The sequence below is a fragment of the Stappia stellulata genome (assembly GCF_020176715.1).
Classification (GTDB): domain Bacteria; phylum Pseudomonadota; class Alphaproteobacteria; order Rhizobiales; family Stappiaceae; genus Stappia.
This window is the reverse complement of the sequence record NZ_JAIVMF010000003.1, coordinates 227,362-342,704: the sequence shown is the minus strand read 5'-3', so window position 1 is coordinate 342,704 and position 115,343 is coordinate 227,362. Positions and strand designations below refer to the sequence as shown.

The 115,343-nt window shown below is 64.9% G+C and carries 101 protein-coding genes and 3 tRNA genes (2 of these 104 only partly in view); 69 read left to right on the top strand and 35 right to left on the bottom strand.

The features are described from left to right. Positions 1-1,122, top strand: the 3' portion of a protein-coding gene (locus LC092_RS06295) for a hypothetical protein (RefSeq protein WP_224805587.1). Its footprint begins 879 nt before the window's first position; only the last 1,122 of its 2,001 coding nucleotides appear in the window; the start codon falls outside the window, past its left edge; the stop codon is at positions 1,120-1,122. Positions 1,123-1,159: 37 nt separating this feature from the next. Here LC092_RS06295 and LC092_RS06290 read toward each other — a convergent pair whose 3' ends face one another. The 3 genes from LC092_RS06290 to LC092_RS06280 all read right to left on the bottom strand — a co-directional run bounded on the left by LC092_RS06290 (position 1,160) and on the right by LC092_RS06280 (position 3,970). Beyond that, positions 1,160-2,683 (bottom strand): alpha/beta hydrolase, encoded by a 1,524-nt coding sequence (locus LC092_RS06290; RefSeq protein ID WP_224805586.1) that lies wholly within the window; start codon positions 2,681-2,683, stop codon positions 1,160-1,162. Positions 2,684-2,807: 124 nt separating this feature from the next. Beyond that, positions 2,808-3,074 carry a cupin domain-containing protein gene (locus LC092_RS06285; protein WP_224805585.1) on the bottom strand — a complete coding sequence of 89 codons (267 nt, stop codon included), beginning with the start codon at positions 3,072-3,074 and terminating at the stop codon, positions 2,808-2,810. An 83-nt stretch (positions 3,075-3,157) separates the two neighbouring features. Further along, complete coding sequence (locus LC092_RS06280; RefSeq protein WP_224805584.1) at positions 3,158-3,970, bottom strand: class II aldolase/adducin family protein; 813 nt, start codon at positions 3,968-3,970, stop codon at positions 3,158-3,160. Between the two features lie 158 nt (positions 3,971-4,128). On the opposite strand from LC092_RS06280, the gene LC092_RS06275 reads away from it, so the two are divergent. Further along, positions 4,129-5,067 (top strand): LysR family transcriptional regulator, encoded by a 939-nt coding sequence (locus LC092_RS06275; RefSeq protein WP_224805583.1) that lies wholly within the window; start codon positions 4,129-4,131, stop codon positions 5,065-5,067. An 89-nt stretch (positions 5,068-5,156) separates the two neighbouring features. On the opposite strand, the gene LC092_RS06270 is transcribed toward LC092_RS06275, so the two are convergent. Then, positions 5,157-5,230, bottom strand: a tRNA-Gln gene (locus tag LC092_RS06270). 854 nt (positions 5,231-6,084) lie between these two features. Here LC092_RS06270 and LC092_RS06265 point away from each other — a divergent pair. The 3 genes from LC092_RS06265 (at position 6,085) to guaB (ending at position 9,621) form a co-directional block, all read left to right on the top strand. Next, the gene (locus LC092_RS06265) at positions 6,085-7,242 is read left to right on the top strand and encodes a Ppx/GppA phosphatase family protein (protein ID WP_412103530.1); all 1,158 of its coding nucleotides are present in this window, start codon (positions 6,085-6,087) and stop codon (positions 7,240-7,242) included. Next, positions 7,239-7,937, top strand: coding sequence for an RlmE family RNA methyltransferase (locus LC092_RS06260; protein WP_224805581.1), 699 nt, complete (start codon positions 7,239-7,241; stop codon positions 7,935-7,937). The genes LC092_RS06265 and LC092_RS06260 overlap by 4 nt, the downstream gene beginning before the upstream one ends. Before the next feature lie 181 nt (positions 7,938-8,118). After that, positions 8,119-9,621 carry an IMP dehydrogenase gene (guaB, locus tag LC092_RS06255; protein WP_224805580.1) on the top strand — a complete coding sequence of 501 codons (1,503 nt, stop codon included), beginning with the start codon at positions 8,119-8,121 and terminating at the stop codon, positions 9,619-9,621. 131 nt (positions 9,622-9,752) lie between these two features. Here guaB and LC092_RS06250 read toward each other — a convergent pair whose 3' ends face one another. Continuing rightward, complete coding sequence (locus LC092_RS06250; protein WP_224805579.1) at positions 9,753-9,953, bottom strand: hypothetical protein; 201 nt, start codon at positions 9,951-9,953, stop codon at positions 9,753-9,755. Between the two features lie 369 nt (positions 9,954-10,322). Here LC092_RS06250 and LC092_RS06245 point away from each other — a divergent pair, with 369 nt between their 5' ends. Beyond that, the gene (locus LC092_RS06245) at positions 10,323-11,615 is read left to right on the top strand and encodes an RsmB/NOP family class I SAM-dependent RNA methyltransferase (protein WP_224805578.1); all 1,293 of its coding nucleotides are present in this window, start codon (positions 10,323-10,325) and stop codon (positions 11,613-11,615) included. Between the two features lie 31 nt (positions 11,616-11,646). On the opposite strand, the gene LC092_RS06240 is transcribed toward LC092_RS06245, so the two are convergent. After that, positions 11,647-13,158, bottom strand: a complete 1,512-nt coding sequence (locus LC092_RS06240; protein ID WP_224805577.1) for a LysM peptidoglycan-binding domain-containing protein — start codon at positions 13,156-13,158, stop codon at positions 11,647-11,649. Positions 13,159-13,337: 179 nt separating this feature from the next. Between LC092_RS06240 and LC092_RS06235 the strand changes: the two genes are divergently transcribed. Continuing rightward, complete coding sequence (locus LC092_RS06235; RefSeq protein WP_224805576.1) at positions 13,338-13,940, top strand: TIGR00730 family Rossman fold protein; 603 nt, start codon at positions 13,338-13,340, stop codon at positions 13,938-13,940. 86 nt (positions 13,941-14,026) lie between these two features. Here the strand turns inward: LC092_RS06235 and LC092_RS06230 are convergent, their stop codons facing one another. The 7 genes from LC092_RS06230 to LC092_RS06200 form a co-directional block, all read right to left on the bottom strand. Further along, positions 14,027-14,770, bottom strand: a complete 744-nt coding sequence (locus LC092_RS06230; RefSeq protein ID WP_224805575.1) for an SDR family NAD(P)-dependent oxidoreductase — start codon at positions 14,768-14,770, stop codon at positions 14,027-14,029. A gap of 6 nt (positions 14,771-14,776) precedes the next feature. Continuing rightward, positions 14,777-16,252 carry an amidophosphoribosyltransferase gene (purF, locus tag LC092_RS06225; RefSeq protein ID WP_224805574.1) on the bottom strand — a complete coding sequence of 492 codons (1,476 nt, stop codon included), beginning with the start codon at positions 16,250-16,252 and terminating at the stop codon, positions 14,777-14,779. Positions 16,253-16,410: 158 nt separating this feature from the next. Continuing rightward, on the bottom strand, positions 16,411-17,049 hold the full coding sequence (locus LC092_RS06220) for a CvpA family protein (protein ID WP_224805573.1): 639 nt from the start codon (positions 17,047-17,049) through the stop codon (positions 16,411-16,413). Between the two features lie 219 nt (positions 17,050-17,268). Further along, complete coding sequence (gene radA / locus LC092_RS06215; RefSeq protein ID WP_224805572.1) at positions 17,269-18,666, bottom strand: DNA repair protein RadA; 1,398 nt, start codon at positions 18,664-18,666, stop codon at positions 17,269-17,271. Continuing rightward, a complete protein-coding gene (alr, locus tag LC092_RS06210) occupies positions 18,666-19,835 on the bottom strand; it encodes an alanine racemase (protein WP_224805571.1) in 1,170 nt (389 codons plus the stop codon). Before alr ends, radA begins: the two co-directional genes overlap by 1 nt. Before the next feature lie 185 nt (positions 19,836-20,020). Then, positions 20,021-21,499 (bottom strand): replicative DNA helicase, encoded by a 1,479-nt coding sequence (locus tag LC092_RS06205; RefSeq protein WP_224805570.1) that lies wholly within the window; start codon positions 21,497-21,499, stop codon positions 20,021-20,023. A gap of 199 nt (positions 21,500-21,698) precedes the next feature. Next, positions 21,699-23,711 (bottom strand): PhoX family protein, encoded by a 2,013-nt coding sequence (locus LC092_RS06200; RefSeq protein WP_224805569.1) that lies wholly within the window; start codon positions 23,709-23,711, stop codon positions 21,699-21,701. A gap of 405 nt (positions 23,712-24,116) precedes the next feature. On the opposite strand from LC092_RS06200, the gene ugpB reads away from it, so the two are divergent. The 4 genes from ugpB to LC092_RS06180 all read left to right on the top strand — a co-directional run bounded on the left by ugpB (position 24,117) and on the right by LC092_RS06180 (position 28,350). After that, entirely contained in the window at positions 24,117-25,436 is a 1,320-nt protein-coding gene (ugpB, locus tag LC092_RS06195; RefSeq protein ID WP_224805568.1) for a sn-glycerol-3-phosphate ABC transporter substrate-binding protein UgpB, read from the top strand. Between the two features lie 128 nt (positions 25,437-25,564). Beyond that, complete coding sequence (ugpA, locus tag LC092_RS06190) at positions 25,565-26,446, top strand: sn-glycerol-3-phosphate ABC transporter permease UgpA (RefSeq protein WP_224805567.1); 882 nt, start codon at positions 25,565-25,567, stop codon at positions 26,444-26,446. Between the two features lie 8 nt (positions 26,447-26,454). Further along, complete coding sequence (gene ugpE / locus LC092_RS06185; RefSeq protein ID WP_224805615.1) at positions 26,455-27,291, top strand: sn-glycerol-3-phosphate ABC transporter permease UgpE; 837 nt, start codon at positions 26,455-26,457, stop codon at positions 27,289-27,291. Between the two features lie 6 nt (positions 27,292-27,297). Then, on the top strand, positions 27,298-28,350 hold the full coding sequence (locus LC092_RS06180) for a sn-glycerol-3-phosphate import ATP-binding protein UgpC (protein WP_224805566.1): 1,053 nt from the start codon (positions 27,298-27,300) through the stop codon (positions 28,348-28,350). Positions 28,351-28,630: 280 nt separating this feature from the next. Here LC092_RS06180 and LC092_RS06175 read toward each other — a convergent pair whose 3' ends face one another. Continuing rightward, on the bottom strand, positions 28,631-29,752 hold the full coding sequence (locus LC092_RS06175; protein WP_224805565.1) for a M20 family metallopeptidase: 1,122 nt from the start codon (positions 29,750-29,752) through the stop codon (positions 28,631-28,633). 362 nt (positions 29,753-30,114) lie between these two features. Here LC092_RS06175 and LC092_RS06170 point away from each other — a divergent pair, with 362 nt between their 5' ends. The 3 genes from LC092_RS06170 to LC092_RS06160 all read left to right on the top strand — a co-directional run bounded on the left by LC092_RS06170 (position 30,115) and on the right by LC092_RS06160 (position 33,667). Next, the gene (locus LC092_RS06170; protein WP_224805564.1) at positions 30,115-30,807 is read left to right on the top strand and encodes a glutathione S-transferase family protein; all 693 of its coding nucleotides are present in this window, start codon (positions 30,115-30,117) and stop codon (positions 30,805-30,807) included. Positions 30,808-31,014: 207 nt separating this feature from the next. Continuing rightward, the gene (ndk, locus tag LC092_RS06165; protein WP_224805563.1) at positions 31,015-31,437 is read left to right on the top strand and encodes a nucleoside-diphosphate kinase; all 423 of its coding nucleotides are present in this window, start codon (positions 31,015-31,017) and stop codon (positions 31,435-31,437) included. Positions 31,438-31,585: 148 nt separating this feature from the next. Then, positions 31,586-33,667 carry a molybdopterin-dependent oxidoreductase gene (locus LC092_RS06160; protein WP_224805562.1) on the top strand — a complete coding sequence of 694 codons (2,082 nt, stop codon included), beginning with the start codon at positions 31,586-31,588 and terminating at the stop codon, positions 33,665-33,667. A gap of 7 nt (positions 33,668-33,674) precedes the next feature. Here LC092_RS06160 and LC092_RS06155 read toward each other — a convergent pair whose 3' ends face one another. Next, positions 33,675-34,418 (bottom strand): glutathione S-transferase family protein, encoded by a 744-nt coding sequence (locus tag LC092_RS06155; protein WP_224805561.1) that lies wholly within the window; start codon positions 34,416-34,418, stop codon positions 33,675-33,677. A 90-nt stretch (positions 34,419-34,508) separates the two neighbouring features. On the opposite strand from LC092_RS06155, the gene LC092_RS06150 reads away from it, so the two are divergent. After that, the gene (locus LC092_RS06150) at positions 34,509-35,243 is read left to right on the top strand and encodes a helix-turn-helix transcriptional regulator (RefSeq protein ID WP_224805560.1); all 735 of its coding nucleotides are present in this window, start codon (positions 34,509-34,511) and stop codon (positions 35,241-35,243) included. Positions 35,244-35,251: 8 nt separating this feature from the next. Here LC092_RS06150 and purN read toward each other — a convergent pair whose 3' ends face one another. Both purN and purM read right to left on the bottom strand, forming a co-directional pair. Next, positions 35,252-35,917, bottom strand: a complete 666-nt coding sequence (gene purN / locus LC092_RS06145; RefSeq protein ID WP_224805559.1) for a phosphoribosylglycinamide formyltransferase — start codon at positions 35,915-35,917, stop codon at positions 35,252-35,254. Continuing rightward, positions 35,914-36,996, bottom strand: coding sequence for a phosphoribosylformylglycinamidine cyclo-ligase (gene purM, locus LC092_RS06140; protein ID WP_224805558.1), 1,083 nt, complete (start codon positions 36,994-36,996; stop codon positions 35,914-35,916). Before purM ends, purN begins: the two co-directional genes overlap by 4 nt. Before the next feature lie 105 nt (positions 36,997-37,101). On the opposite strand from purM, the gene LC092_RS06135 reads away from it, so the two are divergent. From LC092_RS06135 to LC092_RS06115, 5 genes are all read left to right on the top strand, one after another. After that, entirely contained in the window at positions 37,102-37,647 is a 546-nt protein-coding gene (locus LC092_RS06135) for a CDP-alcohol phosphatidyltransferase family protein (protein ID WP_224805557.1), read from the top strand. Positions 37,648-37,711: 64 nt separating this feature from the next. After that, a complete protein-coding gene (locus LC092_RS06130) occupies positions 37,712-38,800 on the top strand; it encodes an AI-2E family transporter (protein ID WP_224805556.1) in 1,089 nt (362 codons plus the stop codon). Beyond that, a complete protein-coding gene (locus LC092_RS06125) occupies positions 38,784-39,476 on the top strand; it encodes an HdaA/DnaA family protein (RefSeq protein ID WP_412103529.1) in 693 nt (230 codons plus the stop codon). Before LC092_RS06130 ends, LC092_RS06125 begins: the two co-directional genes overlap by 17 nt. A gap of 99 nt (positions 39,477-39,575) precedes the next feature. Further along, the gene (locus LC092_RS06120) at positions 39,576-41,801 is read left to right on the top strand and encodes an RNA degradosome polyphosphate kinase (protein ID WP_224805554.1); all 2,226 of its coding nucleotides are present in this window, start codon (positions 39,576-39,578) and stop codon (positions 41,799-41,801) included. Continuing rightward, the gene (locus tag LC092_RS06115; RefSeq protein ID WP_224805553.1) at positions 41,794-43,326 is read left to right on the top strand and encodes a Ppx/GppA phosphatase family protein; all 1,533 of its coding nucleotides are present in this window, start codon (positions 41,794-41,796) and stop codon (positions 43,324-43,326) included. Before LC092_RS06120 ends, LC092_RS06115 begins: the two co-directional genes overlap by 8 nt. A gap of 13 nt (positions 43,327-43,339) precedes the next feature. On the opposite strand, the gene rnd is transcribed toward LC092_RS06115, so the two are convergent. Continuing rightward, positions 43,340-44,566, bottom strand: a complete 1,227-nt coding sequence (gene rnd / locus LC092_RS06110; RefSeq protein WP_224805552.1) for a ribonuclease D — start codon at positions 44,564-44,566, stop codon at positions 43,340-43,342. Positions 44,567-44,851: 285 nt separating this feature from the next. On the opposite strand from rnd, the gene aspS reads away from it, so the two are divergent. Then, a complete protein-coding gene (gene aspS, locus LC092_RS06105) occupies positions 44,852-46,636 on the top strand; it encodes an aspartate--tRNA ligase (protein ID WP_224805551.1) in 1,785 nt (594 codons plus the stop codon). A 60-nt stretch (positions 46,637-46,696) separates the two neighbouring features. After that, complete coding sequence (locus LC092_RS06100; protein ID WP_224805550.1) at positions 46,697-48,511, top strand: ABC transporter ATP-binding protein; 1,815 nt, start codon at positions 46,697-46,699, stop codon at positions 48,509-48,511. A gap of 102 nt (positions 48,512-48,613) precedes the next feature. On the opposite strand, the gene LC092_RS06095 is transcribed toward LC092_RS06100, so the two are convergent. The 3 genes from LC092_RS06095 to LC092_RS06085 form a co-directional block, all read right to left on the bottom strand. After that, a complete protein-coding gene (locus LC092_RS06095) occupies positions 48,614-50,662 on the bottom strand; it encodes a hypothetical protein (RefSeq protein WP_224805549.1) in 2,049 nt (682 codons plus the stop codon). A gap of 69 nt (positions 50,663-50,731) precedes the next feature. Continuing rightward, entirely contained in the window at positions 50,732-51,922 is a 1,191-nt protein-coding gene (locus LC092_RS06090; protein ID WP_224805548.1) for a hypothetical protein, read from the bottom strand. Between the two features lie 119 nt (positions 51,923-52,041). Further along, positions 52,042-52,950 (bottom strand): sugar kinase, encoded by a 909-nt coding sequence (locus tag LC092_RS06085; protein ID WP_224805547.1) that lies wholly within the window; start codon positions 52,948-52,950, stop codon positions 52,042-52,044. Positions 52,951-53,100: 150 nt separating this feature from the next. Here LC092_RS06085 and LC092_RS06080 point away from each other — a divergent pair, with 150 nt between their 5' ends. From LC092_RS06080 to LC092_RS06065, 4 genes are all read left to right on the top strand, one after another. Beyond that, positions 53,101-54,717, top strand: coding sequence for an EAL domain-containing protein (locus LC092_RS06080; protein WP_224805546.1), 1,617 nt, complete (start codon positions 53,101-53,103; stop codon positions 54,715-54,717). Positions 54,718-54,906: 189 nt separating this feature from the next. Beyond that, the gene (locus LC092_RS06075; protein WP_224805545.1) at positions 54,907-55,845 is read left to right on the top strand and encodes a D-alanyl-D-alanine carboxypeptidase family protein; all 939 of its coding nucleotides are present in this window, start codon (positions 54,907-54,909) and stop codon (positions 55,843-55,845) included. A gap of 53 nt (positions 55,846-55,898) precedes the next feature. Beyond that, positions 55,899-56,534 (top strand): class I SAM-dependent DNA methyltransferase, encoded by a 636-nt coding sequence (locus LC092_RS06070; protein WP_224805544.1) that lies wholly within the window; start codon positions 55,899-55,901, stop codon positions 56,532-56,534. A gap of 247 nt (positions 56,535-56,781) precedes the next feature. Beyond that, positions 56,782-57,210, top strand: a complete 429-nt coding sequence (locus LC092_RS06065) for an FKBP-type peptidyl-prolyl cis-trans isomerase (protein WP_224805543.1) — start codon at positions 56,782-56,784, stop codon at positions 57,208-57,210. Positions 57,211-57,336: 126 nt separating this feature from the next. Here LC092_RS06065 and LC092_RS06060 read toward each other — a convergent pair whose 3' ends face one another. Next, positions 57,337-57,894 (bottom strand): hypothetical protein, encoded by a 558-nt coding sequence (locus LC092_RS06060; protein WP_224805542.1) that lies wholly within the window; start codon positions 57,892-57,894, stop codon positions 57,337-57,339. A gap of 112 nt (positions 57,895-58,006) precedes the next feature. After that, entirely contained in the window at positions 58,007-58,240 is a 234-nt protein-coding gene (locus tag LC092_RS21340; protein ID WP_412103528.1) for a colicin Z C-terminal domain-related protein, read from the bottom strand. Between the two features lie 433 nt (positions 58,241-58,673). Between LC092_RS21340 and LC092_RS06055 the strand changes: the two genes are divergently transcribed. Then, positions 58,674-60,077 (top strand): metal-dependent hydrolase family protein, encoded by a 1,404-nt coding sequence (locus LC092_RS06055; protein WP_224805541.1) that lies wholly within the window; start codon positions 58,674-58,676, stop codon positions 60,075-60,077. A 407-nt stretch (positions 60,078-60,484) separates the two neighbouring features. On the opposite strand, the gene LC092_RS06050 is transcribed toward LC092_RS06055, so the two are convergent. Continuing rightward, positions 60,485-64,213, bottom strand: coding sequence for a vitamin B12-dependent ribonucleotide reductase (locus LC092_RS06050; protein ID WP_224805540.1), 3,729 nt, complete (start codon positions 64,211-64,213; stop codon positions 60,485-60,487). A gap of 770 nt (positions 64,214-64,983) precedes the next feature. Here LC092_RS06050 and LC092_RS06045 point away from each other — a divergent pair. Next, the gene (locus LC092_RS06045; RefSeq protein WP_224805614.1) at positions 64,984-65,709 is read left to right on the top strand and encodes a response regulator; all 726 of its coding nucleotides are present in this window, start codon (positions 64,984-64,986) and stop codon (positions 65,707-65,709) included. Positions 65,710-65,861: 152 nt separating this feature from the next. Then, positions 65,862-66,248: an NADH:ubiquinone oxidoreductase subunit NDUFA12 gene (locus LC092_RS06040; protein ID WP_224805539.1), complete on the top strand. Its 387-nt coding sequence runs from the start codon at positions 65,862-65,864 to the stop codon at positions 66,246-66,248. Between the two features lie 116 nt (positions 66,249-66,364). Here the strand turns inward: LC092_RS06040 and LC092_RS06035 are convergent, their stop codons facing one another. Beyond that, entirely contained in the window at positions 66,365-67,021 is a 657-nt protein-coding gene (locus tag LC092_RS06035; protein WP_224805538.1) for an alpha/beta hydrolase, read from the bottom strand. A 353-nt stretch (positions 67,022-67,374) separates the two neighbouring features. On the opposite strand from LC092_RS06035, the gene LC092_RS06030 reads away from it, so the two are divergent. From LC092_RS06030 to sufA, 8 genes are all read left to right on the top strand, one after another. After that, positions 67,375-68,553: a cysteine desulfurase family protein gene (locus LC092_RS06030; RefSeq protein WP_224805537.1), complete on the top strand. Its 1,179-nt coding sequence runs from the start codon at positions 67,375-67,377 to the stop codon at positions 68,551-68,553. A 101-nt stretch (positions 68,554-68,654) separates the two neighbouring features. Further along, positions 68,655-70,127 carry a Fe-S cluster assembly protein SufB gene (gene sufB / locus LC092_RS06025; RefSeq protein ID WP_224805536.1) on the top strand — a complete coding sequence of 491 codons (1,473 nt, stop codon included), beginning with the start codon at positions 68,655-68,657 and terminating at the stop codon, positions 70,125-70,127. Beyond that, complete coding sequence (locus LC092_RS06020) at positions 70,127-70,300, top strand: hypothetical protein (protein WP_224805535.1); 174 nt, start codon at positions 70,127-70,129, stop codon at positions 70,298-70,300. Before sufB ends, LC092_RS06020 begins: the two co-directional genes overlap by 1 nt. A gap of 111 nt (positions 70,301-70,411) precedes the next feature. Next, positions 70,412-71,167 (top strand): Fe-S cluster assembly ATPase SufC, encoded by a 756-nt coding sequence (gene sufC / locus LC092_RS06015; RefSeq protein ID WP_224805613.1) that lies wholly within the window; start codon positions 70,412-70,414, stop codon positions 71,165-71,167. 17 nt (positions 71,168-71,184) lie between these two features. Then, positions 71,185-72,510 (top strand): Fe-S cluster assembly protein SufD, encoded by a 1,326-nt coding sequence (sufD, locus tag LC092_RS06010; protein ID WP_224805534.1) that lies wholly within the window; start codon positions 71,185-71,187, stop codon positions 72,508-72,510. A 3-nt stretch (positions 72,511-72,513) separates the two neighbouring features. Beyond that, a complete protein-coding gene (locus tag LC092_RS06005; protein WP_224805533.1) occupies positions 72,514-73,770 on the top strand; it encodes a cysteine desulfurase in 1,257 nt (418 codons plus the stop codon). Positions 73,771-73,777: 7 nt separating this feature from the next. After that, positions 73,778-74,176 carry an SUF system Fe-S cluster assembly protein gene (locus LC092_RS06000; protein ID WP_412103527.1) on the top strand — a complete coding sequence of 133 codons (399 nt, stop codon included), beginning with the start codon at positions 73,778-73,780 and terminating at the stop codon, positions 74,174-74,176. Positions 74,177-74,339: 163 nt separating this feature from the next. Next, positions 74,340-74,726 carry a Fe-S cluster assembly scaffold SufA gene (gene sufA / locus LC092_RS05995; RefSeq protein ID WP_224805532.1) on the top strand — a complete coding sequence of 129 codons (387 nt, stop codon included), beginning with the start codon at positions 74,340-74,342 and terminating at the stop codon, positions 74,724-74,726. Positions 74,727-74,917: 191 nt separating this feature from the next. Here sufA and LC092_RS05990 read toward each other — a convergent pair whose 3' ends face one another. The 6 genes from LC092_RS05990 to parE form a co-directional block, all read right to left on the bottom strand. Then, positions 74,918-75,976 carry a diguanylate cyclase gene (locus LC092_RS05990; protein ID WP_224805531.1) on the bottom strand — a complete coding sequence of 353 codons (1,059 nt, stop codon included), beginning with the start codon at positions 75,974-75,976 and terminating at the stop codon, positions 74,918-74,920. A 176-nt stretch (positions 75,977-76,152) separates the two neighbouring features. Then, positions 76,153-77,694, bottom strand: a complete 1,542-nt coding sequence (locus LC092_RS05985) for a DEAD/DEAH box helicase (protein ID WP_224805530.1) — start codon at positions 77,692-77,694, stop codon at positions 76,153-76,155. Positions 77,695-77,859: 165 nt separating this feature from the next. After that, a complete protein-coding gene (locus LC092_RS05980; protein WP_224805529.1) occupies positions 77,860-78,300 on the bottom strand; it encodes a hypothetical protein in 441 nt (146 codons plus the stop codon). Between the two features lie 110 nt (positions 78,301-78,410). Continuing rightward, positions 78,411-78,827: a YqaA family protein gene (locus LC092_RS05975; protein WP_224805528.1), complete on the bottom strand. Its 417-nt coding sequence runs from the start codon at positions 78,825-78,827 to the stop codon at positions 78,411-78,413. 46 nt (positions 78,828-78,873) lie between these two features. Continuing rightward, entirely contained in the window at positions 78,874-79,566 is a 693-nt protein-coding gene (locus tag LC092_RS05970; protein ID WP_224805527.1) for a sulfotransferase family 2 domain-containing protein, read from the bottom strand. Positions 79,567-79,672: 106 nt separating this feature from the next. Further along, positions 79,673-81,760, bottom strand: a complete 2,088-nt coding sequence (parE, locus tag LC092_RS05965) for a DNA topoisomerase IV subunit B (RefSeq protein WP_224805526.1) — start codon at positions 81,758-81,760, stop codon at positions 79,673-79,675. A gap of 765 nt (positions 81,761-82,525) precedes the next feature. Here parE and LC092_RS05960 point away from each other — a divergent pair. Next, positions 82,526-83,275 (top strand): tetratricopeptide repeat protein, encoded by a 750-nt coding sequence (locus LC092_RS05960; protein ID WP_224805525.1) that lies wholly within the window; start codon positions 82,526-82,528, stop codon positions 83,273-83,275. A 74-nt stretch (positions 83,276-83,349) separates the two neighbouring features. Here LC092_RS05960 and LC092_RS05955 read toward each other — a convergent pair whose 3' ends face one another. From LC092_RS05955 to LC092_RS05945, 3 genes are all read right to left on the bottom strand, one after another. Then, entirely contained in the window at positions 83,350-83,676 is a 327-nt protein-coding gene (locus LC092_RS05955) for a hypothetical protein (RefSeq protein WP_224805524.1), read from the bottom strand. A 95-nt stretch (positions 83,677-83,771) separates the two neighbouring features. Further along, positions 83,772-84,554 (bottom strand): exodeoxyribonuclease III, encoded by a 783-nt coding sequence (xth, locus tag LC092_RS05950; protein ID WP_224805523.1) that lies wholly within the window; start codon positions 84,552-84,554, stop codon positions 83,772-83,774. 52 nt (positions 84,555-84,606) lie between these two features. Further along, the gene (locus LC092_RS05945; protein WP_224805522.1) at positions 84,607-84,999 is read right to left on the bottom strand and encodes a HesB/IscA family protein; all 393 of its coding nucleotides are present in this window, start codon (positions 84,997-84,999) and stop codon (positions 84,607-84,609) included. 238 nt (positions 85,000-85,237) lie between these two features. Here LC092_RS05945 and LC092_RS05940 point away from each other — a divergent pair, with 238 nt between their 5' ends. From LC092_RS05940 to LC092_RS05880, 13 genes are all read left to right on the top strand, one after another. After that, positions 85,238-86,455, top strand: coding sequence for a deoxyguanosinetriphosphate triphosphohydrolase (locus LC092_RS05940; RefSeq protein WP_224805521.1), 1,218 nt, complete (start codon positions 85,238-85,240; stop codon positions 86,453-86,455). 88 nt (positions 86,456-86,543) lie between these two features. After that, complete coding sequence (gene argS, locus LC092_RS05935; RefSeq protein ID WP_224805520.1) at positions 86,544-88,310, top strand: arginine--tRNA ligase; 1,767 nt, start codon at positions 86,544-86,546, stop codon at positions 88,308-88,310. A gap of 63 nt (positions 88,311-88,373) precedes the next feature. Then, entirely contained in the window at positions 88,374-90,530 is a 2,157-nt protein-coding gene (locus LC092_RS05930; RefSeq protein WP_224805519.1) for an SPOR domain-containing protein, read from the top strand. A gap of 66 nt (positions 90,531-90,596) precedes the next feature. Then, positions 90,597-91,610, top strand: coding sequence for a beta-N-acetylhexosaminidase (nagZ, locus tag LC092_RS05925; protein WP_224805518.1), 1,014 nt, complete (start codon positions 90,597-90,599; stop codon positions 91,608-91,610). A 52-nt stretch (positions 91,611-91,662) separates the two neighbouring features. Next, positions 91,663-92,514: a segregation and condensation protein A gene (locus LC092_RS05920; RefSeq protein WP_224805517.1), complete on the top strand. Its 852-nt coding sequence runs from the start codon at positions 91,663-91,665 to the stop codon at positions 92,512-92,514. Continuing rightward, the gene (scpB, locus tag LC092_RS05915; RefSeq protein WP_224805516.1) at positions 92,514-93,251 is read left to right on the top strand and encodes an SMC-Scp complex subunit ScpB; all 738 of its coding nucleotides are present in this window, start codon (positions 92,514-92,516) and stop codon (positions 93,249-93,251) included. Before LC092_RS05920 ends, scpB begins: the two co-directional genes overlap by 1 nt. Further along, positions 93,235-94,362 carry an ABC transporter ATP-binding protein gene (locus LC092_RS05910; RefSeq protein WP_224805515.1) on the top strand — a complete coding sequence of 376 codons (1,128 nt, stop codon included), beginning with the start codon at positions 93,235-93,237 and terminating at the stop codon, positions 94,360-94,362. The genes scpB and LC092_RS05910 overlap by 17 nt, the downstream gene beginning before the upstream one ends. Positions 94,363-94,467: 105 nt before the next feature. Beyond that, the gene (locus LC092_RS05905; protein ID WP_224805514.1) at positions 94,468-94,701 is read left to right on the top strand and encodes a twin-arginine translocase TatA/TatE family subunit; all 234 of its coding nucleotides are present in this window, start codon (positions 94,468-94,470) and stop codon (positions 94,699-94,701) included. Between the two features lie 112 nt (positions 94,702-94,813). Beyond that, on the top strand, positions 94,814-95,269 hold the full coding sequence (gene tatB / locus LC092_RS05900) for a Sec-independent protein translocase protein TatB (protein WP_224805513.1): 456 nt from the start codon (positions 94,814-94,816) through the stop codon (positions 95,267-95,269). Beyond that, complete coding sequence (gene tatC / locus LC092_RS05895) at positions 95,266-96,048, top strand: twin-arginine translocase subunit TatC (RefSeq protein WP_224805512.1); 783 nt, start codon at positions 95,266-95,268, stop codon at positions 96,046-96,048. Before tatB ends, tatC begins: the two co-directional genes overlap by 4 nt. 70 nt (positions 96,049-96,118) lie before the next feature. Further along, entirely contained in the window at positions 96,119-97,399 is a 1,281-nt protein-coding gene (gene serS / locus LC092_RS05890) for a serine--tRNA ligase (RefSeq protein WP_224805511.1), read from the top strand. Continuing rightward, complete coding sequence (gene surE, locus LC092_RS05885; protein WP_224805510.1) at positions 97,399-98,157, top strand: 5'/3'-nucleotidase SurE; 759 nt, start codon at positions 97,399-97,401, stop codon at positions 98,155-98,157. The genes serS and surE overlap by 1 nt, the downstream gene beginning before the upstream one ends. A gap of 62 nt (positions 98,158-98,219) precedes the next feature. Beyond that, entirely contained in the window at positions 98,220-98,936 is a 717-nt protein-coding gene (locus LC092_RS05880) for a protein-L-isoaspartate(D-aspartate) O-methyltransferase (protein WP_224805509.1), read from the top strand. A gap of 264 nt (positions 98,937-99,200) precedes the next feature. Here LC092_RS05880 and LC092_RS05875 read toward each other — a convergent pair whose 3' ends face one another. Beyond that, positions 99,201-99,581, bottom strand: a complete 381-nt coding sequence (locus LC092_RS05875) for a hypothetical protein (protein WP_224805618.1) — start codon at positions 99,579-99,581, stop codon at positions 99,201-99,203. Here LC092_RS05875 and LC092_RS05870 point away from each other — a divergent pair. The 18 genes from LC092_RS05870 to LC092_RS05785 form a co-directional block, all read left to right on the top strand. Beyond that, a complete protein-coding gene (locus tag LC092_RS05870) occupies positions 99,580-100,428 on the top strand; it encodes a murein hydrolase activator EnvC family protein (protein WP_263627017.1) in 849 nt (282 codons plus the stop codon). The two genes, LC092_RS05875 and LC092_RS05870, sit on opposite strands and share 2 nt — an antisense overlap. Before the next feature lie 253 nt (positions 100,429-100,681). Beyond that, positions 100,682-100,758 (top strand) — tRNA-Asp (locus LC092_RS05865). A gap of 47 nt (positions 100,759-100,805) precedes the next feature. Next, positions 100,806-100,882 (top strand) — tRNA-Asp (locus LC092_RS05860). Positions 100,883-101,065: 183 nt separating this feature from the next. Beyond that, positions 101,066-101,884 (top strand): class D beta-lactamase, encoded by an 819-nt coding sequence (gene blaOXA, locus LC092_RS05855; protein ID WP_224805508.1) that lies wholly within the window; start codon positions 101,066-101,068, stop codon positions 101,882-101,884. A gap of 241 nt (positions 101,885-102,125) precedes the next feature. After that, a complete protein-coding gene (locus tag LC092_RS05850; protein ID WP_224805507.1) occupies positions 102,126-102,491 on the top strand; it encodes an NADH-quinone oxidoreductase subunit A in 366 nt (121 codons plus the stop codon). Beyond that, the gene (locus LC092_RS05845) at positions 102,482-103,060 is read left to right on the top strand and encodes a NuoB/complex I 20 kDa subunit family protein (protein ID WP_224805506.1); all 579 of its coding nucleotides are present in this window, start codon (positions 102,482-102,484) and stop codon (positions 103,058-103,060) included. The genes LC092_RS05850 and LC092_RS05845 overlap by 10 nt, the downstream gene beginning before the upstream one ends. 46 nt (positions 103,061-103,106) lie before the next feature. Next, a complete protein-coding gene (locus tag LC092_RS05840) occupies positions 103,107-103,712 on the top strand; it encodes an NADH-quinone oxidoreductase subunit C (RefSeq protein WP_224805505.1) in 606 nt (201 codons plus the stop codon). 8 nt (positions 103,713-103,720) lie between these two features. Beyond that, on the top strand, positions 103,721-104,905 hold the full coding sequence (locus tag LC092_RS05835; RefSeq protein WP_224805504.1) for an NADH-quinone oxidoreductase subunit D: 1,185 nt from the start codon (positions 103,721-103,723) through the stop codon (positions 104,903-104,905). Further along, complete coding sequence (gene nuoE, locus LC092_RS05830) at positions 104,905-106,065, top strand: NADH-quinone oxidoreductase subunit NuoE (protein ID WP_224805503.1); 1,161 nt, start codon at positions 104,905-104,907, stop codon at positions 106,063-106,065. The genes LC092_RS05835 and nuoE overlap by 1 nt, the downstream gene beginning before the upstream one ends. A gap of 15 nt (positions 106,066-106,080) precedes the next feature. Further along, the gene (nuoF, locus tag LC092_RS05825) at positions 106,081-107,385 is read left to right on the top strand and encodes an NADH-quinone oxidoreductase subunit NuoF (protein WP_224805502.1); all 1,305 of its coding nucleotides are present in this window, start codon (positions 106,081-106,083) and stop codon (positions 107,383-107,385) included. An 83-nt stretch (positions 107,386-107,468) separates the two neighbouring features. Next, entirely contained in the window at positions 107,469-109,535 is a 2,067-nt protein-coding gene (gene nuoG, locus LC092_RS05820; protein WP_224805501.1) for an NADH-quinone oxidoreductase subunit NuoG, read from the top strand. 12 nt (positions 109,536-109,547) lie between these two features. Then, the gene (nuoH, locus tag LC092_RS05815) at positions 109,548-110,606 is read left to right on the top strand and encodes an NADH-quinone oxidoreductase subunit NuoH (RefSeq protein WP_224805500.1); all 1,059 of its coding nucleotides are present in this window, start codon (positions 109,548-109,550) and stop codon (positions 110,604-110,606) included. A 19-nt stretch (positions 110,607-110,625) separates the two neighbouring features. Beyond that, positions 110,626-110,862 (top strand): hypothetical protein, encoded by a 237-nt coding sequence (locus tag LC092_RS05810; protein WP_224805499.1) that lies wholly within the window; start codon positions 110,626-110,628, stop codon positions 110,860-110,862. A 104-nt stretch (positions 110,863-110,966) separates the two neighbouring features. Then, positions 110,967-111,455, top strand: a complete 489-nt coding sequence (gene nuoI / locus LC092_RS05805; RefSeq protein ID WP_029057160.1) for an NADH-quinone oxidoreductase subunit NuoI — start codon at positions 110,967-110,969, stop codon at positions 111,453-111,455. A 98-nt stretch (positions 111,456-111,553) separates the two neighbouring features. Next, positions 111,554-112,168 carry an NADH-quinone oxidoreductase subunit J gene (locus tag LC092_RS05800; RefSeq protein ID WP_224805498.1) on the top strand — a complete coding sequence of 205 codons (615 nt, stop codon included), beginning with the start codon at positions 111,554-111,556 and terminating at the stop codon, positions 112,166-112,168. 88 nt (positions 112,169-112,256) lie between these two features. Then, positions 112,257-112,565: an NADH-quinone oxidoreductase subunit NuoK gene (nuoK, locus tag LC092_RS05795; RefSeq protein ID WP_029057158.1), complete on the top strand. Its 309-nt coding sequence runs from the start codon at positions 112,257-112,259 to the stop codon at positions 112,563-112,565. A gap of 7 nt (positions 112,566-112,572) precedes the next feature. After that, positions 112,573-114,534 carry an NADH-quinone oxidoreductase subunit L gene (nuoL, locus tag LC092_RS05790; RefSeq protein ID WP_224805497.1) on the top strand — a complete coding sequence of 654 codons (1,962 nt, stop codon included), beginning with the start codon at positions 112,573-112,575 and terminating at the stop codon, positions 114,532-114,534. Beyond that, on the top strand, positions 114,534-115,343 hold the 5' portion of the coding sequence (locus LC092_RS05785) for an NADH-quinone oxidoreductase subunit M (RefSeq protein ID WP_224805496.1). Its footprint extends 702 nt past the window's final position; 810 of the gene's 1,512 nt are visible here — the first part of the coding sequence; it begins with the start codon at positions 114,534-114,536; the stop codon falls past the right edge of the window. The genes nuoL and LC092_RS05785 overlap by 1 nt, the downstream gene beginning before the upstream one ends.

Below are 115,343 nucleotides of genomic sequence, written 5' to 3'. Positions count from 1 at the left end.
ACGCTCGGGCTTGGCGGAACCGGCATCGATTGCTGCCATAAGTTCAAGTCGCTGGTCACCCGGCTGATCGCCGAAGCCGTCCATCCGCAGACGCCGCAAGCGGTTTATGGGCTGTCCATGCTGCTGGAACGCGGGGTGCTGCACAGCTCCCCCATCGCGCCTGCGCTGGAGCGGCAGATGTCGATGAGCCTCAGGCCGGATGTGGCGGGGCGGATCGAACTCGCTTTCGGCAATGCCGTCTCCGCCCATGCCCGCGTCCTTGCCGGCACGCTCGAGGTGCTCGGCCAGCCGCTCGGCGTGGGGCAGGGCGCCAATCCGACCTGCCAGTCCGCCCGGGCGATCGCCATGTGGGCGCTGAACGATCCCGACTTTCTGCTCCACCTCATCTGCCAGGTGGGCGAATTCGATTCGCTGCTGATGCATTTCGAAGGCAAGGCGATTGCCTCCGGCGACCTGCCGGCGGGACTTGCGGCCGGCGCGGTCATCGACGCCGATCCGGTCTCCGTGCTGCTGGTGCCCCATCTCGACCGCGTCTATGCGGAAATGGGGCGTATCTGCGCGCCGCGCGGCGGCGACCCGCACCGCTGGATCAACCCCGAGTTTCACGGCTGGTGGGTGGCGCGCGACTGTGTCGTCGCCGTCGATGTGCTGACCGGGCAACTGGACGATTACGACGGCTTCGTCACGCGGTTCTGCCAGGGCTGTCACCCGGCGTATAACGGCGGTCGTCCCGTGATCCATCCGCAGCCCGCCGGTATCGCCGTGACCGATGCCAGCGCGCGCTTCGTCGGCTGGCATGCGATCTCTATCCTGCGGGTGGCGCAGGACACTGAAGGGCGCACGCGGATCTATTTCTACAATCCCAACAACGACAGCGGGCAGGACTGGGGCGGCGGCGTGACCGTTTCCACCCAAGGAAACGGCGAGCGCCACGGCGAGGCGTCGCTGGTGTTCGAGCAGTTCGTCTCGCGGCTCTACCTGTTCCACGACGATCTCATCCGCCCGGCCGGCGCCGGAGCCCCGGTCCCGGCGGAGCTGATCGCCGATATTCGCACCATGGCAGTAGAAAGCTGGGCGGCGGAGCGCATCCCGCGGGACCTGGCACTCGCCGGCGCGCAGTAGCGCCGGCCGGTGGCGTGCGTGTCCCGAAGACTGCCGGCTAGGGCGCGCTGAACAGCGGGAAGCTGACGCCGAGGGCCCAGGCGAGGCAAAGGCCCAGCCCGAGGCCGGCCGAGAGCGGGCCTGAGCGGCGGGCGACCCATCGTCCCATCAACCCGTGCACCAGGTAGAAGAGCACCAGCACCGGCAGGATGAGAAACAGGAACATCAGCCGCTCCGGGTCCTGTGCGGCCGCTCCTGCCAGCGACAGCATCACGGCAACGCGGGCCGCGATCCGTCGCCACCAGGACCCGCGCCCGGCACCCGACACGAAGCTGTCGGCGATCATGACGGGAACGGTTCCAACTGCAAGGGCTGCGATGATCGCGAGCCGTTCGGCGTTGGGCAGGAAGCTTGCGGCGTAGCGGTCCATCGCAAGGCCGAAGACGGCCGTCCCCCAGATCGCAAGCAGGAGAACCGCCGGCACCGACACGGCCAGTCCTTTCGCCGTCCAGACGCGCAAGAGCGTCAGTTGAGCAAGGCCATAGAGCGCCAGATGGATCACCAGGTAGTCGGCCACAAGAACCGGCAGGAACGGCACATAAAGCGCGACCGCGACGAGCGGTACTGCAACGGCCGGCAGAAGGATCGAGACCCAGAACCGGCGTGCGGATACCTGAGCCGGCACGGTTGCCGCCTCGGGCAACAGGGCGACGAGCGGGCGGAAAAGCCCGACGATCCCGGCCATCAGGAGCAGGATCCAGAGGCCGGGTAGCACCGGCGCGGCGGCGCTTTGGCGCTCGAAGGCGGCATCCAGCCAGTCGCGCGTCTCACTGAGTGCGGTGGCGCTGAAAAGCACCCCGACGTGCTCGACCCCGGGCGCGACGACGACGCGGCGCGTCACATCGCCTGCGGTCGCGGTCTCGCCTTCGGTCGCGTCGGGCTGAACCATCCGGAGATCGGCAAGGGCGACCTCCCGCAGGCGCGTCTCCCATTCGCCGCTGACCGCAAGCAGGCGCCTGGGCAGCGTGGCGGTCACGGCCTCGGAAAACATCGATATCGCGACCACCGCCTCGACCGGCGTGCCGGCGTCGCGCTCGGCGATCGCCGCGCGGACCAGAATGTCGGTTGCCATGGAATGCCCCAGCAGCGCGACGCCGCCGGCATCCGGCGCAAGTTCGCGCCCGGCTGAGATTACGCGGCGCGTTTCCGCCACCAGGAGCGCGGTGGTGCCGTCGATGGAGGTCACGTCGCCCGACATCGGCACCGGGTTGCGCCCGTGCCCCTCGAAGTCGAAGGCGAGAACCGTGTAGCCAGAGCGCGCGAGCGTCAGCGAATAGGCCTGCATCAGCTGGCGCGATCCGGCGAAGCCATGGGCGATGACGACGAGCGGGCCGGCCTCGCCGGGCTTTCGATAAAGTGTCGCGGGGGTCGTGCCGACCGAGACGTCCGAGATGTCCAGACCGGCACGGCCGCGTTCGAGCGTGACACTCGAGGCCGCGATGGCAATGAGCGCGACAAGCGCGACGAGCCATCCAAGCCAGCCTCCGCGTGACGGGCGGTCGTGTCGGAGTTGCGCGCTCATGTCTTTAGGAAACACCGCGCGAGTGTGGCGGACGGGCTGACCATTGCGCCATCAAACCCCGAATTTCGAGGGGTGTCCACGCTGGCGAACAGTGAAACCTGTCAATTTTATCGTGTTTCGACGGCTATTTGCGTGCGACCAGGATGGTGGCACCGTTTGCGCCGGCCTCCTCGGCGTGTTCGACATTGGCGGCAAGCAGGCAGGTTTCGCCGGGCAGGTGGCGGGCGGCACCCTCGGCGGTGTTGAGGATGAACTCTCCCTCAACCACATAGACGAATGAGATCTTGTCGTGGGTGTGCGTTTCGCTGCGCGACAGGGCCGCGAACTCCACGCGTTTTGTCGCGCCGTAGCCCTCATTCCGTGCCTGGCGCTCGAACTCCTCGGGCGTCATTCTTCCCTCCTGACGGACACGCCGCCCCCCGCAAAAGCGGGGCGCGGCGTGGTCTCCTCCCGGTTTTCCCCTCTGGATATGTGTCAGTCGAACATGTCCGGCTGATCGACGACGAGCTGGTTCCAGATCGTCTGGAAGTGCAGCCAGCCGATATAGTCGCTGCCGACATGTTCGCGGCTGTAGCGGGCGCGGTCCGCCGGAACGTGGATCGGGTCGATGCCGGAGGCGGCGATGTCGAGCTGCTGCTTGCAGCAGCGCTCCAGCGCGATGAACCAGAAGGCGGCGCTGTCGATGCTGTGCCGGCTCGCCGTCAGCAGTCCGTGGTTCTGGTGCAGCGCGGCCTTCACGCCCTTGAACGCCTTGGCGACATTGGAGCCGGCGTGGTTTTCCACCGCGACCGCTCCGGCCTCGTCGCCGATGATCACGTGATCCTCGAAGAAGGCGCAGGCATCCTGGGTGATCGGCTCGATCGGGCGGCCGGTGGCGCACCACGCGGTGCCGTAGAGCGTATGGGCATGGCACATGGCGATGATGTCGGGGTGTTCCTCATGAACGTTGGCATGCAGCACGAAACCGGCACGATTCACCGCGTGCTTGCCCTCGATCACCTTGCCCGCGTGATCGACGAGGATCAGGTTCGACATCTTCACCTTGTCGAAATGCACGCACATCGGGTTGGTCCAGTAAAGCTCCGGGCGTTCCGGATCGCGCACCGTGAGGTGGCCGGCGAAACCGTAGTCGAAGCCCTGCTGGGCGAAGGCGCGGCAGGCGGCGACGAGGTGCTCCTTGCGGTGGCGGCGTTCATCCTCCACCCGGTCGAACTCGGGAAGATCGGGGAAGATCAGCCCCGCCTGCTCGGGCTGATAGATCGAGACGCGATTTCCAAGGTCGAGCATGGGTTTCTCTCCGATAGCGATGCGCACGCGAAACCGGTCGCGTGTGGTGTCCGGCACCAGTTTCGCAACAAGCGGCGGGACGCGACAACGCAAGATCGGCAATAATAGTTATCGTCGACGCGAGGGCAGCGTGGCGGACAGACGGGCGACGTGGGGCGATGCGGGACGACAGATTGCTGGAAATGCGGGTGTTTCAGGCGGTCGTCGACACCGGAGCCTTCACCGCGGCCGCCCACAGCCTTGGCGTCAGCCAGCCGTTCATCAGCCAGACCGTGCAGCGGCTCGAGCAGCGGCTTGAAACCAAACTGCTGCATCGCACGACGCGGGGGCACCGGCTCACGACCGAGGGCGAGCGGTTTCTGGCGGTGGCGCGGCGGGTGATCGAGGCGGTGGAACAGGCCGAGGCCGACTGGCAGACGAATGATTCCCAGGTCGAGGGGCATTTGCGGGTGTCGGCGCCGATCGCCTTCGGTCTCGACCGGGTGACGCCCTTGATGCCGGCGTTTCTGGCGCGCCATCCGGGTCTGTCGCTCGATCTGCGGTTGACCGATGATACGGAAAACCTGATCGACGACCAGATCGACGTGGCGATCCGCATGGGCCGGCTGCCGGCCTCCAGCCTGATGCACCGGCGGCTGTGCCGGCTGCAGAGGATCGTGGTGGCCGCGCCCGCGCTGCTGGAGCGGTTCGGTGTGCCCGAAACCCCGGCGGAGCTGGAGCGCATGCCCTGCGTCGCCTGGGACGGAAGCCGCGAGCACCTGAACCGCTGGCGGTTCGTCGTCGCGGGCGCGCCGGTCACCTTTCGCGCGGAGAGCCGGTTCAAGAGCAATCAGGGCATGTCGCTCTACCAGATGTGTCTGGCGGGCTTCGGCGTCATGCGCATTGCCGAGCATCTGGCCCGTCCGGCGATTGCCGACGGCCGGCTGGTGCAGGTGCTTGCCGACTGCACGGACGTCGACGACGGCGCGATCTATGCCGTCTTCCTGCCGGATCGCCACATGGTGCCCCGCATCCGCAATTTCATCGATTTCCTCGTGGAGGCCTTCAAGGCGCCGCCCTGGGAAGAGGCGGCGCCAATTGCTGATGTCAGTAGCTGACGTGGCAAACACGTCGGGCCGAGTTTGCGCAATCGCACGGATCGGGCGTTTGCCGAAGTGCTTCAGATGGAAATGAGGGAAGGAAGAGTTGGCTGGGGAACCTGGATTCGAACCAGGACTAACAGAGTCAGAGTCTGCGGGTCTACCGTTAACCTATTCCCCAAGACCAGGAGCGGAAGGCACCTTGCGGCGCGACGCTCGTCTTGTGCGGCGTTGTATGAATCTCGGCCCGCGCTGTCAAGGGTCGATCTTTCACGCTGTGCCGGCTGTGGACTGTTGAGGAGGGGAGCGGGCGCGCGGTCGTGCATGCGAAGCTGCCGCGGGACTTTGTCCTTTGCCCAACGCATTGCGAGGCGCCGAAACGATGGTAAACTGTCGTCAACAAGAGACCAGCTCAGACCCATGACATTTGCGGTCTGACCAGCCGAGGCGCGCGAGAGCCGCCGGCGAGGACGAACAGTGAGCGAATCGGGAAAGATCGGGCCGGATTCCGACCGGCCTCATCCCGACGCGGAAACGGATGCAGAGGCGCGCGCCGCAGGGCGGCGTCGTGGATCCGGCAGGAAACGCAGGCGACGGGGCAAGAAAGGCCCGGTTGCCCAAGGTTCCGCGGAGGGACTGTCAGCGGGAGCGCCCGACCATCACGGTGCGCCGAGCATGATGGCCGCGCCGGATCGTGCCTCGACCCACGGCACGAACAGCGGCGGGGACCGGGTGCAGTCCGGCGAGTCGGAGCGGGAGCGGCCGGCCGTTACAGGTGCGCCCCTCGACGGCGACGCGCAACCGGGGTCGGCTGAAGCCGCCACGACCGGCGGAAAGAAACGGCGCGGCAAGCGGCGGCGACGGCCGAATCGAGCGGAGCGCCGGGCGGAAAAGCCGTTTTCGCCATCGCAGCCGGAGCGGGCCGGCGACGTGTCCCCGCATCAGCAGGCCCCTCCTTTCGGACAGGCCGCGACGGCAGAGCCGGTGCGCGATCCCGTGCGGTCCCTGCGGGCTGCGGCCGACGGTCAGACATGGATGACGCGGCCGAAAGACGTCGCGCGGAAGCGGGACGAGGGCGCGCGTGAAGCTCCGGGCCGGGCTCATCGCCCGGGGCAGGGCGCGCGCCGTATCGCCGCGCCGGTGGTGCTCGATCCGGCCGGCGCACAGCGGCTTTATGCGGCGCTCGATCTTGGCACAAACAATTGCAGGCTTCTGGTGGCGCGCCCGGAAACCCGGGGATTTCGCGTCGTCGATGCGTTTTCGAAGATCGTGCGGCTGGGCGAGGGGCTCGGGCACCACAACCGGCTGAGCGAAGCGGCGATGGACCGGGCAATCGAGGCGCTCGGCTGTTGCCGGGACAAGATGCGCGACCGCGGCGTGGACCGTGTGCGGTTGATCGCGACGGAGGCCTGCCGGGCGGCGGAAAACGGACCGCTGTTCATCGAACGGGTCTTTGAGGAAACCGGGCTGGCGCTGGAGATCGCGACGCGGGAAACCGAGGCACGGCTTGCCGTTGCCGGCTGCGCCTCGCTGGTGGACCCGGATGCCAATGGCGTCGTTCTCTTCGATATCGGCGGCGGATCATCGGAAATCGTCTGGCTCGACCTGCGCAACCGCTGCGGCGCGCGCGGCGTCGCGCTGACGCGCTTCATCCGCGACTGGACATCGCTGCCGGTCGGGGTGGTCAATCTTGCGGAACGGCACGGCGGTCGCCATGTCACGGCGGATATCTTCGAGGCGATGGTCCAGGACGCCCGCCAGCACCTTGAGGCGTTCTCGCTCGGGCGCGAACTCACCGAGGCGATCTGCGACGGCAAGGTGCATATGCTCGGCACGTCGGGAACGGTGACGACGCTTGCCGGCGTGCATTTCGGGCTGAAGCGCTACGACCGGCGGCGGGTCGACGGCGCATGGATGGATGCCGACGATGTGACGGCAATGATTGAGCGCCTGCGCGCGATGCCCTATGAGGAGCGCGTGGGCAACCCTTGCATCGGCGCGGACCGCGCGGATCTGGTGCTCGCCGGCTGCGCGATCCTGGAAGCGATCCGCAGGCGCTGGCCGTGCCAGAGGCTGCGCGTGGCCGACCGGGGCCTGCGCGAAGGCATTTTGATGGAACTCATGTCCGCCGACCGGGTCTGGCGGCGCAAGGACCCGCCGAAGTATCGCGGCCGGGGAAGGAAGCACAAATGAGCGGATCGGGCCGCGGCCGCGGCGATCGCGGCATGTTCGAGCGGGTGAAGACCGCGAAACGGCGCACCAACTCTTCGGCGCGCTGGCTGCAGCGGCAGCTGAACGACCCTTATGTGCGGGCGGCGAAGATCGACGGCTATCGCTCGCGCGCGGCCTACAAGATCCTCGAGATCGACGACAAGCATCATATCCTCAAGCCCGGCCAGCGGATCGTCGACCTTGGTGCGGCGCCAGGCGGCTGGTGCCAGGTGGCGGCGGCCAAGACCGGCTCGACCGATCAGGACCCGCGCATCGTCGGCATCGACTATCTCGAGGTCGAACCGCTGCCGGGGGTCACGCTCCTGCTCAAGGACTTTCTGGAAGATGATGCGCCCGAAGCCCTGCGGGCGGCGCTCGGCGGGCATGCGCCCAACCTGGTGATGTCCGACATGGCGGCGCCGACCACCGGACACCGGCAGACCGACCATCTGCGCACGACTCACCTGTTCGAGGTCGCGGAGGAATTCGCCCGCGAGAATCTGGCGCCCGGCGGGGCGTTCCTGTCGAAGGTGTTTCGCGGCGGCGCAGAGAACGAGGCGCTCGCCCGGCTCAAGCGGGATTATCAGTCGGTGCATCACATCAAGCCGCCGGCAAGCCGCAAGGAAAGCCCGGAACTCTACGTTCTGGCCAAAGGGTTTCGCGGCGGCGAAGGCTGAGCCGGTCCGGGCGGCAGGGAGCCCTCCGCCCGCATCCGCATCGGCGGGGCGTTATGCCGCTTTCCTTCCGGTCACACCCGTGTTAATGACCCGCGCCAACCTCTCTTATTCGTGACGCTTCGTCCCGGGCGAATTCTTGCTTCCGGCGGCCGGGCGGTATTTCCTGAAAGGGGATTGGCATATGGCTGAATTCTACCAGTCGATTCATGGCGCGGAAGCGCTCACCTTCGACGATGTTCTCCTGATGCCCGGGCACTCCGAAGTGCTCCCGTCCGAGACAGACCTGCGGACCCGCGTCACCCGGGGCATCGAGCTCAACTTCCCCCTGCTTTCAAGTGCCATGGACACGGTTACCGAAGGGCGTCTGGCCATCGCCATGGCGCAGGCCGGCGGCATCGGCGTCGTCCATCGCAATCTCACCATGGACCAGCAGGCCGAAGAGGTTCGCCGGGTCAAGAAGTTCGAGTCCGGAATGGTCGTCAACCCGCTGGTGATCGGACCGGACGCGACGCTTCAGGACGCTCTCGACCTGATGGAGCGGCATCGCATTTCCGGTATTCCGGTGGTGGAGAACGGCGGCGCGGGCGGACAGCATGTCGGCCGCCTCGTCGGCATCCTGACCAACCGCGATGTCCGCTTCGCCTCCGACCCCAGCCAGCGCGTTTACGAACTGATGACCCGCGAGGGACTGGTGAGCGTGCGCGATACGGTGAGCCAGGCGGAGGCCAAGCGTCTCCTGCACAAGCATCGCATCGAGAAGCTCCTGGTGGTCGACGACGCGCAGAACTGCGTCGGGCTGATCACCGTCAAGGACATGGAAAAGGCGCAGCTCAATCCCAACGCATCGAAGGACGACCAGGGCCGGCTGCGCGTTGCCGCCGCCACCAGCGTCGGTCCCGAGGGGTTCGAGCGCGCGGAACGCCTTATCGACGCGGGCGTCGACCTTCTCGTCGTCGACACCGCCCACGGCCATTCCGAACGCGTGCTGGAGATGGTGCGCCGGGTGAAGACGAAGTCGAACGCGGTGCAGGTGCTGGCCGGCAACGTCGCGACTCGCGACGGCACGCGGGCCTTGATCGATGCGGGTGCGGACGCCGTCAAGGTCGGTATCGGACCGGGCTCGATCTGCACGACCCGCATCGTCGCCGGTGTCGGCGTTCCGCAGCTCACCGCCATCATGGAAGCCTGCGAGGCGGCCGCGAAGGACGACGTGCCGGTCATCGCCGACGGCGGCATCAAATATTCGGGCGATCTTGCCAAGGCCCTGGCGGGCGGTGCTTCGGCCGCGATGATCGGGTCGCTGTTTGCCGGAACCGACGAAAGCCCGGGCGAGGTCTATCTCTACCAGGGACGCTCCTACAAGGCCTATCGCGGCATGGGATCGGTCGGCGCCATGGCCCGCGGCTCGGCGGACCGCTATTTCCAGGCGGAGGTGCGCGACGCGCTGAAGCTGGTGCCGGAAGGGATCGAGGGGCAGGTGCCCTACAAGGGGCCGCTGGAAAGCGTCCTGCATCAACTGGCCGGCGGCCTGCGCGCCGCCATGGGCTATGTCGGGGCCTGCACGCTTGCGGAGCTTCAGGAAAAAGCCCGCTTCGTGCGGATCTCCGGCGCCGCGCTGCGCGAAAGCCACGCTCATGACGTGACGATCACGCGGGAAAGCCCGAACTACCCGTCCAACGTCTAGGGCCAACAAAAAACTCCGGGACATGGTCCCGGAGTTCTTGCTTGAAACAGTGAAAGGCGGAGTGTCGGGTCTGATGCACTTCAGGTCTGACGCGCGCGATCAACGCGCCTCAGTGGCCGGAAGACGCGGGATCAGGCGCCGGCGTCGGAATCGTCGGACTTGGTGTTGCGCCCCTTGCGTTTCACCTGTGACATCTCCAGAAGGCGATGGGCACAGGCAACGAGGAGTTCCGGGGATTCTCCGCGCATGTCCTCTGCGGCATATTCGAAGTATGCCTTCCAGGCCTTGATTTCCTTGCTTGGGTCAACTGTTCCGTCGGTTTTATCGGTCATCGCTTCCACCTCCAATTTGCACCAGAAGACGTGATAGAACGTTATCGAAGCGTTATTCCTTTCGGGTGTAAAGACACGCTTTAGTTGATTGGAAGTTGTAAACTGATATTATTCACGAGGCGTTCCTACTTTGGGTTGTTGAGCTCGCCTCTATTCGCGCTGATATTATTTTTGACTGCGTTGGGTCGGGCTGAGGTGCAAACGTTGGCAAGCATCAATGGATCGGCTAAAGCAGCAAACGCCGACGTCGGAAACCGGACACCAAGCGCAGAATGACACTCGTGTCACCGTGCCGGAAACGGTTGCAGAGGATGACGCGGAAGCGGTGGCGTTGTCGTCGACAGAAACACGTAACTTCGGGGATTGGGCATGAAAGACGGGGGCCGGCTGGCCGCGGCAATCGAGATTCTGGACGATGTCGATACCCATCGACGGCCCGTGCAGGACTCCCTGAAGGACTGGGGGCGCCGCCATCGCTTCGCCGGGTCGGGTGACCGTCTGGTGATCGCCAATCTTGTGTTCGATGCTCTTCGCAAGCGCTTGTCGCTGGCCCATGTGATGGGGTCTTCCAGCGCGCGCGCGCTGGTGCTGGCCACCTATGCGCGCAGTTGGGGCTTTGGCACGGAGGGGCTGGCGACGGTTCTGCAGGACGACCGGTTTGCGCCGGAGCCGCTCGAGCCGGATGAAGTTGCGCTTCTGGAAAAACCCCTCGATGCGGACGCGCCCGATCACGTGCGCGCGGATGTGCCGCTTTGGCTCTGGCCGCATTTTGAAGAGGCCTTCGCCGAAGAGGCGGTGGAGGAAGGAGCGGCGCTGGCCGCACGCGCGCCCATCGACATGCGCGTCAACCTCTTGAAGGGGGACCGGGAGCGGCTCCACAAGCGGCTCGCGCATCTTGGCGTCATTGACACGCCGATTTCGCCGGTGGGCCTCAGGCTGCCACCGCCACCGGGCAAGGAGCGGGTGCCCCACGTTCAGGCGGAAGAGGGGTTTCGCAAGGGCTGGTTCGAGCTGCAGGACGAGGCGAGCCAGGTCGCGGCGCTGCTCGCAGCCTCCGTCGAGCCGGCTCAGGTTCTCGACTATTGCGCGGGCGGCGGCGGCAAGACCCTGGCGCTTGCCGGCGCGCTGGGAAACCGCGGGCAGATCTATGCCCATGACGTCAGCAAGCTGCGGCTGGCGCCGATTTTCGAGCGGCTGCAGCGGGCCGGCGCGCGCAACGTGCAGACCCGCGATCCGGAAACCGGGAAACTCGACGATCTGGAAGGCCGGATGGACCTGGTGTTCCTCGATGTGCCCTGTTCGGGGACGGGCGTCTGGCGCCGCCGGCCGGACTCCAAGTGGCGGATCACGGCGAATGCGCTCTCGGGGCGGTTGCGGGAACAGCGCGAGGTGCTGGCCCAAGCGAGCCGATACGTGCGTCCGGGCGGCTACCTGGCCTATGCCACCTGTTCGCTGCTTCCCTGCGAGAACCAGACCCAGGTGCGGGCTTTCCTGTCGGACAATCCGGTGTTTCAGGCCGAGCCGCTGGTGTCGCGCTGGGAACAGGTCTTTGGCGAAACCGCCACCAAGCCGAGATTCACGGAAGAGGGCTTTGCGACCCTCAGTCCCGCACGCACGAACACTGACGGCTTTTTCGTCGCGCTGTTGAAGCGCGCCGACTGACGGGCCGGCGAACCGCTTTTCTGCCTAACTCCTAATTCGCGACGGGCCAGTTCCGGTCGCCTTCCGGCATCATGAACACCTGACCCGGATAGATCAGGTCCGGATTGCGGATCTGGTCCTTGTTGGCCTGATAGATCGTGGTGTAGCGCAGGCCCTCGCCATAGCGCCGCTGCGAGATGGTCCACAGGTTGTCGCCGCTGCGGATGATGATGCTCGGGATCTGGCGCGCGCCGGTGCTGGCGCTTGCGCCGTCGCCCTCGCCGGCGGTACCGGTGGCGCTCACCGGGCGCAGCACGATGGCGTCTTCCGCCCTCTCGAAGGTCACCTGCGCGCGCGCGACCACGGTCCCGCTGTCCGGGACGATCTGGTCCGCCCGCACGTCGACCTCGCCGGGGGCGATCTCGTTTTCGGTTTCCATCAGCCAGCGGCCCTTGCTGTCGGTCCTGGCTTCGCCGATCAGCGTATTGTCGAAATAGACGCGGACGTCGGAATTCGGCTCGCCGGCACCGGCGACGAAGACTTTGCTGTCCTCCGTCTCCACCGCTTCGACCGTCACCCGGGGCGTGGCGGGCGTGTCCGGTGCCGGGCCTGCGGTCTCGCCGGCAGGGGTCTCAGTGGCCGCGGGGCTATCCGTGGCGGGGGCCGCCGCGACCTCTGTCGAAGGCGTCGTCGAGGGGGCGGGCGATGCATCGAGCGTGGCGTCTGCCGCGCGCTGCTCCGCCGGCTGCGCGGAGGAGGGCGTTGCAGGTGCTTCCGAAGCGGCAGGCGTCGTGTCGAACTGTGCGGGCGGCTGAGCGGTGTCCTTTGCGGTTTCCGCAGCCGTCTCCGTCCGTGCCGCGACGTCCCGGGAGGTGTCGTCCGCCTGGCCGCTTTGGGGCGTTTCACCTGCCGTCGTCGTTTCTGTTTCCGGCTTTTGCAGGATCTGCGACGGTGCGCCCGGCTCGTTCAGCATCACCAGAACCTCGCCGGTCTCGGGATCGTCGGGAACGGAAACGGCAATCGACTGTCGCGAGGCGCTCTTCACGGTACCGGCGTCGTCCCGGGTTTCGAGCGTGACGGCATGAGCCCCCGGATCGAGCGGGGTGTCCAGCACGATGGCGAATTCGCCGGCGGCATTGGCGATGCCCTTGCCGACCACCTTGCCGTTGGACAGAAGCGCGACGATCGCGCCGGCCTCGGAGCGCCCGGCGACGACGGTCGAGCCGTCGGGCTCCACGCGCATCAGGTCGAATGTCGGTTCGCTGCCCTCGGTCGTCGTCGCGGCGGTGTCGACCGGTGCGGGGGCGTCCGCGCTTTCGTCGCGCGGCTCGATGGCAGCGGTGCCGCCTTGCGCGGTGTCGCCATCGGGTGCGGTTGATGGTGTCCCGCCATCCGGCGCGGCGGCCGTTCGTTCGCCATCCGTCGCAGCCGGAGCATCCGTCGGCGTGGTCGCAACGCGTTCATCGCCAGGCTGCTGCCGAAGCTGCCAGAGCCCGATGCCGAACGCGCCGGCGCCGACGATCCCGGCGAGAATGAGCAATTGAACGACGACTTTCCGCGACATGCCAGATCCGTTCCCTGAGTTTTCCAGGTCGTCGGGATCGGTTTCAGCGCCTCGTGGCCCGTGAATCCTGTCGATCCCCTCCCGTTCCTAGATGGTTATATGCTTATTCCTGGGGCGGCAAGCAACCGCTCCGCTCGAGCCGTATTGACCGGCGTGCGCCACGGTGCAAAACAGGGCGCATGAGCGATATGAAAACGATTTGCGTCTATTGCGGCACCGGAGAGGGCGCGACGCCCGCCTATCTTGCCGCTGCCACCGAGCTTGGACGCCGCATCGCGGCCGACGGTCTCTCCCTCGTCTACGGGGGCGGATCCATCGGGCTGATGGGGGCGGTGGCCCGCGCCACGCTGGACAACGGCGGCCATGTCACCGGGGTCATTCCGCGCTTCCTGGAGGAACGCGAGGTGATGATGCAGACGGTCAGCGATCTTGTGGTCACCGACGACATGCATGAGCGCAAGCGCATCATGTTCGACCGCGCCGACGCCTTCGTCGCGTTGCCCGGCGGCATCGGCACCCTGGAGGAACTGGTCGAAGTCCTGACCTGGGGGCAGCTCGGCCGTCACCGCAAGCCCGTCGCCCTTGCCGACATCAACGGGTTTTGGCGGCCGCTGGTGACCCTTCTGGAGCACATGCGGGAGGAGGCCTTCATCCGTCCGGGCTTCGAGATCGCCTATCACGTCTGCCCGACGGTGGACGACATCCTGCCGACCCTGCGCGCGGCCTGCGCAGCCCCGGGCGACGAAGCCGGCGCCAATGTCGCCGACCTGGCTCGGCTGTAGATCCCGTCCGGGCACCGCCCTCGTGAAACATCCGTATAATTGACAGAAAGGCCCTGATGCATTTCGCTGCGTCAGGGCCTTTGCTGTTATGACGTTACTTGAAAGAAGCTTCGTAACTCCTTCGACGGAAAGTCATAAAGGAGGCCGCTATCCTTGTTTTCCGGCGCCGCCAGATCAAGCAGGCAAGGAGCCAGTTCGCTTGGGTGGGCGAGGGAGGCGGCGTCTTCGCCGGGCATTGCCTCGGCACGCAAGGCGGTGCGCATGGGGCCCGGATTGACCAGCATGCCCGTAATCGGCGTCTGGCGGGTTTCGGCGACATAGGTGCGCAACAGCGTTTCCACGGCAGCCTTTGAGACGGCATAGGGCCCCCAATAGGCCTTGCAGCTATGCGCGGCGTCCGAGGTGAGGACAACGACGCGGCCGGCGTCCGACTGGCGCAGCAGCGGGTCGAGCGAGCGCAGCAGCCGCCAGTTTGCCGTGACGTTCACCGCCATCACCTTGTCCCAGGTCTTGGGCTTCACGTGTCCGAGCGGCGAGAGACCGCCAAGAATGCCGGCATTGGCGATCAGCACGTCGAGCTTTTTCCAGCGCTCGTAAATGGCAGCGCCGAGACGGTCGATCGCGTCGAAGTCGGTCAGGTCGACCGGCACCAGCGTTGCCTGGCCGCCGGCGCTGCGGATCTCGTCGTCGAGTTCCTCCAGGCCGCCGACCGTGCGGGCGATGGCGATCACATGCGCGCCTTCGGCGGCCAGCGCCTTGGCGGCATGATAGCCGATGCCGCGCGAGGCGCCGGTGACGACGGCGACGCGTCCCTCAAATCGTTTCTGCATGCGTGATTATCCCACTTCGACCAGGCGCGGCATGTGCGACACGTCATCGTCTTCGGCCATGTCGGTCAGCGGCGTCGGATAGTCGCCGGTGAAGCAATGATCCGTGAACTGCGGGTTTTCCGCGTCGCGTCCCTCGTAGCCGATGGCCTTGTAGATCCCCTCCACGGAGAGGAAGGCGAGGCTGTCGGCGCCGATGTAATTGCGCATTTCCTCAAGGCTGTATTTGGCGGCGAGGAGCTTTTCGCGCACCGGCGTGTCGATGCCGTAGTAGTCGGAATAGCGGATCGGCGGCGAGGCGAGGCGGAAGTGCACCTCGCGGGCGCCGGCCTCGCGGATCATCTGCACGATCTTCACCGAGGTGGTGCCGCGCACCAGACTGTCGTCGATCAGCACCACGCGCTTGCCCTCGATCTGGGCGCGGTTGGCGGAGTGCTTGAGCTTGACGCCCAGGGTGCGGATCTGCTGGGTCGGCTCGATGAAGGTGCGGCCGACATAGTGGTTGCGGATGATCCCGAGCTCGAAGGGAACGCCCGAGGCTTCTGCGTAGCCGAGCGCGGCCGGAACGCCGGAGTCCGGCACGGGCACGACCACATCGGCATCCACGGCCGATTCAAGCGCGAGCTGGCGGCCGAAGTCCTTGCGCACATTGTAGACGCTGCGCCCGCCGAGGATCGAGTCGGGGCGCGAGAAATAGACGTATTCGAAGATGCAGGGCCGGGCCGGGCGCCGGCCGAAGGGGAAGTGGCTCTCGATGCCGCTCGGCGTGCAGACCACCACTTCGCCGTTCTCGACCTCGCGGATGAACTTGGCGCCGATGATGTCGAGGGCGCAGGTCTCGGACGCCAGGATCGGGGCGCCGTTGAGATCGCCGAGCACCAGCGGCCGGATGCCGAAGGGATCGCGCGCGCCGATCAGCTTCTTGCGGGTGAGGGCGACCAGCGAATAGGCACCTTCCATCTGCAGGATCGCGTCGATGAAGCGGTCGACGATCTTGCCCTTGCGCGAGCGTGCGACGAGCTGCAGCACGACCTCGGAATCCGATGTCGACTGGCAGATCGCGCCGTCCTTGATCAGGGCGCGGCGCAACGTCATGGCGTTGGTGAAATGGCCGTTGTGGCAAACGGCGATGCCGCCGCCGTCGAGTTCGGCGAAGAGCGGCTGCACGTTGCGCAGGATCGTCTCGCCGGAGGTGGAGTAGCGCACGTGGCCGATCGCATAGGGGCCGGTCAGGCGCCCGATCGTCTCGGCGTCGGAGAAATGGTCGCCGACGAGGCCCTGATGGCGCTCCGAGCGGAACTGGCTGCCGTCGAAGGTGACGATGCCGGCGGCTTCCTGCCCCCGGTGCTGCAGCGCATGAAGGCCGAGAGCGGTGATCGCGGCCGCATCGTCATGCCCAAGAATGCCGAAGACGCCGCACTCTTCGCGCAGCGTATCGCCGTCCAGCTCTTCGCGAGTAAATTCCAGCGTGGTGTTGCCGGCCATCGTCCTGCTCCTGATTGTCACGCCCGCGCCGGAACGTCAGCGCCCGGCAGCGTGAACCCTTTGCCGGCGCCACGCAAGCGGGCGCCCGGATGTCTGTTGATCCCGTTCAATCGCAAACGGCGACTTGGCGGCGCCTGCGCGGCGGCCGCTCTTGCCCCTCAGTTGGTGGACGAGCCGGAGGTCGTCAACTGCTCGAGCCCGCGCCGTTCGGTGTCGGAATATCCCTGCTCCTCGGCCGGGGCTGTCTGGCTCTGCGGTGCGACCCCGTCCCCGGAGGCTCCCCCGCCGTTGCGGATGCGGTTGAGGATCGCTTCTTCCGGGTCATCGGGAAGGGCCGCTACGAGACGGTTGCCGATCGAATCGAGCATCGGCTTCGACTTGGCGCCGGCGATCCAGCCCGGCTGTTCCTGCGCCGGGACGAACCAGTTGAAGAACAGCATGGCGACGACAACAAGCAACAGCCCGCGCAGGGCGCCGAAGACGAAGCCGAGCGACCGGTCCAGCGCGCCGATGCGGCTGTCGAGAACGAAATCCGAAATGCGCATGGTGATGTAGCTCACCACGATCAGCGTGATCAGGAAGACGCCAGCGACCGAGACGCCGAGGGCGACGCTTTCCTGCGCGATATATTGCTGCACGAAGGGCAGCACCTGCTTGTAGAGCAGGAACGCGGCGACAGCGGCCGCGACCCAGGACGCGATCGACAGCACCTCGCGCACGAAGCCGCGGATCATCGCGAGGATCGCGGACAAGAACATGATGACGAGAAGAATTCCGTCAAGAATGGTGATCGGCATTGCTCGGCACTGTCCCTGATCGCAGCCCATATGGCATGTTGGACCCAGTCGTCCGCGTGGGTCCTGCGCGGAAAGTCTACTCCAAAGATCGCGATTCGCGCGGCTCGGCGGGGAGCCGCCATACGTTCGCTTTCCTGTCACGGCGCCTGCATCCGCGCAAGGACGGATACGCGCGTCACCCCGGTCTTCTCGCGCCCGTTACAGGCGCTTGCGCTCCGGTTACCCGTCGCTGTCGCTCGAACCGGCACCGGAGGCAACGCGTGCCACCAGATCGGCGAGTTCCGACAGTCCGGTGACCTCGCCGGTCTCGCCCTTGCCGTCCGCCAGATTGGCGTCCGGAACGAAGGCTGCGGTAAAGCCGAGTTTCTGGGCTTCCTTGAGGCGATTTTGCGCCTGGGAGACGGCCCGTACGGCACCCGACAGACTGATCTCGCCGAAATAGACGCAATCGGCGGGCAGGGCAACCCCGCTGAGCGAGGAGACAAGTGCTGCGGCAACCGCGAGATCGGCGCCGGTCTCGGTGACGCGCAGTCCGCCCGCGACATTCAGATAGACGTCGTTTTGCGCGAAACGCACGCCGCAGCGCGCCTCGAGCACCGCCAGGATCATCGACAGCCGCGCGCTGTCCCAGCCGATCACGGCCCGGCGCGGGGTGCCGAGCGGCGAGGGGGCGACCAGCGCCTGGATCTCGATCAACAGCGGGCGGGTGCCCTCGAGCCCCGCGAAGACCGCCGAGCCTGGCGTGCGGCCGGAGCGTTCTCCGATGAAGAGCGCGGAGGGGTTGGCGACCTCGCTCAGGCCCTTGTCGGTCATCTCGAAGACGCCGATCTCGTCGGTGGCGCCGAAGCGGTTCTTGACCGAGCGAAGGATGCGGTACTGATGCGCGCCGTCGCCCTCGAAATAGAGCACCGCGTCGACCATGTGCTCGACGACGCGGGGACCCGCGATCTGCCCGTCCTTGGTGACATGGCCGACGAGAATGACGGTGGCGCCGCTCGATTTGGCGTAGCGCACCAGCGCCTGCGCCGAGGCGCGCACCTGCGTCACCGTTCCAGGCGTCGATTCCACCGTTTCCGTCCAGAGCGTCTGGATGGAATCGATGATCACCAGCGCCGGCGCGGGGCCGTCGGTCAGTGTTGCCAGAATGTCCTCGACGCTGGTTTCGGCGGCCAGACCGACCGGCGCGTCGGTCAGCCCGAGGCGCGCCGCGCGCAGGCGCACCTGATCAATCGCCTCCTCGCCGGAAATATAGACCGCGCGATGACCGCCGCGGGCAACGGCTGCCGCCGCCTGGATAAGCAGCGTCGACTTGCCGATACCCGGATCGCCGCCGACCAGAAGCGCGGAACCGCGCACGAAGCCGCCGCCGGTGACGCGGTCGAGTTCGCCGACCCGCGTCTCGATCCTCGGCGGCGCCTCGCTTTCTCCCGAAAGGCCGACCAGCGGCACGACCCGGCCCTTGCGCCGGTTCACAGGCGCCGGAGAGCCGCCGACGCCGGCGCCGGTGCGTTCCTCCACCAGACTGTTCCAGTCGCCGCAACTGTCGCAGCGCCCGGCCCATTTGGCGGCAACCGCTCCGCAGGACTGGCAGACGAAGGATGTCGAGCGCTTGGCCATCAGCCGGTGCCTCTTGCGGATCGAACCGGGAGATAGCGCCGCGAAAACCGCCGGCCGAGGCCCGTCAAAAGCTCATATCCGATGGTACCGGCGCAGGCGGCGGTCTCGTCGATCGGGATGTTGGCCCCGAACAGCTCCACGAAATCGCCGCGCTGCGCCACGTCCGGCGGGACGGCGCTGACGTCGAAGGCGGACATGTCCATGGAGACCCGGCCGAGGATCGGCAGGCGGTAGCCGGCAATCCAGGCATCGGCGCCGCGTTTTTCGTCCGTGGAGCCGGAGGCGCGCAGGTAGCCGTCGGCATAGCCGGCAGCGACCATGGCGACGCGCATGTCGGCGGGGGCGGTAAAGGTCGCGCCGTAGCCGATGGTCTCGCCGCGCTTCAGCTCGTGGATCTGCAGGATGCGGCTTTCCAGCGTCACCACCGGGCGCAGGCGCGCCTGCGGCAGTTGCGAGGCCCTGGCGCCGTAGAGCGTGATGCCGGGCCGGGCGAGATCGAAATGATAGTCGCGATCCAGAAAGATGGAGGCGGAGTTCGCCAGCGACCGACGGGCATCGGGAAAGAGCGCGCATGCCTCGCGGAAGCGGCCGAGCTGTTGCCCGTTCATCGGATGGTCCGGCATATCGGCACAGGCCATGTGCGACATCACCATGTCGGGCGCGAAACCGCACGACGGGTCCGCCGCGATTGCCCGCGCCTCGTCGAGCGACAGGCCGAGCCGGCTGATCCCGGTGTCGACATGGAGGCCGGCCGGCGGGGGAGCGCTCTGGCCGGCGATGAAGCCGCGCCATTCCGCGACCTCTTCCGGGGAGCCGAGCACCGGACGAAGTCCGTGGCCGGCGTAGAAGTCCGCCGCGCCCGGATAGAGGCCGTTGAGAATGTAGATCGTAGCGTCGGGAAGCCGCGCGCGCGTTGCCTGGCCTTCCTGGGGCGTCGCGACGAAGAACGTCCGGCAGCCGGCCGTCCACAGTGCGGCGAGGCCTTCATCCGAGCCAAGGCCGTAGCAATCGGCCTTCACGGCCGCGCCGCATTCCGCATCGTCGCTCAGCCGTGCATCGAGCGCCTGCCAGTTGGCGGCGAGCGCGTCGAGATCGATGGTGATGCGTCCGCCGTCGCCGGGGAGATCGGCGCTGTTTGCTGCATCTTCGGGGGAGGGGTGTTCGGTCAAATCCGTCCTGGTCCATCGCGCGTGTTTGAGAGGCGGCGAGCCTCTGTCTCGGCTCTCGCCGCGGCGGTCATGGATCGCCTGCGGGGCGGTGAGCGGCGAGCCTGCGGCCTGTTCCGGCGCACATGCACCGCATTTGCACGCGCGCCGGCGTGCAGGTCAAGCGTGCGCGGCCAGGATGCCCCGTGCTAGTCGTGCGGTTCGGGGAAGCGGTCCGGGTCGGCGAGGTCGGAGAAGCGGGTGAATTCGCCCTGGAAATGCAGGTGCGCGGTGCCGGTCGGGCCGTGACGCTGCTTGGCGATGATCACCTCGGCGCGGTTTCGCACCCGGTCGAGCTTTTCCATGTCCTCCGGCGTCGCCTCCTGGCCGATGGCCTTGGCGAGATAATATTCCTCGCGGAACACGAACATCACAACGTCGGCGTCCTGCTCGATGGAGCCGGATTCGCGAAGGTCGGAGAGGATCGGGCGCTTGTCGTCGCGCGATTCGACCTGTCGAGAGAGCTGGGAGAGCGCGATGATCGGGACGTTGAGTTCCTTGGCGAGCGCCTTCAGGCCCGTGGTGATCTCGGTGATTTCCTGAACGCGGTTGCCCTGGTTCTTGCTCGAACCGGTCAGCAGCTGGATGTAGTCGACGATCAGCAGGTCGAGGCCGCGCTGGCGCTTCAGCCGCCGGGCGCGCGCGACAAGCTGCGAGATCGAGATACCGCCGGTCTGGTCGACATGCAGCGGCACGCTCTGCATCGTCTGGGCGGCGGCCGCGAGCTTTTCGAAGTCATGTTCGGAGATGTCGCCGCGCCGGATCTTGGACGAGGAAATCTCGGTCTGCTCGGAAATGATACGCGTGGCGAGCTGTTCCGCCGACATCTCAAGAGAGAAGAAGCCGACGACGCCGCCGTTGATCGTCTTCATCGTGCCGTCGGGCTGCTCCTCGGCCTGATAGGCCTCAGCCACGTTGTAGGCGATGTTGGTGGCAAGCGAGGTCTTGCCCATGGCCGGGCGGCCTGCGAGCACGATCAGGTCCGAATGCTGAAGGCCGCCCATCAGGCTGTCGAGATCGCGCAAGCCGCTGGCAAGGCCCGAAAGCGCGCCCTCGCGCTGATAGGCGGCGGCCGCCATTTCGATGGTCGATGTCAGCGCGTCGCCGAAGGAGACGAAGCCGGCGTTGGAGCTGCCCTTTTCCGCCAGTTCGAACAGCCGGCGCTCGGCGTCGTCGATCTGGGCCCCGGGCGGCATGTCGATCGGCGCGTCGAAGGCGATGTTGACCATGTCCTCGCCGATGCGGATCAGGTTCCGCCGGATCGCCAGATCGTAGATCGCGCGGCCATAGTCCTCGGCGTTGATGATGGAGGCGGCGTCGGCGGCGAGGCGGAGAATGTATTGCGCGGCCGACATGTCGGCGATCTTCGCGTCCTGGGCGAAGAAGGTCTTCAGCGTGATCGGCGAGGCGACCTTGCCGGCGCGGATGAGCTGGCCGGCCTTCTCGTAGACCTCCCGGTGCGGCGCGATGAAGAAATGGCCGGGCTCGAGAAAGTCGGAGACGCGATAGTAGGTCTCGTTGTTGACGATGATGGCGCCGAGAAGCTGGCGTTCGGCCTCCGCGTTGTGCGGCGCCACGCGCATCTGTACCGCGGCGTTCGTATCGTTCGCCGGTGCCGTGCCCTTCATGTCTCATCCCCTCGCAAGGCCTTTGTCGTACCGGGCGAGGGCAGGAGAGACAAGGGGAGCGCCAAGGAATCGCGCCGATGATTCACGGTCCGTGAATCATCGGGATAAGTCGTGAATCCGCTTGACGCTGATGGTGCTGGTTAACTTGCCGGCAAATGACGGACCCGCCGGCAAACCGGCGGGTCCATCGGGCGTAAGACTATACGGCGATCCTGCCGCCGCCCTGTTTGGTCACCACGACCACGGAGGGGCGCGGCGGCATGCCGTCCTGGAAGTCCGGCCAGCGGGTCGCGGGGTCCTCGAAGGTCGAGTTGCGCTCGAAGCCGGCGAAATTCTTCGTCCCGTCCGTTCCAGGATGCTGAACGGCGAGGAAGAGCGTCGTCTGGTCCGGCGTGAAATAGGGCCCGCAGAGCTCGCCGCCGACGGGGCAGCGGAAGAAGAGCTTCGACGAGCCGCGCAGCGCGCCCTCCGTCTCCAGCGCATAGAGGCCGTCGGACTTGCCGGTCTTGGCCCAGTTCGATCCCTGGTCGGTGGAAATCCACAGCCGGCCGTCCGCGTCGATGGCGCAATTGTCGGGGGAGGCGAACCAGCCGTGCTCGGAGGTCTCCGGCCCCCATTGCGCACCGACCTCGGCAACCGCCGGGTCGCCGCATTTCACCAGAATGTTCCAGGCGTAGGTCGTCGCGGCATGGTCGCCGTCGGGCGCGATCATTTCGACGATATGGCCGAAGGCATTGTCCGCGCGCGGATTGGCCGCGTCCTCCTGGCCTTCCTTGCGGCGGGTGTTGTTGGTCAGCATCATGTAGACCTTGCCGTCCGGTCCGGGCTGCACGTCCTCCGGACGGTCCATCGGCGTTGCCCCGAGCGCGTCGGCGGCAAGACGGGCATCGATGAGAACGTCGGCCTGGCTCTCAAAGCCGTTTTCCGCCGTCAGCGGTCCCGCGCCATGCACGAGCGGCAGCCAGTCGAGCGAGCCGTCCTCGTTGAACCGGCCGACATAAAGCGTTCCCTCCGACAGCAGTTTCATGTTGGCGGCGCGGTCGTCGGAGACGGTGCCGGCGGACACGAACTTGTAGACATAGTCGAAGCGGGCATCGTCGCCGGTGTAGACCACCACGCGGCCGTCCGCGTTGACGATCGATTCCGAGCCTTCATGACGGAAGCGGCCGAGCGCGGTGTGCTTCACGGGCGTGGAGGCCGGGTCCATCGGGTCGACCTCGACGATCCAGCCGAAGCGGTTCACCTCGTTCGGCTCCACATCGATGTTGAAGCGTTCGTGATGCTGGCCCCAGTTGTACCAACGGCCCGGCGCGCCGTAGCGCTTCAGGCTTTCGGCATCGGCGCGGTCGAGCACCGGCTTGCCGTCGGCGTCGAGAGTGTCGGTCCAGAAATAGCCATGGAAGTTTTCCTCGGCCATCAGATAGGTGCCCCAGGGGGTGATGCCGCCCGCGCAATTGTTGAGCGTGCCGATCACCCGGGTGCCGTCCGGATCGGCCGCGGTCTTCATGCGGTCGTGACCGGCGGCCGGACCGTCGACGATCATCTCGGTTTCAAGCGCGGTGATCCGACGGTTGTAGGGGCTGTCGAGGACAACGGACCATTTGCCGTCGGCGCCGCGCGCGATCTCGAACACCGATCCGCCGTGCGCGGCCATCTCGATGTCGACCAGCTCCCGCGTCATGTCGGCGAAGTCTTTCTTGTCCTGCCGGCCGATGCCGGGGAACATGACTTCCTCGTTGGTGTACTCGTGGTTCACGCAAAGCAGGCCGTGCGATCCGTCTTCGGCGAGCGGCACGAAGCCGACGTAATCATTGTTGTAGCCGAAGCGCTTGAGCTGGTCGTCCGCCGACTGGGCTTGCGGATCGAACGGGCCGACATCGGGGAAGATCGGGTCGCCCCAGCGGATGAGGACATCCGCGTCATAGCCCTCGGCGATGTGATGCCGCGTGTCGTTGCCGCTCTCCAGTTCGGGGAAGGCGAAGGCCGGCGTGGCGGCGCGGGCCTGTGTTGCGGCGGTGAGGGCCGTGGTGCCGAAGAGTGCCGTCACTGCGGTGACGCCGAGCGCGCCGCGCAGCACGTCGCGCCGGCCGTAACGCCGGTTGACGATGTCGCCGAAGGTGCGCGCGGTTTTCGGGCTCAACACGGCATTGTCGGCCTCTTCGAAGGCTTCCGCCTTGTTTCCGAAGCCATCGTTGAACTTGTTGGTGGTCATCAGCGGAAGTCTCCCTCATTTCAGCCGGATGCGCGCTGCGGCGTCTGAAAATCCCGACGAATGCGCCGGAACTGCAGCGCGCCGGCAACGGCCAAATAGATTCAAAAAGATCAGTCGCTTGTGCCGGCTATCGCGCGACACGTGCTCAAATCCTATCGCCGCCATGCAGCGGTTTCATGACAATCGGGGCGAGGCCGTCGCAATTTGGAAAGACAGTTGGGCACGGATTGCGCTCAGGGCTTGCACCCGTCATGGAACTGTCGCTTAATGTTCATGTGAGCGACATTTATCGTTCATATGAAAACAATACGAAAAGCGGACGTTTCGTTCGGTGTGGCCATCGCGGCCCGCCTGCCGTTCCTCAACCGCACGTCGGGCCAAGGCCCGGCTAAGGGAGCAAACACAATGGCTTATCGCAAGACACTCGCCGGGCTTGTCGCCGCGACGATCCTGGCCGGAAGCACGACGGCGTCCTTCGCCGCGACCGAAATCCAGTGGTGGCATGCCTTCACCGGCCGCCTGGGCGAGCTGCTCGCCGAACAGGTCGAGAAGTTCAACGCCTCGCAGGACAATTATGTCGTCGTGGCGTCGCACAAGGGCAACTACTCCGAGACGCTGAACGCCGGCATCGCCGCCTTCCGCGCCGGCGAGCAGCCGCATATCCTCCAGGTCTTCGAAGTCGGCACGGCGACCATGATGTCCGCCAAGGGCGCCATCGTGCCGGTCTACGAGCTGATGGAAAACACCGGCAAGCCGTTCGATGCGGATGCCTATCTGGCCGCGGTGAAGGGCTATTACACCACGACCGACGGCGAGATGCTGTCGCTGCCGTACAATTCCTCCACGCCGGTGCTCTATGTGAACCGCGACGCACTGGAGGCCGCCGGCCTCGATCCGGACATGGATCTCTCCACCTGGGAGCAGGTCGGCACCGCGCTCGACGCCCTGAAGGAGAACGGCTCGTCCTGTCCGCTGACGACCGCCTGGCAGAGCTGGGTGCATCTGGAGAACCTCTCCGCCTATCACAACGTTCCCTTCGCCACGAAGGAGAACGGCTTTGCCGGCACCGACACTGAGCTTGCCTTCAACGGCCCGGTCCAGGTCGCGCATATCTCCGCGATGGGTGAATGGGCGAAGGACGGAAAGTTCATCTACGCCGGCCGTCGCAACGAGGGTGGTGCACGGTTCCGCTCTGGCGAATGCGCGTTCTTCACCGAATCCTCCGCCGGCTATGCCGGTGTGAAGGCCGAGGCCGAGTTCGCCTTCGACATCCGCGCGCTGCCCTATTGGTCCGGCGTCGAGGGCGCGCCGCAGAACACCATCATCGGCGGTGCGTCGCTGTGGGTGATGAGCGGTCATGAAGACGAGGAATATGCCGGCGTCGCCGAGTTCCTGAACTTCCTGTCCTCCGCCGACATCCAGGCCAACTGGCACCAGAACACCGGCTATCTGCCGATCACCGCGGCTGCCTACGAGCAGACCAAGGCATCGGGCTTCTACACGGAAAACCCGGGCACCGACATCGCCATCATCCAGATGACCGGCAAGGCGCCGACGGGGAACTCCAAGGGCCTGCGTCTCGGCAACTTCGACCAGATCCGCGGCATCATCGACGAAGAGCTGGAAGCCGTGTGGGCCGGCGACAAGGACGCCAAGACCGCCCTCGACAGCGCCGTCGAGCGTGGCAACCAGCTTCTGCGCCGCTTCGAGCAGGCCAACCGCTGACGCTGTCTGCCGCCGGTGGTGTCACCGGCGGCACCGCAGTCTGACCCTTGCGGGTGGTCTGGAGAAACTCCGGGCCACCCGCACAGCTGTTCCAGTTCCCCAGAACCGCCGAAACGGTACCTCGCCAGATGCAAAAACGCGTCGTCTTCAACAACCGGCTGCTGCCCTATCTGCTGCTCGCGCCGCAGATCGTGGTCACCATGCTGTTCTTCTTCTGGCCGGCGGGTCAGGCGATCTATCAGTCGGCCTTCATTCCCGATCCCTTCGGACTGAGCTCGCAGTTCGTCGGCTGGGGCAATTTCGAGTTCCTGCTGAGCGATCCCTATTATCTCGCGTCCTTTAAAACGACGGTAGTGTTCTCCACGCTGGTGACGGTCACCTCCATGGGCGCTGCGCTCTGGCTTGCGGTGATGGCCGACCGGGTGATCAAGGGGTCCAGCGCCTACAAGACGTTGCTCGTCTGGCCCTATGCGGTCGCACCCGCGGTCGCCGGCGTGTTGTGGCTCTTCATGTTCAATCCGAATGTCGGGCTCGTCGCCTGGTACCTGGGGGCGGCCGGCTACGACTGGAACCACGTCCTCAACGACGGCGAGGCGATGGGGCTTGTCGTCGCGGCCTCCTCCTGGCGCCAGATCAGCTACAATTTCCTGTTCTTCCTCGCGGGCCTCCAGGCGATCCCGAAAAGCGTGATCGAGGCGGCGGCCATCGACGGGGCGAGCTTCGCGCGCCGGTTCTGGACCATCGTGTTTCCGCTGCTGTCGCCGACGACCTTCTTCCTGCTCGTCGTCAACATCGTCTACGCCTTCTTCGAGACCTTCGGCGTGATCCACACGATCACGGCGGGCGGGCCGCAGCAGGCGACGACGATCCTTGTCTACAAGGTGTTTTCGGACGGCTTTGTCGGGCAGGACCTCGGCTCCTCCGCCGCGCAGTCGGTGATCCTGCTCGTGCTCGTCGGGCTGCTCACGGTCGTGCAGTTCCGCTATATCGAACGCAAGGTGCACTACTGATGAGCGGAATGGTCGAAAAACGCGGGCTCGGAACTTGGGCGACCCATATCGGACTGCTGATCGGCATCGCGATCATCTGCTTCCCGATCTACATGGCCTTCGTCGCGTCCACGGTGACGCAGCCGGAAATCGCTCGGCCGCCGATGCCGCTGCTGCCGGGGTCGCATTTCATCGAGAACTACACCGCGGCGCTGACCCAGGGCATCAACGCCCCGGTCTGGCAGATGCTGCTGAACTCCAGCATCATGGCGATGGGCATCGCGGTGGGGAAGATCGTGATTTCGATCATCTCCGCCTATGCCATCGTCTATTTCCGCTTCCCGTTCCGCATGATGTTCTTCTGGCTCATCTTCCTGACGCTGATGTTGCCGGTGGAAGTGCGCATCGTGCCGACCTATGAGGTCGTTGCCGGCTTCGGGATGCTGAATTCCTACACGGGCCTGATCCTGCCGCTGGTCGCCTCGGCAACGGCGACCTTCCTGTTCCGGCAATTCTTTCTCACCGTTCCCGACGAACTGGCGGAAGCCGCGCGCGTCGACGGGGCCGGGCCGATCCGCTTCTTCCTCGACATCCTGCTGCCGATGTCGCGGACCAATATCGCCGCGCTTTTCGTGATCCTCTTCATCTACGGATGGAACCAGTACCTCTGGCCGCTGCTGATCACCACCAAGCCGGAGATGAACACCATCGTGATGGGCATCAAGCAGATGTTTCCCTCCGGCGACGACATCGCCGACTGGCCCGTCATCATGGCGACCACGCTGATGGCCATGCTGCCGCCCGTGGCCGTCGTCGTCTTCATGCAGAGGCTGTTCGTGAAGGGCCTCGTGGAAAGCGAGAAATAGGATCCGATGGCGCAAATCGCGTTTTCAAACGTCCGCAAGTCCTACGGGACGACCGAGGTCATCCACGGGGTCGATGCCGAGATCGCCGATGGCGAGCTGATCGTCATCGTCGGCCCGTCGGGCTGCGGCAAGTCCACGCTGCTGCGCATGGTGGCCGGGCTCGAGACGATCACCTCCGGCGAGATCTCCATCGGCGGGCGCGTGGTCAACACCCTGGAACCGCGCGAACGCGACATCGCCATGGTGTTCCAGAACTACGCGCTCTATCCGCATATGAGCGTCTACGACAACATGGCCTACGGGCTGAAGATCGCCGGCGTGCCCAAGGCGGAGATTGCCGAGCGCGTCGAGGCGGCGGCCAAGATCCTGGAAATCGGCGAGTATCTCACCCGCAAGCCGCGCCAGCTCTCCGGCGGCCAGCGCCAGCGCGTCGCCATGGGGCGCGCCATCGTGCGCGAGCCGGCCGTCTTCCTGTTCGACGAGCCGCTGTCCAACCTCGACGCCAAGCTCAGGGTGCAGATGCGGGTCGAGATCAAGACGCTGCAGCGCCGCCTCGGGGTCACGTCGCTCTATGTCACGCACGATCAGGTCGAGGCCATGACCATGGCCGACCGGATCATCGTGATGAACGGCGGCGTCGCCGAGCAGGTCGGTTCGCCGCTCGACGTCTATCGCACCCCGGCCTCGACCTTCGTCGGCGGCTTCATCGGCTCCCCGCCGATGAACTTCCTCTCTGTCGAGCGGCTGCGCGAGAGCGGGCTGCTCGGCCAGATCGGAACGAAGAACGCCCCGCCCGAAGCCGCCGTGACCGTCGGCGTGCGTCCGGAGCATCTGGCGTTCTGCGGCGAGGCTGAGGCGGTGATGACCGGCGAGTTGGTGATCGCCGAGGCGCTCGGGGCCGAAACGCTCGCGCATGTGCGCCTGATCGACGGCGAGACCATGATCGTGCGCGTCGAGGGATCCGCGCAGGCGCCGGAAACGGGCGCGCGCGTGCACATCACCTGCGCGGCGCCGGACCTGCATTTCTTCGGCGCCGACGGCAAGCGGATTGCGGACTGAAGTCTTTCGGGATCTTCTGTGAAATCAGGGCGCCCGGCGCTTGCCGGGTGTTCGTCAGGCTGATGGCGAAGGATACGAATGCTCTCCCGCGTCATACCGGGCAAGCGCCAGCGCGACCCGGTATCGGAGAGCCTAAAACCTATCTTTTTTAAGGAGTTGCGAGCCGCGAGGCCGTACCTCTCCGATCCCGGGTCTCCGCTCACGCTGCGCCCGGGATGACACCTTTTCGAGCTGTGTCATCAGCCACTGCCGGGCGCAGAGCGCGCCCGGCTTTTTCGTGTCACGTCAGCGTTTCGATCAGGCGCTTCATCAGCCGCATGCGTGGTTCCAGCGACGAGATGAAGATGCGTTCTTTCAGCGTGTGCACATCGTCGCCGTCCGGGCCGAGGCCGTCCAGCGTCGCGACGTGCGATGCGATGAAGTTGCCGTCCGATCCACCGCCAGTGGTCTCGCCGATCAGTTCGAAGCCGATCTCCGCCGCCAGTTCCGCCGCATGGTCGAACAGTGCCTTGCTCGCCGCCGACTGTTCGAAGGGCGGGCGGTTCATACCGCCGGTGATCGTCAGCTTCGTGTCGGGCGTCTTCGGTGTCAGCCCCTTGATCTTCGCGACCATCTCCTCGGCCGCCTCAGCCGTCGGTACGCGCAGGTCGATTTCCGCGCTGGCATGCTGGGGCACCACATTGGTGCCCGTGCCGCCGGTGATCTGGCCGACGTTCACGGTGATTTCGCGGTCGTAATCGGTCATCGCCTCAAGCGCGATGATCTGATGCGCAAGCTCGGTGACGGCGCTGCGCCCCTGCCAGTGGCGCGCGCCGGCGTGCGACGGACGTCCCTCGACCTTGAGCGTGAAGCGGCCGACGCCCTTGCGCGCGGTGACGACATGGCCGCCGTTGCGGGCAGGCTCCGTCACCAGCGCGTATTTTGCCCATTTCCCCTGTTCCTCGATCAGCGCGCGCGAGGTCGGGCTGCCGACTTCTTCGTCGGAGGTGTAGAGGATGCGCACGGGCAGGGGCGGGGTGATGCCGGATTCGGCGACCGCGCGCAGGGCGGCCAGCGCATTGTAGGCACCACCCTTCATGTCGCAGATGCCGGGGCCATAGGCCTCGTCGCCCTCGATGCGGATCGGAAGGTCCGCCTCGATGGTGCCTTTCGGGTGGACGGTGTCGAGATGGCTCATCAGCAGGACGCCGGGCGTCTCGCGGTCGCCCCAGGGCGAATAAACGATCAGATGATCGCCATGACCGTCCCGGCCCGGAATGCGCTCGCTGGTCGCGCCGAAGGCGGCGGCCTGCGCGACGACAAGGTCCATCAGGCTGTTGAGGCCGGCCGTGTCCGGGGTATGCGTCTCGATGCGCACCCAGTCGAGCAGGCCATTCAGCAGCGTGTCGGTCGTCGAAGTCATGGAGATCCTCTTCGGGCGTGCGGACCCTTTCGACTTGCGCGGAATTGTCGAGTCGCGCGAAGGGGTTGGTCCGGGTTTTTCATGTGAAGGCGACGGGCCGCATCGGTCCGTTTCGCCGAAAGCGAGGGGTCAATTGATAGCGCGTCCGGCGTTTGGCTGCGAGCAAAACCTGCGCGTTCTCAGTGTCGTGGGGCTGAGCGTTGGCAAAATGATTCCGCGCGTTCACAAAGTGAGTCAATGCGTCCGTCCCGCGATACCGACCGTGTCGGGCGGTCCCGGGAGTGCTATTTCGCGATTGGATCCTCGCGGTGCCGCGGCTAGGGTCCGCTCCACGAAAACCCATCATGACCGGGGAGGTCGCCTTGACCCGAATTCTCTACGAGCTGTGCGGAACGGATACCTCGCGGCCCTTCAGCCCGTTTTGCTGGCGCAGCAGAATGGCGCTTCTGCACAAGGGGCTGGAGTTCGAGACCGCGCCGCGCCCCTTCACCGAGATCGCCGCGATCGCTCCCGATGCCGGCAAGACGGTGCCGTTGCTCGTCGATGGCGCGCGCACGATTTGCGACAGCTGGGCCATCGCGGAATATCTCGAGGACACCTATCCCGACCAGCCGAGCCTGTTCGGCGGCGCGGGCGGACGGGCGGCGGCGAAGTTCATCGACAGTTGGGCCAACGCCTCGGTGAGCGCCTTGATCGTGCGGCTGATCGTCAAGGACATCCACGACATTCTGGCGCCTGCCGATCAGGCCTATTTCCGCAAAACGCGGGAAAGCCGGTTCGGGCAGACGCTGGAAGAGGTGCAACGCGACCGCGAGGCGCGGGTGGCGGAAGTCGCAAAGGCGCTGATGCCGATGAACATCATGCTGCGGTCGCAGCCGTTCATCGGCGGCAACACTCCGCTTTACGGCGACTACAGCCTGTTCGGAACCCTGCAGTGGGCCCGCGTCAGCAGCCCGCTGACGCTTTTGGAGGCGGATACGCCGGTGGCCGAATGGTTCGAGCGCTGCCTCGATCTCTTCAACGGTGCGGCGCGCAAGACACCGGCCGCCGGGTAACCGGGAAACCGGCCTTTCCGGGGGTGTCATTCGGGTGCGGGCGCAGCCATGCGAACCCTTGGGAAATGCTCGCGTGGTCCGGCCTTGCGGCGGCCGATTTCCCCGGCTATACGACTGCGGCATCCGAAAACACGGATACGGAAATTCAATCGGCTGGCGGACCCGCGAGACGGGCTGCCGGCGTCAACAACACAGGATCTGAACACGATGGCGATCGAGCGTACCTTTTCGATGATCAAGCCCGACGCAACGCGTCGCAACCTCACCGGCGCGATTACCGCAATGCTGGAAGAAGCCGGCCTGCGCGTCGTCGCTTCCAAGCGGGTGTGGATGTCGCAGCGTGAGGCCGAGGGCTTCTACGCGGTGCACAAGGAGCGTCCGTTCTTCGGCGAGCTCGTCGAGTTCATGTCCTCCGCGCCGACCGTCGTTCAGGTGCTGGAAGGCGAGAACGCCATTGCCAAGAACCGCGAAGTGATGGGCGCGACCAACCCGGCCGATGCGGCCGAGGGTACGATCCGCAAGTCCTACGCGCTGTCGATCGGCGAGAACTCCGTGCATGGTTCGGATGCGCCCGAGACGGCTGCCCAGGAGATCGCCTACTGGTTCTCCGAGACCGAGATCGTCGGCTGAGGCTAGCCTCTTGTCGATTTGACCTGCGTCAGGACCGGCCAATTGGCCGGTCCTTTCGTTTGTGCGAGACGCGAGCGCGCTTGACAGGTCGGCGTGCGACAGAAACCCTGCAGTCCCGTCTTCCCGGCAACCGGAACAGTCCGATCCCATGAACGCTCCCGTCCTCAAGGCCTCCGCCTGTCCGCACGACTGCCCCTCGACCTGCGCGCTCGAAGTGGAGTTGCTGCAGGACGGCATGATCGGGCGGGTGCGCGGCGCGCGCGACAACGCCTATACCGCCGGCGTGATCTGCGCCAAGGTCGCGCGCTATGCGGAGCGGCTCTATCACCCCGACCGGCTGACGAAGCCCTTGCGCCGGGTCGGCGCCAAGGGCGAGGGGCGGTTCGAGGAGATCTCCTGGGACGAGGCGCTCGACGCCGTGGCGGAGGCGTTTCTGAAAGCGGAAGCCGAGCACGGCGCGGAAAGCGTCTGGCCCTATCACTACGCCGGCACGATGGGGCTGGTGCAGCGCGACAGCATCCACCGGCTGCGCCACGCCAAGGGCTATTCGCTCCAGTTCGACACGATCTGCACCAATATGGCCTGGACCGGCTATATCGCCGGCACGGGCAAGCTTGCCGGTCCCGATCCGCGCGAGATGGCCGTCTCCGATCAGGTGGTGATCTGGGGCACCAACCCGGTTTCGACCCAGGTCAACGTGATGACCCACGCGGTGACCGCCCGCAAGACGCGCGGCGCGAAGATCATCGCGGTCGACGTCTATCCGACGCAGACGGTGAGGCAGGCTGACCTCGGGCTTGTCCTGAAGCCCGGAACGGATGCGGCGCTTGCCTGCGCCGCGATGCATGTGCTGTTCCGCGACGGCCATGCCGACCGCGCCTATCTGGAGCGCTTCACCGACTGCCCGGCGGAGCTGGAGGCGCATGTCGCCACCCGCACGCCGGAGTGGGCGTCGGCGATCACCGGGCTATCGGTCGAGGAAATCGAGACCTTCGCGCGCATGGTCGGCGAGACGAAGCGGACCTACTTCCGCCTCGGCTACGGTTTCACCCGCTCGCGCAACGGTGCGGTCTCCATGCATGCGGCCTCCTGCATCGCGGCGGTGACCGGCGCCTGGCAGCTTGAGGGCGGCGGAGCGTTTCACAACAACGGCGCGATCTACACGCTCGACAAGTCGATGATCGAGGCGAGCGACTTGCGCGATTCCTCTGTGCGCCAACTCGACCAGAGCCAGATCGGTCGGGTGCTGACCGGCGACCCTGAGGCACTGCGCGGCGGGCCGCCGGTGCATGCCATGCTGATCCAGAACACCAATCCCGTCTCGGTCGCACCCGAGCAGGAACTGGTGAAACAGGGGTTCGCCCGCGAGGATCTTTTCGTCTGCGTGCATGAGCAGTTCATGACGGAAACGGCGCAAATGGCTGATATCGTCCTGCCGGCCACGCAGTTTCTGGAACATGACGACATCTACAAGGGCGGCGGGCACCAGTATCTGATGCTGGGGGCAAAGCTCGTCGAGGGCCCCGGCGAGACGCGCGAAAACCTCGTCGTGCTGAACGACCTGGCGCGCAGGCTTGGCGCGAAGGACCACCCGGGCTTTTCGATGAGCGCGCGCGAGCATATCGACTGGATGCTGAAGGCATCGAATTTCGGCTCGCTGGAGGAAATCGAGCGCGACCGCTGGGTCGACTGCCAGCCGGAGTTCGAGACCGCGCACTACCTCAAGGGCTTCGCCTGGCCGGACGGCAAGTTCCGCTTCCGTCCCGAGTGGCCGACCGTGCCTGCGCCGAACAACGGGCCGATGGGTCCCTGGACGGAGATGCCGGCGCTTCCAGATTTCTGGCCCGTGGTCGAGGCGTCGGACGCGGTCCACCCGTTCCGCCTGGTGACCGCACCGGCACGGTCCTTCCTGAATTCGACCTTCAACGAGACGGCTGGGTCGCGCGACAAGGAAGGCCGGCCGGACCTGATGATGCGGCCCGAGGATGCGGCACCGCTCGGGCTTCGGGACGGCGATGCGATCCGCATCGGCAACGCGCGCGGCGCGGTCTTGCTGCATCTGCGCGTGACCGAGGGGCTGAAGCCCGGCGTGGTGATCGCGGAAGGCATCTGGCCGAACGAGGCCTATCCCGACCGCAAGGGCATCAACACGCTCACCGGCGCGGACGCGGTCGCGCCTTACGGCGGCGCCGCGTTCCACGATATCGCGGTGTGGGTGCGTAAGGCCTAAAGCAGCCTCAGGCGGCCGCGGCCTCCGCCAGATGTGCGGGAAGCATCGCGCGCGGTCCGAACACCTCGCGCTCGATGCGCACGACATAGTCCGCGAAGGCGGGGATCGCCTGGGCATGATGCGTCAGGGGCGTGTCGATGCGGCTTGTCAGCATGTTGATCAGCAGTCCCGCGAGGAAGGCGTCGACGCTTGTCGGGCGATCTCCCATGAAGAAGGGCTTGTCGTCGAGAAAGGTTGCGATGGCGTCGAGGTCCTTGCAGCCGAAGGCGTAGATCTCTTCCGGTGCATGCCGCCCGATCCCCTGCATGTGAAGCGACTGGCGCACCTGTTCGCGCACCTCGAGGAAAACGGACCGGCGCGCGGCTTCCGGCACGTCGGAAAAGGCGGCGGCAACGATCTCGTCCTCGCCGGCGGGGTCGACCCAGCGGGCGTAAACCATCGTCCAACGCAGGTGCTCCTCGGCCATACGGCGGAAGGCTTCCGCCATGGCTCGCTCGAGATCCGTCAGTTGCGCATCAATGGCAAGGCCGTGATGCTGTTCCAGATGGCGCTGGATCAGGGAACTGTCGGGAATGACGAGATCGCCGTCCCTGAGCACGGGCACCTTGCCATGGGGCAGCAGCGAGAGATCGGCGACCGCTTCCTTGCGATAGTCGCAGCCGCAGAGCGCCAGAAGCGCTTCGGCCTTGTAGACAAAGGGGGACAGGCTGCGGATTTCGGCCCGCACCGGAAAATCGAGAAGTTCAAGCATCGAAAGTACCTCCGTTTGTTGTCACGACGGTGCTTGTAGCAAGGCGCTGCTGACAGCATATTGTCAGCATGTGAGACGGGAGAAACAGCGATGCGCAGGGCAGACAGACTGCTGCAGATCATCCAGGTGATGCGCCGGGCGCGCGGGCCGGTGAGCGGCGGCGCCATTGCCAGCGAACTGGAGGTGTCGCTGCGCACTGTCTACCGCGACATCGTCGCGTTGCAGGCCTCCGGCGTGCCGGTGCGGGGCGAAGCCGGCATCGGCTATGTGCTTGAGGATGGCTACGACCTGCCGCCGCTGATGTTCAACGCGGAGGAACTGGAGATCGTCATGCTCGGCCTGCGCATGGCGGAGGGGCGGGGCGATGCGGCAATCGTTCGCACCGCGCGCGACGCGGTGGCCAAGATCGCCAGCGTGCTGCCGGGTGGATTGCGCGACGGCTTTCTCGATGCGCCGCTTTATGCACCGCCGCCGGGCGTTCTGCCGGCCGACCGGATCGAACTCGTTCGCCTGCGCGAGGCGTTGCGCTCGGGATACAAGGTCGAGATCCTGTATCAGGTTCCCGGACGCGCGCCGGAGCGCCGGGTGATCTGGCCGATTGTTCTGGCGTTCTTCGAGCGCGCCCGCGTGCTGGCGGCCTGGTGCGAGCTGAGAAACGATTTTCGCAATTTCCGGACCGATCGCATGCTGGAAATGATCGTGCTTGAGGCCCGCCCGCCGCGCGGGCGCAAGCGTCTCTACGCCGAGTGGCAGGCCGCTCTCATGGCGGAGCCGGACTGCCGGCCGCTGGATCACGCGGAAACCGAGGTTCAGGCGGCGGAATAGCGCGTGTCTCAGCCGGCCGGCACGATCAGCGCCGCCGGGAAGAGGGTGGCGGCAGAGGTGGCGCGCACGCGCATTCCGTCGATCTCATAGGCGCCGGATGCCACAAGCTTCAACGCCTGCGGATAGATCGCATGTTCGACCTCAAGCACCCGTGCGCCGAGCATCTCGGGCGTGTCGTCGTCGCCGACCGCGACGGCGCCTTGCGCGATCACCGGGCCGGTGTCCATCTCCGAGCGCACGAAATGCACCGTGGCGCCGTGGATCTTGCAGCCCTCAGCAAGCGCACGGGCGTGGGTGTCGAGACCCTTGAAGGCCGGCAGCAGCGCCGGATGGATGTTGATCAGCCGGTCGTTCCAGCGGTCCACGAACCACGGCGTGAGAATGCGCATGAAGCCGGCGAGGCAGACGAGCTCGATGTCGCGGGCCCGCAATTCGGCGTCCAGACGCTCCTCGAACGCCTGACGCCCGCCCGCGCCGCGATGATCGACCGTGAGCGCCTCGACGCCGGCTTCCGCTGCCTTGTCCAGCGCCGGTGCGCCGGGAACATTGGCGATCACCACGTCGATGCGGGCCGGAAAGGCCGGATCGGCAGCGGCCGCGAGCAGGGCCGTCATGTTGGAACCGCGCCCGGAGACCAGAATGGCCGTGCGGCGGCGCGTGGAGGTCTTGCTCAAAGTGCCAGGGCCCCGTCGAAGATCACGGCGTCGCCCCCGGCGGCGCGGGGCTCGAGCGTGCCGATGCGACTGACCGTCTCGCCTTCGGCGCGAAGCACCTCGGCGACCGCCTCGGCGGTGTCGGCAGAGACGGCGACGACCATGCCGACGCCGCAGTTGAAGGTGCGCAGCATTTCCGACTGGGCGACGCCGCCGGTCGATGCGAGCCAGCCGAAGACGGGCGGCACGGAGAGGGCGGTGAGGTCGATGCGCGCGGCAAGCGTGTCGGGCAGCACACGGGGCAGGTTTTCCGGCAGGCCGCCGCCGGTGATATGCGCCAGCGCCTTGATGCCCGGGCCGGCCTTCAGGGCGGCAAGCAGCGGCTTCACGTAAATCCGCGTCGGCGTCATCAGCGCTGCGCCGAGGCTCGTGCCGGGCGCAAAGGGCGCATTGGCGCTCCAGTCGAGGCCGGAGCGCTCGACGATCTTGCGCACCAGCGAATAGCCGTTGGAGTGGACGCCGGAGGACCCGAGCGCAAGAAGCACGTCGCCGGCAGCGGCATCGCCGCGCGGCAGCAGGTTGCCGCGTTCGGCAGCACCCACCGCGAAACCGGCGAGGTCATAGTCCTTGTCGCCATACATGCCGGGCATTTCGGCGGTCTCGCCGCCGATCAGCGCGCAGCCCGCGCGGCGGCAGCCTTCGGCGATACCCGCGACCACGGCGGCGGCGGTCTCGATGTCGAGCGCGCCGCAGGCGTAATAGTCGAGGAAGAACAAGGGCTCCGCGCCCTGGACGACCAGATCGTTGACGCACATCGCCACGAGATCGATGCCGACCGTGTCGTGCTGCGCGCTGTCGATAGCAATCTTGAGTTTGGTGCCGACGCCGTCGTTCGCGGCGACGAGCACGGGATCGGTGAAGCCGGCCGCCTTGAGGTCGAACACGCCGCCGAAGCCGCCGATCTCTCCGTCCGCGCCGGGGCGGGCGGTTGCCTTCACAAGGGGCTTGATCCGCTTGACGAGGGCGTTGCCCGCATCGATATCCACACCTGCATCGGCGTAGCTCAGGCCGTTGCCACCCGAGGGGCTTGCCTCGCTCATGCTATTGTCTCCGAAACCCTGATCAGGGCGCGCATACAAACACAGAAAGTCGCGAATGCAAGAAAAACCCGGGTGCCTGTTCACAAGCTCCGTCGAGGGCCGACGGTGACATTGCCCAATCTCATCACGATTGCCCGTCTGCTCGGGGTTCCGGTCGTCGTCTGGCTGATCGCGGACGGCTTCTTCGCGGCTGCGTTCTGGCTGTTCGTGCTGTCCGGCATTTCCGACGGGATTGACGGCTACATCGCCCGGCGGTTCGACATGCAAAGCGAGCTTGGCGCCTATCTCGATCCGATTGCCGACAAGGCGCTGATGGTCGCGGTGTATCTGTCGCTGCTCTTTGCCGGCCTGATGCCCTTGTGGCTGGTGATCGCGGTGACGGCGCGCGACCTGCTTATCGTCGGGGCGGTCAACCTGTCGTGGATCATGGGCCGGCCGGTCGAGATCCGGCCGTTTTTCATCAGCAAGGCGACCACCGTCTTTCAGATCGTCACCGCCGCGACCCTGCTCGGCAAGGCGGCCTACGGGGTTCGTGTGGTCTGGCTGGAAAACGGCATGATCGTCGCCACCGCCATCTTGACGCTGCTGTCTGCGGCTGCCTATCTGCTGGCTTGGCTCCGCCACATGGCGGCGGCGGATCGCGCATCCTGACCGCCGCGGGCCGACGCATCGTGACGCACCGCCGCTAGACCCGGCGAAGACGGGACGAACCATCTTGACCTTGAAACGGCAAATCTACTTTTGGCTCGGCTCCTTCGCGGCATTCGCCGCGTTCGTCTATCTTTTCAGCCCCATCCTGCTGCCGTTCGTCGCCGGCATGGCGCTTGCCTATCTGCTCGATCCGATCGCCGACCGGCTCGAGCGCCTCGGCCTGCACCGGCTCGCCGCGACCATCGCCATTCTTGCGGTCTTCGTGATCGCCTTCGTGCTCACCCTGCTGCTTCTGTTGCCGGTTCTCGGCAATCAGCTCTCCGCGTTCCTGTCCGAGCTTCCCAAGCTCGTCGGTGCCTTGCAGACGCTGATGACGGAAAACCTCGGCCAGCGCGTCTTCGAAGTGCTCGGGATCGGAAGTGACGAACTGAAATCGAACGTCGGCGGATTGCTCGGCGAGGGCGCCGGCTGGATCGCAGGGGTTGCCAAGTCGCTGTGGAACGGCGGGCAGGCGCTGCTTTCGGTGCTGTCGCTCTTCGTGGTGACGCCGGTGGTCGCCTTCTATCTGCTGCTCGACTGGGACCATATGGTCGAGCGGGTCGACGGATGGCTGCCGCGCCAGCATCGCGACACCATCGAGCGGCTGGCCAAGGAGATGGACACGGCCGTTGCGGGTTTCCTGCGGGGGCAGCTCAGCGTCTGCATCCTGCTCGGCGCCTTCTATGCCATCGGCCTTGCCGCCGTGGGGCTGAACTTCGGGCTGCTGATCGGGATCGGCGCCGGCCTTGTCAGCTTCATTCCCTACGTCGGTGCGACGCTCGGCCTCGTGGTGTCGCTGGGGGTGGCGCTGGTGCAGTTCTGGCCGGACTGGGTGATGATCGGCGCTGTGCTCGTCGTCTTCGCCATCGGCCAGTTCCTGGAGGGCAACGTCCTGCAGCCGAAGCTTGTCGGCAAGACGGTCGGCCTGCATCCCGTCTGGCTGATGTTCGCGCTTTTCGCCTTCGGTTACCTCTTCGGTTTCGTCGGCATGCTGATCGCGGTGCCGGCGGCGGCGATGATCGGTGTGCTGGCGCGGTTTGTGCTCTCTCAGTATCTGGCGAGTTCGCTTTATTCCGGTCCGGGGCACGCGCGGGCGGATGAGCACCATGATTGATCGCAGCGGGCACGCCGATGGCCAGTTGCCCCTGGTGCTTCCGCATCAGGCGGCACAGGGACGCGACGATTTTCTCATCGGCGCCTCGAACGAGGCGGCCTTCGGCCTGATCGATGCCTGGCCCGCCTGGCCGGCACCGGTAACGCTGCTTGCCGGACCGGTCGGCTCGGGCAAGAGCCATCTGACGCAAATCTGGCTTTCCGAAAGCGGCGGCGCGCTCGTCGAGGCACCGCAACTGGCGAGCGCCGACATGGAAGCGCTCGTGGCTCCGGGCGCGGTGGCCGTCGAGGATGCCCATCGCGGCTTCGATGAGACGGCGCTCTTTCACCTGCTCAACCTTGCGCGCGACCGGGGCGCGGCGGTGCTGATCACGTCGCGCACCTGGCCCGTGAGCTGGGGGCTGAAATTGCCGGATCTCGCATCGCGATTGCGTGCGGCGACGCCGGTGGAAATCCTCGAGCCCGACGACGGGCTGTTGCGGCAGGTGCTGGTCAAGCTGTTCTCGGATCGGCAGATCGATATTGATCCGACGGTCGTTGACTATCTGGTGGTGCGCATGGAACGCTCGGTGGCGGCGGCACAGGCGCTGGTCGAGGCCCTTGACCGGGCGTCGCTCGCCGCCGGGCGCAGGATCACGCGGCCGCTTGCCGCGCGCATCCTCGCAGCCGCAGGATAAGCTTTGCCGGGTGATGTAAAACCGTCAAACCGGTCGGATAGGATGCGCGGCGACGCGGGTTCCCAGGCGGGACGCGCCGCAGCGCAACAGGAGAGAGCCATGAACGACAGCAGCGCGACCCAACCGGCGTCTGATACCAAGACGGCCGCCGCGCCGGCCGGCGCCGATCCGCGCGGGTCCGATGCGGCCGAGGCTCTGGCCGGCCATCCCAGCCGGTTCATCAATCGCGAGCTCTCCTGGCTGCAATTCAATCGACGGGTCTTGGAAGAGGCGGAAAACACCTCTCATCCGCTGCTGGAGCGCCTGCGGTTCCTGTCGATCTCGGCCAACAACCTCGACGAGTTCTTCATGGTGCGGGTCGCGGGTCTGCGCGCCCAGATGCGCGAGGGCGTCTCGACCCGGTCGATCGACGGGCTGACGCCGGCGGAGCAGCTTGAGCGTGTGTCGACGGCCGGGCTCGATCTTCAGGCCGAGCAACAGGACGTCTGGCGCGAGATGCGCAAGCTGCTGGCCGCGGAAGGGGTTGCGATCGTCGAGGGCGCGGATCTCTCGGCCTCCGACATGGTCTGGCTCGAGGAACACTTCCTCGCCCATATCTTTCCCGTGCTGACGCCGCTGGCGATCGACCCGGCGCATCCCTTTCCCTTCATCGCCAACCTAGGCTTCTCGCTGGCGCTCGAGCTTGCGCCGGAAAAGGGCGGTCGCGGCATGACCGCGCTCTTGCGCATACCCGCCCAGGTGGAGCGGTTCGTGCGGCTGCCGGAGATCGACGGGGAGGCGGGCGCCCGCTTCATCACCATCGAGAATGCCGTCGGGCTGTTCATCACGCGGTTGTTCCCCGGCTATGAGATCCGGGGGAAGGGCGCGTTTCGCGTCGTGCGCGATTCCGATCTGGAGATCGAGGAAGAGGCGGAGGATCTGGTGCGCCTCTTCGAGAGCGCGCTGAAACGTCGCCGTCGCGGGTCGGTGATCCGTCTCGAGATCGAGGACACGACCCCCGCGTCCCTGAGCGAGTTCGTGGCCGAGGCGCTGGATGTGGAGCCGGAGCAGAATTTCCGGGTCGACGGGCTGCTTGCCTTGAACAATCTCTCGCAGCTTGTCTCCATCGATCGCGACGACCTGAAGTTCGAACCCTTCACGCCGCGGTTCCCCGAGCGCATCCGCGAGCACGGCGGCGACTGCCTCGCGGCGATCCAGCAAAAGGACATCATCGTCCACCACCCGTATGAATCCTTCGACGTCGTGGTGCAGTACCTGCGCCAGGCGGCGCAGGACCCGGATGTGGTCGCCATCAAGCAGACGCTCTATCGCACCTCCAACAATTCGCCGATCGTCAAGGCGCTGGCCGAGGCGGCGGAAGCGGGGAAATCCGTCACGGCGCTGGTGGAACTCAAGGCGCGCTTCGACGAGGAGGCCAACATCCGCTGGGCGCGGGACCTGGAGCGCGCCGGCGTGCAGGTCGTCTTCGGCTTTCTGGAACTCAAGACGCACGCCAAACTGTCGATGGTGATCCGGCGCGAGCACGGCGAGCTGCGCACCTACTGTCACATGGGCACGGGCAACTATCATCCGATCACCGCGCGGATCTACACGGATCTGTCCTATTTCACCGCGGACCCGGAGATCGGCCGCGAGGCGGCAAAGATCTTCAACTACATCACCGGCTATGCCGAGCCGGTCGAGCTGAAGCACATGATGGTGTCGCCGGTCACGCTGCGCCAGAAGATGACGGCGCTGATCGCGGCGGAAGCCGAACATGCCAAGGCCGGCCGGCCGGCGCAGATCTGGATGAAGATGAACTCGCTGGTCGATCCCGGCATCATCGACGCGCTCTACGAGGCGAGCCAGGCCGGCGTGCAGATCGACCTTGTGATCCGGGGGATCTGCTGTCTGCGTCCGGGCATTCCGGGGCTGTCGGACAACATCCGCGCCAAGTCGATTGTCGGCCGCTTCCTGGAGCACAGCCGGATTTTCTGCTTCGGCAACGGCCACGGGCTTCCCTCGCCGCAGGCGGTGGTCTATATCGGCTCGGCGGACCTGATGCCGCGCAACATCGACAGGCGCGTGGAAACGCTCGCTCCGCTCCTGTCGCCAACCGTCCACGAACAGGTGCTCGATCAGATCATGGTCGCCAACTTGAAGGACAACCAGCAAAGCTGGCGTCTTCTCGCCGACGGGGGGCATGAACGCGTCAGGCTGTCGCGAGGAGAAAAGCGCTTCAACGCGCATCAGTACTTCATGACAAATCCATCGCTTTCCGGTCGCGGCAAGTCGCTGCGCAGCCACAGCCCGAAATCCTTCACGGAGCCGAAGGCGCGTGGGTGATGCTCCGCATACGGACATCGTACGCGGGCGGCTGAACGGCAGCGGGCCCGTGGCCGTCATCGATATCGGCTCGAACTCGATCCGCCTGGTCGTCTACGAACGCCACGCCCGCACGCCGACGGTTCTCTTCAACGAAAAGGTCCTGGCGGGGCTTGGACGCGGCGTCGGCGCGACGGGACGACTGGCCGACAAGTCGGTCGACATGGCCGTGCGCGCGCTGGCCCGGTTCCGCAAGCTCTGCGACCAGATCGGCGTCATCGACGTGTTCATCATGGCGACGGCGGCAACGCGGGACGCGGAAAACGGTGCAGCGTTCATCGAGACCGTGGAGCGCATCTGCCGCACCCATGTGCGCCTCCTGTCCGGCCGGGACGAGGCACGCCTGGCCGCACTTGGCATCGTCTCGGGCATGTGGCGGCCCGATGGCATCGTCGGCGACCTTGGCGGCGGCAGCCTTGAACTGGTCGAGTTGAACAACGAGGAAATCGGCCGGGGCCAGACCCTGCCGCTCGGGGGGATTCGGCTGCAGGAAGAGGCCGACGGAAAAACCGCCAAGGCCCAGAAAATCGCGGAGCAGGCGCTGGAGGGCGTCGACTGGCTGCCGATTGGGGCTGGGAAGCCGTTTTATGCCGTTGGCGGCACATGGCGCTCGCTGGCGCGGCTGCATCTCTTCCAGAACGGCTATCCGCTGCATGTGATGCACGACTATACGATCCCGGCCGAGGAGGCAATCGAGTTCTGCCAGCTTGTTGCACGCCGCGACCCGGAAAGCCTGAGCATGATCGACGTTGTGTCGCGCGCCCGCCGCCAGTTGCTGCCCTTCGGCGCGGTGGTGATGGAGCGCGTGCTGAGGCGCTCCAAGGCCGAAAGCGTCGTCATGTCCGCGCTCGGACTTCGCGAAGGGCTGCTCTACGATCTTTTGCCCGAAGAGGTGAAACATCAGGATCCCCTGATCGAGGCGGCGCGGGAACTTTCCACCCTGCGCGCCCGGTCCCCGGCTTATTCCGAGGAACTCGTTGCCTGGACCGACAAGGTGTTTCCCGCCGTCGGGATCGACGAGACCGAATACGAGCGGAGGCTCAGGGCGGCCGGCTGCCTGTTGTCGGATATCGGCTGGCGCGCGCATCCCGATTATCGCGGCGAACAGAGCCTCAACATCATTTCCAACGCCGGCTTCGTGGGGATCGATCACGCGGGGCGCGCCTATCTGGCGCTTTCCGCCTTCTATCGCCATCAGGGACTGGTGGAGGATGCGCTGGGCCCGAGGATCCGCGAGTTGGCGCACACACGGCTGAAGGACCGCGCCCGCATTCTCGGCGGCGCCCTGCGTCTTGCCTCGGTGGTGAGCGCATCTGTTGCCGGGATCCTGCCCCGGGTCGATGTGACGGTGGTGGACGGCGAAATGGTTGTCGCGCTGCCGGCCGACTACGAGGCTTTGGACGGCGAGCGGCTGCGCAAACGCGCCACGCAATTCGCACGGCTGTTGGGACTGAAAGCGCGCGTGCAGGTGAACGGCGCCGCCTGAGCGGCGCGCCTGCTCAATCCGCCGTCTCGGCAGTTTTCTGACGCGACTTGCGCTTGCGCGACGGCTTCTGCTTTTCCATCTGGATCGGCTCCGCCTGGTCGACGGCGACAATGCGCTTGCCGTTGAAGGCAAGGGCGACTTCGCCACGCTTCAGCTTCAAGGCCGCTTCGCCGAAAAGCTCCCGGCGCCAGCCCTTCATGGCTGCAACGTCGGCATCGTCGCTGGCCGCGATCTTTTCCAGATCCTCGACGGTCGCGATCACCTTGGCGGCAACGCCCTGGGCCTCGCTGATGAGTTTCAGGAGCACCTTCAGCAGATCGACGGCCGCGGCCGACCCGTCGGGCGCCATGCGGCCCTTGGGTACCTGCGGAAGCTCGTCCTTGGGGATGGCGAGCGCACGCTTGACGGCACCGAGAATGTCTTCCGCCGTCCGCGAGCGCTCGAAGCCGCGCGGGATCGTGCGCAGCGCGGCCAGCGCCTGGGTGTTTACCGGCTGCTGCGCGGCGACCTCATAGATCGCGTCGTCCTTGATCACCCGGTTGCGCGGAACGTTGCGGCTGTGCGCCTCGCGCTCGCGCCAGGCGGCGACTTCCTGCAGGACGGCGAACTCGATCGGCTTGCGCACCCGGAGCTTGAGGCGCTTCCAGGCATTTTCCGGCTCGCTGCGATAGGTGCTTTCGGAGGTGAGCACCTCCATCTCGTCGCCGACCCAATGGGTGCGGCCCTGTTCGGCGAGATTGGCCTTGAGGAACAGATAGACGTCGCGCAGATGGGTGACGTCGGCGAGCGCATAGTCGAGCTGCTTGTCGCTCAACGGGCGCCGCGACCAGTCGGTGAAGCGCGAGGACTTGTCGATCCGCACGGCGGTGACCCGGTGCACGAGCTGGTCGTAGGAAATCGAATCGCCGAAGCCGCAGACCATGGCCGCCACCTGGGTGTCGAACACGGGGTGGGGAATGAACCCTCCGAGGTGATAGACGATCTCGATGTCCTGGCGGGCGGCGTGGAAGACCTTCACCACCGTCTCGTCCCGCATCAGCTCGAAAAACGGCGCGAGGTCCAGCTCGTCGGAGAGCGCGTCGACGATCACCGCCTCATCCGGGCTTGCCAGCTGGATGACGCAGAGCTTCGGCCAAAACGTCGTTTCACGGAGAAACTCCGTGTCGACGGTGACGAAGTCGTGTTGCGCGAGACGCCGGCAAATGTCGGCGAGTTCTGAGGTCTTGGTTACAATATGCATGGCGACCGCGACGTATATCGCAAGCTTGTCCGCTTGTCGCCACGAAACCGCCGCGAATGCGTCATCAATGCCATCGTGCTGCGCGGGCGCCACGCCCGATGGTGCGATTCCGGCCGCCGCCCATGCCGGCGCGGTGCAGCAGCCCCGGGCTGTCGCCCGCCAAACCGGGCACGCACCTTGACTTTGTCGTGCTGGCGTGGCTTGTGCACGGCGCGTCGGGGCACCTTGAACCGTGAAGGGGCAGGGCAGCCGATTCCATCGAAAAGCCGGGCCATTGAGGACGAAATGCATCGCTATCGCAGCCACACGTGCGGAGCTCTCCGCGAAGCCAACGTCGGTGAGGGCGCACGCCTGTCGGGTTGGGTCCATCGTGTGCGCGATCATGGCGGCCTGCTGTTCATCGATCTGCGCGACCATTTCGGCATCACGCAATGCGTGGTCGATCCCGATTCCGACGCTTTCAAGCTGGCCGAGACGGTGCGCGCCGAATGGTGCATCCGCATCGACGGCGAGGTGAAGCGTCGCTCCGAGGAGACCACCAACGAAAACCTGCCGACCGGTGCCATCGAGATCTTCATCCGCGAGCTCGAAGTCCTGGGCGCGGCGCGCGAGCTGCCGCTGCCGGTCTTTGCGGAGCCGGAGTATCCCGAAGACATCCGCCTGACCTACCGGTTCCTCGACCTGCGCCGGGAAACGCTGCATTCCAACATCATGACGCGGTCGAAGATCATCGCGTCAATGCGCCGGCGCATGGAAGGCTCGGGCTTTGCGGAGTTCCAGACGCCGATCCTGACGGCCTCCTCGCCGGAGGGCGCACGCGACTTCCTGGTGCCGTCGCGCATTCATCCGGGCAAGTTCTACGCGCTGCCGCAGGCGCCGCAGCAGTTCAAGCAGCTGCTGATGGTCTCCGGCTTCGACCGCTATTTCCAGATCGCGCCGTGTTTCCGCGACGAGGATCCGCGCGCCGACCGCCTGCCTGGCGAATTCTACCAGCTCGACGTGGAGATGAGCTTCGTCGAACAGGAAGACGTCTTCCAGGCGATGGAGCCGGTGATCCGCGGCGTCTTCGAGGAATTCGCCGACGGTCAGCCGGTCACCGAGGTGTTCCCGCGCATTCCCTATGCCGAGGCGATCCGCAAATACGGCAGCGACAAGCCGGATCTGCGCAATCCCATCGAAATGCAGGACGTGAGCCCGCATTTCGCCGGCTCCGGCTTCAAGATCTTCGCGCGGATGCTGGAAGACGAGAAGAATGCCGTCTGGGCGATCCCGGCAAAGACCGGCGGCAGCCGGGCCTTCTGCGACCGGATGAACTCCTGGGCGCAGGGCGAGGGCCAGCCGGGTCTCGGCTATATCTTCTGGCGCGAGGAAGACGGCGCGATCGCCGGCGCCGGGCCGCTGGCCAAGAACATAGGACCGGAGCGTACCGAGGCGATCCGCGTGCAGCTCGGCCTCGAGGCCGGCGACGCCGCCTTCTTCGTCGCGGGCGATCCGAAGAAATTCGCCGATTTCGCCGGCAAGGCACGGACCAAGGCGGGCGAGGATCTCGACCTCGTCGACCGCGACCGCTTCGCGCTTGCCTGGATCGTCGATTTCCCGATGTACGAATGGGACGAGGACGAGAAGAAGGTCGACTTCTCGCACAACCCCTTCTCGATGCCGCAGGGCGGTCTTGACGGGCTGGAGAACACGGACCCGCTCGAACTCAATGCCTGGCAGTACGACATCGTCTGCAACGGCTTCGAGATCGCCTCGGGCGCCATCCGCAATCACAAGCCGGAAATCATGAAGCGGGCCTTCCAGATCGCCGGATACGACGAGGCGATCCTGGAAGAGCGCTTCGGCGGCATGTACCGGGCGTTCCAGTATGGCGCGCCCCCGCATGGCGGCATGGCAGCCGGCATCGACCGGATCGTGATGCTTCTGGTCGGCGCCAAGAACCTGCGCGAGGTCACGCTGTTCCCGATGAACCAGCAGGCGCAGGACCTGTTGATGGGCGCGCCCTCGGATGTCTTCCCGCGCCAGTTGCGCGACCTCCATATCCGTCTCAATCTGCCAGAAAGCGAATAAGCCTGTCCGCGCGCCGCGGTGGCGCGCGGATCGGTCCGGGCAGCAGCGATCGGATCTCAAGTGCTGAAACGGCTCGACACCTGGTTGTTTTCCGATGTGGACGGCGCGCTCTTCGTGTTGCGGCGCCTGCTGTCGGAGAACGCGCGCGCCTATGCCGGGCGCTATGCGCTTGCCTTTGCGATGATGGCCATCGTCGCGGCCTGTACCGCGGCGAGCGCCTGGATCATGAAGGACATGATCAACCAGGTCTTCCTGGAACGCGACGGGCGGATGGTCTGGGTGATCGCCGGGTTCGTGCTGGTGATTTTCACGGTGAAGGGCGCGGCCGCCTATGGCCAGCTCGTCATTCTCGGGCAGATCGGCAACGCCATCGTCGCCTCGACCCAGTCGCGGCTGTTTCGCGCGATCACCAGGCAGGACCTCGGCTTCTTTGAAGGCTCCGGCATCGGCGATCTCGGTACGCGGCTGTCCCACAACGCAACGGCGGCGCGCGCCGCACTCGATCTCGTCGTCACGGCGCTGGGGCGCGATCTTTTGACCGTCATCGCGCTCGTCGGCGTGATGATCGCCCAGGACCCGTTGATGAGCCTGATCGCGCTGGTGATCATGCCGCCCGCGATCCTGCTGATCGCCGGTCTGGTGCGGCGGGTGCGGCGGGTGGCGAAGACGCAATTCGTTTCCATGACGCGGATCCTCTCGGTCGCCCAGCAGGCGATCTCGGGCATTCGCGTGGTGAAGGCCTTTGCGGTCGAGGAGCGGCTGCGTCAGGAAATGGATGTCGCCGTCGCCGACGTGGAGAAACAGGCGAACAAGATGACGCGCCTGTCGGCCCGGACCTCGCCCGTGATGGAGACGCTTGGCGGCATCGCCATCGCATTGGTCATTCTCTACGGCGGCTATGCGGTGATCGAGCTTGGCAGCGATCCGGGCGGCTTTTTCGCCTTCATCACGGCGCTGCTTCTCGCCTATGACCCGGCGCGTCGTCTCGCCCGGCTGAACGTCAATCTGTCCGGCCACATCGTCGGCGTGCGCCTGATGTACGAGATCCTAGATCGTGTGCCGGCGTCGAACGAGGAAGAGGGCACCCACGCGCTGACGATTTCCGACGGGCATGTCCGCTTCGAGAATGTCGACTTCCGCTATGGCGACGCCCCGGCGCTGAACGGGCTGGCGTTCGAGGCCCGCCCCGGCGAGGTGACCGCTCTGGTCGGCCCCTCGGGCGCCGGAAAGTCGACCGTCTTCGCGCTGCTTGAGCGCTTCTATGACCCTCTGTCCGGGCGGATCACCATCGACGGGCAGGACCTCAGGGAGGCGTCGGTCGCCGGTCTGAGATCCCAGATCGCGCTTGTTTCCCAGGACACGTTCCTGTTCGACCTCACGGTGCGCGAGAACATCGCCATCGGACGACCCGGCGCCAGCGAGGCGGAGATCCGCGAGGCCGCACGCCAGGCCAATGCCGACGGTTTCATCGAGGAGCTTGAGGCCGGCTACGACACGCGCGTCGGCGAGGGCGGCAGCCGCCTGTCCGGCGGACAGCGCCAAAGGGTCGCGATTGCCCGCGCGATCCTGCGCGACGCGCCGCTGCTGCTTCTGGACGAAGCCACATCCGCGCTCGATTCGGAATCGGAGGCAAAGATCCAGGCGGCACTGTCTCGCCTGATGAAGGGGCGCACCACGCTCGTCATCGCGCATCGCCTCGCGACGGTGCGCGAAGCCGCCCAGATCATCGTCATGGACAAGGGGCGGGTGCTGGAAGCGGGAACGCATGCCGCGCTGCTTGCCAAGGGCGGCCTCTACAAGCGGCTGTGCGACCTGCAGTTCGCCGATTTCGATGCTGAAGACGCGGCGAACCCGGCTGCCGCCGACACCGACTAGATTGTGCTTTCGGACTGGAATTAAATAGGGCCGGTCAGCTTGCTGACCGGCCCTTTTTGCTTTGGTCACGTTGCCGCGCATCGCGGCCGCGCGGCTTCAACGTCAGGGGTTTGCCGCGACCGCTGCATTGAGGAGGCCGGGGAGCATCGACGGCGTCGTCGCGACAAGGCCGAGGATCTGCATCGCCGGCACGGGCGCTTTCGGCTCGACCGTGACGATGAGATGGTCGGGCTTCACCAGAAATGCCTTCATGGCCCCATGCAGGCTTTGCCCGAACGGGGTGTCGCGCAGCGGGCCGAGGGCGCTTGCACCCTGGTCCGCCAGTGCCAGTGCCAGCGTCTCCGGCGACAGGTCGGCCGCTGCTGCCTGTTCGGCGATAAAGGCGGAGACGAGGTTCGCATCGCGGATTTCCACCCGTGCGCTGTTGATCGTGGCGGTGGCGATGGCCGCCTGCGCCTGCTGCGGATTTTCGAAGACGATGCGCGGAATTCCGCCGATCTCGATCGACATGTCGATGGACCCGCCGCCATCGATTTCCATCCGCATCGGGTCGAGTGTCAATGTCTTGTCGTCCGCGTCCCAGCGCAGGCGCATCTCGTCGTCATAGCGGATCGCGGTCAGGCCAAGCGCCTCGAAGAGCTGCCGCGCTTCCTCTTCCTCGATCACCGAGACCGGAAGCTCAAGGCCTTCGGTCCGCAACTCGATGTCGGTCGGGATCGGCGCTATGAAGTCGCGCATCGACAGGCGGAAGCGGTCCAGCGCGATCGGACCGGAAAGCGCATCCGTGGCCACCTTCACGTCCTCGATCTCCATCCGCCCGAGCATGGGCATGACGGCCAGGATCTCGGTCAATGTCGGCTCGCGAAGCTGGGACGCCAGTCCGAAGTCGAGGAAGGAGACCAGCGGCGGCAGGTCGAAATCGGTGATACGGAAGCGCCCGAGGTCGACGGCGGTGTTCTGCTCCACCGCCCGCACGGACAGGCCCGAAAGCGTGAAATCTCCAACGCCGCCATAGGAGGCGTCTCGCAAGGACATGCCGTCCAGGGACGTGGTCACTTCGTCGGCGTTGGCGGCAATCCCTCCGATATCCACTTTGGCGACGGTGACGCTTTCCAGCGACGTCAGTGCCTGTCGCCCGAGGGCAACCAGATCGTCTTCCGCGTAGGTTTCGGAGAATGTGCCGAGCAGGGCCTGGTCGAGCAGGGGGAAGATATCGAAGGGCTGCGCATCGGCGTCGATTTCGAAGCCATCCGCCGATGCCTTGCTGATCGCGGCGGTGAAAAACGGCGTGGAGACGCGGAGATCGTTGAATTCGCTGTGGTCGAGGATGCGCTCGCCCACCGCCTGATCGGCGGGGAGGACGCCGAGAAGCCTGAGCACGGGCTTGATGTCCATGCCGGTGGAAATGCTCTCGCCATACTCCTGGCGCACGGAGAAGGGCTCGCCGGCATCGTCCGCCTCGACCCTGGTTTCGGAGAGCGACTTGCCGACCCGGTATTCCTCCAGCCGGCCGTCAGCAAGGCCGGTCATGGTGATGCGTTCCTGACGTTCCGTGCCGCGCCCGCCGTCGGGCATTTGCGTGGTCGCTTCGATGGCGCGTACGGAAATGCTGTCGGCGCTGTTGCGCAGGCCCGAGCGGATCAGCGGAATGAAGCGGGAGGCGGGCTTCTCGGGGGCTTCCTCGAGCGTCCAGTAAGCCTGGTACATGTTTTCCGCGACGAGATCGTACTGGCGAACGGTCAGGTCAAGCGGCTGCTGCTTTCCGTCCTCGGTGATCGTCCCGGTCAGGCGGATCTCATGAACACCGGGTTGCTCGAACCGCTCGAAGGCGACGCCGTCCCCGTCGCTGCTCGCACCGAACAAGCGCGTTTCGGGCGAATCAAAGGAAAGCTCTGCCTCGATCCTCTGATCGAAGATCTCGAAATCGAATTTCCAGGCAAGCCTTGCGCCGCGCAGGATGGCCTCGTTCGGGCCCGTCTCCGTGAGGCTTTCGTAATCGGCCACGGTCGTGCCGGTCGCGCGGGCCCATGCGAAGAAATCCTCGACCGCATCGACGGCGGGATTGGCAAGGGCGGTCGCGGCGGGGGCGCAGAGGACGAAGGTCAGGACGGCGGCGCCGGTTCTGGCGGCAGTGGCGAGACGCGATGTCATTGTCAAAACCCGTTGTTCATCGGAGGGCAGAAGCAAATCGGGAGGGCATTTGCCCTCCCGTGGTCCGTGTCAGTCCTGGTTGGCGGTGATGGTCACACCGAGAATGTCCGGCAGGCTTTGCGGCGCCATCATCGCGGTTCCGAGAATTTGGGCGAAGGGCACCGGGGCGGCCGGCATTGCCGACGCCGACAGGGACTTCGGGTCCTTCAGGAACGCGGTCGCAGCGCCAGCGACCTTGGCCTGGAATTCGGCGTTGTTGAGCATCGACAGCATGAAGGGCAGGGCGCCGGTGAGCTGTTCGACAAAGACTTCCCGGGTCGCGCCGGCTTCCTTTGCCTGGTTTTCCAGAACCCGGTCGACGATCGAATCATTGTCGATGCGCAGCGAAACGCTTTCCACGAGAAGTCCCTGCATCAGGCCCATGGCCTGTTCGGGGCTGTCCTGGGCGGCATCGAGCTGTTCCAGAACCTCGCGGGTCAGCCCGTTGATCCGCAGCGCGGCATTCAAGGTGCCCGCGTTCTCGCCCGACAGCGTCAGCCGGTCGATTGCAAGTTCACCGGTGTCCGGCTTCCAGTCGGCCTCCATCTGGAAGGACAGGGTCAGGCTTTCGTAGCCGAGGTCCGAAAGGGCCTTGCGTTCTTCGTCATCGAGCGTATCGGCCGTGATCTCGATGCCTTCTACGCTGATCGAACCGGAGGTCGGCAGGCCGCCGTCCATCGTGTCGATCACCGCGACGACGCGCGAGACCGGCACCCGGCCGTCGTCATTGGCATCGATCACGATGTTCGTCAGTTCCGCGCGCGAATAGGTCGGCGTGATCGCGTCCGCGCCGTTGGAGGCCTTCACCGCCGCCGGAGATGCCAGCACGGGATCGGAGATCACGATGCTCTCCGCGCTGACCGTCACATCCTCGTCTTCGTCGAGATTCTCGATGTTGACGCCGCCCATCGTCAGACTGGCGGCCGACAGCCCGCCGTCGTCGGTCAGTACGCCGCCTGCGATCGTCGTCTCGCGGATCGTCAGCCGGGACTTCGCCGAGCCTTCATCGATCGAGCTGCGCAATCCGCTGATGGTGACGGTTTCACCGCTTTGCGTGACGCCGTCGTAGCCCGAGACGGTGGCATTGCCGGCTTCGACGATCTCGAGGAACCGGTCGGCAACGTCGCTGCCGGTTGCATCAAAGGCAAGGGCGGGCGGGGCCAGCACAAGCGGGCAGGCGAGCGCCAGCGCAAGGGCCGGACGAGAAAGGGTTTTGATCATCAAGACGTCTCCAGAATGCGTGTTTTAATCGGTCCGCCCCTGCCTGCGGAGCAATACGATGCGCCAAGCGCCCGGCAAGGACAACCCTTGCCCGCTGACACAGCGCATCGGGATCCGGGTCAAAATGCGGCGGCGACAGGTTTTTCCGGCCACAGGTCGCTGGCCGTCCTCACATTTTCCAATGACGGCAGGCTGGCCTCGTTGCCAAGGTGTTGGATTGCATGCGCCGAGGCGGCCCGGGCGAAGCGGAAACGGTCCGTCCAGGTCGCATGTTCGCCGGAGAGAAAGGCGTAGACATAGGCCCCGTGGAAGACGTCTCCCGCGCCGTTGGAATCCACAACTTTCGATGCGGGGACATCAAGCGCCGGAAGATGGGTCGTCGGCCCCTGGTCCTCGTACCAGTACAGTCCCTCGTCGCCGACCGTCACCCCGCCGACGGGGCAGCCGCGGGAGCGCAGGTAATTCAGCGTTTCGCCGACATCGAGGCCGAGCTGCTCGCAAAAGCGCATAGAGACAATTGGAACATCGATGAAGCGCAGGAGCTCCTCGGTGTTTTCGCGCACCGCGCCGCCGTCAAGCGATGTGAGGATCCCCGCGTCCCGGCAGGCCCGCGCGTAGTGGAGCGCGGCGTCCGGCATGTGGCCGTCCAGGTGCAGCGCCCGGCACCCGTCGAGTGTCAGATGCTGAAAGGGGTGGAGATAATGGTCGTCCCGGCAGCGCACGATCGCCCGTTGTCCGTCCTTCGGCATGATGAAGGAGAGGGAGGATTCCTTCACTTTCCGGCCGTGGATGGAGATGTTGTAGCTTGCCGCCATGTTGAGAAACATGCGCGCCAGCCAGTCGTTTGCCTGCGAGCACATGATATCCGGCGCGATTCCGAGCTTGGCGCAGGTGAAGCCGGCGGTCACCGCGTTTCCGCCGAAGCTCACGGCATAGTCGCGGGCAAGGGTCTTCTCGTCGCCGGTCGGCAACTTGTCGGTCAGAAAGGTGATGTCGATATAGGCCTGGCCGATGAACAAAGCCTCCATGAAAATCCTCGCTCCAAAAACGTCAAATCATTACCTGCTCGGAATTTTTGATCCCAATCGGGCATATTTGTCAAAGCGTGCGTCCGGTCTTCAGGTGTCATTTACGAAGCTTGGCCATAGTGGGACCGCTGCTTTAATCCGGGACAGGCCGTGTCGCATCGCTATACCCTCTTTTTCAGGACGTTGCTGATCGCGCTGGCGCTTGCCGTCGCGCCGCTCGTGGCGGCCAACTATGTCCTGAACAGCTATGCGGTCACCCAGGCCCAGGCGGAAATGACCGCCATTGCCGAACGCTATGTGCTCAGGGCCGAAAAAGCCATTGGCGACGCGGTGTCCACGCTCCAGACCTTGCATCAGGACGGGCTCGTCACCTGCGCGCCCGCGGACCGCGCAGCGTTCCATGCCGGCGTCATTTCCGCGCCCTTCGTCCAGATGATTGGCGTCGTAAACGCCTCCGGCGTTCTGATGTGCAATGTGCCCGAGTTGCCGGCGACGGGCGATGCCGTATTGCCGGTCCTGAAGTCGGACGCGCCGCTGGTGGGGATCGGGATGCGCGACCGTGCCTTCGAGGGCACCCGCGTTGCGCTGGTGAGCTGGCGGATCGGAAACGGCAATCGCCTGCTGGCGGAAATCTCGCCGGTGGCGATCTCCATTGATCCCGGCCCGGACTATTTGCGGGCGCATCGGCTGGTCGAGCTGCAACTGGGCGACGGCGTCGTGTGGTTGCGGTCCGGCGAGGCGGCGCAGCGCAGCGGGAATGGCGACAGCGAGGAGCTTGTCGCGGAGGTGCAGTCGACGAAGTACCCGATGATTGCGGTGGTGACGGCGCCGACATCGGCCGCCGACAATCTGGTGCGCGATCTCAAGGTGGTCGCGGCGATTGCCTGCGTCGGCTTTGCCGTCCTGTTCGTGGCGGTCGGCGTCTGGTTCTCCTGGCGTCCCGAAAGCGAGGCGGAGGACGAGTTCGTCCAGGCCATCCGCAAGGGCGAGTTCGTGCCCTATTATCAGCCGGTGATGGACATCGAGACCGGCCGCCTGCGCGGCTGCGAGGTGTTGATGCGGTGGGCGCGGCCGGACGGCTCCGTGATCTCGCCCGGCGCCTTCATGACCTTCGCGGAGACCTCGGGGCATATCTTCGAGATGACCCGGCAGATCATGCGCAAGACGCGGGAAGAGGTCGGGGAACTCTACTACCAGAACCCGGAATTCAAGCTGTCGATCAACCTCTTCGCCGGTCATTTCGAGGATCGCCAGGTCATCGAGGACATCCAGCAGATCTATGGCGGGTCGCAGATCGCCTTCCAGCAGATCGTGATGGAAGTTACCGAGCGCCAGCCGCTGTCCGACATGGAGACGGCCCGCAAGATCATCGCCGAAATGCAGGCGATCGGCGTTCGCGTGGCGCTGGACGATGTGGGCACGGGCCATGGCGGCTTCGCCTATCTGCAAAAGCTCGGCATCGACATCATCAAGATCGACAAGATGTTCATCGACAGCCTGGGCACGGACGACAATTCCACCACGATCGTCGACACGATGGTGGAGCTCGCCGACAATCTCGGCATGGGCATTATCGCCGAGGGCGTGGAGACGATGGAGCAGATCGAGCGCCTGCGCGAACTCGGCGTGTCCGCCGCGCAGGGCTATATCTTTGCGCCGCCGTTGCCTGCCAAACTCTTCATCGACCTTGCCCAGGCGCTCTCCGGCGGACGCGGGGAAGGCGAGGGCGAGAGCGACGTGATCGCCGACGACGCAAGGGTCGCGTAATCCGCGCCGTGCCGTGTCGCCCGGGCCGGCAGCCCTTCTTCGGTCTTCGACCCCGGATTTTTCGCGTCCCTGGCTGGTGGTATCCTGTCCGTTCCTTGTGTCCTTGCGCGGTTTCGCTATGGTGGCGCCGCTTTCAGCGCAAAGGAGCGACCCGTGGGCCCTGTCTCTGTCCAATCTGCAAGCGATGAGGTGGCAACCGTCGGACCGCGCGCCGGCGCGCGCAGCCGGCTGATTGCCGTTTTCGCGGCCCTGTCGCTTGCGCTTGCGGCCTGTCAGACGGCGCCGCCGCAGGGCGGTTCCCTCGACCGCGGCGCGGTGCCCGCGGTTGCCGCAGTCGAGACCGCGCCCTTGCCGGAAATGCCCGGTCAGGTCGCGGAACTGGGGCTTGCGCCCAGCGGCCAGGCAACGCCGCGCGCCTATTCCGCGATCGTGGTCGATGCCGCAAGCGGGGCGGTGCTTCACGAAGAGGCGGCGGACGGCCTGCGCTATCCGGCCTCGCTGACCAAGATGATGACGCTCTACCTGCTGTTCGATGCGCTCGACGGCGGCCGGGTGTCGCTCGACAGCGCGCTCCAGGTCTCCGCCAATGCCGCGCGCCAGCCGCCGGCCAAGATCGGCGTGAAGGCGGGCACGACGATTTCCGTGCGTCAGGCGGTGCAGGCGCTCGCGGTCAAATCCGCCAATGACGTCGCCGTGGCGGTTGCGGAGAACCTCGCCGGATCGGAGAGCGCCTTCGCCGCGCAGATGACCGCCAAGGCCCGCTCGCTCGGAATGCGCCGGACCCGGTTCGTCAATGCCTCCGGCCTGCCCGATCCGCGGCAGGTGACGACCGCACGCGACATGGCGATCCTCGCCCGCGCCCTGAAGAGCCGGCATTCGACACGCGCGCGCGCCTTCACCGCGCGCTCCTTCACCTACAATGGCCGCACCTTCGAGGCGACCAACAACCTTCTCGGCCGGGTTGCCGGCGTCGACGGCATCAAGACCGGCTATATCCGCCTGTCGGGCTACAATCTCGCGGCGTCCGCCGGGCGCGGCGGCAAGCGCGTCATCGCCGTGGTCATCGGCGGCGAGAGCGAGCGCGCGCGCGACAGCGAGGTCACCGCGCTGCTGGAACGCTACCTGTAGCAGGCACCCGGCGGAGGCTCTGGTCCTCTCGCGGTCAATTCGAGGCTATCGACATGAGTTCGGTCAAGGAGACCAGCCGGCGGTTCTGGAACAAGGCGGCCCGAAAATATGCCAAGCGCCCCGTCGGCGACGAGGCGGCCTATGCCCATACGCTGGAGCGCGTGCGCGCGCATATCGACGGGTTCGAGCGGGTGCTGGAGGTCGGCTGCGGCACCGGCACGACGGCGTTCAAGCTTGCCGATTGCGTCGGCGCCTATACGGCCAGCGATCTCTCCGAGGAGATGATCGACATCGCGCTGGAAAAGGCGGTCGCGGCCGATGACACGAAGATCCGTTTTCTCAAGGCCGGTCTCAGCGACCTGCCGGGCGAAGCCGCCGCTTACGACGCGGTGCTCGCCTTCAGCCTGCTGCATCTGACGGAAGATCCGCGCGCGGCGGTCGCACAGATCGCGGAGCGCCTGCGCCCGGGCGGGCTGTTCATTTCCAAGACCGTCTGTCTCGGCGACATGAACCCCGTCTTCCGGCTCATCATTCCGGTGATGCGCTTCTTACGGATGGCGCCGCTGGTGCACTTCTTGAAAGCGCAGGAGCTTGAGGCGATCATCGCCGAGGGCGGTTTCGAGATTATCGAGACCGGCACCTTTCCCAAGAAGCCGCCGGCGCGGTTTGTCGTCGCGCGCAAGGCGTAGGGCGAGACCGGTATCGCTGCAGCATCTGTCAGGTGAACCTTCAGTGCGTGGGCCGGCCGTTGGCGGGCTGCGAAGGTCAAATGCGCAACGCAGATGCGGCCGGGAGGCCCGACCGGCTTTTTGGATCGCGCGAAATCTTGGGGTTTACATCGCCCGGCAGACTTGCGAGCCTGAGCTTCGAGCGACTGAGCACCCGACGTTTCACCGGGTCTCGTCAAACCCACACCCTCCCGAAAGAGACTTCTTCATGACGCAAGCCAAGCCGGGCGACACGCTGCATCTTCACTACACGGGCACACTGGACGACGGCACCGTCTTCGACAGTTCGGAAGGCCGCGATCCGCTGTCCTTCGAACTGGGATCCGGCCAGATCATCCCGGGGCTCGACAGCGGGGTGACCGGCATGGAAGTCGGCGAAAAGCGCAAGGTGCGCATCGAGCCGGAAGACGCCTATGGCGCGCATGTGCCCGACCGCGTCCAGGCCGTCGACCGGGCCAGTTTTCCCGACCATATCCCGGCCGAGCCCGGCACCCCGCTTCAGGTGCAGACGCAGGACGGCCAGACCATGAACGTCGTCATCGCCGATGTGACCGAGGACAAGGTGCTGCTCGACGCCAACCATCCGCTGGCCGGCAAGGCACTGACCTTCGACGTGGAACTCGTCAAGATCGCCTGAGGTCGGGCGGCGTGGTCTGAACGCCGGTCTCGCGATCGTCGAGACCGGCCGCTTCAATCGGAATGCCCGCGCGCTTTCAAGGCACGGAGCGGGGGATCGGATTTCGATGACGGCGGTCGGGTGCAATCAATGGCCGACGCGGAGCACGCCGGTGGCCGGATCGTAGGCCCAGGCGTAGACCAGAAACGCGCCCTCGTGGATCAGCACCGCCGTCTCCGGACTGAGATCTATCGCCAGCTCCGCGATTTGCGCGACCGTCTCGTTTTTGAGCTTGAAGTGCTGGCTGGTTTCTTCCGGCGCGCGATCCAGAAACCTGTCGATGGCGACGGGGATCTCCGCGCGCGTCTGGTAGGCCATGACGACCGTGAACTCGGGAAGCGGGCGGATGGCCATCGCGTCGAGCAGCATCTTGTCCTCAAGCTCGGGTAAGCCGAAGAGCGACATGCGTTCGCCACCCATCGTGTCCGCGACAAGCGTGTTGTCCGACACGCGGCGATCATAGATGACGACGCTGATGTGCTCACCGATGCGCGCTTGCGTATAGGCCTTCAACGCGGCCGCGGCATCCGGCTTCAGCCGTATCGATGGCGACTCCCTGTTGACGCTCCAGCCGTCGGGCGGTCGGATCTCCTCGATGTCCGTGGACTTGATCACATGTCGCGATTTCAGGACGAAGAGCGTCATGTCCGTTTGCGCCGAAACCGGCTGCACAAGCGAGAGAGCGCAGGCGAGGGTCAGGCAAAGGCCTTTGCAAGAACCTAGTATCGCTCCGACCACTTTGCCTCTCCTTATCGCTTCAGATCACCGAGACCAGTATTCTCTGGGCAAAGATACCGTGGCTGCGCGCTCGCATTCTGATTTCCGTTGCCATGTTTTCCGTCAATCGAACGGTCGTCGATCCGGGTCCCGGTCGTTGGAAACTTTGACCGTTCCCGCCCTGGATTTCGACGCTGAAGGTCGAGGGCGTTTCGGTGGAAGAATTGAACTTGATCCGCAGCGTTCGCGGCGCTCCAGCGATCTGATCGTACACCGCCTCGCAGTGTCCCCGGCGTTCGTCCCGCGTGACAGGCGGTTCTCTTCGGATCTTGCAGGCCAATGACTGCCAACACCTGGCGGAGGCGATGGAGCGACCGATGGTCCAGCGTAAAATGGGCACCCAGGCTGGCGTGCTTTAAATTCTCGACCAATTCCGGCGATAAAGGGACGAACCTGCTTATCTGCATTCCTTGATGCATCCAGTTTTGTAAAAAGCCTTTTCACGAGTACTGTCCAGAGTGAGACAAGTTGACCGTCGGCAGATCCGAAATGAGGTCTTTGTGCAATCAAGGAGGAGGCCTGCGCGGCATTGATCGTCGTCAAGGGAGATCCACCCGAAAGCTGTAGTCTGGTCGCTGACCCGCAAGAGATTGCGTCCGCATTTTTTTAGATGAATTGAACCAAACAACGAACTGGAGAATTGACCGATGCTTCGCAGGACAACCACCGCTCTTCTTGGTGCCGTGATTGCTGTGGCGCCCACAGTTTTGCCCACTGTCGCGGACGCGCATGAACCGATTGCCCTTGCCCCGGATGGTGGCAAGATCGTGCATGGTCACAGCTATGGTCCCGCGCTCAAATACGACAATGTCGTCATTCGAGGGGCGCAGATCTTCAACGGGTGCGATGAGGACCTGGTCGCGGCCGACGTTCTGATCACCAACAACCTTATTGCGAAAATCGAACCTGATCTGGAGGCTCCGGCCGGCAGTCACGAGATCGTGGCGGATGGCCACACGATGATCCCCGGACTGATTGATGCACACTGGCATGGTGTTTATGCCACGGCCACCATTTCCCAGCTGATGACAACGAACGAAGGCTACTGGAACTTGCTGACCTCTGTCGCGCAGCGCGACACGCTCTATCGCGGGTTCACCACAGTGCGCGACGCCGCCGGGCCAATGTTCGATATTGCCCGCGCCACCGACGAGGGCATGATTATAGGGCCGCGGGTGTTCCCGTCAGGTCCGGCCATTTCTCAGACCTCGGGGCACATGGATTTCCGCATGACCCGCGACGTACCGGCGACGCCGGACAAGCTCCATTCCTTCGAGACTTCCGACATGTTCTATATCGCGGACGGGGTGCCTGAGGTGCTCAAGCGCGTGCGCGAGAACCTGATGCAGGGGGCCACGCAGATCAAGCTGATGGCTGGTGGCGGTGTCACGTCGAGTTATGACCCAATTCATACATTGCAATACACCAACGCGGAACTGGAAGCGGCGGTCGAACAGGCGGCGAACTGGGGTACTTATGTTCTTACCCATGCCATCAGCGATGAGGCGGTAAACCATTCGATCGATGCAGGTGTTAAAAGCGTGGAACATGGCCATATGGCCACCCGTGAAACCCTCCAGAGGTTCGTGGAGGAAGACGTCTGGCTCAGCATGCAACCGTTTTTGGATGACGTCGATGCTCCGGCACTGAACGACTTTCAGAAGGAAAAGTACAAGTTCGTAACCGACGGAACCGACTTCGTTTACAAGACTGCGAAGGAATTGGGCGTCAAGGTTGCTTTCGGGACCGATACGCTTTTCAGCTCCGATCTCGCCAAACGTCAGGGCGCGCAACTCGCGAAGTTGGAAAAGTGGTTTACGCCATTTGAGGCCTTGAAGATGGCAACCTGCGACAATGCCGAGTTGCTAAAGCTGTCTGGACCGTTGACACCCTATCCTTTGGGACCGCTTGGAGTCATTGAAGAGGGGGCCTATGCCGACCTTCTGCTCGTCGATGGCAATCCGCTTGAAGACCTCGACCTCGTTTCTGATCCGCATCAGAACTTCAATCTGATCATGAAAGACGGTGTGATCTACAAGAACGCGCTCTGACACCGTGATTGGAGCAAGGACGACGCGGCCCTTTGTTGCATGGGGAGGCTTGGGCTGCGATCGCGTCGTCATTGGCATCCCAGGCATGTTTGAGCTCTATGGTTGATCCGACCCAACCAGCTCAGGCATTCGAGGGGCGGTCAAGAGCGTTGGACCTTGGTATCTGGATCAAGTCTCGTCATTGCATTGACGAGACTTGATCCGCGTGAGGGATGGATGGACCGCCTTGAGCCGATCCAAAACCGCGTCTTTGGTCGACTTCCACCTCACCCCCGGGTGTCTTGGGGGGTGAGGATGACCTTTTTTCTGATCCAGAGTGGGCAGTCTTTAGGTGCTTGATGCGTCAGCCTATCCCGATTTAGGGCGAGATAGACTGACGCATCAGGCTTGGCCGGGACGGGAAGCCCTCAGCTGCAGCCGCTCGTCGAGCCGCAGGTGTCGCACTTCAGGCAGGTGCCGTTGCGCACCATGGTGAAGTTGCCGCATTCGGCGCAGTTCTCGCCTTCATAGCCCTTCATCCTGGCCTGGGCGATCTGCTGCGCCTGGCTGGCGACCGGGGCGGGGGAGGCTGTGCCGAGGTCGGTTGCCGTCTCCGTCTCGATCTCCACCTCGCGCTTGAACGCCGTGGCCACGGCCGCCGTGCGGGCATGGATCGACGTCGAGGTCACGGACGTCCCGCTCTTGGCGGTCTCACTGCTGCCGAGCGCGCCGGCCGGCTCGCCGGTGGTTCCGACCACGCGGAAGCGCTCCGTCTGGCCGCGCACCAGGCCGCGGGACACGACGCCGCTGTGGCCCTGATCCGTGGCACGCCCCTCGTTCGGGCCCGACGACATCGCCGTGTTGCCGATCGCCTCCGGCGGCACATGCGCCAGATCGTTGCGGGCGAGGTAGGAAACGGCCAGCTCGCGGAAGATATAGTCGAGGATCGAGGTCGCGTTCTTGATCGCCTCGTTGCCCTGCACCATGCCCGCCGGCTCGAAGCGGGTGAAGGTAAAGGCGTCGACATATTCCTCGAGCGGCACGCCGTACTGGAGGCCGAGCGAGATCGCGATGGCGAAATTGTTCATCAGCGAGCGGAAGGCGGCACCTTCCTTGTGCATGTCGATGAAGATCTCGCCAAGGCGGCCGTCGCCGTATTCGCCGGTGGTGAGATACACCTTGTGGCCGCCGACGCGCGCCTTCTGGGTGTAGCCCTTGCGGCGGTCCGGCATCTTCTCGCGCTCGCGCACCGGGCGTTCGACCACCCGCTCCACGATGCGCTCGACGATCTTTTCCGCGACCTTCTCGATCCGTGCGTGCTGCGGTTGGGCGACCAGCGCCTCGACCGCATCCTCCTCGTCGTCCTCGTCATCGGCGAGAAGCTGGGAGTTCAGCGGCTGCGACAGCTTGGAGCCGTCGCGGTAGAGCGCATTGGCCTTGAGCGCCAGGCGCCAGGACAGCATGTAGGCCTCGGCGCAATCCTCGACGGTCGCGTCGTTGGGCATGTTGATCGTCTTGGAGATCGCACCCGAGATGAACGGCTGGGCCGCCGCCATCATGCGGATGTGGCTTTCCACCGACAGGAAGCGCTTGCCGAGACGGCCGCAGGGGTTGGCGCAATCGAAGACCGCGTAATGCTCCTTCTTGAGGAAGGGAGCGCCCTCCAGCGTCATCGCACCGCAGACATGGGTGTTGGCGGCCTCGATGTCGGCCTTGGAGTAGCCGAGATGCGTCAGCAGGTCGAAGTCCGGATCGTCGAGCTTCTCGGCCGGGACGCCGAGCGTTCCGGTCACGAAGTCGTCGCCCAGCGTCCAGCGGTTGAACACGAACTTGATGTCGAAGGCGGAGCCGAGCGCGCCGGCGACCTTCTCAAGCGCCTTGGCGTCGAAGCCCTTGGCCGTCAGGCTGCCGGGATTGATCGCGGGCGCCTGGTCGAGCGAGCCGTGGCCGACCGCATAGGCCTCGATTTCGGCGATCTCGCTCTCGCTGTAGCCGAGGCCGCGCAGGGCCGCGGGAACGGCGCGGTTGATGATCTTGAAGTAGCCGCCGCCGGCCAGCTTCTTGAACTTCACCAGCGCGAAATCCGGTTCGATGCCGGTGGTGTCGCAGTCCATCACCAGGCCGATCGTGCCGGTCGGGGCGATCACCGTCGACTGGGCGTTGCGGTAGCCGTGCTTCTGGCCGAGGTCGAGCGCCTTGTCCCAGGCGATCTTCGCCCGTTCCACCAGACGCGGGTCGGTGCAGGAGGCATGGTCGAGCGGCACCGGATTGGTGTTGAGGCCCTCGTAGCCCTTGGCCTCGCCATAGGCGGCGCGGCGATGGTTGCGCATGACGCGCAGCATGTGGCTGGCGTTTTCCTTATAGCCCGGGAAGGGGCCGAGTTCGCCGGCCATCTCCGCCGAGGTGGCATAGGCCACGCCGGTCATGATCGCGGTCAGCGCGCCGCAGATCGCGCGGCCCTCGTCGCTGTCGTAGGGAATGCCGGAGGTCATCAGCAGGCCGCCGATGTTGGCGTAGCCCAGGCCAAGCGTGCGGAACTTGTAGGACAGCTCGGCAATCTCCTTCGACGGGAACTGCGCCATCAGCACGGAGATTTCGAGCACCATGGTCCACAGGCGCACGGCGTGCTCGTAGTTCTCCACGTCGACCAGGCCGTCTTCCTGGCGGAACTGAAGCAGGTTCAGCGACGCGAGGTTGCAGGCGGTGTCGTCGAGGAACATGTACTCCGAGCAGGGGTTCGACGCGCGGATCTCGCCGGAGGCCGGGCAGGTGTGCCAGTCGTTGATCGTGGTGTGATACTGGATGCCGGGATCGGCGGAGGCCCAGGCGGCATAGCCGATCTGCTCCCACAGCTCGCGCGCTTTCACGGTCTTGGCGACGGAGCCGTCCTTGCGGGCCGTCAGGTTCCAGTCGTCATCCTCCAGGACGGCGGTCAGGAAGCCGTCGGTGACGCGCACGGAGTTGTTGGAGTTCTGCCCCGACACCGTCAGATAGGCCTCGGAGTCCCAATCGGTGTTGTAGATCGGGAACTCGATCTTGGTGAAGCCCTGGCGGGCGAACTGGATGACGCGCTGGATGTAGTTCTCCGGCACCATCATCTTCTTGGCCGCGCGGATCTCGCGCTTCAGGGCCGGGTTTTTCGCCGGGTCGAAGCAGTCGCCGTCATGCCCCTCGCAATTGACGCAAGCGCGCATGATCGCGGAGAGATGCTTCTGGCAGATCTTGGAGCCGGTCACGAGGGCCGCGACCTTCTGCTCTTCCTTCACCTTCCAGCTGATGTAATCCTCGATATCGGGATGATCGATGTCGACCACGACCATCTTGGCCGCGCGGCGCGTGGTGCCGCCCGACTTGATCGCGCCGGCCGCCCGGTCGCCGATCTTGAGGAAGCTCATCAGGCCGGAGGACTTGCCGCCGCCCGACAGCTTCTCGCCTTCGCCGCGCACGCGGGAGAAGTTGGAGCCGGTGCCGGAGCCGTATTTGAACAGGCGGGCCTCGCGAACCCACAGGTCCATGATGCCGTTTTCATTGACCAGATCGTCCTGCACGGACTGGATGAAACAGGCGTGCGGCTGCGGATGCTCGTAGGCGGTCGCCGAGCGGGTCAGCTCGCCGGTCTCGAAATCCACATAGAAGTGACCCTGGCTCGGACCGTCGATGCCATAGGCCCAGTGCAGGCCGGTGTTGAACCACTGCGGGCTGTTCGGCGCGACCTTCTGGGTGGCGAGCATGAAGCGCAACTCGTCGAAGAAGGCGCGGGCATCGGCCTCATCGTCGAAATAGCCGCCCTTCCAGCCCCAGTAGGTCCAGGTGCCGGCGAGGCGGTCGAACACCTGACGCGCGTCGATCTCCGAGCCGTAGCGCTCGTTTTCGGGCAGTTCGGCAAGTGCGTCGAGATCGGCTTCCTTGCGCCACAGCCAGGAGGGAACGGTGTTCTCCTCGACCGGCTTCAGGCGCGCCGGAACGCCGGCCTTGCGGAAGTACTTCTGCGCCAGGATGTCGGAGGCGACCTGCGAGAACTGCGAGGGGACGTCGATGTTCTCGAGGCGGAACACGATCGAGCCATCCGGATTGCGGATCTCGCTGGTGGCGACCCGGAACGGAACCTCCGCATAGGGCGACTGTCCGTCCTTGGTATAGCGCCGCTCGATTTTCATCCTAAAGCCCCCTTACGTGCATCCGGCCCGCCGGGCCGATCGTTGCGTGATCGCGGTCATGCCGCTGTCTGGTCAGTGGCGAACACGTCGCCGCACTTCCGCGCTCTGGAAAAACGCGAAAGCTGAAGCAGGCGCCGCCCTGTCATGTGTTGCCGCGCGTGTGCCACGCGATCCGTATCTGTTGGGTGTGCACCAAATATAGTATGCCGGCGCACGCCTGTCACGACATATCGCGTTTCCAGGTCGAAAAAATCCGCCCGCCGTGAGCCGCCGCGCTCAAGCCGGATGACATTTCGTCGACTGTCTGTGGAATGGACGCGGAGCCGTTTGCTCCAACCTTCTTGCGATCCGTCTGACGGTCAAAAGGTAGGGTGAATCGTTTGTAAGCGTCAAGCGGTGAAATCCATCTATTGTGGATCTGCTGCCTTGAGGCCCAAAATGTAGTGTATGGGTGTGGATATCGAGGACGGAGGCCGGCAGCGCTTGCTAAGGGCGACCCGGTCAGGGCCGGGCTTCCCCGTGGCATCAAACCGGCCCCGTGGCATCAAACCGGCCCCGCGGCATCGATCCGGCGGAATGGCCATGGCCATCGCGGAACGCGACAGTCGAGCCGGAGAATCGCTTCCGCCTGATGGCATCCTACCATCTGGGCCGTTCGAATTTTAGCGAAACTGTCTGAAAATGCGCATCGCGTGGTCAACGGGAGAACAATGCGCTCGTGGTTCACTGTATCCGATCTGGTTCAGATGCAGGATGCGCCCGTGGCCCGAATGACGCGGCACTACGCCTATGGTCTTGATATCACCGACCTCGACGTCGTGGTGGTGGACGATTCCAAACCGATGCAGACGATCCTGCGCTCCACCCTGCTCGGGTTTCGCGTGCGGCGCGTGCGGACGTTCGACACGGCGGCCGAGGCGCTCGAGGTCATGCGGCTCGATCCGCCCAACATGGTGATCACCGACTGGCGGATGCGACCGACAAGCGGGACCGGATTGTTGCGCAGTCTGAGGCAGCGCAAGATGGCGCCGCTGTGTTTCCTGCCGGTCATCTTCGTCACGGCGCATGGCACGCGGACGCTGATCGACCGGATCCTGCGCGACGGGGCGCAGAATGTGGTCATCAAGCCGTTGTCGCCGTCGGCGCTTTACGACCGGCTGACCTGGACACTGCGCGACAGCCGGCCGCTGGTGCTGGGCGAGAACGGACGCTATGTGGTCGACGGCGTGGCGGAAAGCCTCGACGAGAAGGCACGCAAGTGGCAGCAGATCGGTGGCGGACGCAGCATCGTCACCGTCTCGCCGGCGCGTGCGGCGGTCGGGCCGAAACGTCCGCTAGCACCCCTTGACGAGCTGCGCCTGCCCAAAGAGGCGATCATCGAAACTGCCCCGACGCACAAGGTGCCGGAGGAAGACGAACACACGAATGGCGCCCGGCGCCAAAAGGCGGAGTTCGCCAAGATCGCCCGTGTCCGTCGGACGAAGGGAGCGGCGTGATCCGCGCGCAATTGCGCAACTGGACATCGGCCGGACGACAAGGCATAGTCGCGCCGCCTCGACAGGCGGTTCAGCGCTTGCGCCGATCCGCCGGGCGGGATGCCGCAAGGACGCGGCGTTCCTGTTGATTCCCGAGAAAATGGCCGAAGTCGATGAAAAGCCTGCTGCTTCAGTTTTTCACCTGGTGGAACGGTGCGACGTGGGGAACCCGTTTCTTCACATGGCGCAAGGGCGAGTTCGTCGGCACGGATGAATTCGGCAACAGCTATTACCGCGAGCGCGGCGGAAAGAAGCGCTGGGTGATCTACAAGGATCTTGCCGAAGCGTCGCAGATCCCTCCGGGTTGGCACGGCTGGATGCATCACCGCGTCGACACGCCGCCGAGCGAGGTCGAGTACACCCCGCGCGCGTGGCAAAAGCCGCATCGTGCCAATGGCACCGGCACACCGGCCGCTTATCGTCCGAAGGGCTCGATCCTGACGCCGGAGCATCGTCCGCAGGTGTCGGGCGACTATCAGGCCTGGTCGCCGGACAACTGAGCCACCCGCTGGCGCGACGGCCTGTCGATGACCGCGGCTATCCGATCAGGTTCGTCATAAAAAACGCCGGCTGGAGACCCCAGCCGGCGTTTTTGTTCAGCGCTGTCATTGGCCGGTCAGGCCACTTCCGTACCGATGCCGAGACGGCGGTCGAGATAGTTCCCGCATTCGCCCATCAGTTCGTCCATGTGGTTTTCGAAGAAGTGGTTCGCGCCGGGAATGATCTTCTGGTCGATCACGATTCCCTTTTGCGTCTTCAGCTTGTCGACCAAATTCTGGACGTCCTTCGGCGGCACGACCTTGTCGGCATCGCCGTGGATGATCAGGCCGGAGGACGGGCAGGGGGCCAGGAACGAGAAGTCGTGCAGGTTCGCCGGCGGGGCGGCGGAAATGAATCCCTCCACCTCGGGGCGGCGCATCAAGAGCTGCATGCCGATCCAGGCGCCGAAGGAGAAACCGGCGATCCAGCAGGCGCGCGCGTCGGGATGAACGCTCTGCACCCAATCGAGTGCCGCCGCCGCATCCGACAATTCGCCCTGGCCGTGATCGAAGGTGCCCTGACTGCGCCCGACGCCGCGGAAGTTGAACCGCAGCACGGCAAAGCCGCGCTTCGCGAACATGTAATAGAGCTGATAGACGATCTGGTTGTTCATCGTCCCGCCAAACTGCGGGTGGAGATGAAGAATCAGAGCGATCGGCGCCGTGCGCGATTTCGCCGGCTGAAACCGGCCTTCGATGCGGCCGGCCGGCCCGTTGAAAATCACCTCAGGCATAGACCACCTCGTGCATGGGGCTCGTGTTCCTTTTTGTGTCACGCGCGTTCGACAATCGTCAGGCACGCTAAGGGCTATTGCGTAGTGCCGCCTTGACTCGGATGAACGCCGTTCCTAAAACTTCTTTAGAATCGTTCGAAACTTCGCGGTCGAGCCGAACACTTCGAACCCTTCGGTCCTTCGCGTGGCTTGTAGGCTTGTCTTATCCAGATCTCCGCGCCGAAATGCAAGGATTGCTTGGGTGTGCGGCCGTCACGGCATCGCTTTTCGTGTTTTGCGCGGTGCCGGCAGCGATACGTTCGACCGTGTCCGATCCGGGAAGACCCGGGCCTGAAGAAGGAAGTGATGCCGCAATGGCGCAGGGCAGAGCCATCTATCTGGATCACAACGCGGGCGCAAAACTGCGCCCGGCGGTGGCAGATGCGATGCGCGAGCTGATCGGGGTGGTTGGAAATGCCTCCTCCGTTCATGCGCCGGGCCGGGCAGCGCGCGCCCAAATCGAGGCTGCGCGCTCTGCGGCGGCAGCGCTTGCCGGCGTGGAACCGGCCAATGTCGTCTTCACCTCCGGTGCGACCGAAGCCAATGTGACCGCCTTGTCGCCCGTCTGGGTCGACGGGCGCGGCAGCCGCAGCTTCGACCGGCTGCTGGTCGGGGCGTGCGAGCACCCGTCGGTGCTGTCCGGGGGACGGTTTGCGGCGAATGCGGTCGAAACGGTCGCGGTCGACGCTGAGGGGCGTGTCGATGTCTCGCAACTGTCGCAGCGGCTGGGCGAGCTTGTCGCGGACGGGCGATCCGTCCTGGTCAGCGTCATGGCGGCGAACAATGAAACCGGCGTGATCCAGCCGCTCGAGGAGATCGGCCAGGCGGTTCACGAGGTTGGCGCGACGCTGCATGTGGACGCGGTCCAGGCGGCCGGCCGCCTTCCGCTCGATCTTGAGCGCTGGCGGGCCGACAGTGTGTCCTTGTCCGCGCACAAGATCGGTGGCCCTCAAGGGGCCGGTGCGCTGGTTTTGCGCAATGCGGGGCTGCATCCCGTGTCGCTTCTCACCGGCGGCGGGCAGGAACGGCGCAAGCGGGCCGGAACGGAGAATGTGCTTGCCATCGCCGGGTTTGGCGTCGCAGCGCGGATTGCGCTGGAGGAAATCGCCGATTGGGACCGATTGCGCGTCCTTCGGGATGGTCTGGAACGCGATCTCCTCCATATAAAGGGGGAGACCCGCGTGTTTGGGCAGAACGCGCAGCGTCTGCCAAATACGTCCTGTTTCGCCGTGCCTGGAATGCCGGCCGAGACAGTGCTGATCGCGCTTGATCTTGAGGGGATTGCGGTCTCTTCCGGGTCGGCGTGCTCGAGCGGAAAAGTGTCGTCTTCGCATGTTCTTGCGGCGATGGGCGTCGATCGGGACCTGGCACGCTGCGCCTTGCGCGTAAGCCTTGGTCCGGATACGCACGCGGAAGAAACAGAGGCCTTTGTCGCCGCATGGCGACGTGTAACGGCCCGGATGCGGACAGCGGGCGCAGGACGCGCCGCCTGACCCGACCGAGCCTTGAGTAGCTGCCGAAGGTGACGTCTCGTTGCTGACGGTGACAGTTCGACAACCCGCGGTCCTTGACACCGCAGTGGATGGAGACGGAAATGCCTGCAGTTCAGGAAACGATCGACCGCGTGCGGTCGATCGATGTGGATCAATACAAATACGGCTTCAGCACCGACATTGAGTCCGACAAGGCGCCGAAAGGCCTCAACGAGGACATCATCCGGTTCATTTCGGCGAAGAAGAACGAGCCGGAGTGGATGCTGGAGTGGCGCCTCGACGCCTACAAGCGCTGGCTGACGATGACCGAGCCGACCTGGGCGCGCGTCGAGTATCCGAAGATCGACTTCAACGACATCTACTATTACTCCGCGCCGAAATCGACGCCGGGGCCGAAGAGCCTCGACGAGGTCGATCCCGAACTGCTGGCGACCTACGCGAAGCTTGGCATTCCGCTCCAGGAGCAGGAAATCCTGGCCGGCGTCGAGCCGAAGAACCGCGTCGCGGTCGATGCCGTCTTCGACAGCGTGTCCGTGGTCACCACCTTCAAGGAAGAGCTGAAGAAGGCCGGCGTCATCTTCTGTTCCATCTCCGAGGCGCTGCAGGAGCACCCGGAGCTGGTCAAGAAGTACATCGGGTCTGTGGTTCCGGTGACCGACAACTATTATGCGACGCTGAACTCCGCCGTCTTCACCGACGGGTCCTTCGTCTATATCCCCGAGGGCGTGCGCTGCCCGATGGAGCTGTCGACCTATTTCCGCATCAACGAGCAGAACACCGGCCAGTTCGAACGCACGCTGATCATCGCGGAAAAGGGCGCTTACGTCAGCTATCTGGAAGGCTGCACGGCCCCTCAGCGCGACGAGAACCAGCTGCACGCGGCCGTGGTCGAGCTGATCGCGCTCGACGATGCCGAGATCAAGTACTCAACCGTCCAGAACTGGTATCCGGGCGACAGCGAGGGCAAGGGCGGCATCTACAATTTCGTCACCAAGCGCGGCGACTGCCGGGGCAAGAACTCCAAGATCTCCTGGACCCAGGTCGAGACCGGGTCGGCGATCACCTGGAAGTACCCGTCCTGCATCCTGCGCGGCGACAATTCGCGCGGCGAATTCTACTCCATCGCCGTGTCGAACGGTCGTCAGCAGATCGACAGCGGCACCAAGATGATGCATCTGGGCAAGAACACCTCCAGCCGCATCATCTCCAAGGGCATCTCGGCGGGCAAGTCGCAGAACACCTATCGCGGGCTGGTCTCGGCGCATCGCAAAGCCTCTAACGCACGCAACTTCACCCAGTGCGACAGCCTCCTGATCGGACAGGACTGTGGCGCGCATACCGTGCCTTATATCGACAGCAAGAACGCGACGGCCGTCTTCGAGCATGAGGCGACGACCTCGAAGATCTCCGACGACCAGATGTTCTATTGCCAGCAGCGCGGGCTCAGCGACGAAGAGGCGGTGGCGCTGATCGTCAACGGCTTCGTCAAGGACGTGATCCAGCAGCTGCCGATGGAATTCGCGGTCGAGGCGCAGAAGCTGATCTCGATCAGCCTCGAAGGCTCCGTGGGCTGATGACGCTGGCGGATGCCATCGACCTGTTCGCAACCCCGGTCGCTGGGGGCGTCGGCGGTTTTCTCGGAATGCTCTTCGTCGCGAAAGACAAGGGCTACACGTTGAAAACGGCCGCTGCGGTCGGTGTCGCCGCTGCTCTTGTGCTGTTTGCCTACAAGCTCGCGACCCGTTGAGCTGACCCGAAGAGTGAAGCGCGAAGCCTCCGGTGCGCGCTTCCCGTTGCCCCGAATATTCACGGCGGAACCCAAGAGGTTCGCCGAAACGACATGAACGAGGATTACCCGATGCTCGAGATCAAGAACCTTCACGCCCGCATTGCCGAGGACGGCACCGAGATCCTGCGCGGCGTCAACCTGACCGTAAAGCCCGGCGAAGTGCATGCCATCATGGGGCCGAACGGCTCCGGCAAGTCGACGCTCTCCTATATTCTCGCCGGCAAGACCGACTATGAGGTCACCGACGGCGACATTCTCTACAATGGCGAGAGCCTGCTGGAACTGTCGCCCGACGAGCGCGCCGCAGCCGGCATGTTCCTGGCGTTCCAGTATCCGATCGAGATCCCGGGCGTCGCCACGATGACCTTCCTGAAGACGGCCCTCAACGCACAGCGCAAGGCGCGCGGCGAGGACGAGCTGTCGACGCCGGAGTTCATGCGCCGCGTCAAGGAAAAGGCCGCCGATCTGCAGATCACCATGGACATGCTGAAGCGTCCGCTGAACGTCGGCTTTTCCGGCGGCGAGAAGAAGCGCTCCGAGATCCTGCAGATGGCGCTGCTGGAGCCGTCGCTCTGCGTGCTCGACGAGACCGATTCCGGTCTCGACATCGATGCGCTCAAGGTGGTGTCCGATGGCGTCAACGCGCTGCGCTCGCCGGAGCGGTCTTTCCTGGTGATCACTCACTATCAGCGTCTGCTCGATCACATCGTGCCGGATGTCGTGCATGTGCTGTCCCGGGGCCGGATCGTGAAGACAGGCGACAAGGACCTGGCGCTTGAGCTGGAGAAGAACGGCTACGCCGACTATGTCGGCGCGGCCGCGTGAGCGCGGGGGAAGCTGTCATGAACATGGAACCACGCACTCTCGAAACCAAGGCGGAGGCCGCTCTGGCCGAAGCCTATGAAACGATGCGCGACGCGCTGCCCGGCGGTGCCGGCGTGGCCAGGCTGCGCACCGAGGCCTTTGACGCGTTTCGCGCCACCGGCCTGCCGCACCGCCGGGTGGAGGAGTGGAAGTACTCCGACCTGCGCGCAAGGCTGAAGGACGTGCCGGCATTTGCCGCCAGGCGCTCCGAGGCGGATGCCAAGGCCGTGCTCGCCTCGGCGGGCGAAGCCTATGCATCGGTCGATCGGTTCCGTCTGGTGATTGTCGACGGGCATTTCTATCCGGAACTGTCGGATGTGGCGGGGCTTGCCGGCGAGGGCGTCACCGTGCGCCCCTTTGCCGAGGCGCTTGCCGCCGACGGAGAGGCGCTTCTCGACCTGCCGGTGGTCGCGCTCGCTGACGCCGCTGTCGGTCTCAATGCGATCTTCTGCGCCGATGGTCTCGACCTCGCCATTGCGGACAACACCAAGCTGACGAAGCCGGTGGAAATCGTCCATGTGTCGGGGGCAGAGGCGGCCAGCACCGCCGAGCGGGTCCTGATCCGCGCCGGCGCGAAAAGCGAGGCGGTGATCCTGCAGACCTTCGTCGGCGGCGTGGAGGGCACGTTCTCCAACACGCTGACCGATATTCGCGCCGGCAAGGGCGCCGGGCTGACGGTGGCGCGGCTTCAGGCGGAAGCCGCCGGGACGACCCATATCGCCACCGCGACGCTGACGCTCGCGGAAGAGGCGCAGGCCAAGCTGATCTGTGCGGGGATCGGATCGGGCTTTGCCCGTCACCAGTCCTTCGTCGCCTTCGACGGCGAGAATGCCCGCGCGGATCTGCTCGGCATCACCATGGTGCGCGACCGGCAGCATGTCGACCAGACGCTGGTCGTCGATCACGCGGTTCCCCATTGCGAGAGCCGCGAGATCTTCAAGACCGTGGTCGACGACGGTGCCAAGGGCGTGTTCCAGGGCAAGATCATCGTGCGTCCGCATGCGCAGAAGACCGACGGTCAGATGATGACCCAGTCGCTGCTTCTGTCGGAAAATGCGGACATGTCGCTGAAGCCCGAGCTGGAAATCTTTGCCGATGACGTGCAATGCGCGCATGGTGCGACCAGCGGCCAGATCGACGAGGATCTCCTCTTCTATCTGCGCGCACGCGGCATTCCGGAAAAGGAGGCCCGCACGCTGCTCGTGCTGGCGTTCCTCTCCGAGGCCGTCGAGGAAATCAACGACGAGATCGTTATCGAGGCGTTTGAAGGCCGGATCAAAGACTGGCTTTCGACCGAGGAGTAAGACATGGCGTTGAGCGCGAATCCGGCTGCGGATGCGGCTGCCACCTACGACGTCGCGGCGGTGCGCCGGGACTTCCCGATCCTGTCGCGGGAAGTCTACGGAAAACCGCTGGTGTATCTCGACAACGGGGCGTCCGCACAGAAACCGCAAGCGGTCATCGATGCGGTCACGCGGGCCTATTCGCATGAATACGCCAATGTCCATCGCGGCCTGCACTATCTGTCGAACACCGCGACGGAAAACTTCGAGGCGGCGCGCGAGACCGTGCGCCGCTTCCTGAACGCGCCGTCGGTCGACGAGGTGATCTTCACCCGCTCGACGACGGAGGCGATCAATCTCGTGGCCGAATCCTACGGGGCTCAGCACATCGGCGAGGGCGACGAGATCGTTCTCACGATCATGGAGCACCATTCCAACATCGTGCCCTGGCACTTCCTGCGGGAGCGCAAGGGCGCGGTTCTCAAGTGGGTCTATGTGCGCGAGGACGGGTCGTTTGACCTGGACGCCTTCGAACAGGCCATCGGCCCGCGCACCAAGATGGTCGCCATCACCCATATGTCGAACGTGCTGGGCACCGTCGTGCCGATCAAGCAGGTCTGCGAGATCGCCCATGCCCACGGCGTGCCGGTCATGGTCGACGGCAGCCAGTCGGCCGTGCATATGCCGGTCGATGTTCAGGATCTGGGCTGCGACTTCTATTGCTTCACCGGGCACAAGGTCTACGGCCCGTCGGGCATCGGCGTGCTCTGGGGCAAGATGGAGCTTTTGGAAAAGATGGCTCCGTTCAACGGCGGCGGCGAGATGATCCTCGACGTTACCGAGGACGGCGTGACCTACAACGCCCCGCCGCACCGCTTCGAGGCGGGCACGCCGCCGATCGTTCAGGCGATCGGGCTGGGCGCGGCGCTCGACTACATGGATGCGATCGGCCGCGACCGCATCGCCGCGCATGAGGCGCGCCTGCGCGATTATGCGCAGGAGCAGCTAAAGAAACTGAATTCGATCCGGATCTTCGGCGAGGCACCGGGCAAGGGCGCGATCATTTCCTTCGAGATGAAGGGGGTTCACGCCCATGACGTCTCGATGGTGATCGACCGGGAAGGCGTCGCGGTGCGCGCCGGTACCCATTGCGCGCAACCGCTTCTGGCGCGCTATGGCGTGACCTCGACCTGCCGGGCAAGCTTCGGTCTCTACAACACCATTGAAGAGGTCGACAGTCTCGTCGCCGCCTTGCAAAAGGCTCAGGACTTTTTTGCGTGAGGATGCCATGAGTGAACATTCGACCATGACCGATACGGGTGTCGGAGAGGCGCAAGCGGAAATTTCAGGCTCCGGCGGCAGCGCCATTCCCGCGGATGAGCTGCAGCAGATCACGCAGGATATCGTCGGCGCGTTGAAGACCGTCTATGATCCCGAGATCCCTTGCGACATCTACGAGCTTGGCCTGATCTACAAGGTCGATATCGAGGACGACCGGTCGATCTCGGTCGACATGACGCTGACCGCGCCCGGCTGCCCGGTCGCCGGCGAGATGCCCGGCTGGGTCGAGGATGCGGTCAGTTCCGTTGCCGGTGTCGGCCCGGTCAATGTGAACATGGTGTTCGATCCGCCGTGGACGCCGGACCGCATGTCGGAAGAAGCCAAGATCGCCCTCAACTGGTATTGACCCGGCCGGCGCCCTATATTGAGATGAAGGCTCGGGACTGCGGGTTCCGAGACATTTAATCGTGCGCGGCGCGCCGAACCGGTTCGTCGCCGCGCAAAACCCGCGCCCTGCGCGCCATGCGCAAGGCGCCCGAATTTCCCGGACTGCTGGATTGGACACTGCGATGGCATCGAAATTTCAAGTCCTGACGCTGACCGAAGCCGCAGCAGGGCGCGTTCGCGAAATCATCGAGAACTCCGACAAGGACGCTCTCGGGCTGCGCGTCGGCATCAAGAAGGGCGGATGCGCGGGCATGGAGTACGACATGTCGCTCGTCGAGGAGGCCAAGCCCGGCGACGATGTGATCGAGGACAAGGGCGTGCGCATCTATGTCGACCCGTCGGCTGTCCTGTTCCTGCTCGGAACCGAGATGGACCACGAGGTCACCAAGTTCCGCTCGGGATTCGTCTTCCGCAATCCCAACGAAGTCTCGGCCTGCGGCTGCGGCGAATCCGTGTCGCTGAAGGCCGCCGACGCCGACGGTTTTCAGCCGGCCAACGCGCCGGGCTGAGGTCGGGACGCGCGGTTTTACGCACAGCCGCATGCCAAGGCGACGCCGCGCCGGACATCTCCGGCCGGCACTTTGGTCGAGGGTGGGGGGCTTGTCCGGGTCTGCAATCCCTGAAACGCACAGGATTACGGTCCGGCACTTGAATGCGCCGGCAGCGTCTTTTCTTCAAGCGGTGTCGGTGGGCAACCGGATCAGGCGACGCGGCTGTCGCTCTGGACGTCCGGGTCGGTTTCGCAGCGCACGAGATTGCGCCCGGCGGCCTTGGCGGCATAGAGCGCGGTGTCGGCGCGTCCGATCAGCGACTGGGCGGTATCGCCCGGCTTGAACGACGACACGCCGATGGAAATCGTGATCCGGCCGAGATTCTCGCCGGTCGAACGTTTCACCAGTTCCTTCGACAGCACCGCGCGCCGGATGTGCTCGGCAACGGTGACGGCCTGGCGCAGCGACGTGTGCGGCAGCAGGATCGCAAACTCCTCGCCGCCATAGCGGCAGGCGATGTCGTGGCCCTTGACGTTCTGCTTCACGGCGAGGGCGACAAGCCGCAAGACCTGGTCACCGGTCTGGTGCCCGAAGGTATCGTTGAATTTCTTGAAATGGTCGATGTCCGTCAGCAGCAGCGACAGCGGCTCCTGGGATTCCCCGGCATCCTTCACCACCCGTTCGATCGTGTGATCGAAATGCTTGCGATTGCTGAGGGTGGTCAGTTCATCGGTCAGCGATTCATAGCGGATCGCTTCCAGGCTCTCCTGCAGCTCTTCGATCTGCTTGCGCGACTCCATAAGCTGGTCTTCGAGTGCCTTGTTCGAGGCGGCCGTGCTCTTGGTCGCCTTGATCATGTGGCTGACGACACGCTTCAGCTGTGTCGGATCCTCAAGCTCTTCAAGCTGAGACTGGGCCCCGGCAAGCGAGGCGCCATATTCCGCGACGCTATCGACGCTTTGTCCCAGAATGTCGACCATATCGCGGATCTCGTCCGAGATCTTTTCTCCGACTTCATCGATGCGGTCCCCGAGTTTCGTCGGGGACAGAAAGCCGTTGTAGATTTGCTGAAGCTGCTCGGTGGTGACCTTGCCGGTCGAGCCGGCAATTTCGTTTACAGCGCGGTTGAGAGAGTGGTTGAAGCCGGCCGCGTAAGTGTACCAGAGCTCATAGAACCGAGGATATGCAGGAAGTTCATTCTTGCGAATGTACTTGATCGCCGCATCGCCGTAGACGATCGTTCGCTTGTGGTCGTCTTCCTGGGCCATTCACGGTTCCAAACACACCAGCGGGCAAACCCAATACTTGGTCGCGCCGCAATTCCTTAGAGTTGGCGAGAATATTGACTGCCAAGGTTTAAGGTACCGTTAAGGCTGAGCGAACACAGGACCCAGCCTCCGCTACGGTATGCGGCCCCGATTTTCCCGGTTCGCGATGCCGCGCGTCAACTTGCTTTCTTGGGCCGGGTATCGCGCAGCAGGAACGCCGGAACGTGATCGCCCAGTCCGATTACCGGCTCATCATCCTTGCCACCGTTTCCGCGACGCCGCTTTGAAGATGGACGCTTTTCGTCCTGTGCGGCAGGCTTGGGGCTGCGCCCGCGTCTGGGCGGTGCCTTGTTCTCGGACTGTTTCGCTTCGACCTTCGGCTCCGGGCTTGCCGGGGCCGATGTCGGTGCCGGAGCATCGGCGACGGCCTTTTCCTCGGCAGGTGCTGTGTCCGGCTCCGCGGCCTTGCGATCCCGTCCGCCCGCGCGCGTCCGGCGACGCGGCTTGGCCTCGCCATCGGCTTCGGCGTCGCGCGGCGTGCGTCCGCCCGTCCGGCGGCGCCCTTTCTGCTCCGCCGAGGCGCTCTCGAAATCGATCGGGTCGCCATGCCAGGCAAGGGGGCGTTCGATAAGCTTCTCGATGCCCGCCAGATATTTCTGGTCGCTGCCTGTCACGATGGAGATCGCGACGCCGCTGCGTCCGGCGCGACCCGTGCGGCCGATGCGGTGGACATAATCCTCCGCATGGGTCGGAAGGTCGTAATTGAAGACGTGGCTGACGTCGGGAATATCGAGGCCGCGCGCGGCCACGTCGCTTGCGATGAGGAGCGTCAGCTCGCCCTTGCGGAACTGGTCAAGCGTCGCCATGCGCGAGCGCTGGTCCATGTCGCCATGAAGGGCGCCGACCGAGTAGCCGTGACGCTGCAGCGACCGGAACACCGTCTGGACGTCCCGTTTGCGGTTGCAGAAGACGATGGCGTTCTTGAGGTTTTCCGCTTCGTCGACCAGCTTGCGCAGCGCCTCGCGCTTGTCGAAATCCTTGCCGCCGGATGCGACCACCTGCTGGGTCACCGTGTCCGCGGTCGACGAGGTGCGGGCCACCTCGACCCGGGCCGGGTTATGCAGGAAGGTATCGACCAGACGCTGGATCTCCGGCGGCATGGTCGCCGAGAAGAACAGGGTCTGACGCGTCATCGGGATCAGCTTGCAGATCCGCTCGATGTCGGGAATGAAGCCCATGTCGAGCATGCGGTCGGCTTCGTCGATCACCAGGATATCAACGCCCTGCAGCAGCAACTTGCCACGCTCGGTGTGGTCGAGCAGGCGTCCCGGCGTCGCGATCAGAACGTCAACGCCGCGGTCCAGCTTGCGATCCTGGTCCCCGAAGGACGTGCCGCCGATCAGCAGCGCGACGTTCAGGCGGTGATTGACGCCGTATCGGTTGAAGTTTTCCTCGACCTGGGCGGCGAGTTCGCGCGTCGGCTCGAGAATGAGCGTGCGCGGCATGCGCGCCCGCCCGCGACCCTTCTCAAGCAGCGTCAGCATCGGCAGTGTGAAGGACGCCGTCTTTCCGGTGCCGGTCTGGGCAAGGCCCAAAACGTCACGGCGTTCAAGCACATGCGGAATTGCCGCAGCCTGAATGGGGGTGGGCTCGGTGTACCCGGCGGCCGCGACGGCGGCGAGTACTTTTTCGCTCAGTCCAAGTGAGGAAAAGGACATATTACCTTGATTGCATGATTGGAAACCGTACCGGCGTCGGTGTTGTCCACCAACCCGGCTGCTTTGCCGCGCACACTACAGTTGGAAAATAAAATGTCAATGACGCAAAGTCGCCATACGTAGTGACCCAAGAATTGCCCATCGTGCAATCCGACGGTGGTGGCGTCAGTTACTTGCCGGCTGGAAGGTGTGTGCCGACGGGTCCTCGCCTTCAAGGAAGAGTTCGTAGGTCGTTTCCTCGCCGCCCGATGTTTGCAGGTCGACGAAGGCAACAAGGCCGTAACTGTCCAGTTCACTGCGCAGGCCGGTGATTCTTGCCGACAGCGTCCGCGCCTCGGTCACTTCGCTTGCCGTGTTTGCCATGTTCGATGACACGATGAACAGCCTGTCGCCGGTTTCTTCGCGAACGACGACAAAGGAGAGCGGCGAGCCCTCAACCCCGGGAATGCGTGAGAGCGCGGCGACGCTGTCCGGCAGGGTCTCCACCAGCTGCTTGACCGGGTCCGCCAGTGCCGTCTGGACGCCAAGGCCCAAAGAGATCGAGGCGGCGAGCAAGGCGACCGGGACAAAGCGAGGCCACCGGTTGCGGTGAGGAATGCTGCGCATGGTCTCTCCTCATCTTGCGCGTTCGATGAAACAGGCTGCAGTCTAAGATGATTTGGGGTCGGGGGAAACGGTGCCTCTGCCGGCGTCGCGGCCTGGATCGTCGAAACCGGCTACACGGTGGCGGCGAGGGCGGCGTAGCGCGCGATCTTGCCGATCGAGACCAAAACCGTGAAGCGCCAGAAGGGCACCTTCAGCACGCCGGCGACGAAGGTCAACGGATCGCCGATAACCGGAAGGAACGCGAAAAGAAGCGACCAGCTGCCATAGCGCGAGAAACGGTCCGACGCCCTTGCGATCTGCGCAGGGGAAAAGGGAAACCAGCGTCGATGCTGCCAGGTGAGCAAGAAGCGCCCGAGCGTCCAGTTGACGAGCGAGCCGAGGATGTTGCCGGCTGCGGCCGCCGCGACGAGCAGCGTCGGCTGGATTTCGCCCGCCACGAGCGCCGCGACGAGCATCACCTCCGAGGAGAAGGGCAGCAGGGTGGCGGCAAGGAAGGCTCCGAGGAACAGGGAACCCAGTGTCATCATGGCAGGGGCAGGGTCCTTGAACCGGGTTTCGGATGGCCCCCGCCTTTCAGCGCGGAGCGTCCTGGCGAAGGAGGAGCTCATAGTCGCGCCGGTAGCGCTGCTTCACGGTCTTGCGCAGAGAGGGGGCGAGCGAGGCCGCTACGGCCGCGATCTCCGGTTCCGACGTGTTGTCGGCTTCAAGCAGGGGGCCGATATCGATCCCGTTCTTCGCTTTCACCGTGCCCCGAAGGGCATCCCAGTCCGCCTGCCGGCTTTCGAACCGGATCAAATGGTCCGGCAGCAGCCGTCCCTTGTGCAGGAGAATATCCGCCTGACCGCGAAAGGCGTTGGGGCTCTTCCGGTCGGGAATGCCGCAGACCCAGGCTGCAAAGGCATCGAAGCTCATTCCCTTCCGGAATCCGAGGAAACGCGACGAAGCCGGTGCATTGCAGCCCATGTCGAAGTCGCGGGCGTAGCAGGCTGCCAGACGCGTAACCGGATCGCGGATCGCCGCGAAGACCAAGGCCCCGGGATGCAGCCGCTCGAGCTGGCGTGCCGAAAGCAGCGTCATTCCGTCGGTCCAGTTGGCCAGGGTTCCCGTTGCATAGCGACCGTGCGCCGGTGTCGCGGCCCCGCCGTCACCGGCGTGGCGGGCGTTCAGTGCCAGAAGCGAAACGCGAAGGCTTTCGCTCGCGGCATTGGGGCAGCGGCCATAGGCCAGACCGATCCCGGAGAGGACGAGATAATGGTGATCGTGCATCGGACGGCGTCGCCGTTCGACTGCATTGAGAATGGCCCTGAGCACCGTTTTCTGCTTTCCGTTGTCGCGGTCGCTCTGGTTGACCGCTGCCTCTCTTGCCGGCAGATCAGATATCGAGTTCCTCGGCGAACTGCGCGTTTTCCTGGATGAAGAGGAACCGGGCCTCCGGCTTGTTTCCCATCAGGCGCTCGATCGAGGATTTGGTCGATGCCCCGTCTTCTTCCAGAATCCGGACCTGGAGCAGGGTGCGCTTGTCCGGATCCATGGTGGTTTCCTTGAGCTGCGCGGGAAGCATCTCGCCCAGCCCCTTGAACCGGCCGATGTCGACCTTGGCGTTCTTGCGAAACTCGCTCTCCAGCAGGGCATCCTTGTGAGCATCGTCGCGGGCGTAGAGGGTCTTGCCGCCCTGACTGATCCGGTACAGCGGCGGAGCGGCCAGATAGAGATGGCCGTTGCGGATCAGCTCGGGGGTCTCGCGGTAGAAGAAGGTGATCAGCAGGGACGCGATATGAGCGCCGTCGACGTCCGCGTCGGTCATGATGACGATCTTCTCGTAGCGCAGGTCCGCGTCGCGGTAGGAACTTCCCGTGCCGCAGCCGAGCGCCTGGACGAGATCGGCAAGCTGCTGGTTCGCCGCAAGCTTGTCGCGGCCGGCGCTCGCCACATTGAGGATCTTTCCGCGCAGCGGCAGTACGGCCTGGGTCTTGCGGTTTCTGGCCTGCTTGGCGGAGCCGCCGGCCGAATCGCCCTCCACGATAAAGAGTTCGGACCCTTGCGCCTGGTTCGAGGCGCAGTCGGCCAGCTTGCCCGGCAGGCGCAGCTTGCGCACCGCGGTCTTGCGCGCTACGTCCTTTTCCTGGCGCCGCCGCAGCCGTTCGTCGGCGCGCTCGACCACCCAGTCCAGGAGCTTGTTGGCCTGGTTGGGTGCGGCCGTCAGCCAGTGGTCGAAGGCATCGCGGACGGCGTTTTCCACGACCTTGGTCGCTTCGGCGGTGGCGAGCTTGTCCTTGGTCTGGCCGACGAACTCCGGCTCGCGGATGAACACCGACAGCATCGCGCCCGCGGAGGTGACGATGTCGTCGCCGGTGATGATCGACGCCTTCTTGTTGCCGACGAGCTCGCCGTAGGCCTTGAGGCCGCGCAGCAAGGCGTAGCGCAGCCCGGTCTCATGGGTGCCGCCTTCCGGTGTCGGAACCGTGTTGCAGTAGGAATGGACGAAGCCGTCGCCGGCGAACCAGGTGACGGCCCATTCGACCGATCCGTGCCGGCCGGTGTCCTTGGTGCGGCCGGCGAATGTGTCCTCGATCACCCGGCGTTCCTTGCCAAGCGCGTCCTGCAGGTAGTCGCGCAGGCCGCCGGGGAAATGGAAGGTCGCTTCGGCCTCGACCTCATCCTTGCCGGAGACCAGCTCCGGGGCGCAGCGCCAGCGGATCTCGACGCCGGAAAACAGATAGGCCTTCGACCGCGCCATCTTGAACAGGCGGGCAGGCTGGAACGCCGCGTTCTTGCCGAAGATTTCCGGGTCCGGGTGAAACCGCACCAGCGTCCCGCGCCGGTTCTGCACGTCGCCGACGCATTCCAGCGGTCCGACCGGTACGCCGCGCTGGAAGCGCTGGCGATAGAGTTTGCGCGCGCGTGCGACTTCCACGATCAGGTCGTCGGACAGCGCATTGACCACCGACACGCCGACGCCATGCAGGCCGCCGGAGGTTTCATAGACCTTGCTGTCGAATTTGCCGCCGGCATGCAGCGTGGTCATGATGACCTCGAGCGCCGACTTGTCGCGGTTCTTGGGATGGGGGTCGACCGGGATGCCGCGGCCATTGTCGGCGACGCTCAGATAGCCGTCGGCTGTGAGTGACACTTCGATCCAGCTCGCGTGACCGGCTACGGCCTCGTCCATCGAGTTGTCGATGACTTCGGCAAACAGATGATGCAGCGCCCGTTCGTCCGTTCCGCCGATATACATGCCCGGACGGCGCCGCACCGGTTCCAGTCCCTCCAGAACCTCGATGTCGTCGGCAGTGTAGTCCGCGCTTTCCGAAAAGCGCGAGCGTGCCGGCTTGCGCGGTTCGGCCGCACGGCTTTCGCGCGCCGGCGCGGTCGCCGCAGCGGATGAGACCGGGGGCGCTGGCTCGGAAGCGGGCCGGGCGGCGGGGCCGTTGCCGGAAAAGAGATCGTCGTCAGCGGTCATATGTTGTCCAGGTCGGGGAAGGGCCGACGGCCCGAATCGCCCATGATTCTGCCAATGGCGCGTCTTTTGGCAAAGGATCTTGCGTCGCGGCAATCTGCAAACCGTTTTTCAACCGGTTCGCGCTATCGTCTCCAGGTGAGGAGAGGTGGTGCCGCCTGGCGCCAGAACGAAGACAGAGGAGGACCGCAGGATGTTCCATTCGTCAAGGCCGAAGGCCGGGAAAATCGATCTGATTGCCGCCGCTATGCTGTTTGCCAATGCCGTCCTGATCATCGTTGCCGGGTGAGGCCCGCGTTCTGTGGCCGCGGCGCAACAGTGTTGCAGCCGTCTGCAGGCACGGCGTTCGACCTGCCCTGAATGCCGTGTTTCGGCCATCTTTGCGAACAGAAGGTGAGGCCTCGAACTTGTGACGGGATTGCGGCGGTTTTGTCTCGGTGATGTCAGGTCGCAGCCGCAGTCTCGCCTTCTGAACGGAGTATCACAGGGGGCAGTATCCCGCTGTCGGTTAGCGGGATGACGAGCATGAGAACCGAAGTCTGGCACTTCGGTCATTGCGAGTGAATTCGGTGCGGTCTTCATCCGGTTGAGGCTGCCCACAGGGAAAGAAGGCGCAGACGCGCGGCGCGGGAAAACCGCCGCCATGTGTCATCAGGCGGACGAAATATGCGGATCACTGTTTTTGGTTGTCTCAGCGCTGTCATGATGTGCGCGGCCGTCGCGGGACCTGCGAACGCACAGGATTCTGCCGCAGCGGCGGCAGCCCGCATGTCGGGTGCTGCTGGAAGCGCGCATGATATCTCCCCCGGCGAGGCGTTGCGTGCCGGAACGCGCTTCTATTACGCCGGCGAGAAGGAGCGTGCGCTCGACTCTCTTCGGTTTGCCGCCGAGAACGGCCATCCGCTTGCGGCCTGGAAGCTCGGCCGGATGTATTCGCGCGGCGACGGCGTCAAGGAAGACGACATCAAGGCGTTCGAGTATTTCCGCGAGATCGCCTCCAATTATGCCGACGACAGCCCGTCGTCGCCCCGCGCACCCTTCATCGCCAGCGCCTTTGTCGAGCTCGGCTCCTACTACCTGACGGGGATCAACGACAGTGCGATCAAGCCCAACATCGGGCGGGCGCGCGAGATCTTCAGCTATGCCGCGTCCTATTTCGGTGATGCGGATGCGCAGTATCACCTGGGCATGCTGTATCTCGACGAAAGCGGCCGGGATGTGCGCATGGCGGCGCGCTGGCTGAAGCTGGCGGCGAAGAAAGGGCACTTGAAGGCGCAGGCGCGGCTTGGCGAATTGCTCTATACCGGCGACTTCCACGGCTTCGACAACAAGGTTGCCGGCCTGATGTGGCTGACCGTCGCGCAGCGTCGGGCAAGCGGCGCGGATGAGGCCTGGATCACCGAGTTGCAGGAGCGCAGTTTCTCGCTGGCCGAGGAAAGCGTTCGCCGCCGCTCCGCAAGCCTCGCGGAATCCTGGATGCAGGCGAACCCGTCCGTTCTCGCCGACAGCCGGCAGTAGCCGCCGTCGGCTTTTGTCGCGAAATCCCCTGATGCTTCAGCGCGGGACCTGCCGTCCCGGTGACGCCCCGCGGGTCAGCCCGCGCTTGGCTTGGCCGTGTCACCGTCCGGCGTGCCGGATGTGCCTGGCAGCAGCCGCGTGGTCGGGCATTCCTGTTTGAGCGGCGTCCATGTCGTGTTGTTGAGAAGCATCGAGCAGCGGGCAAGCTGCGGTCCGTCCGGTCCGCGCAGGCAGATCGTCTCGCCAAGGTGATAGTCCTGACCGAAAAAGCGGCATGTGCAGGCGGGGCGGCTATTCTGCTGGGAGGCAGCGCTTGCCGCGAACAGAAGCGGTGCGGTCAATGCCGCCGTTGCCAGGATGCCGCCGCGCAGGCGGCGTGAAATCTGCCATGACCCATGCATGGCGCAATCATAGCATATCCTGACGGAAATCACGCTTTTTCCGCTACGTCACTTCGTGACGCCGCGCCTGACGCTCAGCGCAAATCCGTTTGCGCTCAATCGGCGAATTCGGCCCAGACCGGCACATGGTCTGACGGCTTTTCCCAGCCGCGCACATGCTGGTCCACACCCGTGCGCTCCAGACGGTCGACCGCTTCCGCCGACAGAAGCAGGTGGTCGATGCGGATGCCGTTGTTCTTCTGCCAGGCGCCGGCCTGATAATCCCAGAAGCTGTAGACACCGTCGTTCTGGTTGGTCAGGCGCAGCGCATCGGACAGTCCGAGGTTTTCAAGCGCGCGGAACGCGCGCCGGCTTTCCGGCTGGAACAGCGCATCGTCGCGCCAGGCGTCCGGGTTTTTTGCGTCGCGCGGTTCGGGGATCACATTGTAGTCGCCGAGAAGGACAAACGCTTCCTCGCGGGCAAGGCAGTCCTGCGCATGGCGGTGCAGGCGCTCCATCCACTTCAGCTTGTAGTCGAATTTCTCCGTTCCCAGCGGATTGCCGTTGGGCAGATAGAGACATCCGACCCGCACCGGGCCGGAGGCGCTATTCACCCGTGCCTCGATGTAGCGGGCCTGGGTGTCCTCGTCGTCGCCGGGCAGGCCGCGCGAGACGTCCTCAAGCGGAAGCCGGCTGAGCAGGGCAACGCCGTTGAAGCCCTTTTGTCCATGCGTCTCCACCTGGTAGCCCAGCGCCTCGAACCCGGCCGCCGGAAACCCCTCGTCGACCGACTTGATTTCCTGCAGGCAGGCAATGTCGGGCCTGGCTTCCTCAAGCCAGGCGAGGGCAGTGTCGTGGCGCGCTTTGACGCCATTGATGTTCCAAGTGGCGATCTTCAACGGATGTTCCTGGTCAAGAGCTGCGCGCCGCGGCCGGGGCGGGCGAAAGGCGTCAGATGGAAAAGCTCGTCCCGCAGCCGCATCCGGCGGAGGCGAGCGGATTGTTGATCTGGAACGACTGCCCCATGATGTCATCGACATAGTCGACGACAGATCCGCTCATGTATTGCAGCGACACCGGGTCGACGAGCACGATCGCGCCGGCCTCCTCGATGACGACGTCATCGTCCTCGCGGTCGGTCACCAGATCGTATTTGTACTGGAACCCGGAGCATCCACCGCCCTCGACGCTGATGCGCAGCATCGTTCCCGCCGGTTCTCCCGACAGGATGCGGGCAATCCGCCGGATCGCGGAGGGGCTGACGGTCACACTGTCCCCGGATGCGGAGGCAACGGAAACGGCCCCGTTGGCCTGCGTTTCCGTGACGGTTGTTTCGCTGGTCATTTCCAGACCTCACTGTTCACGCCGAAGGGCGTTCTTGCCGTGTCCTGCATTCGCGCCGGCTGTTGCTGGCGGTTTTTCCGCCGAAAAGCCTGCAAAGAAAGTGATGCCGCGCGAGCGTCATGTCTGTGCAAGACGTTACCTGATAGGTATGAACAGGGCGAGCCTGCGTCAACAGCATGAAGCCGGCAATCGCGCTCGTGACAGTGCCGCGCGAGGGCCGGAATTTCACGGAGAGCCGATGACTGCCCCCCTAGGATACGGCGCCCAGCCGCGTGCGGCCTATGCAACGGACCCGGACAGGAGCGCGGGACGCCTGTTTCCCGAAGGTGAAAGCCCGACGCGCACGCCGTTCCAGCGCGACCGCGACCGGATCATTCATTCGACGGCGTTCCGGCGGCTAAAACACAAGACGCAGGTGTTCGTCTATCACGAGGGCGATCATTTCCGCACACGACTGACCCATACCATCGAGGTCTCCCAGATCGCGCGCTCGCTGGCCCGCGCCTTGCGGCTCGACGAGGATCTCGCCGAGTGCCTAGCGCTTGCCCATGATCTTGGCCACACCCCCTTCGGCCATGAGGGCGAGGATGTCATGGATGCCTGCATGGCGCCCTATGGCGGGTTCGATCACAATGCGCAGTCGTTGCGGATCGTTACGAACCTTGAGCGGCGCTACGCGGAGTTCGACGGACTCAACCTGAGCTGGGAGACCCTTGAGGGGCTGGTAAAGCACAATGGGCCGTTGGTCGGGGCCGACGGCAAGCCGATCGGCAAATTCGCGGGCGGGGATCTGCCCTTCGCGATCCGGGCGAATGCGGCGCGTCAGGACCTGCGCCTCGACACTTGGCCGGGTGCGGAGGCCCAGGCCGCCGCAATCGCCGATGACATTGCCTATGACGCCCATGATCTCGACGACGGACTGCGGGCGGGGCTCCTCAGCGTGGAGCAGATTCGCGCGGTGCCGTTCTTCAAGGACATTCTCGACGAGGTCGACGCACGCTATCCCGACCTTGAGGAGCCGCGGCGCATTCACGAGATCGTCCGCCGCTCGATTACCCGCATGGTCGAGGATGTCATCGAGGAGTCCGTTCGTCGGTTGACCGCGCTGGCGCCGCGCTCTGTGGAGGACATTCGCGCAGCTTCTGGCGCCGTGGTGAGCTTTTCCGAGGGAATGACCGCGTCGGAGCGCTCCGTGAAGGCGTTCCTGTTTGCAAATCTCTACCGGCACGACAGTGTGCTCGCGGTCCGCAAGCAGGTTGCCGCTATCGTGCGCGACCTCTTTGCCACCTATATGGAGACGCCGAGCCTGATGCCGGAGGAATGGCACCGGGATCTGCGGCCCGACGAGCCGGACCGTCTCGCCCGCCGCGTTTGCGATTTCGTCGCCGGCATGACCGACCGTTTCGCCGTCGACGAGCATCGCCGCCTGTTTGACCATACCCCGGATTTGGGCTAGGTCGCCCGCCTGCCCGTTTCACAGACAAGCCGCACGCAGGTCCGGGCGCAAGCCGCACCGGACCGGGCCGCGCCGAGAGAAGTCGCACATGAACATCTTCACCGAATATGCCGATCTGGTTCGTGACGCTGTCACGCGGCTTTATCCCAACGGAGAGGTTGATCCGGCCTTGCTGGCGCGCTGTGTGGTGGAGCCGCCGCGCGATCCCGCGCATGGCGATCTCGCGACCAATGCGGCGATGGTGCTGGCCAAGCCGCTCAAGACCAATCCGCGCGCGCTCGCCGAACGGTTGAGCGGCGAACTTGCGGGGAAGGGCGACATTCTCTCCGCGGAGGTCGCCGGGCCGGGCTTCCTGAATTTCCGTCTGGCCGATGCGGTCTGGACGCGGGTGCTGCGCGCCGTTCTGGCCGACGAACGGGATTTCGGCCGCTCCACCATGGGCGGCAACCTGAAGGTCAACGTGGAATATGTCTCCGCCAATCCGACCGGGCCGATGCATGTCGGCCACTGCCGGGGAGCGGTCGTGGGCGACGCGCTTGCCTCGCTGCTGGATTTCGCCGGCTACGACGTTACCCGCGAATATTACATCAACGACGCCGGTTCCCAGATCGATGTTCTCGCGCGTTCGGCCTTCCTGCGGTACCGCGAGGCGCTGGGCGAGGATATCGGCAAGATCCCCGAGGGGCTGTACCCCGGCGACTATCTCGTCCCGGTCGGAAAGGCGCTCGTTGAAAAGCATGGGCGCGCGCTTCTCGAGATGGACGAGGACAGCCGGCTGGCGCTCGTCAAGGAAGACACGATCGCGGCGATGATGGACCTGATCCGCGCGGATCTCGCCCTGCTCAACGTGCATCACGACCTGTTCTTTTCCGAGCGCACCCTGCATGCGCGCCAGGAGGGCAACGGCTCCGAGATCGACAAGATGCTCGATGTTCTGCGGGCCCGCGATCTCGTTTACGAGGGCACCCTGCCGCCGCCGAAAGGGCAGGTGCCGGAGGACTGGGAAGACCGCGAGCAGACGCTGTTCCGGGCCAGCAACTATGGCGACGACATCGACCGTCCGTTGAAGAAATCCGACGGCAGCTACACGTATTTCGCCGCCGACGTCGCCTATATGCTGTCCAAATACGAGCGCGGCTTCAAGGAGATGATCTTCATCCTCGGCGCCGACCATGGCGGCTACGTCAAGCGCCTCGAGGCGGTCGGACGGGCGATTTCCGGCGGTGATGCCAAGGTGATCGTGCGCCTGTGCCAGCTGGTGAAGCTGTTCCGTGGCGGCGAGCCCGTGCGCATGTCGAAGCGCTCCGGCGATTTCGTGACATTGCGCGATGTGGTCGAGGAGGTGGGCTGCGATCCGGTGCGCTTCATGATGCTCTACCGCAAGAACGACGCGCCGCTCGATTTCGACTTCAAGAAGGTGACCGAGCAGTCGAAGGACAATCCCGTCTTCTACGTCCAGTACGGCCACGCCCGCTGCCGTTCCGTACTGCGGCAGGCGGCAGAAGACATGCCCGATATCGAGACGTCGTCTTCCGCCCTGGCGCAAAGCGACTTCTCGCTGCTGACCGATTCGGGCGAGCGGGAAATCGCCGCACGCCTTGCTGCATGGCCGAGACTTGTGGAAAGCGCTGCGGAAGCACATGAGCCGCATCGGGTCGCCTTCTACCTGCACGAACTGGCCAGCGCCCTGCATTCGCACTGGAACAAGGGCAAGGATTTGCCGCAATTACGTTTTATTAACCCTGAACATCGACAACTAACGTTGGCCCGCCTTGGTCTTGTTCATGCGGTCTCCTTGGTTCTTGCGTCCGGCCTGTCCTTGTTGGGTGTCGCGGCGCCCGAAGAGATGCGATGAGGACAGGAGGGTCCTGCGGCCGCGCGGATTGCGGTCCAATCCAGCGGGGAAGTCCTCAGCATTATGTCCAACCGTTCGAACCATCCGGTCAGCGATACGGACCACCGCGGCGACCGGCGCGCGGATGACGGCCACGGCGGGTTCGAGGAGGATCCGCTCGTCGAGCTGGCGCGCATCGTCAGCGAGGGCAATGCCAAGTTTCGTCCCGTCGCCATGGCCGAACCGCGCTTCGATGAGCCTGCGGCGGCGCCTGCCGGCGGTCCCGACACTGCCGATGCGTCCGGCTGGGACGCGGTCGCGCCGGAGCGTGGCGGTTGGGACGAGACGTTCGAGCCGTCCCATGACGTTCCCCCGGTTGCGCCGGCGCATGGCGAGGCGGACTATTCCGATGCCTATGCACGGCGCTCCGATCTCGAGGATGCGCCTTCTCCCGCCATCGATGCGGCTGGCTCGCACGACGTCTACGCCGATACGTGGCAAGGCGAGCCGACAGCGGACGACTGGGCCGAAGACGCGCGTTTTGCCGAAGCGCCCCGCGCCCCCCAGGCCGATTGGCCGGAAGGCCCGGTCAATCGGTCCGGCGACGTCGCCACGGATTACGGCCGCGACCCCTATGCCTTTGAGGATGCCGCGTCCCGTGACGATCCGGACGCCTATCCCGCTGAGCCTGCCTTCGATCAGCCGACGCACTACGAAGACGGCGGCGAAGGCGCGGACTACCGCGCGGAAGACGCTTATCCCGCTGAAGATGCCTATGTTTCTGAAGATGAACGCACACGCGCGATCACGGCCAATCTGAGTGCGTCCCTTGAAGATGAACTCCTCGGCCCGCGTATCGGCGCTTCGGCGGATGACACCGCCTGGTCGGTGGACGACAGCCGCCAAGACGAGGGTTTTGACGATCTGCTGATGGATCCGCCGGCAACCGGCTGGTCCGAAGATCAAGCGCCAGCGCGCCAGGCCCCCTATGCCCCGTCCTTCGACGAGGATTTCTATGCCGGCGCAGATGCGGAGGCTCCGCCGCCGCCCGAGGGGTATGATCTCGATGCCGTCGCCCAGGCGATGCGCGAGGGCGATCCCCAGATCGGTGGGCATGGGGTCCTGCCGCCGCATTCCGCGCTGGAGCAGGAGGCGGTGCCGGAGGAAAAGTCCCGTCGCGGGTTGTTCGCCGCCGCCGCCGTGCTTGGCCTTGTCGTGGCGGGCGGCGCTGTATTCGCCCTTTTCGATTTCGGTGGGTCGGACGTTGCCGGGCCGCCGCCGGTGATCACCGCCTCCGACGAGCCGCTGAAGGTTTACCCGGAGGGCGAGGAGCCTGCGACCAGTGGTCAGAGCAAGCTGATCTACGACCGGGTCGGCGGGGTCGAGACCCCGCGTGAGGAACGCCTTGTGGTCCGCGATGAATCGCCGGTCGCGTCGCTCCCGCCGGCGCCTGTCGCCGAGGGAGACCCACAGACGCGCGTGCCCGCCGGGCCGCGCCGGGTGCGCACCGTGGTGGTGCGGCCCGACGGAACGATTATTTCCGGGGACGATGGCGCGGCTCCGACCGACACGGGAAGCCCGGCTGCATCGCAGAGCCCGCAGGCCCCCTCCCAGGGGCAGCCGACGGCCCTCCCGTCGTCGCCGTCACGGGTCGCCACGGTCAATCCGACGGGCGATGCCCGTCAGGTCACCACGACGCCCGTGACCGCGCCCGGTGCAACGCCGTCCGCGGATGGGGGCGCCGACACGGAGCAGACGACCAGCCCGGCCGCCGGGGGTCCGACCGTGGCCGGCGAGGTGCCGGCAAATGTTCCGCGGGACAAGCCGGGCGACATCCAGACGCTGGCCGCAAGTGCGGCTCCGCCGCCCGATATTCCCCGCCAGGCCGCAGCCGCGCCGCGCAGCACCGCAGCACCGCTCGATCTGACGGCGAGCCAGCAGCGCGCGACGCAGCCGGCGGCACCGGCGCCGGCCGCAAGCGGCACGATCCCGGCAGGGGCCTATGTGGTCCAGGTGTCGTCGCAGCGCACCCAGGATCAGGCTCAGGCGGCGTTCGACAACCTTCGGCAGCGCTATTCGGGCGTTCTGGGTGGTGTGACGCCGGTGATCCAGCGCGCGGACCTCGGGGATCGCGGCACCTTCTACCGGGTCCGTATCCCGGCGTCGTCGCGCGACGATGCGATCTCGCTGTGCGAGCGCTTGAAGTCCGCCGGCGGAGACTGTTTCGTGCGGCGCAACTGATTGCACAGGTGAGGGCGGTTCGCGTCGAAGGTTAGAAGCGAACCGCGCAGCGGACGAGACTTTCCCATGACCAAGGCATTTATCACCGGCTGCTCCGGCACCCGGTTGTCTGCGGACGAACGCCGGTTTTTTGACGACGAGCGGCCCTGGGGCCTGATCCTGTTTGCCCGCAATATCCGGGACGCCCAGCAGATCCGCGATCTCGTCGCGGACTTCCGCGACGTCGTCGGCAATCTGGACGCTCCGGTCCTGATCGATCAGGAAGGCGGGCGCGTGCGGCGTCTGCGGCCGCCGCTGGTGCAGGACTACCCGCCCGGTGCGGTCTACGGAAAACTCCACGCGAGTGAACGCGATGCAGGATTGCGGGCGGCCTGGTTGTGCGGCCGGTTGATCGGTGCCGATCTTGCGGATCTCGGCATCACCGTCGATTGCCTTCCCATCGTCGATGTGCCGCGGGGCGATACCAGCGACGTGATCGGCGATCGGGCCTATGGGTCCGACCCGGAGGTGATCGCGCGGATCGGCCGTGCGATGACCGACGGGCTGGCGGCTGCCGGCGTCCTCCCGGTTCTGAAGCACATTCCCGGACACGGCCCGGCAACCGTCGACAGCCATCTGGCGCTGCCGGTCGTCGACACGGATCTGGAAACCCTGCGCAGGCTCGACTTCGTGCCGTTTCGCGCCTTGCGCGACCTGCCGCTCGCGATGACGGCCCATGTCGTCTATACGGCGATCGACAGCCAGGTCTGCGCGACCTGTTCTTCGACGGTAATCGACACGATCATTCGCGGCGAGCTCGACTACCAGGGCTGCCTGATGAGCGACGACGTCTCTATGAAGGCGCTTGGCGGGGAGATGCAGGCGCGGGTTCGCAGCCTGTTCCAGGCCGGATGCGATCTTGCCCTGCATTGTAATGGTGATTTCGCGGAGATGCGCGATGTGGCGTCGGCGTCGCCGGTGCTTGCCGGAGAGCCGCTGCGGCGGGCGGATGCCGCGATTGCCGCGCGCCGTCAGGGCGAGCCGATGGATCGTGAGGCGCTTCAGGCGGAGTTTGCGGCGCTGCTTGCCGGTATCGTATAAACTCCCCATGCGGCAATGACGGGATGCTTGCCGGGAAGCGTTGGGGGCATGCGTGCAGGACTCCTTCTTTGAGGATGCGGATCGGCCGGGCGCCGACCAGGCCGCGCGCGCGTCCACGGACCCGGCCCTGGTGGTGGACGTCGACGGCTTTGAAGGTCCGCTCGATCTCCTGCTGACGCTCGCGCGCAAGCAGAAGGTGGATCTTGCCCGCATTTCCATTCTCGCGCTCGTCGAGCAGTATCTGCATTTCGTCAATGAAGCCCGTCGGTTGCGCCTGGAGCTTGCCGCTGACTATCTGGTCATGGCGGCCTGGCTCGCCTACCTCAAGTCCCGATTGCTGATCCCCGAGCAAAAGGATGAGGATGCGCTGACGGGCGAGGAACTCGCCGCTGCACTCGCCTTTCGGCTGCGACGGCTGGAAGCGATGCGCGAGGCGTCGGCCAAGCTGATGAACCGCAACCGGCTCGGGCGCGATGTCTTTGCCCGGGGTGACCCGGAGACGCTCTCGATCCGGCGCAAGAGCCGGTTTGCGGCAACGCTCTACGATCTGTTGACCGCCTATGCCGCACAGCGGCAGCGGACGTCGGTGACCTCTGTGCATGTGCGACGGCGAACCGTCTGGTCGCTGCAGGAGGCGCGCGACCTGTTGACGCGACTGATGGGCAAGGATGTGGACTGGGCGCCTCTGGATGCCTATCTAGCGAGGTACATGGCAGACGGCACCCAGGCGAACACGGTTCTGGCGAGCAGTTTTTCCGCAAGTCTTGAATTGGTGCGGGAGGGCGCGATCGAATTGCGCCAGTCCGGCCCCTTTGCACCATTGTATCTTCGCAGGCGCGCCGAGCCGAGGCCGGGCGACGCGCGCGGCGATGACGACCCGGGACCTGAAGGCGACGAGACGTAATGCGCGGGAAAGAAGACGAACAGGGCGGCAGAAGCCACGCCGCCGATGAAGGCGCGGCTGGCGGCGATCTGTTTCCGGCGGAGCGCCTGAGCGCCATGCGCATGATCGAGGCATTGCTTTTCGCCTCGCGGGACATGTTGGGGGCGGAGGAAATCGCCGCACGGCTGCCGGCCAAGACCGACATCCCGGCCGTTATTGCGGACTTGCAGCGGGCCTATGCGACCCGTGGCGTGAACCTGGTGGAGATCGGCGGCAAATGGGGCTTTCGGACGGCGGAGGACCTGTCGTATCTGCTGAGCCGCGAACAGGTGGAGGAGCGGCGCCTGTCGCGGGCGGCTCTGGAAACCTTGGCGATCATCGCCTATCACCAGCCGGTGACGCGGGCGGAGATCGAAGAGATTCGCGGCGTGTCCACATCGCGCGGCACGATTGACGTGCTTCTGGAAACGGAATGGATCCGCATGCGCGGCCGACGCCGAACGCCGGGACGCCCGGTGACCTATGGCACGACGGACGCGTTTCTGGAGCATTTCATGCTCACATCGGTCTCGGACCTGCCGGGGCTGGAGGAATTGAAGGGAACCGGTCTGCTGGACAGCGCCGTGCCGGCCGGCTTTTCGGTTCCCGTTCCGGACGATTCCGCCGAACTGCGCGATGAGGAAGACCCGATCGACGAGGCAGAATTGTTCGATTTGATGGCGGAAGGCTCCGAAACAACAGATGACCGTGACAGCTGACATTTCCGCCGCTCCCCTCGCCAAACGGTGGGGCGTGCGCGGCACAGCCGGAGCCACGATTGCCGCACGGCTGTCGTTCGAGGCGGTGAGCCACAGTTATTCCGGGCTTCCGGCGGTGCGCTCCGTGTCGCTGTCCGTGGAACCCGGCGAGGTGCTGTGCCTGCTCGGGCATTCCGGCTGCGGCAAGACGACCCTGTTGCGGATCGCGGCCGGCGTGGAACGCCAGACGACGGGACGCGTGCTGATCAACGAACGCGAAGTGGCCGGGCCGGACCGGTTTCTCCCGCCGGAAAAGCGCGGTGTCGGACTGATGTTTCAGGACTACGCGCTGTTTCCGCATCTGACCATCGCGGAAAATGTCGCCTTTGGGCTGACCCATCTGGCAAAGCCCGATGCCCGGCATGCGGCGTTGAGCGCGTTGTCGCGGGTCGGTCTGGCCGAGCATCACGCGGATTATCCGCATGCGCTTTCCGGCGGCGAACAGCAGCGCGTCGCGCTGGCGCGAGCGATCGCGCCCCGGCCCGGCGTTCTCCTGATGGATGAGCCGTTCTCCGGTCTCGACCGACGTCTGCGCGATGCCGTGCGGGACGAAACGCTTTCGGTCCTGCGCGAAACGCGGGCGACCTGCATGCTGGTGACCCATGATCCGGAAGAAGCCATGCGCATGGGCGACCGGATCGCGCTGATGCGCAAGGGGCGGCTGGTGCAGATCGGCAGCGCCGACGATCTCTACAACCATCCGGCGGACCTGTTCGTCGCGCGGTTCTTTTCCGAACTCAACGAGATCGACGCGCGCGCCGGGGACGGCGAGGTCGAGACCGCGTTCGGCCGCCATCCGGCGCCGGGAATCGCGCCCGGGATGGCTGTGGATGTCTGTGTGCGGCCGCAAGGGGTGCTCCTCGGAGAGCCGGGCGAGGGGCGGCCGGGCCGCGTGACCCGTCGCCGCTTCATCGGCGAGGTCGATCTGGTCGACATCGCGGTGGATGGCCTCGATCTCCCGCTGCAGGCGCGCATCCGCGATGGCGGACGGTTCGTTGTCGGCATGGACGTCGGCGTGCGGGTGGACGACCGGGATGTCCTGGCCTTCGCGCGGGATGCGACGGATGTCTAATAGCTGAGACCGTCGGGCGGGAAACGGTTGGTTGCGATTGACCGCGCTTTGTTGCAATAGTGCCGCGCCGGCGCGCGTGCACCGGATCGACCAGGGAGTTGTCGTATGGGTATCAGTATTTGGCAGATCCTGATCATCGCGGTGATCGTTGTTCTGCTGTTCGGTCGCGGAAAGATCTCCGAGTTGATGGGAGACGTGGCCAAGGGAATCAAGAGCTTCAAGAAGGGCCTCAACGAGGACGACGACGAGGCGAAGGCCGACGATGGCAAGACCATCGACCACAAGCCGGAAGAGCCGGTCGCCATGAAGAAGTCCGAGGACAAGTCGCAGGCGGGCTGACCTTCCTGTGACGGGCGAGGGCCGTCGGGGTCCGGCCTGCCGGCCGGTCCATGACGCTCGCGAGGACCGCGCAAGCGCGTCTTGATCTCTCAAACGCGGAAAACGGACGCCAATGTTCGATATCGGCTGGACGGAACTGCTTGTTGTCGCCGTCGTCATGATTCTGGTCGTCGGTCCCAAGGACCTTCCCCGGATGCTGCGCACCTTCGGTCAGACGATGGGCAAGGTGAAGCGGATGGCGAACGAGTTTCAGTCGACGTTCAACGATGCGTTGCGCGAGGCCGAGCAGCAGGCCGACATTGCCGACATGAAGAAGCAGGTCGAGAAGGCCGGCAACTTCGACCCGCTCGGCGACATCAAGAAATCCATCAACAATATGGACAAGCCGACCGGCAAGGCGAAGTCCGCCAAGTCCGAACCGCTTGAAACCGAGCCTGCCATCGACTTTTCGGCGCACAAGAGCAGCGAAGAGACGGCTGAGCCGGGAGCGCAAGCGGATGCCGGACAGCAACAGGCGTCAACCGCAGATTCCAAGACGCGGCCGACCGGGGACGACGGCAAGGCATGACAGACGACGATATCGAGTCCTCCAAGGCACCGCTGATCGAACATCTCATCGAGTTGCGTCAGCGTTTGCTGCGCACCGTGGTGGCGATCCTGATCGCGTTTGTCGTGTGCTTCTACTTCGCGCAGGATATCTACAACATTCTGGTTATCCCGTTCGAACAGGCCGCCGGGCATCAGGTCGAAATGATCTACACCGCGCCCCAGGAGCTGTTCTTCACCCAGCTCAAACTCGCCTTCTTCGGCGCGTTGTTCATCGCCTTCCCGGTGATCGCCTCGCAGCTCTACATGTTTGTCGCTCCGGGGCTCTACAAGCACGAGCGCGGTGCGTTCCTGCCGTTCCTCGTCGCGACGCCGATCCTCTTCATCATCGGTGCGTGTCTGGTGTTCTTCCTGGTGATGCCGCTTGCCATGGGCTTCTTCCTGTCGATGGAACAGGACGGCACGGGCGGTCAGGCCAAGATCCAGCTGATGGCGCGGGTGAGCGAATATCTCGGCCTGATCATGACGCTGATCTTCGCCTTCGGACTGGTGTTCCAGCTTCCGGTGCTTTTAACCCTGCTTGGCCGGGTCGGGATCGTCTCGTCGGAAGGGCTCAGGTCAAAACGCAAATATGCGATCGTCATCGGCTTTGTGCTGGCCGCCGTCCTCACGCCGCCGGATCCGATCAGCCAGATCGGTCTTGCGCTGCCAACGATGCTTCTCTACGAAGTGTCCATCATCTGCGTCAGACTGGTGGAAAAGAAGCGCGCCGAACGGGAAGCTGCGGAAGCGGACGCCTGATCGACGCAGCATCTGCCCCGGTCGAATTCCCGTTGCCGCCTGGCGCCGGCACCGAATCCGGGGTTGATTGATGTTCGATATCAAGTGGATCCGCGACAATGCCGCGGCCTTCGATGCAGCCATGGCGCGGCGCGGGCTGCCGCCGCAGGCGGGCGCGCTGATCGCGCTCGATGACGAGCGGCGCGCGCATGTCGCATCGCTCCAGGACGCGCAGGAACGCCGCAATGCGGCCTCCAAGGAGATCGGCAAGGCCAAGGCCACCGGCGACGACGCCGGGGCGCAGGCGCTGATCGACGAAGTCGCCAAGATCAAGCAGGCCATTCATGACGGAGAAGAGGCCGAGCGCGGGCTGACGGCGAAGGTGGTCGACGCGCTGAGCGTCCTGCCGAACATGCCGCTGGACGATGTGCCCGATGGCGCGGATGAAAGCGACAATGTCGAGCTGCGTCGCGTCGGAACCCCGCGCAGTTTCGATTTCACGCCGAAGGAGCATTTCGAGGTCGGTGCCGCGGAGGCCGGGATCAGCTTCGAACGTGCCGCACGCATGTCCGGCGCGCGCTTCGCTTTGCTTCAGGGGCAATTTGCACGGCTTGAGCGGGCGCTCGGCCAGTTCATGATCGATCTGCAGACCACACAGCACGGCTATATGGAAGTCTCTCCGCCGCTGCTGGTGCGCGACGAGGCGCTCTATGGCACGTCGCAGCTGCCGAAATTCTCCGAGGATCTGTTCAAGACCACGGAAGGCCGCTGGCTCATCCCGACCGCCGAGGTGCCGCTGACCAATATGGTGGCGGGTGAAACCCTGGCCGAAGCGGATCTGCCGATGCGCGTGACCGCGCTGACGCCATGCTTTCGCTCCGAGGCCGGCTCCGCCGGGCGCGACGTGCGCGGCATTTTGCGCCAGCACCAGTTCTGGAAATGCGAGCTTGTCTCCGTCACCACGCCGGAGAATTCCCTCGACGAACTCGAACGCATGACAGGGTGCGCGGAGGAGATCCTCAAGAGGCTCGGCCTTGCCTATCGGGTCATGGTGCTGTCGGCCGGCGACATGGGATTCGGTGCCCGCAAGACCTATGACATCGAGGTGTGGCTGCCGGGGCAGAATGCCTACCGCGAGATTTCCAGCTGTTCGGTCTGCGGCGACTTCCAGGCCCGGCGGATGAATGCGCGCTATCGTCCCGAGGGCGAGAAGGGGCTGCGGTTCGTTCACACGCTCAACGGGTCCGGCCTTGCGGTCGGCCGCGCCCTGATCGCGGTGGTCGAAAATTACCAGAACGCCGACGGCAGCATTACCGTGCCCGAGGTGCTGCGTCCCTACATGGGCGGGACCGAGACAATCGAGGCGGCGTGATGCGGATCCTGGTCACCAACGACGATGGCATTCAGGCCGGCGGGCTGGCGATTCTCGAGGAGGTCGCCCGCAGCTTGTCCGACGACGTCTGGGTGGTGGCGCCGGAAACGGACCAGAGCGGCGTGGCCCATTCGCTGACGCTGCATGACCCGCTGAGGGTGCGCGATCTCGGCGATCGGCGCTATTCCGTCAGGGGAACGCCGACCGACTGCGTGATCATGGGCGTGCGGGAGATCCTTCCCGAGCGTCCCGACCTTGTACTGTCGGGCGTCAACCGCGGTCAGAATGCGGCTGACGACGTGACCTATTCCGGTACTATCGCCGGCGCCATGGAAGGCACGCTGATGGGCATCCGCTCCATGGCGCTGTCCCAGGCCTATAGCTGGGGGAAGGGGGCACGTGTGGATTACGAGGCGACGCGCATCCATGCCGCGCCGCTGATCCGCAAGCTCCTGTCGTTCTCGTTTCCCTCCGACATCCTGCTCAATCTGAACTTTCCGGCCTGTGCGCCGGCGGATGTGCGCGGCACCCGGGTAACCCGGCAGGGCAAGCGCAAGGTCAGCGAGCTGGCGGTCGATGCGCGCACCGACGGGCGCGGCGTGCCATACTACTGGCTGGCCTTTCGCGGTGGCGAGGAAACGCCGCCCGAGGACACGGACCTGGCCGCATTGAGCGCTGGCATGATTTCCGTGACACCGCTCAAGCTTGACCTGACGGCCCATGATTTGTTGGGTGAACTGAAGGACAAGCTGGCCTGATCCAGGGACTGGCCCTGCCTGCGGTCGGGCAGGGGGATGGCACGGCTGCGGGAGGGAAGACATTGGTCGGCGCGGATGACCCCGAGACAGGTTCACACGGCACGGGCGACACGTCGCCGGCGGCCGCGGATGTCACCGAGGCCGACCGGGAGGCGACCGCGGCCCTGATCCTCAAGTTGCGCACCCAGGGGATTGGAAGCCAGAAGGTGCTGTCGGCGCTTGAACGGGTTCCGCGGCGCCTGTTCCTGTCCGCGCCCTTGCAGCGCCATGCCTATGAGGACAGCGCGCTTCCCATCGAATGCGGCCAGACGATCTCCCAACCCACAATCGTTGCCATGATGACCGAGGCGCTCGACCTGTCGCAGGGGCATCGGGTGCTGGAAATCGGGACCGGCTCCGGCTATCAGGCGGCCATTCTCGGCCACCTGAGCAGCGAGGTTCACACGCTGGAGCGTTACAAGACGCTCGCCGATCTTGCGCGCGCACGCCTGGCAACGCTGAAGATCGGCACGGTTCACGTCCATCATTGCGACGGCACCGAGGGGCTGCCGGAGAAGGCGCCGTTCGACCGCATCATCGTCACCGCGGCTGCACCGGAGATCCCCCCGGCGCTGATCGACCAACTGGCTGACGGAGGCAAGCTGGTGATGCCGCTGGGGCCGGCCGGCGATGTCCAGTCGCTTGTCATCGTCGAAAAGAAGGGCGCCACCACCTCGACCCGGGATCTCGCGCAAGTGCGGTTTGTCCCGCTTGTGGAAGGGGTTGCGACCCGGCTTTGATCGTCCGGCGCAAGAAATCGTTTCCAGGCGATCTCCACCAATTTGGCCGCGCTTAAGTCTTTATAAACGTTACCGGCATTTAATCAGGCTCAACGACCTCAGGTGTTTGAGTCCGAGTAGCGCCATGTCAAAGCAATGTTTACGATCCCCGCCCCGATTGCTCTCGCAGACTGCGATGGTGGTGCTTCTGGCAGCCATCGCGGGAGCCTGCAGCGGCGGGGTGGAGCGTTTCGCCGATCCCATTTTCACCGGCAATACCGACAATCAGCGGGCCATGCTGGGCGGAGGCTCGGGGTCGCAGCCGAGTTTCGATGATATCATGGCCGGCCCGTCGAGCGGGCCTGCACGTGTTGAGCGCAGCGCCTTGCCGCCGCCCACGCAGCCGAATGGCTCGATCGCGACGGGATCGATTTCCGCGCAGGGTCGGTCGACGCCGAAATATGCATCCGTCCCGACGCCGCCCGCCTCGCCGCAGCGCCAGGTTGCCCGCACGACCGTGCCGGCGCCGGTGCGCTCTTCGAGCGACGAGGCGAGCCGGATCCTGGCCAACTCCGGCAATGGCGTCTCGCCGAAGACCGTGCGTGGCTGGACGACCGCAGGGGCCACACAGGTCAGCGCGAGAAGCGGGGACAGCGTGGCGTCCATGTCGCGCCGTTTCGGCGTTCCGCAATATGTTCTGGCGGAGATCAACGGCGTTTCGCCGAATGCCTCCTTGTCGGCTGGCCAGAGGATGGTCATTCCCACCTATGTGCATGGCGCAACGGCATCGTCTGCGCCGGTGACCCTACCGCCGGCGGGGCCGGCGCCGAGCGTGACCGGGTCGATCCCGACGACGGCCGCCACGGGTCTGGCGATGGCATCCGCGCCGATCCCGCCCCACAAGCCGGATTCGGCGGTCAGGCTGGCGTCGCTGTCGAGCAGTGTTCCAGCGCCCGCGCAGATGACCCAGGCCGTGCAGCCGCGCAGAAAGCCGGCCACGCTGAGTTCGCGTCCCGCCGAACCGGCGCGGAACGCCACGCCGACGGGAACCGCTTCCGCGCCTCAGATCTCGCGCACCGAATCCGCGCCAGTGAAGCCGATTTCGGTGAACCGGGACGTCGCCGACGACAGCGTGCGCCGGTTCCGCTGGCCGGCGCGCGGTCGAATCATCTCCGACTTCGGCACCAAGCCCGGCGGCACCCGCAACGAGGGCATCAACATGGCCCTGCCGGAAGGGGCGGACATCAAGGCGGTGGAAGACGGGACCGTGATCTATTCCGGCAACGAGCTGAAGGGCTACGGCAACCTGGTGCTTGTTCGTCACGATGACGGCTGGGTGTCGGCCTATGCCCACGGCAGCGAGTTGCTGGTCAAGCGCGGCGACAGCGTCAGCCGCGGTCAGACAATCGCCAAGGCCGGGTCCACCGGGTCTGTCACCCAGCCGCAGCTTCACTTCGAGCTGCGTCGCGGCAACAAGCCGGTCGACCCGATGCAGTATCTGGCAAAGCTCTGATCGTTTTGCTTCGCAGAATGTCAGACGCACGGATGCCCCGGCATCCGTGCGTTTTGCGTTTCCACGCGGCGTTTCTCGCGGGCCGGGAGGCGAGCTTGCGTCAGGGGTGCGCCGTGTTATCCACAGTTGCGGATGCGCATTGGCGCGACGCAAAGAACAATCATGACAAAGCCATGTCCGATCGGCTTGACTTGTCGGGCGGGTCGACGTACATCAGCGCCACTCCCGGCGACCAAGCGTCGCCTGAGCGCAAGCGGGTGTAGCTCAGTTGGTTAGAGTGCCGGCCTGTCACGCCGGAGGTCGCGGGTTCGAGCCCCGTCACTCGCGCCACTTGCCTCAGTTTCGGGAGCCCTTTGTCCAAGCGACAAAGCGGGCGAGCGGGTGTAGCTCAGTTGGTTAGAGTGCCGGCCTGTCACGCCGGAGGTCGCGGGTTCGAGCCCCGTCACTCGCGCCACTCGCCCTTTTCTTTTCCTTCCGCACTTTCCGAGATGGCAATAGGTTCCCCTGATGGGGACTCCACGCTTTGTTTGCGCTCCGCTGCAGGTGGTGGCCCTTTGCCGATTTCCGCGCGACGGTCGCTCCGCCAGCGATGGCGGGCAGGGGGCAGTTGTCCGGGTTCTTTTGAAGGATGAGACCTATGGTGCGACGGCTCTTTTTTGCTCTGGTTGCGGGTCTGGCGCTGGCGGGAAGCAATGCTGCCGGGATGGCCGGCCCCATCTGCACGCTCGTGGTTGATTCGAAGAGCGGTGCGGTGCTGACGGAAAACGGGGATTGCGAGACCCGCGTGACGCCGGCCTCGACCTTCAAGATTGCGCTTGCGGCGATCGGGTTCGAGGAGGGGCTGTTGCAGGGGCCGCAGGAGCCTGTTCGTCAGTACCGCAAGGGGGAGGTCGATTGGGGCGGACGTGCCTGGCGCGGTCTTGTCGATCCCACGTCCTGGATGAAACACTCGGTCGTCTGGTATTCCCAGCGCCTGACCCGGCAGTTGGGTGCGGACAAGCTCGAAGCCTGGACGCGGGCGCTCGGTTACGGCAATGCCGATTTTTCGGGAGATCCGGGCAAGGGCAACGGCCTTGAACGGGCCTGGATTGCGTCGTCGCTGGCGATTTCGCCGCGCGAGCAGGCGCGCTTCCTGAGGGGTCTGCTCAATCGCACGCTTCCGCTGTCTCAGTCCGCGATGGCGCAAACGGAAGCGCTGGTCGAGCGGTTCAGCATCGACGGCGGCTGGACGTTGAGCGGCAAGACCGGAGGGGCCTATCCGCGCCGCGCGGACGGGTCCTTCGACCGGGCCCGCGGATATGGATGGTTCGTCGGCTGGGCAACTAGGGGCGACACGCGGGCTGTCTTCGTGCGGCTGACGCAGGACGAGGTCCGCCATTCCGTGTCGCCGGGCCTGCGGGCCCGCAGCGCGCTTCTGGCGGAGTGGCCCGCTCTGGCCGCGAGGTTCGCTCGCTGACGCGGCCGCGCCCGAGCCGCCTGTTGACGCCAAGGTCATTTCGCGGTTGCGAAAATGGCGCTCCGATTACACCGTTGTTGGGCTTGCGTTGCGGGGGAGCGTGGGCTAAGCGTGCCGGGTAAGCGCTGGTGGTCGCGTCGTTGTCACCCGTATCACCGTCACGCTGGAAAGGCCCTGTCGCGCCGCACCGTCAAGGGACACGCGCAGCCGCCAAGGGCCTGGCGCAAGGACACGTTTGGACATGGAAGATTTGTTGAGAGACTACGTGCCGATCCTGGTTTTCATCGGGGTCTCGCTGGTCATCGGTCTTGCCCTTTTGGTGTCGCCGTTTCTGCTGGCCTACAAGAATCCCGATTCGGAAAAACTGTCGGCCTATGAGTGCGGGTTCAACGCCTTCGACGATGCCCGGATGAAGTTCGACATCCGCTTCTATCTGGTCGCACTGCTGTTCATCATCTTCGATCTCGAAGTGGCGTTCCTGTTTCCCTGGGCCGTCTCCTTCGGCGATCTCGGCTGGTATGGCTTCTGGTCGATGATGGTTTTTCTCGGCGTCTTGACGATCGGGTTCATCTACGAATGGAAAAAGGGAGCGCTGGAATGGGACTGACCTCGCAAGAGCCGCTCGTCGCCCAGGCCCCGAAGGGCATTCTCGATCCGCGGACCGGGCAGCCGATCGGGTCCGACGATCCGTTTTTCCTGGAGATGAACGACGAACTGGCCGACAAGGGCTTCGTCGTCACCGCCACCGACAACCTCATTCAGTGGGCCCGCACCGGCTCGTTGATGTGGATGACCTTCGGGCTTGCCTGCTGCGCGGTCGAGATGATGCAGATGTCGATGCCGCGCTATGACGCCGAGCGCTTCGGCTTCGCGCCGCGCGCATCCCCGCGCCAATCCGACGTGATGATCGTCGCCGGCACGCTCACCAACAAGATGGCGCCCGCGCTTCGCAAGGTCTACGACCAGATGCCGGAGCCGCGTTACGTGATCTCGATGGGCTCCTGTGCCAACGGCGGCGGCTACTATCACTATTCCTATTCGGTGGTTCGCGGCTGCGACCGGGTCGTTCCGGTCGATATCTATGTGCCAGGGTGCCCGCCGACGGCGGAGGCGCTGCTTTACGGGGTGATGATGCTCCAGAAGAAGATCAGGCGCACCGGAACGATCGAACGCTGACCGCCGGGTCGGACCAATACCTTAATGCGGTGAACGGATCAGGGACATGGACGAAACGCTCGCTGAACTTGGCGAACACATTCAGGCGGCGCTTGGCGACACGGTCGACAGTGCTACCGTCGCCTATGGCGAGTTGACGCTGGAGGTGCGCGCCTCGGAAATCGTCCAGGCGGTGCGGTTCCTGCGCGACGACACCAGCTGCCTGTTCGTCAATCTGACCGACATCTGCGGTGTGGATTACCCGAGTCGGGACAAGCGCTTCGAGGTTGTCTACCACTTCCTCTCGCCGAAGCAGAACATGCGCATCCGCGTGAAGCTGAAGGCCGATGACGAAACGCCGGTCCCCTCCATCGTCGAGGTGTTCCCCGGCGCGGAGTGGTTCGAGCGCGAGATCTACGACATGTACGGCGTGCTCTTCTCCGGGCACCCCGACCTGCGCCGCATCCTGACCGACTACGGGTTCGACGGCTATCCCTTGCGCAAGGACTTCCCGCTCACGGGGTATGTCGAGGTGCGCTACGACGACGAGAAGAAGCGGGTGGTCTATGAGCCGGTGCGGCTCAACCAGGAATTCCGCGACTTCGATTTCATGTCGCCATGGGAGGGTGCGGAATACATCCTTCCCGGCGATGAAAAAGCCAAGACCAGTTGAGGCAGCCGATGGCAGAGGCTCAGGTCCGGAATTTCAACATCAACTTCGGCCCGCAGCATCCCGCTGCGCACGGCGTGTTGCGTCTTGTGCTCGAGCTGGACGGCGAAGTCGTCACGCGTGTCGATCCGCATATCGGCCTGCTGCATCGCGGCACCGAGAAGCTGATCGAGCACAAGACCTATCTCCAGGCCGTGCCGTATTTCGACCGGCTCGACTACGTCGCGCCGATGAACCAGGAGCATGCCTTCGCGCTCGCCGTCGAACGGCTCATGGGCGTCGAGGTGCCGAAGCGCGGTCAGCTGATCCGTGTGCTTTACTCCGAGATCGGCCGCATCCTGTCGCACCTGCTCAATGTGACCACCCAGGCGCTCGACGTCGGCGCGCTGACGCCGCCGCTGTGGGGGTTCGAGCCGCGCGAAGAGCTGATGGTGTTCTATGAGCGGGCCTGCGGTGCGCGCATGCATGCCGCCTTCGTGCGTCCGGGCGGCGTCCACCAGGATCTTCCGGGCGACCTGCTCGACGACATCTGGGACTTCTGCGATCCCTTCCTGAAGACCCTCGACGATATCGAGGGGCTTTTGACCGACAACCGCATCTTCAAGCAGCGAAACGTCGACATCGCCGTCGTGTCGCTGGAAGACGCGTGGGCGCGCGGCTTTTCCGGCGTGATGGTGCGCGGCTCCGGTGCCGCCTGGGACCTGCGCAAGTCGCAGCCCTATGAGTGCTACTCGGAGCTCGATTTCGACATTCCCGTCGGCAAGAACGGCGACTGCTACGACCGCTACCTGATCCGCATGGAAGAGATGCGCCAGTCGGTGCGGCTGATGAAGCAGTGCCTGGAAAAGCTGACCGTCGAGAAGGGGCCTGTGTCGTCGGTCGACGGCAAGGTGGTCCCGCCCAAGCGCGGCGAGATGAAGAAGTCGATGGAAGCGCTGATCCATCACTTCAAGCTCTACACCGAAGGCTACCGCGTCCCCGAAGGCGAGGTTTATGCGGCCGTCGAGGCGCCGAAGGGCGAGTTCGGCGTCTATCTCGTCGCCGACGGAAGCAACAAGCCCTATCGCTGCAAGATCAAGGCGCCGGGTTTCGCGCATCTGCAGGCGATGGATTTCCTGTGCCGGGGACACATGCTGGCCGACGTGTCGGCGGTCCTCGGATCCCTTGATATCGTGTTCGGAGAGGTTGACCGGTAATGGCCGTTCGTCGCCTTCACCCTGAGCAGCCCGAGAGTTTCGCCTTCACCAAGGCCAACCTGGACTGGGCCCAGAAAGTCATTTCGCGCTATCCGGAAGGCCGGCAGGCGTCGGCCGTGATCCCGCTGCTGTGGCGGGCGCAGGAGCAGCACGACGGCTGGCTGCCGGAGCCGGCGATCCGCTGTGTCGCCGACATGCTGTCGATGCCGCATATCCGCGTGCTGGAGGTCGCGACCTTCTACACGATGTTCCAGCTGGCGCCGGTCGGCAAGAAGGCGCACATCCAGGTGTGCGGCACGACACCGTGCCAGCTGCGCGGCGCGGAAGACCTTGTCCGGGTCTGCAAGAGCAAGATCGCGGCGCATGCGCATGAGCTTTCCGCGGACGGCGATTTCTCTTGGGAAGAGGTCGAGTGTCTCGGCGCCTGCGTGAATGCGCCGATGGTGCAGATCTTCAAGGACACCTATGAGGACCTGACGCCGGAAAGCCTCGAGGCGCTGATCGACGACATCGCGGCAGGCCGTGAAGTCACCCCCGGACCGCAGTCGGATCGTCGTTTCGCGATGCCCGAGGGCGGCGCGACGACGCTGACCGAGATCAAGGACACGACCGTGGGCGCCGATCCGGTGGCGCATGTCGTGTCGGGTGCCGAGGCGGCCTCGCATGCCTTCGCGGGCGACGCGATCAATGCCGGTGGCGGCGATTTCGACGGTTTGCCGGGGGCTGCCAAGGTGACGGCGAAAGCGGCGCCGAAGCCGACGCCCAAGGCGAAGGTCGTGAAGCCGGAAACGGCGGAGACGGCTGCGGCCGGCGCGCCGGGGTCGGTGCAGTCGAGCCTTGACCTGTCCGGCGGTGGTGTGCCGGAAAGCGAGCCGGAACTTCTCAAGGGCGCGCGCGACGGCAAGCCGGACGACTTGAAGAAGATCAAGGGCGTGGGTCCGAAGATCGAGGGCATCCTCAACGATCTCGGGGTCTATCACTTCGACCAGATCGCCGGTTGGGACGAGGCCAACAAGGCCTGGGTCGACACGCGGCTCAAGTTCAAGGGCCGGATTGACCGCGAGGACTGGATCGCCCAGGCGAAACTTCTGGCCGACGGCGGAGAGACCGAATTCTCCGCGCGCGTTGACAAGGGCGATGTGCCCTCCAGCCAGAGCTAAGGACAGGAGAGCGGGATGCTGTCTGATCAGGACCGGATCTTCACCAACATCTACGGCCTGCACGACTGGGGCCTCGATGGCGCGCGTCAGCGCGGCCACTGGGATGGCACCAAGGCGCTTCTTGAAAAGGGCCGCGACTGGATCATCGAGGAGGTCAAGACCTCCGGCCTGCGCGGCCGCGGCGGCGCCGGATTCCCGACCGGTCTGAAATGGTCCTTCATGCCGAAGGAATCGGACGGACGCCCGGCCTATCTGGTCGTCAATGCCGACGAATCCGAGCCCGGCACCTGCAAGGACCGCGAAATCCTGCGCCACGACCCGCATACGCTGGTCGAGGGCTGCCTCGTCGCCGGCTTCGCCATGGGCGCGATTGCCGCCTACATCTATGTGCGCGGCGAGTTCATCCGCGAGCGCGAGCGGCTGCAGGCGGCGATCGACCAGGCCTATGAGGCCGGGCTGATCGGCAAGAACAACAAGAACGGCTACGACTTCGACATCTATGTCCACCACGGCGCCGGCGCCTATATCTGCGGCGAGGAAACCGCGCTGCTGGAGAGCCTTGAGGGCAAGAAGGGCCAGCCGCGGCTGAAGCCGCCGTTCCCGGCGAACGTCGGGCTTTATGGTTGCCCGACCACGGTGAACAACGTGGAATCGATCGCGGTCGCGCCGACGATCCTGCGCCGGGGCGGCACATGGTTCGCGAGCCTCGGAAAGCCGGGGAACACGGGCACCAAGCTCTTCTGCGTCTCCGGTCACGTCAACAAGCCGTGCACCGTGGAAGAGGAAATGGGCATTCCGTTCCGCGAGCTGATCGAAAAGCACTGCGGCGGGATCCGCGGCGGCTGGGACAACCTCCTGGCGGTGATCCCGGGCGGGTCTTCCGTGCCCTGCGTGACGGCTGAAAACATCATCGACTGCGGTATGGATTTCGACAGCCTCAAGGGGCTCGGGTCGGGGCTTGGAACGGCCGCCGTCATCGTGATGGACCGCTCCACCGATATCATCAAGGCGATTGCCCGACTGTCCTATTTCTACAAGCACGAGAGCTGCGGCCAGTGCACGCCGTGCCGCGAGGGCACCGGCTGGATGTGGCGCGTGATGGAACGCATGGTCGAGGGCAATGCCTCCAAGGAAGAGATCGACATGCTCTTCCAGGTGACCAAGCAGGTCGAGGGCCACACGATCTGCGCGCTCGGCGACGCGGCGGCCTGGCCGATCCAGGGGCTGATCAAGAACTTCCGCCCGGTCATCGAGGCGCGGATCGACGAATTCACGGCGAAGCGGCGGTCCCCGTCGCCCGCAATGGCGGCGGCGGAGTAGGACATGCGCAACGCCGCAATCGACATGACACGACGTCCGGGCGCAGCATCCGCGCCGGATGTCAGCCGCGAGGGCTGCACCCGATGAACAAGGTTATCTTTGTCGACGGCAAGGAAGTCGAGGTTCCGCAGGACTACACGCTGCTGCAGGCCTGCGAGGCCGCCGGCGCCGAGGTGCCGCGCTTCTGCTTCCACGACCGTCTGTCGATCGCCGGCAACTGCCGCATGTGCCTCGTCGAGGTGAAGGGTGGCCCGCCGAAGCCGGCAGCGTCCTGCGCGATGAACGTGCGCGACCTGCGCCCGGGCCCGAACGGCGAGCCGCCGGAAGTCTTCACCAAGACGCCGATGGTCAAGAAGGCGCGTGAAGGCGTCATGGAATTCCTGCTAATCAACCATCCGCTCGATTGCCCGATCTGCGATCAGGGCGGCGAGTGCGATCTGCAGGACCAGGCCATGGCCTACGGCATGGACACTTCGCGCTACGCGGAGAACAAGCGCGCGGTCGAGGACAAATACATCGGCCCGCTCGTCAAGACGATCATGACGCGCTGCATTCACTGCACGCGCTGCGTCCGCTTCACCACGGAAGTCTGCGGCGTGTCCGATCTCGGCCTGATCGGTCGGGGCGAGGATGCGGAGATCACCTCCTATCTGGAAGGCGCGCTGTCGTCGGAGATGCAGGGCAATGTGGTTGACCTGTGCCCGGTCGGCGCTCTGACGCACAAGCCGTATGCCTTCCAGGCGCGGCCGTGGGAGCTCAAGAAGACCGAATCCATCGATGTGATGGACGCTGTCGGCTCCGCCATCCGGGTCGATACGCGCGGCCGGGAGGTCATGCGTGTGCTGCCCCGTCTCAACGAGGCGGTCAACGAGGAGTGGATCTCCGACAAGACCCGCTACATCTGGGACGGATTGCGCACCCAGCGTCTCGACCGCCCCTATGCGCGCGTCGACGGCAAGCTGAAGCCGGTGTCCTGGGGCGAGGCTTTCGCGCTGATCGCGGAGAAGGTGAAGGCGGCGAAGCCCGAGCGCATCGGTGCGCTGGCCGGCCAGTTCGCCAACGTCGAGGAGATGTTCGCGCTGAAGAGCCTGATGACGGCGCTCGGCGTCGCCAATCTCGACAGCCGCTATCCCGGTTCGCCGCTCGATCCGGCGCACGGGCGCGACAGCTACCTGTTCAATTCGACGATCGCCGGCATCGAGGATGCGGATGCGATCCTGCTGGTCGGCACCAATCCGCGCATCGAGGCGCCGGTGCTCAACGCGCGGATCCGCAAGCGCTACACCCAGGGCGGTGCGCGTATCGGCGTGATCGGGGAGGCTGCGGATCTCACCTATCCCTATGATTATCTCGGAGCCGGTCCGGAAACCCTTGCAGAGATGCTCAAGAAGGGGTTTGCGAAGGCCGAGCGCCCGATGATCATCGTCGGGCAGGGCGCGCTCAACCGCCCGGATGGCGCCGCGGTTCTCTCGCTCGCCGCACAGGTCGCGAAGGCGGTCGGTGCCGTGAGCGATGGCTGGAACGGGTTCAATATCCTGCATACCGAGGCCGCGCAGGTTGGCGCACTCGACGTCGGCTTCGTGCCGGGCGAGGGCGGCCTGTCGACAGCGCAGATGCTGGAGCCGGGTGCGCTGGACGTTGCCTTCCTGCTGGGCGTCGACGAGATCGACGTGCCGGACGGGGCTTTCGTGATCTATCAGGGCACCCATGGCGATCGCGGTGCGCATCGCGCCGACGTGATCCTGCCGGGCGCGACCTACACCGAGAAGTCGGGCACCTATGTGAACACCGAGGGGCGCGTCCAGCTGGGCGAGCGCGCCGGCTTCCCGCCGGGCGAGGCGCGCGAAGACTGGGCGATCCTGCGCGCCTTGTCCGCGCAGCTCGGGGCGCAACTGCCGTATGACTCGCTTGGCGAGCTGCGGGCGGCGCTTTACGAAGTGCATCCGCATATGGCGGAAATCGACGGCATCGCGGCTGGCGACGGGTCTGGCGTCGATGCGCTGGCAAAGCTCGGTGGAAAGCCGGACTCGGCCGCGTTCCACAATGCGGTGAGCGACTTCTTTATGACCAATCCGATCGCGCGTGCGTCGGCGACGATGGCCGAATGTTCGGCTCTCGCCAAGGCGCGTGCGGCAGAGGCCGCGGAGTAAACGGGGGCTATTATGGCGGACTTCTGGGCGGATTACCTTTTCCCGCTGATCATCATGCTGGCGCAGAGCGTGTTGCTTCTCGTCGTGCTGCTGGTGATCGTGGCGTATATCCTCTACGCGGATCGCAAGATCTGGGCGGCAGTGCAGATTCGCCGGGGTCCGAACGTGGTCGGCCCCTGGGGCCTGCTGCAGTCCTTCGCCGATCTTCTGAAGTTCGTGCTCAAGGAGCCGGTCATTCCGGCCGGCGCCAACAAGGGGCTGTTCCTGCTCGCGCCGCTGGTCACGGTGACGCTGGCGCTGGCCGCCTGGGCGGTGGTGCCCGTCGCGGACGGCTGGGTGATCGCCGATATCAATGTCGGCATCCTCTTCATCTTCGCGATCTCCTCGCTCAGCGTCTACGGCATCATTATCGGCGGTTGGGCATCGAACTCGAAGTATCCGTTCCTGTCGGCGCTGCGTTCGGCGGCGCAGATGGTGTCCTATGAGGTGTCCATCGGCTTCGTGATCGTCACGGTGCTGATGTGCGCGGGATCGCTCAACCTGTCGCAGATCGTGCTGTCGCAGGAGACCGGCCTTGCCACCATGCTCGGCGTGCCGTGGCTGACTTTCCTGAACTGGTACTGGCTGCCGCTGTTCCCGATGTTCGTGGTGTTCTTCATTTCCGCGCTTGCGGAGACGAACCGTCCGCCGTTCGATCTGGCGGAGGCGGAATCTGAGCTTGTCGCCGGCTTCATGGTCGAATACGGCTCGACGCCCTACATGATGTTCATGCTGGGCGAATATGTCGCCATCGCGCTGATGTGCTCGCTGACGACCATCCTGTTCCTGGGCGGCTGGCTTCCGCCGCTTGATTTCGCGCCCTTCACCTGGGTGCCGGGCGTGATCTGGTTCCTGCTGAAGTCGCTGCTGGTGTTCTTCATGTTCGCGATGGTCAAGGCGATGGTCCCGCGCTACCGCTACGACCAGCTGATGCGTCTTGGCTGGAAGGTGTTCCTGCCGCTGTCGCTGGTCATGGTCGTCGTGGTCGCCGGCGTCCTGATGGCGATGGGCTGGGCGCCCACCGGCGCGTGACGGGTCGAGAGGGTCTTGAATGTCGTTCTCTCTTGCGGGTCTGATCGGTGCGGCCATCGGGCTCTACATCGGCTGGATCGACTACAAGATCGTCATCGGCGTTCTGAAGGGCGCGGCGGAACGGCAGAACCAGCGGATCGGGAAACAGGGGTTTCTCGATCGCTACATGGAGCAGATCCGCTATCTGGTCCTTGGGTGCGGTCTGATCGCGTTCCCGATGATCGGATACCTTGCGGGCCGGTCGCTGGCCGGCTAGCCCAGGTTGATCCCGCCGGACAGGGGCGGGGAGAGATGTGAACACGGGCGCGGGATGACCCCGGGAACCGCCCGATTGGAAACGAGAGAACGAGGCTCGACGCCATGGCACTGCAACAGGCTGCCAAGTCGCTCTTGCTCAAGGAGTTCGTGTCCGCCTTCTTTCTGGCGATGCGCTACTTCTTCAAGCCGAAGCCGACGATCAACTACCCCTTCGAGAAGGGGCCGGTCAGCCCGCGTTTTCGCGGCGAGCATGCGTTGCGTCGCTATCCCAACGGCGAGGAGCGCTGCATCGCCTGCAAGCTGTGCGAAGCGATCTGCCCGGCGCAGGCCATCACCATCGAGGCAGGCCCGCGCCGAAACGACGGGACGCGCCGCACGACGCGTTACGACATCGACATGGTGAAGTGCATCTACTGCGGCTTCTGCCAGGAAGCCTGCCCGGTGGATGCCATTGTCGAGGGTCCGAATTTCGAGTTCGCCACGGAGACCCGTGAAGAGCTTTATTACGACAAGGAAAAACTCCTCGCGAACGGCGATCGCTGGGAGCGGGAAATCGCAAACAACATCGCCATGGATGCGCCTTATCGATAAGGCGCGGGGAGTGGACGCCGGGCAGCGGCTGGTCTAAGACGAGGCCGTCTTGTTCGGGAACAAGCCCACTCAACATGGTGACGGGGGCACACCGCGACATGGTTCTGCAAGCCATCTTCTTCTATCTCTTCGCCGCGATCGCCGTGGCGTCCGCCTTCATGGTGATTGCCTCGCGCAATCCCGTGCATTCGGTGCTGTTCCTGATTCTGGCGTTCTTCAATGCCGCCGGTCTCTTCATCCTGCTCGGCGCCGAATTCCTGGCGATGCTGCTGGTCGTCGTCTATGTCGGCGCCGTCATGGTGCTGTTCCTCTTCGTGGTGATGATGCTCGACGTCGATTTCGTCGAGATGCGCCAAGGGTTCCTGCAGTACATGCCGGTGGGCGGCCTTATCGGAATGGTCCTGCTGGTCGAGCTTCTGCTGGTGCTCGGGGTCTGGGTGATCTCGCCGGAGGTGATCGCAAACACCTCGGCGCCGGCACCGGTGCCGCAGGACGGGGCCAATGTCTCTGCACTCGGGCAGCTGATCTACACGCGCTACATCCTGTATTTCCAGACGGCCGGTCTGGTGCTGCTGGTGGCGATGATCGGGGCGATCGTGCTGACGCTGCGCCACAAGGAGGGCGTGAAGCGCCAGGATATCTCCACCCAGGTGGGACGGACCCGGGACGCCGCCATCGAGGTGCGGAAGGTCGAAACCGGAAAGGGGATCTGAGGATCCTCATCACAGTCATTCCGGCCGCGCGGCATCCGCTGCGCGTGCCAGCTTGCAAGTCTTAATCGGGGAGCATCGCGAGGCGCCCATGGAAATCGGTCTGTCACACTATCTGGCGGTCGCAGCTATATTGTTCACGATCGGGATCTTCGGGATCTTCCTGAACCGGAAGAACGTCATCGTCATCCTGATGTCGGTGGAACTCCTGCTCCTGTCGGTGAACCTCAACCTGGTGGCCTTCTCGTCGTTCCTCGGTGATCTCGTCGGTCAGGTCTTTGCCCTGCTCGTGCTGACGGTCGCCGCGGCGGAAGCGGCCATCGGGCTCGCGATCCTCGTCGTCTTCTATCGCAACCGCGGCTCCATCGCGGTTGAAGACGTCAACATGATGAAGGGGTAGGGCCGCCATGTATCAGGCTATCGTCTTCCTGCCCCTCGTCGGGTTCCTGATTGCCGGCCTGTTCGGCCGCGCGATCGGTGCCAAGGCGAGCGAGTACATCACCTCCGGGCTTCTCATCGTCGCAGCGCTGCTGTCGTGGGTTGCGTTCTTCTCCATCGGTTTCGGGGAAACGCCGGTTGCGCGCGAAACGCTGCTGCGCTGGATGACCTCCGGCACCTTCAGCGTCGACTGGACCATTCGCGTCGACACGCTGACTGCCGTCATGCTGGTGGTGGTCAACTCGGTGTCCGCGCTCGTGCATGTCTATTCCATCGGCTACATGCACGACGATCCGCATCGGCCGCGCTTTTTCGCCTACCTGTCGCTGTTCACCTTCGCCATGCTGATGCTGGTGACCTCCGACAACCTGCTGCAGATGTTCTTCGGCTGGGAAGGCGTGGGTCTCGCGTCCTATCTGCTGATCGGCTTCTGGTACAAGAAGCCGTCGGCCAATGCGGCAGCGATGAAGGCCTTCGTCGTCAACCGGGTCGGTGACTTCGGCTTCATTCTCGGCATTTTCGGCGTCTTCTACCTGTTCAATTCCACGGATTACGACACGATTTTCGCCAACGCCCAGGCCTTTGCGGCGGAAGAGCCGCGCACGGTCCTGACGTTCCTCGGTGCAGAGCTGACCCAGGACGCCGCACTCACCGTCGTGTGTCTGCTGCTCTTCATGGGCGCCATGGGCAAGTCGGCGCAGTTCCTGCTGCACACCTGGCTTCCCGACGCCATGGAAGGCCCGACGCCGGTATCCGCGCTCATTCACGCCGCCACCATGGTGACGGCCGGCGTGTTTATGGTTGCGCGTCTGTCGCCGATCTTCGAATTGTCGCACACGGCGCTGACCGTGGTGACGCTTTTCGGCGCGACGACGGCGTTCTTCGCCGCGACCGTCGGTCTTGTGCAGAACGACATCAAGCGGGTGATCGCCTATTCGACCTGTTCGCAGCTCGGCTACATGTTCGTCGCGCTCGGCGTTGGCGGTTACTCCATCGCGATCTTCCACCTGTTCACCCATGCCTTCTTCAAGGCGCTGCTGTTCCTTGGCGCCGGCTCGGTGATCCATGCCGTGTCGAACGAGCAGGACATGCGCAAGATGGGCGGACTTCGCAAGCACATCCCGCTGACCTACTGGATGATGGTGATCGGCACGCTGGCACTGACCGGTTTCCCGCTGACCGCCGGCTTCTTCTCCAAGGATGCGGTCATCGAGGCGGCCTACGTCGGGCATAACGTCTTCGCGCAATACGCCTTCTGGCTGACGGTGGCAGCGGCGGCCCTGACCTCCTTCTACTCGTGGCGCCTTGCGTTCATGACTTTCCACGGCAAGCCGCGGGCCTCCGTCGACGTGATGAAGCACGTCCATGAAAGCCCGCTGGTGATGACCGTGCCGCTGATGATCCTGGCGGCGGGCGCACTCCTTGCCGGCTTCGTCTTCAAGGGGGTGTTCATCGGCGACGGCTACGATGCCTTCTGGAAGGGCGCGCTCTTCGTGTCGGAGGAAAACCACGTTCTTCACGACATCCACGAGGTTCCACTGTGGGTGAAGGCATCGCCCTTCGTCATGATGCTCGGCGGGTTCGCGGTTGCATGGCTGTTCTACATCCGCTCGCCGGAGATCCCGCGCCAGCTGGCGGAGCGGCACGACGGCCTGTACCGCTTCCTCCTGAACAAGTGGTATTTCGACGAGCTCTATGACGCGATCTTCGTCCGTCCCGCCATGTGGATCGGCCGCCAGCTCTGGAAGAAGGGCGATGGCACGGTCATCGACGGCATGGGACCTGATGGCGTTGCCGCGCGTGTCCAGAACGTCACAACCTGGGTCGTCCGGCTTCAGACCGGGTACCTCTATCACTATGCATTCGCCATGCTGATCGGCGTTGCCGCGCTGATCACCTGGTCCATGTTCTCCGTCGGGGGCGCTCACTGATGAGCAACTGGCCGCTTCTTTCCATCACGACCTTCCTTCCGCTCGTCGGTGTGTTCTTCATCCTGCTGGTGCGCGGCGAGGATGCCGGCGCCAAGGACAACATGCGCCGGGTCGCGCTGATCACGACGGTGTTCACCTTCCTGGTGTCGCTCTTCATCTGGGGCGGGTTCGATCCGCAGAACCCCGGTTTCCAGTTCGAGGAAAGCAGCGAGTGGCTGGGCGGCAACATCGGCTACCGCATGGGCGTCGACGGCATCTCGATGCTCTTCGTCATCCTCACGACCTTCCTCATGCCCTTCTGCATCCTGGCCAGCTGGAACAGCGTCCAGATGCGGGTGAAGGAGTACATGATCGCGTTTCTGGTGCTTGAAACGCTGATGATCGGCGTGTTCTGCGCGCTTGATCTCGTCATGTTCTACGTGTTCTTCGAGGCCGGTCTGATCCCGATGTTCCTGATCATCGGTGTCTGGGGCGGCAAGCGGCGCGTCTACGCGAGCTACAAGTTCTTTCTCTACACGCTGCTCGGCTCGCTGCTGATGCTGATCGCGCTGATGGCGATGTATTGGGATGCCGGCACGACGGATATTCCGACGCTCATGGCGCACGGGTTCCCGGCCGGAATGCAGACGTGGCTGTGGCTGGCGTTCTTCGCGTCCTTCGCCGTGAAGATGCCGATGTGGCCGGTCCACACCTGGCTGCCCGATGCGCACGTGGAGGCACCGACGGCCGGCTCCGTTATCCTGGCCGCGATCCTGCTGAAGATGGGCGGCTACGGCTTCCTGCGCTTCTCGCTGCCGATGTTCCCGCTG

Bases quoted from the DNA above. Each gene is read 5' to 3' on its own strand.
- LC092_RS06085 (WP_224805547.1), bottom strand. From the start codon at position 52,950: ATGGAGGCTTTGTTCATCGGCCAGGCCTATATCGACATCACCTTTCTG.
- LC092_RS06070 (WP_224805544.1), top strand. From the start codon at position 55,899: ATGAGTTCGGTCAAGGAGACCAGCCGGCGGTTCTGGAACAAGGCGGCC.
- LC092_RS05980 (WP_224805529.1), bottom strand. From the start codon at position 78,300: ATGCGCAGCATTCCTCACCGCAACCGGTGGCCTCGCTTTGTCCCGGTC.
- LC092_RS05835 (WP_224805504.1), top strand. From the start codon at position 103,721: ATGGCAGAGGCTCAGGTCCGGAATTTCAACATCAACTTCGGCCCGCAG.
- LC092_RS06235 (WP_224805576.1), top strand. From the start codon at position 13,338: ATGAGCGATATGAAAACGATTTGCGTCTATTGCGGCACCGGAGAGGGC.
- LC092_RS06180 (WP_224805566.1), top strand. From the start codon at position 27,298: ATGGCGCAAATCGCGTTTTCAAACGTCCGCAAGTCCTACGGGACGACC.
- blaOXA (WP_224805508.1), top strand. From the start codon at position 101,066: ATGGTGCGACGGCTCTTTTTTGCTCTGGTTGCGGGTCTGGCGCTGGCG.
- nagZ (WP_224805518.1), top strand. From the start codon at position 90,597: ATGACCAAGGCATTTATCACCGGCTGCTCCGGCACCCGGTTGTCTGCG.
- nuoI (WP_029057160.1), top strand. From the start codon at position 110,967: ATGGCACTGCAACAGGCTGCCAAGTCGCTCTTGCTCAAGGAGTTCGTG.
- LC092_RS05975 (WP_224805528.1), bottom strand. From the start codon at position 78,827: ATGATGACACTGGGTTCCCTGTTCCTCGGAGCCTTCCTTGCCGCCACC.
- LC092_RS05845 (WP_224805506.1), top strand. From the start codon at position 102,482: ATGGGACTGACCTCGCAAGAGCCGCTCGTCGCCCAGGCCCCGAAGGGC.
- ugpB (WP_224805568.1), top strand. From the start codon at position 24,117: ATGGCTTATCGCAAGACACTCGCCGGGCTTGTCGCCGCGACGATCCTG.
- nuoL (WP_224805497.1), top strand. From the start codon at position 112,573: ATGTATCAGGCTATCGTCTTCCTGCCCCTCGTCGGGTTCCTGATTGCC.
- aspS (WP_224805551.1), top strand. From the start codon at position 44,852: ATGCATCGCTATCGCAGCCACACGTGCGGAGCTCTCCGCGAAGCCAAC.
- LC092_RS05840 (WP_224805505.1), top strand. From the start codon at position 103,107: ATGGACGAAACGCTCGCTGAACTTGGCGAACACATTCAGGCGGCGCTT.
- LC092_RS06090 (WP_224805548.1), bottom strand. From the start codon at position 51,922: ATGATCAAAACCCTTTCTCGTCCGGCCCTTGCGCTGGCGCTCGCCTGC.
- LC092_RS05910 (WP_224805515.1), top strand. From the start codon at position 93,235: ATGACCGTGACAGCTGACATTTCCGCCGCTCCCCTCGCCAAACGGTGG.
- scpB (WP_224805516.1), top strand. From the start codon at position 92,514: ATGCGCGGGAAAGAAGACGAACAGGGCGGCAGAAGCCACGCCGCCGAT.
- sufB (WP_224805536.1), top strand. From the start codon at position 68,655: ATGCCTGCAGTTCAGGAAACGATCGACCGCGTGCGGTCGATCGATGTG.
- nuoK (WP_029057158.1), top strand. From the start codon at position 112,257: ATGGAAATCGGTCTGTCACACTATCTGGCGGTCGCAGCTATATTGTTC.
- LC092_RS06120 (WP_224805554.1), top strand. From the start codon at position 39,576: ATGAACGACAGCAGCGCGACCCAACCGGCGTCTGATACCAAGACGGCC.
- LC092_RS06205 (WP_224805570.1), bottom strand. From the start codon at position 21,499: ATGAAGGGCACGGCACCGGCGAACGATACGAACGCCGCGGTACAGATG.
- purM (WP_224805558.1), bottom strand. From the start codon at position 36,996: ATGAGCGAGGCAAGCCCCTCGGGTGGCAACGGCCTGAGCTACGCCGAT.
- LC092_RS05875 (WP_224805618.1), bottom strand. From the start codon at position 99,581: ATGGACGCCACGCTGTCCCCGCTTCTCGCGCTGACCTGTGTGGCCCCT.
- LC092_RS05800 (WP_224805498.1), top strand. From the start codon at position 111,554: ATGGTTCTGCAAGCCATCTTCTTCTATCTCTTCGCCGCGATCGCCGTG.
- surE (WP_224805510.1), top strand. From the start codon at position 97,399: ATGCGGATCCTGGTCACCAACGACGATGGCATTCAGGCCGGCGGGCTG.
- LC092_RS06245 (WP_224805578.1), top strand. From the start codon at position 10,323: ATGAAAGACGGGGGCCGGCTGGCCGCGGCAATCGAGATTCTGGACGAT.
- LC092_RS06125 (WP_412103529.1), top strand. From the start codon at position 38,784: ATGAGCACCATGATTGATCGCAGCGGGCACGCCGATGGCCAGTTGCCC.
- rnd (WP_224805552.1), bottom strand. From the start codon at position 44,566: ATGCATATTGTAACCAAGACCTCAGAACTCGCCGACATTTGCCGGCGT.
- ndk (WP_224805563.1), top strand. From the start codon at position 31,015: ATGGCGATCGAGCGTACCTTTTCGATGATCAAGCCCGACGCAACGCGT.
- LC092_RS05850 (WP_224805507.1), top strand. From the start codon at position 102,126: ATGGAAGATTTGTTGAGAGACTACGTGCCGATCCTGGTTTTCATCGGG.
- guaB (WP_224805580.1), top strand. From the start codon at position 8,119: ATGGCTGAATTCTACCAGTCGATTCATGGCGCGGAAGCGCTCACCTTC.
- parE (WP_224805526.1), bottom strand. From the start codon at position 81,760: ATGACCGCTGACGACGATCTCTTTTCCGGCAACGGCCCCGCCGCCCGG.
- sufD (WP_224805534.1), top strand. From the start codon at position 71,185: ATGAACATGGAACCACGCACTCTCGAAACCAAGGCGGAGGCCGCTCTG.
- LC092_RS05955 (WP_224805524.1), bottom strand. From the start codon at position 83,676: ATGCATGGGTCATGGCAGATTTCACGCCGCCTGCGCGGCGGCATCCTG.
- LC092_RS05940 (WP_224805521.1), top strand. From the start codon at position 85,238: ATGACTGCCCCCCTAGGATACGGCGCCCAGCCGCGTGCGGCCTATGCA.
- LC092_RS06200 (WP_224805569.1), bottom strand. From the start codon at position 23,711: ATGACCACCAACAAGTTCAACGATGGCTTCGGAAACAAGGCGGAAGCC.
- LC092_RS06000 (WP_412103527.1), top strand. From the start codon at position 73,778: ATGAGTGAACATTCGACCATGACCGATACGGGTGTCGGAGAGGCGCAA.
- LC092_RS05990 (WP_224805531.1), bottom strand. From the start codon at position 75,976: ATGGCCCAGGAAGACGACCACAAGCGAACGATCGTCTACGGCGATGCG.
- LC092_RS06265 (WP_412103530.1), top strand. From the start codon at position 6,085: ATGACGCGGCCGAAAGACGTCGCGCGGAAGCGGGACGAGGGCGCGCGT.
- LC092_RS05960 (WP_224805525.1), top strand. From the start codon at position 82,526: ATGTCGGGTGCTGCTGGAAGCGCGCATGATATCTCCCCCGGCGAGGCG.
- ugpE (WP_224805615.1), top strand. From the start codon at position 26,455: ATGGTCGAAAAACGCGGGCTCGGAACTTGGGCGACCCATATCGGACTG.
- LC092_RS06035 (WP_224805538.1), bottom strand. From the start codon at position 67,021: ATGCCTGAGGTGATTTTCAACGGGCCGGCCGGCCGCATCGAAGGCCGG.
- sufA (WP_224805532.1), top strand. From the start codon at position 74,340: ATGGCATCGAAATTTCAAGTCCTGACGCTGACCGAAGCCGCAGCAGGG.
- LC092_RS05905 (WP_224805514.1), top strand. From the start codon at position 94,468: ATGGGTATCAGTATTTGGCAGATCCTGATCATCGCGGTGATCGTTGTT.
- LC092_RS05945 (WP_224805522.1), bottom strand. From the start codon at position 84,999: ATGACCAGCGAAACAACCGTCACGGAAACGCAGGCCAACGGGGCCGTT.
- LC092_RS06040 (WP_224805539.1), top strand. From the start codon at position 65,862: ATGAAAAGCCTGCTGCTTCAGTTTTTCACCTGGTGGAACGGTGCGACG.
- purF (WP_224805574.1), bottom strand. From the start codon at position 16,252: ATGGCCGGCAACACCACGCTGGAATTTACTCGCGAAGAGCTGGACGGC.
- LC092_RS06030 (WP_224805537.1), top strand. From the start codon at position 67,375: ATGGCGCAGGGCAGAGCCATCTATCTGGATCACAACGCGGGCGCAAAA.
- LC092_RS06230 (WP_224805575.1), bottom strand. From the start codon at position 14,770: ATGCAGAAACGATTTGAGGGACGCGTCGCCGTCGTCACCGGCGCCTCG.
- nuoG (WP_224805501.1), top strand. From the start codon at position 107,469: ATGAACAAGGTTATCTTTGTCGACGGCAAGGAAGTCGAGGTTCCGCAG.
- LC092_RS06045 (WP_224805614.1), top strand. From the start codon at position 64,984: ATGACGCGGCACTACGCCTATGGTCTTGATATCACCGACCTCGACGTC.
- LC092_RS06065 (WP_224805543.1), top strand. From the start codon at position 56,782: ATGACGCAAGCCAAGCCGGGCGACACGCTGCATCTTCACTACACGGGC.
- LC092_RS05810 (WP_224805499.1), top strand. From the start codon at position 110,626: ATGTCGTTCTCTCTTGCGGGTCTGATCGGTGCGGCCATCGGGCTCTAC.
- LC092_RS06005 (WP_224805533.1), top strand. From the start codon at position 72,514: ATGGCGTTGAGCGCGAATCCGGCTGCGGATGCGGCTGCCACCTACGAC.
- LC092_RS06055 (WP_224805541.1), top strand. From the start codon at position 58,674: ATGCTTCGCAGGACAACCACCGCTCTTCTTGGTGCCGTGATTGCTGTG.
- LC092_RS06155 (WP_224805561.1), bottom strand. From the start codon at position 34,418: ATGCTTGAACTTCTCGATTTTCCGGTGCGGGCCGAAATCCGCAGCCTG.
- nuoF (WP_224805502.1), top strand. From the start codon at position 106,081: ATGCTGTCTGATCAGGACCGGATCTTCACCAACATCTACGGCCTGCAC.
- argS (WP_224805520.1), top strand. From the start codon at position 86,544: ATGAACATCTTCACCGAATATGCCGATCTGGTTCGTGACGCTGTCACG.
- LC092_RS06240 (WP_224805577.1), bottom strand. From the start codon at position 13,158: ATGTCGCGGAAAGTCGTCGTTCAATTGCTCATTCTCGCCGGGATCGTC.
- LC092_RS06050 (WP_224805540.1), bottom strand. From the start codon at position 64,213: ATGAAAATCGAGCGGCGCTATACCAAGGACGGACAGTCGCCCTATGCG.
- tatB (WP_224805513.1), top strand. From the start codon at position 94,814: ATGTTCGATATCGGCTGGACGGAACTGCTTGTTGTCGCCGTCGTCATG.
- LC092_RS06250 (WP_224805579.1), bottom strand. From the start codon at position 9,953: ATGACCGATAAAACCGACGGAACAGTTGACCCAAGCAAGGAAATCAAG.
- LC092_RS05930 (WP_224805519.1), top strand. From the start codon at position 88,374: ATGTCCAACCGTTCGAACCATCCGGTCAGCGATACGGACCACCGCGGC.
- ugpA (WP_224805567.1), top strand. From the start codon at position 25,565: ATGCAAAAACGCGTCGTCTTCAACAACCGGCTGCTGCCCTATCTGCTG.
- LC092_RS06275 (WP_224805583.1), top strand. From the start codon at position 4,129: ATGCGGGACGACAGATTGCTGGAAATGCGGGTGTTTCAGGCGGTCGTC.
- LC092_RS06020 (WP_224805535.1), top strand. From the start codon at position 70,127: ATGACGCTGGCGGATGCCATCGACCTGTTCGCAACCCCGGTCGCTGGG.
- nuoH (WP_224805500.1), top strand. From the start codon at position 109,548: ATGGCGGACTTCTGGGCGGATTACCTTTTCCCGCTGATCATCATGCTG.
- LC092_RS05970 (WP_224805527.1), bottom strand. From the start codon at position 79,566: ATGCACGATCACCATTATCTCGTCCTCTCCGGGATCGGTCTGGCCTAT.
- LC092_RS06175 (WP_224805565.1), bottom strand. From the start codon at position 29,752: ATGACTTCGACGACCGACACGCTGCTGAATGGCCTGCTCGACTGGGTG.
- LC092_RS06150 (WP_224805560.1), top strand. From the start codon at position 34,509: ATGCGCAGGGCAGACAGACTGCTGCAGATCATCCAGGTGATGCGCCGG.
- LC092_RS06290 (WP_224805586.1), bottom strand. From the start codon at position 2,683: ATGAGCGCGCAACTCCGACACGACCGCCCGTCACGCGGAGGCTGGCTT.
- LC092_RS05870 (WP_263627017.1), top strand. From the start codon at position 99,580: ATGTCGCGCCGTTTCGGCGTTCCGCAATATGTTCTGGCGGAGATCAAC.
- nuoE (WP_224805503.1), top strand. From the start codon at position 104,905: ATGGCCGTTCGTCGCCTTCACCCTGAGCAGCCCGAGAGTTTCGCCTTC.
- LC092_RS06260 (WP_224805581.1), top strand. From the start codon at position 7,239: ATGAGCGGATCGGGCCGCGGCCGCGGCGATCGCGGCATGTTCGAGCGG.
- radA (WP_224805572.1), bottom strand. From the start codon at position 18,666: ATGGCCAAGCGCTCGACATCCTTCGTCTGCCAGTCCTGCGGAGCGGTT.
- LC092_RS05985 (WP_224805530.1), bottom strand. From the start codon at position 77,694: ATGTCCTTTTCCTCACTTGGACTGAGCGAAAAAGTACTCGCCGCCGTC.
- LC092_RS06095 (WP_224805549.1), bottom strand. From the start codon at position 50,662: ATGACATCGCGTCTCGCCACTGCCGCCAGAACCGGCGCCGCCGTCCTG.
- LC092_RS06160 (WP_224805562.1), top strand. From the start codon at position 31,586: ATGAACGCTCCCGTCCTCAAGGCCTCCGCCTGTCCGCACGACTGCCCC.
- tatC (WP_224805512.1), top strand. From the start codon at position 95,266: ATGACAGACGACGATATCGAGTCCTCCAAGGCACCGCTGATCGAACAT.
- LC092_RS06220 (WP_224805573.1), bottom strand. From the start codon at position 17,049: ATGCCGATCACCATTCTTGACGGAATTCTTCTCGTCATCATGTTCTTG.
- serS (WP_224805511.1), top strand. From the start codon at position 96,119: ATGTTCGATATCAAGTGGATCCGCGACAATGCCGCGGCCTTCGATGCA.
- LC092_RS06060 (WP_224805542.1), bottom strand. From the start codon at position 57,894: ATGACGCTCTTCGTCCTGAAATCGCGACATGTGATCAAGTCCACGGAC.
- LC092_RS06285 (WP_224805585.1), bottom strand. From the start codon at position 3,074: ATGACGCCCGAGGAGTTCGAGCGCCAGGCACGGAATGAGGGCTACGGC.
- LC092_RS06280 (WP_224805584.1), bottom strand. From the start codon at position 3,970: ATGCTCGACCTTGGAAATCGCGTCTCGATCTATCAGCCCGAGCAGGCG.
- sufC (WP_224805613.1), top strand. From the start codon at position 70,412: ATGCTCGAGATCAAGAACCTTCACGCCCGCATTGCCGAGGACGGCACC.